The sequence below is a fragment of the Citrobacter sp. CK181 genome (assembly GCF_030333595.1).
Taxonomy (GTDB): domain Bacteria; phylum Pseudomonadota; class Gammaproteobacteria; order Enterobacterales; family Enterobacteriaceae; genus Citrobacter_B; species Citrobacter_B koseri.
Map to the genome: position 1 here is coordinate 1 of NZ_JAOWFN010000005.1, position 114,961 is coordinate 114,961.

The 114,961-nt window shown below is 54.1% G+C and carries 103 protein-coding genes and 3 pseudogenes (1 of these 106 cut by a window edge); 52 read left to right on the forward strand and 54 right to left on the reverse strand.

Annotated features, from left to right (window positions below; all coding sequences use genetic code 11):
* Positions 1-137 precede the first annotated feature (137 nt).
* The gene (mobB, locus tag OGW17_RS00025) at positions 138-641 is read right to left on the reverse strand and encodes a molybdopterin-guanine dinucleotide biosynthesis protein MobB (RefSeq protein WP_081353214.1); all 504 of its coding nucleotides are present in this window, start codon (positions 639-641) and stop codon (positions 138-140) included.
* Entirely contained in the window at positions 638-1,222 is a 585-nt protein-coding gene (gene mobA / locus OGW17_RS00030; RefSeq protein ID WP_071259425.1) for a molybdenum cofactor guanylyltransferase MobA, read from the reverse strand. The genes mobB and mobA overlap by 4 nt, the downstream gene beginning before the upstream one ends.
* Before the next feature lie 68 nt (positions 1,223-1,290).
* On the opposite strand from mobA, the gene OGW17_RS00035 reads away from it, so the two are divergent.
* The 3 genes from OGW17_RS00035 (at position 1,291) to dsbA (ending at position 3,273) form a co-directional block, all read left to right on the forward strand.
* Positions 1,291-1,560 carry a YihD family protein gene (locus OGW17_RS00035; protein WP_012133952.1) on the forward strand — a complete coding sequence of 90 codons (270 nt, stop codon included), beginning with the start codon at positions 1,291-1,293 and terminating at the stop codon, positions 1,558-1,560.
* Positions 1,561-1,636: 76 nt separating this feature from the next.
* Positions 1,637-2,623, forward strand: a complete 987-nt coding sequence (locus tag OGW17_RS00040) for a serine/threonine protein kinase (protein ID WP_071259428.1) — start codon at positions 1,637-1,639, stop codon at positions 2,621-2,623.
* 26 nt (positions 2,624-2,649) lie between these two features.
* Positions 2,650-3,273: a thiol:disulfide interchange protein DsbA gene (dsbA, locus tag OGW17_RS00045; RefSeq protein WP_012133950.1), complete on the forward strand. Its 624-nt coding sequence runs from the start codon at positions 2,650-2,652 to the stop codon at positions 3,271-3,273.
* Between the two features lie 12 nt (positions 3,274-3,285).
* Here dsbA and yihG read toward each other — a convergent pair whose 3' ends face one another.
* Entirely contained in the window at positions 3,286-4,221 is a 936-nt protein-coding gene (yihG, locus tag OGW17_RS00050) for a 1-acylglycerol-3-phosphate O-acyltransferase, YihG family (RefSeq protein WP_047459928.1), read from the reverse strand.
* A 363-nt stretch (positions 4,222-4,584) separates the two neighbouring features.
* On the opposite strand from yihG, the gene polA reads away from it, so the two are divergent.
* Both polA and spfP read left to right on the forward strand, forming a co-directional pair.
* Entirely contained in the window at positions 4,585-7,371 is a 2,787-nt protein-coding gene (gene polA, locus OGW17_RS00055; protein ID WP_071259431.1) for a DNA polymerase I, read from the forward strand.
* A 166-nt stretch (positions 7,372-7,537) separates the two neighbouring features.
* A complete protein-coding gene (spfP, locus tag OGW17_RS21605) occupies positions 7,538-7,585 on the forward strand; it encodes a small protein SpfP (protein ID WP_071892919.1) in 48 nt (15 codons plus the stop codon).
* Between the two features lie 287 nt (positions 7,586-7,872).
* On the opposite strand, the gene yihA is transcribed toward spfP, so the two are convergent.
* Positions 7,873-8,505, reverse strand: a complete 633-nt coding sequence (gene yihA, locus OGW17_RS00060) for a ribosome biogenesis GTP-binding protein YihA/YsxC (protein ID WP_024130677.1) — start codon at positions 8,503-8,505, stop codon at positions 7,873-7,875.
* Positions 8,506-8,746: 241 nt separating this feature from the next.
* Here yihA and OGW17_RS00065 point away from each other — a divergent pair.
* The 3 genes and pseudogenes from OGW17_RS00065 to hemN all read left to right on the forward strand — a co-directional run bounded on the left by OGW17_RS00065 (position 8,747) and on the right by hemN (position 11,221).
* Positions 8,747-8,971, forward strand: a pseudogene (locus OGW17_RS00065) (hypothetical protein).
* Positions 8,972-9,149: 178 nt separating this feature from the next.
* Positions 9,150-9,659, forward strand: a complete 510-nt coding sequence (gene yihI / locus OGW17_RS00070) for a Der GTPase-activating protein YihI (RefSeq protein WP_012133944.1) — start codon at positions 9,150-9,152, stop codon at positions 9,657-9,659.
* Between the two features lie 188 nt (positions 9,660-9,847).
* Positions 9,848-11,221, forward strand: a complete 1,374-nt coding sequence (gene hemN, locus OGW17_RS00075; protein WP_071259434.1) for an oxygen-independent coproporphyrinogen III oxidase — start codon at positions 9,848-9,850, stop codon at positions 11,219-11,221.
* A gap of 90 nt (positions 11,222-11,311) precedes the next feature.
* On the opposite strand, the gene OGW17_RS00080 is transcribed toward hemN, so the two are convergent.
* The 4 genes from OGW17_RS00080 to glnA form a co-directional block, all read right to left on the reverse strand.
* Positions 11,312-11,422, reverse strand: a complete 111-nt coding sequence (locus OGW17_RS00080; RefSeq protein WP_096753919.1) for a YshB family small membrane protein — start codon at positions 11,420-11,422, stop codon at positions 11,312-11,314.
* 111 nt (positions 11,423-11,533) lie between these two features.
* Positions 11,534-12,943, reverse strand: coding sequence for a nitrogen regulation protein NR(I) (gene glnG / locus OGW17_RS00085; RefSeq protein WP_012133942.1), 1,410 nt, complete (start codon positions 12,941-12,943; stop codon positions 11,534-11,536).
* 11 nt (positions 12,944-12,954) lie between these two features.
* Positions 12,955-14,004, reverse strand: coding sequence for a nitrogen regulation protein NR(II) (gene glnL, locus OGW17_RS00090; protein WP_047459914.1), 1,050 nt, complete (start codon positions 14,002-14,004; stop codon positions 12,955-12,957).
* A 279-nt stretch (positions 14,005-14,283) separates the two neighbouring features.
* Entirely contained in the window at positions 14,284-15,693 is a 1,410-nt protein-coding gene (gene glnA / locus OGW17_RS00095; RefSeq protein ID WP_024130676.1) for a glutamate--ammonia ligase, read from the reverse strand.
* A 377-nt stretch (positions 15,694-16,070) separates the two neighbouring features.
* On the opposite strand from glnA, the gene typA reads away from it, so the two are divergent.
* A complete protein-coding gene (typA, locus tag OGW17_RS00100) occupies positions 16,071-17,894 on the forward strand; it encodes a ribosome-dependent GTPase TypA (RefSeq protein WP_012133937.1) in 1,824 nt (607 codons plus the stop codon).
* A 115-nt stretch (positions 17,895-18,009) separates the two neighbouring features.
* Here typA and OGW17_RS00105 read toward each other — a convergent pair whose 3' ends face one another.
* From OGW17_RS00105 to yihU, 9 genes are all read right to left on the reverse strand, one after another.
* On the reverse strand, positions 18,010-18,471 hold the full coding sequence (locus OGW17_RS00105) for a YqhG/Tai3 family protein (protein WP_071259437.1): 462 nt from the start codon (positions 18,469-18,471) through the stop codon (positions 18,010-18,012).
* Between the two features lies 1 nt (position 18,472).
* Positions 18,473-18,835 (reverse strand): CHAP domain-containing protein, encoded by a 363-nt coding sequence (locus tag OGW17_RS00110; RefSeq protein WP_071259439.1) that lies wholly within the window; start codon positions 18,833-18,835, stop codon positions 18,473-18,475.
* A 253-nt stretch (positions 18,836-19,088) separates the two neighbouring features.
* Entirely contained in the window at positions 19,089-19,781 is a 693-nt protein-coding gene (gene ompL, locus OGW17_RS00115; protein ID WP_024130675.1) for a porin OmpL, read from the reverse strand.
* A gap of 88 nt (positions 19,782-19,869) precedes the next feature.
* Entirely contained in the window at positions 19,870-21,264 is a 1,395-nt protein-coding gene (locus tag OGW17_RS00120) for an MFS transporter (RefSeq protein WP_071259441.1), read from the reverse strand.
* 45 nt (positions 21,265-21,309) lie between these two features.
* The gene (locus tag OGW17_RS00125) at positions 21,310-22,692 is read right to left on the reverse strand and encodes an MFS transporter (protein WP_071259443.1); all 1,383 of its coding nucleotides are present in this window, start codon (positions 22,690-22,692) and stop codon (positions 21,310-21,312) included.
* Between the two features lie 45 nt (positions 22,693-22,737).
* Positions 22,738-24,762 (reverse strand): alpha-glucosidase, encoded by a 2,025-nt coding sequence (locus tag OGW17_RS00130; RefSeq protein WP_071259445.1) that lies wholly within the window; start codon positions 24,760-24,762, stop codon positions 22,738-22,740.
* Between the two features lie 110 nt (positions 24,763-24,872).
* Positions 24,873-26,114: a sulfoquinovose isomerase gene (gene yihS, locus OGW17_RS00135; protein WP_047459905.1), complete on the reverse strand. Its 1,242-nt coding sequence runs from the start codon at positions 26,112-26,114 to the stop codon at positions 24,873-24,875.
* Positions 26,115-26,129: 15 nt separating this feature from the next.
* On the reverse strand, positions 26,130-27,008 hold the full coding sequence (gene yihT / locus OGW17_RS00140; RefSeq protein WP_047459903.1) for a sulfofructosephosphate aldolase: 879 nt from the start codon (positions 27,006-27,008) through the stop codon (positions 26,130-26,132).
* A gap of 22 nt (positions 27,009-27,030) precedes the next feature.
* Positions 27,031-27,927 carry a sulfolactaldehyde 3-reductase gene (gene yihU, locus OGW17_RS00145; RefSeq protein WP_024130674.1) on the reverse strand — a complete coding sequence of 299 codons (897 nt, stop codon included), beginning with the start codon at positions 27,925-27,927 and terminating at the stop codon, positions 27,031-27,033.
* Positions 27,928-28,093: 166 nt separating this feature from the next.
* Between yihU and OGW17_RS00150 the strand changes: the two genes are divergently transcribed.
* The 9 genes from OGW17_RS00150 to OGW17_RS00190 all read left to right on the forward strand — a co-directional run bounded on the left by OGW17_RS00150 (position 28,094) and on the right by OGW17_RS00190 (position 37,093).
* Positions 28,094-28,990 carry a sugar kinase gene (locus OGW17_RS00150; RefSeq protein ID WP_071259449.1) on the forward strand — a complete coding sequence of 299 codons (897 nt, stop codon included), beginning with the start codon at positions 28,094-28,096 and terminating at the stop codon, positions 28,988-28,990.
* Between the two features lie 32 nt (positions 28,991-29,022).
* Positions 29,023-29,826 (forward strand): DeoR/GlpR family DNA-binding transcription regulator, encoded by an 804-nt coding sequence (locus OGW17_RS00155; RefSeq protein ID WP_012133927.1) that lies wholly within the window; start codon positions 29,023-29,025, stop codon positions 29,824-29,826.
* A gap of 443 nt (positions 29,827-30,269) precedes the next feature.
* Positions 30,270-32,996, forward strand: a complete 2,727-nt coding sequence (locus OGW17_RS00160) for an autotransporter outer membrane beta-barrel domain-containing protein (protein WP_071259451.1) — start codon at positions 30,270-30,272, stop codon at positions 32,994-32,996.
* A 361-nt stretch (positions 32,997-33,357) separates the two neighbouring features.
* Positions 33,358-33,957 carry a glucose-1-phosphatase gene (gene yihX, locus OGW17_RS00165; RefSeq protein ID WP_071259453.1) on the forward strand — a complete coding sequence of 200 codons (600 nt, stop codon included), beginning with the start codon at positions 33,358-33,360 and terminating at the stop codon, positions 33,955-33,957.
* Positions 33,951-34,823, forward strand: a complete 873-nt coding sequence (locus OGW17_RS00170; protein ID WP_012133924.1) for a virulence factor BrkB family protein — start codon at positions 33,951-33,953, stop codon at positions 34,821-34,823. Before yihX ends, OGW17_RS00170 begins: the two co-directional genes overlap by 7 nt.
* The gene (gene dtd, locus OGW17_RS00175) at positions 34,820-35,257 is read left to right on the forward strand and encodes a D-aminoacyl-tRNA deacylase (protein WP_047459887.1); all 438 of its coding nucleotides are present in this window, start codon (positions 34,820-34,822) and stop codon (positions 35,255-35,257) included. The genes OGW17_RS00170 and dtd overlap by 4 nt, the downstream gene beginning before the upstream one ends.
* Before the next feature lie 44 nt (positions 35,258-35,301).
* Complete coding sequence (gene fabY / locus OGW17_RS00180; protein ID WP_024130670.1) at positions 35,302-36,243, forward strand: fatty acid biosynthesis protein FabY; 942 nt, start codon at positions 35,302-35,304, stop codon at positions 36,241-36,243.
* Between the two features lie 233 nt (positions 36,244-36,476).
* Positions 36,477-36,722 (forward strand): ribbon-helix-helix domain-containing protein, encoded by a 246-nt coding sequence (locus OGW17_RS00185; protein ID WP_162790489.1) that lies wholly within the window; start codon positions 36,477-36,479, stop codon positions 36,720-36,722.
* A complete protein-coding gene (locus OGW17_RS00190) occupies positions 36,719-37,093 on the forward strand; it encodes a type II toxin-antitoxin system VapC family toxin (protein WP_012133919.1) in 375 nt (124 codons plus the stop codon). The genes OGW17_RS00185 and OGW17_RS00190 overlap by 4 nt, the downstream gene beginning before the upstream one ends.
* A 36-nt stretch (positions 37,094-37,129) precedes the next feature.
* Here OGW17_RS00190 and fdhE read toward each other — a convergent pair whose 3' ends face one another.
* From fdhE to fdnG, 4 genes are read right to left on the reverse strand one after another with little or no spacing between them, the layout of a single operon-like run.
* The gene (gene fdhE, locus OGW17_RS00195) at positions 37,130-38,059 is read right to left on the reverse strand and encodes a formate dehydrogenase accessory protein FdhE (RefSeq protein ID WP_047459875.1); all 930 of its coding nucleotides are present in this window, start codon (positions 38,057-38,059) and stop codon (positions 37,130-37,132) included.
* Entirely contained in the window at positions 38,056-38,691 is a 636-nt protein-coding gene (gene fdoI / locus OGW17_RS00200) for a formate dehydrogenase cytochrome b556 subunit (protein ID WP_012133917.1), read from the reverse strand. Before fdoI ends, fdhE begins: the two co-directional genes overlap by 4 nt.
* A complete protein-coding gene (gene fdoH / locus OGW17_RS00205; RefSeq protein WP_071259455.1) occupies positions 38,688-39,590 on the reverse strand; it encodes a formate dehydrogenase O subunit beta in 903 nt (300 codons plus the stop codon). Before fdoH ends, fdoI begins: the two co-directional genes overlap by 4 nt.
* A gap of 12 nt (positions 39,591-39,602) precedes the next feature.
* A complete protein-coding gene (gene fdnG, locus OGW17_RS00210; RefSeq protein ID WP_081353215.1) occupies positions 39,603-42,653 on the reverse strand; it encodes a formate dehydrogenase-N subunit alpha in 3,051 nt (1,016 codons plus the stop codon).
* A gap of 643 nt (positions 42,654-43,296) precedes the next feature.
* Between fdnG and OGW17_RS00215 the strand changes: the two genes are divergently transcribed.
* The 6 genes from OGW17_RS00215 (at position 43,297) to OGW17_RS00240 (ending at position 49,142) form a co-directional block, all read left to right on the forward strand.
* Entirely contained in the window at positions 43,297-44,004 is a 708-nt protein-coding gene (locus OGW17_RS00215) for a DUF1120 domain-containing protein (protein ID WP_012133913.1), read from the forward strand.
* A gap of 73 nt (positions 44,005-44,077) precedes the next feature.
* On the forward strand, positions 44,078-44,761 hold the full coding sequence (locus OGW17_RS00220; RefSeq protein ID WP_071259457.1) for a fimbria/pilus chaperone family protein: 684 nt from the start codon (positions 44,078-44,080) through the stop codon (positions 44,759-44,761).
* Between the two features lie 36 nt (positions 44,762-44,797).
* The gene (locus tag OGW17_RS00225; RefSeq protein WP_071259459.1) at positions 44,798-47,221 is read left to right on the forward strand and encodes a fimbrial biogenesis outer membrane usher protein; all 2,424 of its coding nucleotides are present in this window, start codon (positions 44,798-44,800) and stop codon (positions 47,219-47,221) included.
* 20 nt (positions 47,222-47,241) lie between these two features.
* The gene (locus tag OGW17_RS00230; RefSeq protein WP_058669137.1) at positions 47,242-47,832 is read left to right on the forward strand and encodes a DUF1120 domain-containing protein; all 591 of its coding nucleotides are present in this window, start codon (positions 47,242-47,244) and stop codon (positions 47,830-47,832) included.
* Between the two features lie 216 nt (positions 47,833-48,048).
* Positions 48,049-48,831 carry a formate dehydrogenase accessory sulfurtransferase FdhD gene (gene fdhD / locus OGW17_RS00235; RefSeq protein ID WP_315970122.1) on the forward strand — a complete coding sequence of 261 codons (783 nt, stop codon included), beginning with the start codon at positions 48,049-48,051 and terminating at the stop codon, positions 48,829-48,831.
* 98 nt (positions 48,832-48,929) lie between these two features.
* Positions 48,930-49,142 (forward strand): YdgH/BhsA/McbA-like domain containing protein, encoded by a 213-nt coding sequence (locus OGW17_RS00240; RefSeq protein ID WP_012133908.1) that lies wholly within the window; start codon positions 48,930-48,932, stop codon positions 49,140-49,142.
* An 88-nt stretch (positions 49,143-49,230) separates the two neighbouring features.
* On the opposite strand, the gene OGW17_RS00245 is transcribed toward OGW17_RS00240, so the two are convergent.
* Together OGW17_RS00245 and OGW17_RS00250 are read right to left on the reverse strand one after the other, a co-directional pair.
* A complete protein-coding gene (locus OGW17_RS00245) occupies positions 49,231-49,554 on the reverse strand; it encodes an AzlD domain-containing protein (RefSeq protein ID WP_012133907.1) in 324 nt (107 codons plus the stop codon).
* On the reverse strand, positions 49,554-50,213 hold the full coding sequence (locus tag OGW17_RS00250; RefSeq protein WP_071259461.1) for an AzlC family ABC transporter permease: 660 nt from the start codon (positions 50,211-50,213) through the stop codon (positions 49,554-49,556). Before OGW17_RS00250 ends, OGW17_RS00245 begins: the two co-directional genes overlap by 1 nt.
* A gap of 101 nt (positions 50,214-50,314) precedes the next feature.
* Between OGW17_RS00250 and OGW17_RS00255 the strand changes: the two genes are divergently transcribed.
* Positions 50,315-50,863, forward strand: coding sequence for a helix-turn-helix domain-containing protein (locus OGW17_RS00255; RefSeq protein ID WP_012133905.1), 549 nt, complete (start codon positions 50,315-50,317; stop codon positions 50,861-50,863).
* A gap of 138 nt (positions 50,864-51,001) precedes the next feature.
* On the opposite strand, the gene rhaM is transcribed toward OGW17_RS00255, so the two are convergent.
* From rhaM to rhaB, 5 genes are all read right to left on the reverse strand, one after another.
* On the reverse strand, positions 51,002-51,316 hold the full coding sequence (gene rhaM, locus OGW17_RS00260) for an L-rhamnose mutarotase (RefSeq protein WP_071259463.1): 315 nt from the start codon (positions 51,314-51,316) through the stop codon (positions 51,002-51,004).
* A complete protein-coding gene (gene fucO, locus OGW17_RS00265) occupies positions 51,313-52,461 on the reverse strand; it encodes a lactaldehyde reductase (RefSeq protein ID WP_286452132.1) in 1,149 nt (382 codons plus the stop codon). The genes rhaM and fucO overlap by 4 nt, the downstream gene beginning before the upstream one ends.
* 118 nt (positions 52,462-52,579) lie before the next feature.
* Positions 52,580-53,407 carry a rhamnulose-1-phosphate aldolase gene (rhaD, locus tag OGW17_RS00270; protein WP_012133901.1) on the reverse strand — a complete coding sequence of 276 codons (828 nt, stop codon included), beginning with the start codon at positions 53,405-53,407 and terminating at the stop codon, positions 52,580-52,582.
* Between the two features lie 143 nt (positions 53,408-53,550).
* On the reverse strand, positions 53,551-54,810 hold the full coding sequence (gene rhaA, locus OGW17_RS00275; protein WP_012133900.1) for an L-rhamnose isomerase: 1,260 nt from the start codon (positions 54,808-54,810) through the stop codon (positions 53,551-53,553).
* The gene (rhaB, locus tag OGW17_RS00280; RefSeq protein WP_071259467.1) at positions 54,807-56,276 is read right to left on the reverse strand and encodes a rhamnulokinase; all 1,470 of its coding nucleotides are present in this window, start codon (positions 56,274-56,276) and stop codon (positions 54,807-54,809) included. Before rhaB ends, rhaA begins: the two co-directional genes overlap by 4 nt.
* Before the next feature lie 300 nt (positions 56,277-56,576).
* Here rhaB and rhaS point away from each other — a divergent pair, with 300 nt between their 5' ends.
* Both rhaS and rhaR read left to right on the forward strand, forming a co-directional pair.
* Complete coding sequence (rhaS, locus tag OGW17_RS00285; RefSeq protein ID WP_071259469.1) at positions 56,577-57,413, forward strand: HTH-type transcriptional activator RhaS; 837 nt, start codon at positions 56,577-56,579, stop codon at positions 57,411-57,413.
* A 153-nt stretch (positions 57,414-57,566) separates the two neighbouring features.
* Complete coding sequence (gene rhaR, locus OGW17_RS00290; RefSeq protein WP_047459845.1) at positions 57,567-58,415, forward strand: HTH-type transcriptional activator RhaR; 849 nt, start codon at positions 57,567-57,569, stop codon at positions 58,413-58,415.
* Here the strand turns inward: rhaR and rhaT are convergent.
* Positions 58,412-59,446 (reverse strand): L-rhamnose/proton symporter RhaT, encoded by a 1,035-nt coding sequence (gene rhaT, locus OGW17_RS00295; protein ID WP_012133892.1) that lies wholly within the window; start codon positions 59,444-59,446, stop codon positions 58,412-58,414. The two genes, rhaR and rhaT, sit on opposite strands and share 4 nt — an antisense overlap.
* Positions 59,447-59,734: 288 nt before the next feature.
* Here rhaT and sodA point away from each other — a divergent pair, with 288 nt between their 5' ends.
* On the forward strand, positions 59,735-60,355 hold the full coding sequence (gene sodA, locus OGW17_RS00300; RefSeq protein WP_024130664.1) for a superoxide dismutase [Mn]: 621 nt from the start codon (positions 59,735-59,737) through the stop codon (positions 60,353-60,355).
* 341 nt (positions 60,356-60,696) lie between these two features.
* A complete protein-coding gene (gene kdgT / locus OGW17_RS00305; protein WP_012133890.1) occupies positions 60,697-61,680 on the forward strand; it encodes a 2-keto-3-deoxygluconate transporter in 984 nt (327 codons plus the stop codon).
* A 52-nt stretch (positions 61,681-61,732) separates the two neighbouring features.
* On the opposite strand, the gene OGW17_RS00310 is transcribed toward kdgT, so the two are convergent.
* Positions 61,733-62,623, reverse strand: a complete 891-nt coding sequence (locus OGW17_RS00310) for a dihydrodipicolinate synthase family protein (protein ID WP_047459842.1) — start codon at positions 62,621-62,623, stop codon at positions 61,733-61,735.
* A gap of 153 nt (positions 62,624-62,776) precedes the next feature.
* Here OGW17_RS00310 and yiiM point away from each other — a divergent pair, with 153 nt between their 5' ends.
* The 3 genes and pseudogenes from yiiM to OGW17_RS21615 all read left to right on the forward strand — a co-directional run.
* Positions 62,777-63,448 (forward strand): 6-hydroxyaminopurine reductase, encoded by a 672-nt coding sequence (gene yiiM / locus OGW17_RS00315; RefSeq protein WP_058668378.1) that lies wholly within the window; start codon positions 62,777-62,779, stop codon positions 63,446-63,448.
* 150 nt (positions 63,449-63,598) lie between these two features.
* Positions 63,599-63,702: pseudogene (locus OGW17_RS21610) on the forward strand (hypothetical protein); the annotation flags it as partial.
* Positions 63,703-63,802, forward strand: a pseudogene (locus OGW17_RS21615) (hypothetical protein); the annotation flags it as partial.
* Here the strand turns inward: OGW17_RS21615 and cpxA are convergent.
* Together cpxA and cpxR are read right to left on the reverse strand one after the other, a co-directional pair.
* Positions 63,801-65,174: an envelope stress sensor histidine kinase CpxA gene (gene cpxA, locus OGW17_RS00320; protein ID WP_012133887.1), complete on the reverse strand. Its 1,374-nt coding sequence runs from the start codon at positions 65,172-65,174 to the stop codon at positions 63,801-63,803. The pseudogene OGW17_RS21615 and the gene cpxA sit on opposite strands and share 2 nt — an antisense overlap.
* Entirely contained in the window at positions 65,171-65,869 is a 699-nt protein-coding gene (cpxR, locus tag OGW17_RS00325; RefSeq protein WP_012133886.1) for an envelope stress response regulator transcription factor CpxR, read from the reverse strand. Before cpxR ends, cpxA begins: the two co-directional genes overlap by 4 nt.
* Before the next feature lie 150 nt (positions 65,870-66,019).
* Between cpxR and cpxP the strand changes: the two genes are divergently transcribed.
* From cpxP to OGW17_RS00355, 6 genes are all read left to right on the forward strand, one after another.
* Entirely contained in the window at positions 66,020-66,520 is a 501-nt protein-coding gene (cpxP, locus tag OGW17_RS00330) for a cell-envelope stress modulator CpxP (RefSeq protein ID WP_012133885.1), read from the forward strand.
* 148 nt (positions 66,521-66,668) lie between these two features.
* Complete coding sequence (gene fieF, locus OGW17_RS00335; RefSeq protein WP_049011792.1) at positions 66,669-67,571, forward strand: CDF family cation-efflux transporter FieF; 903 nt, start codon at positions 66,669-66,671, stop codon at positions 67,569-67,571.
* A gap of 190 nt (positions 67,572-67,761) precedes the next feature.
* Positions 67,762-68,724, forward strand: a complete 963-nt coding sequence (pfkA, locus tag OGW17_RS00340; RefSeq protein ID WP_012133883.1) for a 6-phosphofructokinase — start codon at positions 67,762-67,764, stop codon at positions 68,722-68,724.
* Positions 68,725-68,931: 207 nt separating this feature from the next.
* Positions 68,932-69,921 (forward strand): sulfate/thiosulfate ABC transporter substrate-binding protein Sbp, encoded by a 990-nt coding sequence (gene sbp, locus OGW17_RS00345; RefSeq protein WP_012133881.1) that lies wholly within the window; start codon positions 68,932-68,934, stop codon positions 69,919-69,921.
* Positions 69,922-70,024: 103 nt separating this feature from the next.
* On the forward strand, positions 70,025-70,774 hold the full coding sequence (locus OGW17_RS00350; protein WP_012133879.1) for a CDP-diacylglycerol diphosphatase: 750 nt from the start codon (positions 70,025-70,027) through the stop codon (positions 70,772-70,774).
* A gap of 73 nt (positions 70,775-70,847) precedes the next feature.
* Positions 70,848-72,152, forward strand: coding sequence for an SLC13 family permease (locus tag OGW17_RS00355; protein WP_047459835.1), 1,305 nt, complete (start codon positions 70,848-70,850; stop codon positions 72,150-72,152).
* 83 nt (positions 72,153-72,235) lie between these two features.
* Here OGW17_RS00355 and tpiA read toward each other — a convergent pair whose 3' ends face one another.
* Together tpiA and OGW17_RS00365 are read right to left on the reverse strand one after the other, a co-directional pair.
* Positions 72,236-73,003 (reverse strand): triose-phosphate isomerase, encoded by a 768-nt coding sequence (gene tpiA / locus OGW17_RS00360; RefSeq protein ID WP_024130662.1) that lies wholly within the window; start codon positions 73,001-73,003, stop codon positions 72,236-72,238.
* A gap of 114 nt (positions 73,004-73,117) precedes the next feature.
* Positions 73,118-73,714 carry a YiiQ family protein gene (locus tag OGW17_RS00365; RefSeq protein ID WP_049011789.1) on the reverse strand — a complete coding sequence of 199 codons (597 nt, stop codon included), beginning with the start codon at positions 73,712-73,714 and terminating at the stop codon, positions 73,118-73,120.
* 100 nt (positions 73,715-73,814) lie between these two features.
* Here OGW17_RS00365 and OGW17_RS00370 point away from each other — a divergent pair, with 100 nt between their 5' ends.
* The gene (locus tag OGW17_RS00370; protein WP_049011788.1) at positions 73,815-74,261 is read left to right on the forward strand and encodes a DUF805 domain-containing protein; all 447 of its coding nucleotides are present in this window, start codon (positions 73,815-73,817) and stop codon (positions 74,259-74,261) included.
* Positions 74,262-74,336: 75 nt separating this feature from the next.
* Here the strand turns inward: OGW17_RS00370 and fpr are convergent, their stop codons facing one another.
* From fpr to OGW17_RS00390, 4 genes are all read right to left on the reverse strand, one after another.
* Entirely contained in the window at positions 74,337-75,083 is a 747-nt protein-coding gene (fpr, locus tag OGW17_RS00375; protein ID WP_012133874.1) for a ferredoxin--NADP(+) reductase, read from the reverse strand.
* 95 nt (positions 75,084-75,178) lie between these two features.
* On the reverse strand, positions 75,179-76,189 hold the full coding sequence (glpX, locus tag OGW17_RS00380; protein ID WP_071259473.1) for a class II fructose-bisphosphatase: 1,011 nt from the start codon (positions 76,187-76,189) through the stop codon (positions 75,179-75,181).
* Positions 76,190-76,372: 183 nt separating this feature from the next.
* Complete coding sequence (gene glpK, locus OGW17_RS00385) at positions 76,373-77,881, reverse strand: glycerol kinase GlpK (protein WP_012133870.1); 1,509 nt, start codon at positions 77,879-77,881, stop codon at positions 76,373-76,375.
* A gap of 22 nt (positions 77,882-77,903) precedes the next feature.
* On the reverse strand, positions 77,904-78,749 hold the full coding sequence (locus OGW17_RS00390) for an MIP/aquaporin family protein (RefSeq protein ID WP_012133869.1): 846 nt from the start codon (positions 78,747-78,749) through the stop codon (positions 77,904-77,906).
* A 390-nt stretch (positions 78,750-79,139) separates the two neighbouring features.
* Between OGW17_RS00390 and zapB the strand changes: the two genes are divergently transcribed.
* Positions 79,140-79,385 carry a septal ring assembly protein ZapB gene (gene zapB / locus OGW17_RS00395; RefSeq protein WP_012133867.1) on the forward strand — a complete coding sequence of 82 codons (246 nt, stop codon included), beginning with the start codon at positions 79,140-79,142 and terminating at the stop codon, positions 79,383-79,385.
* Positions 79,386-79,550: 165 nt separating this feature from the next.
* On the opposite strand, the gene rraA is transcribed toward zapB, so the two are convergent.
* The 7 genes from rraA to priA all read right to left on the reverse strand — a co-directional run bounded on the left by rraA (position 79,551) and on the right by priA (position 87,558).
* Entirely contained in the window at positions 79,551-80,036 is a 486-nt protein-coding gene (gene rraA / locus OGW17_RS00400) for a ribonuclease E activity regulator RraA (RefSeq protein ID WP_012133864.1), read from the reverse strand.
* Positions 80,037-80,128: 92 nt separating this feature from the next.
* Positions 80,129-81,058: a 1,4-dihydroxy-2-naphthoate polyprenyltransferase gene (gene menA / locus OGW17_RS00405; RefSeq protein WP_047459819.1), complete on the reverse strand. Its 930-nt coding sequence runs from the start codon at positions 81,056-81,058 to the stop codon at positions 80,129-80,131.
* A gap of 66 nt (positions 81,059-81,124) precedes the next feature.
* Positions 81,125-82,456 carry an ATP-dependent protease ATPase subunit HslU gene (gene hslU / locus OGW17_RS00410; protein WP_012133861.1) on the reverse strand — a complete coding sequence of 444 codons (1,332 nt, stop codon included), beginning with the start codon at positions 82,454-82,456 and terminating at the stop codon, positions 81,125-81,127.
* A gap of 9 nt (positions 82,457-82,465) precedes the next feature.
* Positions 82,466-82,996 carry an ATP-dependent protease subunit HslV gene (gene hslV, locus OGW17_RS00415; protein ID WP_012133860.1) on the reverse strand — a complete coding sequence of 177 codons (531 nt, stop codon included), beginning with the start codon at positions 82,994-82,996 and terminating at the stop codon, positions 82,466-82,468.
* Between the two features lie 91 nt (positions 82,997-83,087).
* Positions 83,088-84,092 (reverse strand): cell division protein FtsN, encoded by a 1,005-nt coding sequence (ftsN, locus tag OGW17_RS00420; RefSeq protein WP_024130660.1) that lies wholly within the window; start codon positions 84,090-84,092, stop codon positions 83,088-83,090.
* Positions 84,093-84,178: 86 nt separating this feature from the next.
* Positions 84,179-85,204 carry a DNA-binding transcriptional regulator CytR gene (gene cytR, locus OGW17_RS00425; protein WP_012133858.1) on the reverse strand — a complete coding sequence of 342 codons (1,026 nt, stop codon included), beginning with the start codon at positions 85,202-85,204 and terminating at the stop codon, positions 84,179-84,181.
* 155 nt (positions 85,205-85,359) lie between these two features.
* Positions 85,360-87,558: a primosomal protein N' gene (priA, locus tag OGW17_RS00430; protein WP_071259475.1), complete on the reverse strand. Its 2,199-nt coding sequence runs from the start codon at positions 87,556-87,558 to the stop codon at positions 85,360-85,362.
* A 206-nt stretch (positions 87,559-87,764) separates the two neighbouring features.
* Between priA and rpmE the strand changes: the two genes are divergently transcribed.
* Positions 87,765-87,977 (forward strand): 50S ribosomal protein L31, encoded by a 213-nt coding sequence (rpmE, locus tag OGW17_RS00435; protein WP_024130659.1) that lies wholly within the window; start codon positions 87,765-87,767, stop codon positions 87,975-87,977.
* A 117-nt stretch (positions 87,978-88,094) separates the two neighbouring features.
* Here rpmE and metJ read toward each other — a convergent pair whose 3' ends face one another.
* Positions 88,095-88,412, reverse strand: coding sequence for a met regulon transcriptional regulator MetJ (gene metJ, locus OGW17_RS00440; RefSeq protein WP_012133855.1), 318 nt, complete (start codon positions 88,410-88,412; stop codon positions 88,095-88,097).
* A 267-nt stretch (positions 88,413-88,679) separates the two neighbouring features.
* Between metJ and metB the strand changes: the two genes are divergently transcribed.
* Complete coding sequence (metB, locus tag OGW17_RS00445) at positions 88,680-89,840, forward strand: cystathionine gamma-synthase (RefSeq protein ID WP_047459810.1); 1,161 nt, start codon at positions 88,680-88,682, stop codon at positions 89,838-89,840.
* A 2-nt stretch (positions 89,841-89,842) separates the two neighbouring features.
* Positions 89,843-92,275, forward strand: coding sequence for a bifunctional aspartate kinase/homoserine dehydrogenase II (metL, locus tag OGW17_RS00450; RefSeq protein WP_060815949.1), 2,433 nt, complete (start codon positions 89,843-89,845; stop codon positions 92,273-92,275).
* 80 nt (positions 92,276-92,355) lie between these two features.
* Here metL and OGW17_RS00455 read toward each other — a convergent pair whose 3' ends face one another.
* Positions 92,356-92,727 (reverse strand): carboxymuconolactone decarboxylase family protein, encoded by a 372-nt coding sequence (locus OGW17_RS00455; protein WP_012133851.1) that lies wholly within the window; start codon positions 92,725-92,727, stop codon positions 92,356-92,358.
* Between the two features lie 91 nt (positions 92,728-92,818).
* Between OGW17_RS00455 and OGW17_RS00460 the strand changes: the two genes are divergently transcribed.
* The 3 genes from OGW17_RS00460 (at position 92,819) to katG (ending at position 97,118) form a co-directional block, all read left to right on the forward strand.
* Positions 92,819-93,727 (forward strand): LysR family transcriptional regulator, encoded by a 909-nt coding sequence (locus OGW17_RS00460; protein ID WP_071259477.1) that lies wholly within the window; start codon positions 92,819-92,821, stop codon positions 93,725-93,727.
* A gap of 157 nt (positions 93,728-93,884) precedes the next feature.
* Positions 93,885-94,775, forward strand: coding sequence for a methylenetetrahydrofolate reductase (gene metF, locus OGW17_RS00465; RefSeq protein WP_012133849.1), 891 nt, complete (start codon positions 93,885-93,887; stop codon positions 94,773-94,775).
* A gap of 162 nt (positions 94,776-94,937) precedes the next feature.
* Positions 94,938-97,118 carry a catalase/peroxidase HPI gene (gene katG / locus OGW17_RS00470; protein ID WP_012133848.1) on the forward strand — a complete coding sequence of 727 codons (2,181 nt, stop codon included), beginning with the start codon at positions 94,938-94,940 and terminating at the stop codon, positions 97,116-97,118.
* Positions 97,119-97,215: 97 nt separating this feature from the next.
* Here the strand turns inward: katG and gldA are convergent, their stop codons facing one another.
* From gldA to ptsP, 3 genes are read right to left on the reverse strand one after another with little or no spacing between them, the layout of a single operon-like run.
* Positions 97,216-98,319 (reverse strand): bifunctional L-1,2-propanediol dehydrogenase/glycerol dehydrogenase, encoded by a 1,104-nt coding sequence (gene gldA / locus OGW17_RS00475; RefSeq protein WP_012133847.1) that lies wholly within the window; start codon positions 98,317-98,319, stop codon positions 97,216-97,218.
* Between the two features lie 12 nt (positions 98,320-98,331).
* Positions 98,332-98,994: a fructose-6-phosphate aldolase gene (gene fsa, locus OGW17_RS00480; RefSeq protein WP_058668384.1), complete on the reverse strand. Its 663-nt coding sequence runs from the start codon at positions 98,992-98,994 to the stop codon at positions 98,332-98,334.
* An 11-nt stretch (positions 98,995-99,005) separates the two neighbouring features.
* Entirely contained in the window at positions 99,006-101,507 is a 2,502-nt protein-coding gene (ptsP, locus tag OGW17_RS00485; RefSeq protein ID WP_012133845.1) for a phosphoenolpyruvate--protein phosphotransferase, read from the reverse strand.
* Positions 101,508-101,815: 308 nt separating this feature from the next.
* On the opposite strand from ptsP, the gene OGW17_RS00490 reads away from it, so the two are divergent.
* From OGW17_RS00490 to OGW17_RS00510, 5 genes are all read left to right on the forward strand, one after another.
* A complete protein-coding gene (locus tag OGW17_RS00490; RefSeq protein ID WP_012133843.1) occupies positions 101,816-102,895 on the forward strand; it encodes a PTS fructose transporter subunit EIIC in 1,080 nt (359 codons plus the stop codon).
* A gap of 14 nt (positions 102,896-102,909) precedes the next feature.
* Positions 102,910-103,230 (forward strand): PTS fructose-like transporter subunit IIB, encoded by a 321-nt coding sequence (locus tag OGW17_RS00495; RefSeq protein WP_024130658.1) that lies wholly within the window; start codon positions 102,910-102,912, stop codon positions 103,228-103,230.
* A gap of 112 nt (positions 103,231-103,342) precedes the next feature.
* Positions 103,343-105,637, forward strand: a complete 2,295-nt coding sequence (locus tag OGW17_RS00500; RefSeq protein ID WP_286452133.1) for a formate C-acetyltransferase — start codon at positions 103,343-103,345, stop codon at positions 105,635-105,637.
* The gene (locus tag OGW17_RS00505; protein WP_058668388.1) at positions 105,603-106,481 is read left to right on the forward strand and encodes a [formate-C-acetyltransferase]-activating enzyme; all 879 of its coding nucleotides are present in this window, start codon (positions 105,603-105,605) and stop codon (positions 106,479-106,481) included. The genes OGW17_RS00500 and OGW17_RS00505 overlap by 35 nt, the downstream gene beginning before the upstream one ends.
* A 1-nt stretch (position 106,482) precedes the next feature.
* Positions 106,483-106,839: a PTS fructose-like transporter subunit IIB gene (locus OGW17_RS00510; protein ID WP_071259481.1), complete on the forward strand. Its 357-nt coding sequence runs from the start codon at positions 106,483-106,485 to the stop codon at positions 106,837-106,839.
* On the opposite strand, the gene OGW17_RS00515 is transcribed toward OGW17_RS00510, so the two are convergent.
* The 4 genes from OGW17_RS00515 to argE all read right to left on the reverse strand — a co-directional run bounded on the left by OGW17_RS00515 (position 106,826) and on the right by argE (position 113,867).
* On the reverse strand, positions 106,826-107,686 hold the full coding sequence (locus tag OGW17_RS00515; RefSeq protein ID WP_058668390.1) for an AraC family transcriptional regulator: 861 nt from the start codon (positions 107,684-107,686) through the stop codon (positions 106,826-106,828). The two genes, OGW17_RS00510 and OGW17_RS00515, sit on opposite strands and share 14 nt — an antisense overlap.
* Positions 107,687-107,824: 138 nt before the next feature.
* Positions 107,825-109,558 (reverse strand): phosphoethanolamine transferase CptA, encoded by a 1,734-nt coding sequence (locus tag OGW17_RS00520; RefSeq protein ID WP_071259483.1) that lies wholly within the window; start codon positions 109,556-109,558, stop codon positions 107,825-107,827.
* 218 nt (positions 109,559-109,776) lie between these two features.
* Complete coding sequence (gene ppc, locus OGW17_RS00525) at positions 109,777-112,428, reverse strand: phosphoenolpyruvate carboxylase (protein WP_071259486.1); 2,652 nt, start codon at positions 112,426-112,428, stop codon at positions 109,777-109,779.
* Positions 112,429-112,715: 287 nt separating this feature from the next.
* A complete protein-coding gene (gene argE, locus OGW17_RS00530) occupies positions 112,716-113,867 on the reverse strand; it encodes an acetylornithine deacetylase (RefSeq protein WP_024130656.1) in 1,152 nt (383 codons plus the stop codon).
* A gap of 154 nt (positions 113,868-114,021) precedes the next feature.
* On the opposite strand from argE, the gene argC reads away from it, so the two are divergent.
* Positions 114,022-114,961, forward strand: the 5' portion of a protein-coding gene (gene argC / locus OGW17_RS00535; protein ID WP_012133834.1) for an N-acetyl-gamma-glutamyl-phosphate reductase. Its footprint extends 65 nt past the window's final position; 940 of the gene's 1,005 nt are visible here — the first part of the coding sequence; the start codon lies at positions 114,022-114,024; the stop codon falls past the right edge of the window.

The following is a 114,961-nucleotide window of genomic DNA, read 5'->3' on the forward strand; positions in this document are numbered from 1 at the left end:
CCCATGCGAGAGTAGGGAACTGCCAGGCATTAATTAAGTGAAGAGGCCATCCTGAGGGATGGCCTTTTTGCGTTCATGCGTCCGGGCGCAGCCGGATAACGCTGCGCCTTATCCGGCAAACCTGTGCCGCCCGCGTACTATCGTCCCAGCCAACGCAAAACAAATGTAGCGATCTGTGGTATATCATTGATATCTAATAGCGGGACATCCAGGGAAAGCGGAATGTCGCTGGCGACGGCGATCACATGCTCATCAATGGTCAGCTCCTCCACTTCATGCCCACACCCCTGTCGGAATAACAAGATCTTCGCCACCGCTTCGTGCTTAAAACCTTCAACAAGCACTATATCCAGCTTGGAAGCATCCATTCGACTCACCAGATACGTTAAATCCAGCTCAGGTTCTTCCGGTGTTTCTGTCATCAGCGCCCAACGTTGCCGACTGGCGACAAGCGTTTGTGCTGCGCCTGCCTTGCGTAACTCGTAACTGTCTTTGCCGGGCTTATCTACGTCCATATTGTGATGGGTATGTTTAATTAATCCTGGGCAAACCCCTCTGGCGCATAACGCTGGAATCAATTTCTTGAGCAGCGTAGTCTTACCGGTGCCGCTCCATGCGGCTATGCCGAGTAGTGGGATCATGATTTCTCCTGCCATCTGGCGAGTTCTTCCGGCGTATTCACATTCACAAATGCCTGTTTAAAATCACTGAAATCAACAGCATGACCACCGGCCTGGCGCATAAAGACCATGACTCGCCGTTCACCTGACCGGAGATATTCCTGTAAGAAAGGTTCTACTGAGCGATTAACCAGTGCAATTGTCGGGTGGTCCCGCTCGCCGTCGTGAACCCATACGACAGGCGCGTTATTACGCTGAGCTTTTAAACGCGCAACCAGATCGCGGGGAATGTAAGGCGTGTCGCAAGGGCAAAACAGAAACCAGTCTCCCTTCTCTTGCTGTAAAACAGACAACATACCCGCCAGAGGCCCCGGAAAATCGGCCAGTGAATCGGGGATCACTCTCAGACCGCTTTGTTGATAAATATCCTGATGGCGATTCGCGTTAATCACGACGGTTTCAAGCTGAGACGCCAGCGTATCAGCAACATGCTTCCAGAGTGGTTTGCCATCCAGCTCAAGCAGACCCTTATCTGCCCCCCCCATTCGCCTGGCCTTACCGCCTGCCAGCACAACCCCCGTTATTGCACTCTCCAGATTCACTGATATCGCCTCTTTTATTGTGGGATTGACCCTGCTAACGTATCTACATCAAATTAAGGAGCACAGCCATGAAATGTAAACGCCTGAATGAAGTCATTGAACTCCTGCAACCAGCCTGGCAGAAAGAGCCCGATCTTAATCTGCTGCAATTTTTACAGAAACTGGCGAAAGAGTCAGGTTTTGACGGCGAACTGGCGGATTTAACCGACGACATTCTGATCTATCACCTGAAAATGCGTGACTCCGCAAAAGATGCGGTGATTCCTGGCATTCAGAAAGATTATGAAGAAGATTTCAAAACGGCGCTATTACGCGCACGCGGCGTGATTAAAGAGTAAAACCTTGTAAGCGGCGCCACCGAAATCGCCACAAAATGATATCCTGAATCATTCGTAGTATTTTCCGGATGATGGGATGAACGATAACGCTTTTACTTTCCAGACATTACACCCGGATACCATCATGGATGCGCTGTTTGAACAGGGAATCCGGGTGGATTCCGGTCTTACCCCGCTCAACAGCTATGAGAACCGCGTCTATCAGTTTCAGGACGAAGACCGTCGGCGCTTTGTCGTTAAGTTTTATCGCCCTGAGCGTTGGTCTGCCGATCAAATACGGGAAGAGCATCAGTTTGCACTGGAACTGGTAAAAGATGAGGTGCCGGTCGCGGCGCCGCTTGTCCTCAATGGCCAGACGCTACTAAACCACCAGGGATTCCACTACGCGATTTTCCCAAGCGTCGGCGGGCGACAGTTCGAAGCGGATAATATCGATCAGATGGAAGCGGTAGGGCGCTATCTGGGTCGCCTGCATCAGACCGGGCGTAAATATTCTTTTGCCTTCCGGCCGACAATGGGCCTGGAAGAGTATCTCATTGAACCTCGTAAACTTTTCGAAGACGCATCACTGATTCCCGCGGGGCAAAAAGCGGCTTTCCTGAACGCGACGGACACTCTTATTGCCGCCGTTACCGAACGTTGGCATACCCGTTTTGAGACGCTGCGTTTACACGGGGATTGTCATGCCGGAAATATCCTCTGGCGTGATGGCCCGCTGTTTGTTGATTTAGATGATGCCCGCAATGGCCCTGCCGTTCAGGATCTGTGGATGCTGCTGAATGGCGATAAAGCCGAGCAGCGGATGCAGCTTGAAACGATTATCGAGGCTTATGAAGAAGTTAGTGAGTTCGATACCGCTGAAATAGAACTTATTGAGCCTTTACGCGCGATGCGTTTGGTTTATTATCTTGCCTGGCTGATGCGTCGCTGGGCTGATCCTGCGTTTCCTAAAAATTTCCCGTGGTTAACCGGGGAAGATTACTGGCAACGGCAGACTGCGACATTTCTTGAGCAGGCAAAAGTGCTGCAAGAACCCCCTTTACAATTAACGCCAATGTATTAAACGGACACATCAGGAGAGAGTTGATCATGAAAAAGATTTGGCTGGCGCTGGCTGGTATGATTTTAGCTTTTAGCGCATCGGCAGCGCAGTTCAGTGATGGTAAGCAATACATCACACTGGATAAGCCCGTTGCTGGCGAGCCTCAGGTTCTGGAGTTTTTCTCCTTCTACTGCCCGCACTGCTATCAGTTTGAAGAAGTGCTGCACGTTTCTGATAACGTGAAGAAAAAGCTGCCTGAAGGCACCAAAATGACCAAATACCACGTTGAGTTCCTGGGCCCATTGGGTAAGGACCTGACGCAGGCATGGGCTGTGGCGATGGCACTGGGCGTAGAAGATAAAATCACTGCGCCGATGTTTGAAGCAGTACAGAAAAACCAGACCGTTCAGTCTGCTGCCGATATTCGCAAAGTATTCGTTGATGCGGGTGTGAAAGGTGAAGACTACGATGCGGCATGGAACAGCTTCGTGGTGAAATCACTGGTTGCGCAGCAAGAAAAAGCGGCCGCTGATCTCCAGCTTCAGGGTGTACCGGCGATGTTTGTAAACGGCAAATATCAGGTTAACCCGCAAGGGATGGATACCAGCAGCATGGATATCTTCGTACAACAGTACGCCGATACCGTGAAACATCTGGTTGAAAAGAAATAAAAAAATCGCCGGTCATTGACCGGCGTTTTTGTTTTCCGCTTTAATCTTTTCTATCTGTTCGTCTTTTTCATTCCAGAGTGCATTCAACCAAAGCTGGAAACGGCGTTTGAATCCTTTGTCGTTCACATAGTCACCGTGCAGCTCTTCTTTAATCGGCTCCAGATCGATACGTACCACGATGCGCGTCAGTTTACCGCTCAACATATCGTAGAATGGTTTCCGATCGTTTTCCGGGTAGCAGAGGGTAACGTTGAGCAGCTTATCAAACTGAGACCCTAAGACGTTTAGCGCCATCGCGATCCCCGCCGCTTTTGGTGGGAGAAGGTTTTTATATGGCGAGCGAGTTTGCCGACGTTTCTCTTCGGTAAAACGCGAACCTTCGACAAAATTTACGATCGTTGTGGGATGCGCGCGAAATTTCTCGCAAGAACGGCGGGTTGTTTCTACATCTTTACCGCGTTGTTCGGGATGACGGAGCAAATAAGCGCGCGAGTAGCGTTTCATAAACGGCATATCCAGCGCCCAGCAGGCCAGGCCGATAAACGGCACCCAGGCTAACTGCTGCTTAAGAAAGTATTTATTCATTGGAATGTGCTTACGGAACAGAACGCAAAGCACCACGATATCGGCCCAACTGTGATGGTTACAAATAAGCAGATACCAGTTTTTCTTGTTCAGGCCTTCCAGCCCTTCCACGTCCCATTTAAGCCACGGATTGAGATGTAGCAGCAGCGCCAACCCTTCACACCAGCAGTACATCATGAAATTACAAAAAACGGATACCTTGCGCCAGACGACAGGAATGGGCAAAAGGAGCTTCACGATCCCGGCAAGGATGATCGGCACAGAACAAAAAATAGTGACCAAAATGGTCAATACGATACTCAGCAACAGCGTTATCGCAGCGAGTATTCTTGTCATAATTAAATTATTCAACGGGTTAGCCATAAATAGTGCGCGAAAGAGACGCAAGGGGCTGATTTTATCAGAAAACGCATCAAATGACGGGTCTTAGCGAAACAGAAAAAATATTGATATCTATCCACACACTGAGATGACGCTGAATAATGGGATAAAGTTCTGGTGATTTAATTAACGTATTGAAAAATAAGAGTAAGTTTAATGAAAATTAAATCATCAGGATGAAATTAAATGAAATGTAATAATTTATGCACAAAGTTATCCACAGTTCGCTTTGCGAGCGATCCAGAAGATCTACAAAACTTTTTCGACAAATGCGGCGAAAAACTCATGTTTTCATCCTGTCTGTGGCATCCTTTACCCATAATCTGATAAACAGGCACGGACATTATGGTTCAGATCCCAGAAAACCCACTTATCCTTGTAGATGGCTCATCTTATCTCTATCGCGCGTATCACGCCTTTCCTCCTCTGACGAACAGCGCAGGGGAGCCTACAGGGGCGATGTACGGTGTTCTCAACATGCTGCGCAGCCTGATTATGCAGTATCAACCGACGCATGCCGCAGTGGTATTTGATGCCAAGGGTAAAACCTTCCGTGATGAGTTATTCGAACATTACAAATCGCATCGCCCGCCGATGCCTGATGACCTGCGTGCGCAGATTGAACCGCTGCATGCGATGGTAAAAGCGATGGGCCTGCCGCTGCTGGCTGTTTCGGGCGTGGAAGCGGACGACGTTATCGGTACGCTGGCGCGTGAAGCCGAGAAGGTGGGCCGTCCGGTGCTGATCAGCACCGGTGACAAAGATATGGCCCAGCTGGTGACGCCAAATATCACGCTGATTAATACCATGACCAATACGATTCTGGGCCCGGATGAGGTCGTGAACAAGTACGGTGTTCCACCCGAATTGATCATCGATTTCCTGGCGCTGATGGGCGACTCTTCCGATAACATTCCTGGCGTGCCGGGCGTGGGTGAAAAAACCGCCCAGGCGCTCCTTCAGGGGTTAGGCGGGCTGGATACCCTGTATGCCGAATCAGATAAAATTGCGGGCTTAACCTTCCGTGGCGCGAAAACCATGGCCGGGAAGCTTGAGCAGAATAAAGAGGTGGCTTACCTCTCTTATCAACTGGCTACCATCAAAACGGATGTCGAACTGGAGCTAAGCTGCGATCAGCTTGAAGTACAACAGCCAGCGGCTGAAGAGTTGCTTGGCCTGTTTAAGAAATATGAATTTAAGCGCTGGACCACCGATGTGGAAGCGGGTAAATGGCTACAGGCGAAAGGTGCGAAGCCCGCAGCAAAACCGCAGGAATCCATTGTTATTGATGAAACGCCAGACGTGCCTGCGACCGCGCTTTCTTACGATAACTACGTCACCATCCTGGATGAAGCGACGCTGGAAAGCTGGATTGAGACGCTGAAAAAGGCGCCCGTTTTTGCATTTGATACCGAAACGGACAGCCTGGATAACCATGCGGCGAATCTGGTTGGTCTCTCTTTTGCTATTGAACCGGGCGTGGCGGCCTATGTTCCTGTGGCGCATGACTACCTGGATGCGCCCGATCAGATTTCCCGCGAGCGAGCGCTGGAGCTGTTGAAGCCGCTGCTGGAAGATGAGAAGGCGCGTAAGGTTGGGCAAAACCTGAAGTACGATCGCGGCGTATTGCAGAACTATGGCATTGAGCTGCGTGGTATTGCTTTTGACACTATGCTCGAATCCTACATTCTGAACAGCGTTGCTGGCCGCCACGACATGGACAGCCTGTCCGAACGCTGGTTGAAGCATAAGACCATCACTTTTGAAGAGATTGCCGGTAAAGGTAAAAATCAGCTGACCTTTAACCAGATTGCCCTGGAAGAGGCCGGACGTTATGCCGCAGAAGATGCGGACGTTACGTTACAGCTGCATTTGAAAATGTGGCCAGAGCTACAGCAGTGCAAAGGGCCGCTGAATGTCTTCGAGAATATCGAAATGCCGCTGGTGCCGGTGCTTTCCCGCGTAGAGCGTAACGGTGTAAAAATCGACCCTGCCGTGCTGCACAAGCATTCAGAGGAGATCACGCTGCGTCTGGCGGAGCTGGAGAAGAAGGCGCATGAGATCGCCGGAGAAGAATTTAACCTCTCTTCTACCAAACAGTTGCAAACCATTCTGTTTGAAAAACAGGGTATTAAGCCGCTGAAGAAAACGCCGGGCGGTGCGCCGTCCACCTCGGAAGAGGTGCTGGAAGAGCTGGCGCTGGACTATCCGCTGCCGAAGGTGATTCTGGAATATCGCGGGCTGGCGAAGCTGAAATCGACCTACACCGATAAACTCCCGCTGATGATCAACCCGAAAACCGGGCGAGTGCATACCTCTTATCATCAGGCGGTGACCGCGACGGGGCGTTTATCGTCTACCGATCCTAACCTGCAAAATATTCCGGTACGTAACGAGGAAGGGCGCCGTATTCGTCAGGCGTTTATCGCTCCGCAAGATTACGTCATCGCATCAGCGGACTATTCGCAGATTGAACTGCGTATTATGGCGCACCTTTCCCGCGATAAAGGTCTGTTAACCGCCTTTGCCGAAGGAAAAGATATCCACCGGGCGACGGCTGCTGAAGTGTTTGGACTGCCGCTGGAGAGCGTTACGGCTGAACAGCGCCGCAGCGCCAAAGCGATTAACTTTGGTCTGATCTACGGCATGAGCGCATTCGGTCTGGCGCGTCAGCTCAATATTCCGCGCAAAGAGGCGCAGAAGTACATGGATCTCTACTTCGAACGCTACCCTGGCGTACTGGAATATATGGAACGCACGCGCGCTCAGGCAAAAGAGCGAGGTTATGTTGAAACGCTGGAAGGGCGTCGTCTCTACTTGCCGGATATTAAATCCAGCAATGCTGCGCGTCGTGCCGGTGCGGAACGTGCCGCCATCAACGCTCCGATGCAGGGGACGGCAGCAGACATCATCAAGCGCGCTATGATTGCCGTCGATAAATGGCTGCAAGATGAACAGCCGCGCGTGCGTATGATCATGCAGGTACACGATGAACTGGTGTTCGAAGTGCATAAAGATGATCTCGACGTGGTATCGAAAAAGATCCATCAACTGATGGAAAACTGCACGCGTATTGATGTGCCGTTGCTGGTGGAAGTGGGTAGCGGCGAAAACTGGGATCAGGCGCACTAAGGCTTTACTGAATAACGCGCTTTTTTCGTAACTAAGCAACATAAGATAGAACGTTTTGTGATGATCATTAGAATTCCCTATGTAAAGAATGAAAAAAAATTACAAAAAGTGCTTTCTGAGCTGCTTAAAAAAGAGTAAAGTTATTCGCGTAGGGTACAGAGGTAAGATGTTCTATCTTTCAGACCTTTTACTTCACGTAATCGGATTTGGCTGAATATTTTAGCCGCCCCAGTCAGTAATGACTGGGGCGTTTTTTATTTTGCTCGTCATACTTCAAGCTGCATACGCGTTGGCTTCGAATTACTCGGCTCATCCATGAGCCTCACCCTTACGGGCCGCCGCTTCGCGGCGTTCAAATCTGTTCCAGACAGATTTGTCGCTCACCCCAGTCACTTACTTATGTAAGCTCCTGAGGATTTGCTGTGTTGCCGCCTTAGAGCAAGAATAAAGAACTGTAGGCCGGATAAGACGCGCAGCGGCGCCATCCGGCATATCGGTGGGTTATTCCCCGTCCTGCGTCTCTTCCACGGGAGCCAGATCGTTAAACCAGCTATCCAGTTTCTGACGTAATTTATCCACGCCTTGCTTCTTCAGGGAAGAAAACGTTTCTACCTGCACATCGCCGTTAAAGGCCAGTACCGCTTCACGCACCATATTCAGCTGCGCTTTACGTGCGCCGCTGGCCAGTTTGTCCGCTTTGGTGAGTAAAACCAGAACCTGAATGTTGCTCTCTACGGCCCACTGGATCATCTGCTGGTCGAGATCTTTTAACGGGTGACGGATATCCATCAGTACCACCAGGCCTTGCAGACTCTGACGTTTTTCCAGATATTCACCCAGCGCGCGTTGCCACTTACGCTTCATCTCTTCCGGGACTTCTGCATAGCCATAGCCGGGCAGGTCAACCAGACGTTTGCCTTCAACCACCTCAAACAGGTTGATGAGCTGAGTACGGCCCGGTGTTTTGGATGTACGCGCCAGACTCTTCTGATTCGTAAGCGTGTTTAGCGCGCTGGATTTGCCTGCATTGGAACGGCCAGCAAAAGCCACTTCGATTCCGGTATCGGAAGGTAAATGGCGAATATCAGGCGCACTCATCACAAAGTGCGTCTGTTGATAATTCAAATTAGTCAAAGCGGTCGTCTCCGTCAGTCAAAGCTTTGCAGCGATTATACCTGAACAGCGGCAAAAGACGGATTTTTCAGCATGCGGGATGTGTGTAAGCTAAAACCATGCTCTTTGTGAGACATTGCCGATTGTTCTTATGCGAAATTTCAGAGTAAGCGCAGGTCGAAAATTAAGATAAAATAATAAAATCATAACGTTATGTTTCAGGCAATATTCTGAAAAGTGGACATTCGCGTTTCGATTACTTGTGCGTTTATGCCAGAAGAGTAAAGTAGCATCCATAGCGAGGAAGCTGTCAGGATTACGACTCAGGATGAGGGTCAGGAGCGCCAGGAGGCGAAGACGCAGGATTTGTCAGGAAGACAAACGTTCGGAGACGTTAGTAAAAGGAAATGGAAACAACACGGAATGTTTCAGGCTAAGGGAAAAACAGGGCGTGTTGGTAGCCAACAGGGATCGTAGAGCCCGTTAGGGTTGTTAGACAGCAAAAAAGGCGACAGATTACTCTGTCGCCTTTTTTCTTTATAGGGTTTCTGCTAGATTCCGCGGCAAATGAAACTCGTCATACTTCAGGTTGCATGTGCGTTGACTTCCTGCAACTCGAATTATTTAGAGTATATACTGACTAAAACAGCCAAAGACGAATCACTATGAAATCAACTTCTACACCACGCGGTAAAGGTCCCGCAAAAGCGCGTCGTAAAACACGCGAAGAGCTGAATCAGGAAGCGCGTGACCGTAAGCGTCAGAAAAAACACCGTGGTCATGCGGCGGGGAGCCGTGCGACAGGTGACAACGCGGCTTCAGGCGGTAAAAACCAGAACAAGCAGAAAGATCCACGAATTGGCAGTAAAACCCCCATTCCCCTGGGTGTGACCGAAAAAGTCACCAAACAGCACAAACCGAAGAGTGAGAAACCTATGCTTTCACCGCAGGCTGAGTTGGATTTACTGGAAACGGATGAGCGCCTGGATGCGCTGCTGGAACGTCTGGAAGCAGGCGAAACCCTGAGTGCGGAAGACCAAACCTGGGTAGATGCCAAACTGGATCGTATTGATGAGCTGATGCAGAAGTTGGGCCTCTCTTATGATGACGACGAAGAAGAGGAAGAGGACGAAAAGCAGGAAGATATGATGCGCCTGCTCCGGGGCGGCAACTAACGGGTTTACACCGTGGGCCTTCCCGTCCTGCTTATAACCCTTCCGGTTGTATGTTATCTGGTGTGGTTATTCGTTAAACTACAGCGGTTGTCGCGGCGACAGAAGTGGCTGCGCAACCGGTTTATTACCCGTAGTGGGGTAAAGCCGGTACGCCGTACCCGCCAGCGACGCCATCGGAAGGAGTGAGCATGTCTGAACAGTTGATAGACTGGGATCTGGCCCTGATCCAGAAATATAACTATTCCGGGCCACGATATACCTCGTATCCCACAGCGCTGGAGTTTTCGGAAGACTACGGCGAAGAGGCATTTCAGCACGCTGTGGCGCGTTACCCTGAACGTCCGCTGTCTCTGTACGTTCATATCCCGTTTTGCCATAAATTGTGCTACTTCTGCGGTTGCAACAAGATTGTGACCCGCCAGCAGCATAAGGCCGACCAATATCTCGATGCGCTTGAACAAGAAATTATTCATCGCGCGCCGCTGTTTGCCGGACGTCGCGTTAGTCAACTGCACTGGGGCGGCGGAACGCCAACGTACCTGAATAAAGCGCAAATCAGTCGGTTAATGACGCTTCTGCGTGGAAACTTTCATTTTAACGACGACGTCGAAATCTCGATCGAAGTCGATCCCCGTGAAATTGAGCTGGATGTGCTCGATCATTTACGCGCGCAAGGGTTTAACCGCCTGAGTATGGGGGTGCAGGATTTCAATAAAGACGTTCAGCGTCTGGTTAACCGCGAGCAGGATGAAGAGTTTATCTTCTCGCTGCTCAATCATGCGCGCGAGATAGGCTTCACCTCGACGAATATCGATCTGATTTACGGGCTGCCAAAGCAAACGCCGGAAAGCTTCGCCTTTACGCTCAGACGCGTGGCAGAGCTGAGCCCCGATCGCCTGAGTGTCTTTAACTACGCTCATTTGCCCACGTTATTCGCCGCTCAGCGCAAAATCAAAGAGGCCGACCTGCCCAGCGCGCAGCAAAAACTCGATATCCTGCAAGAGACCATCTCGTCGCTGACGGAGACGGGCTATCAGTTCATCGGGATGGATCACTTTGCCCGCCCGGATGACGAACTGGCCGTTGCCCAGCGTGAAGGTGTTCTGCATCGTAACTTCCAGGGCTATACCACTCAGGGCGATACGGACCTGCTGGGGATGGGCGTTTCCGCCATCAGTATGATTGGCGACAGCTACGCGCAGAACCAGAAAGAGCTGAAGCGCTACTATCAGCAGGTGGATGAGCTGGGGAATGCGTTATGGCGCGGCATTGTGCTGACCCGCGATGACTGCATTCGTCGGGATATTATTAAGTCGCTGATCTGCAACTTCCGTCTCGATTACGCAGCGGTTGAACAGCAGTGGGATCTCAACTTCGCGGCGTACTTTGCGGAAGATTTAGCGCTGCTGGCGCCGCTGGCGAAAGATGGGCTGGTGGATGTGGATGATAAGGGGATTCAGGTTACGCCGAAAGGCCGTCTGCTGATCCGTAACATCTGTATGTGCTTTGATGCTTATCTGCGCCAGAAAGCGCGGATGCAGCAGTTCTCACGGGTGATTTAGTGGCGTTGCCCGGTGGCGCTACCGCTTACCGGGCCTACAAGTTAACATCAACCGTAGGTCGGATAAGCGGTAGCGCCATCCGGCACGCATTTAGCTAAACAGCCCAACCAGCGCTGCACACAGCACTGCGGCAACCGCAGTTTGTGGCGTGTGGCTGTCGACCGCTCCGCTCGATACCAGATTGATTAATGATTCCAGCATGATGATTCCCCCTGTTTGCCGGGCATGATCATACTCAACTCATCGGAACAGTAAAGCGCAAAATAACGGCAATTTGCGCTTAAATATTAATCTTTACACAACGACGAATCGTCACTCCATACCCAGCTCTTTTAGCTTGCGAGTCAGGGTGTTACGACCCCATCCCAGCAGCCGTGCCGCTTCCTGTTTATGCCCCTGGGTATGACGCAGCGCGGTGGTTAGCAGCGTACGCTCCAGCTCAGGCTGCGCTTCAGAAAGCAGGTTTTGATGACCGGAACGCAACGCGCGATCCGCCCACTGCGCCAGCAATGTGGCCCAACTGTCTGACTGTATGTGCGACTGGCTGTCTGGCACCGTGGCTTCAAACAGCTCGCCGGGTAAGTCCTGAATCAGAACCTCCTGTCCGGCGGCCATCACCGTTAACCAACGGCAGGTATTCTCCAGTTGACGCACGTTGCCAGGCCAGGCCAGACGCGTCAGCGCCGCTTCGGTTTCCGGGTGGAGCAATTTGGCTTCGACGCCCAGCTCGCGAGCAGCCACTTGCAGGAAATGCCGCGCCAGGCGTGGAATATCTTCCCGGCGCTCGCGCAGCGGCGGTAAATGTACGCGAATCACGTTCAGGCGGTGGAACAGATCTTCACGGAACTTACCTTCCTGTACGCGTAATTCCAGGTTCTGATGGGTGGCGGCGATAATCCGCACATCAACCTTCACCGGCGCATAGCCACCAACGCGGTAAAACTGCCCATCGGCTAAGACGCGTAGCAAACGCGTCTGCACATCCAGCGGCATATCGCCGATTTCATCGAGAAACAGCGTGCCGCCGTCGGCCTGCTCAAAGCGCCCCTGACGAATGGTATTCGCCCCGGTGAACGCTCCTTTTTCATGACCAAACAGTTCGGACTCGATCAAATCCTTCGGAATAGCTGCCATATTCAGGGCGATAAAGGGAGCTTTAACGCGTGGGCTATGGCGATGCAGCGCATGGGCGACCAGCTCTTTACCGGTCCCGGACTCGCCGTTGATCAGCACGCTGATAGACGAGCGTGAGAGGCGGCCAATAATGCGAAAGACATCCTGCATCGCGGGCGCTTCGCCGATGATATCGGTTGTCGGGCCGTTGATCTGGACATTGCGCGGCTGTTGCTGCTCCTGATAATGGCTGATCGCGCGTTCAACCAGCGCGACCGCTTCGTCAATATCAAAAGGCTTTGGCAGATAATCAAACGCGCCTTGTTGATAAGCGCTGACGGCGGCATCGAGATCGGAATGCGCCGTCATTATGATGACCGGAAGCATGGGGTGACGCTGTTTGATCTGTTTTAACAGCGCCAGTCCGTCCATTCCCGGCATACGGATATCCGACAGCAGGACATCCGGCGTTTTACTCGCCAGCGCGTCCAGCACTTCGTTGCCGCTTTCAAATGTGGTGCAATGTAATCCCGCCCCGGCGAGCGCACGTTCAAGCACCCAACGGATGGAACTATCGTCATCGACTACCCAGACTATCCCTCGTTGCATAAACGTCACCTTTATTTCCTGATAGGCAGGTAAACCGAGAACTCGGTATGACCCGGCCAACTGGTAAATTCAATTTTGCCGGAATGCTGATCAATCAAATTACGGGCAATGGATAAGCCCAGCCCGGTGCCGCCTTCGCGACCGCTGACCATCGGGTAAAACAGCGTGTCCTGTAAATGGGACGGAATACCCGGCCCGTTGTCCTCAACGTCGATGCGCGCCGCCAGGCGATAACGCACGCCATGCAGCGTCAACTGGAATGCGGTACGGGTACGCAGAATGATTTCACCGCCTTCCGGCCCTAACGCCTGTAAAGCGTTACGCACGATGTTCAGCAGGACCTGTTCAATCTGGTCCGGGTCGTGAGGCAGTTCCGGCAGACTGGGGTCATAATCACGAATCAGCGTGACGTTCTCCGGCAGCTCCATCGACACCAGTGCGACGACGCGTTCTGCGACTTTGTGGATACTCTCCGTGACGTGCATACCCGGCTGTTGCGGCCCCAGCAGTCGGTCAACCAGATTACGCAGCCTGTCGGCCTGCTCAATAATGACTTTGGTGTACTCCAGCAACGCCGGGTCAGGCAGGGCTTTACTGAGCAGTTGGGCCGCGCCGCGTAAACCACCAAGCGGGTTTTTGATCTCATGCGCCAGACCGCGCACCAGATCGCGGGCGGCGATTTGCTGGGCATGCTGAAGCTGTTCCTGGCTCAGGCGACGCTGGTTATCCATCGGCGCCATTTCCAGCAGGATGAAGTTATCCGGCAGGCGCTGGGCGGTTAGCGAGAGAATATGAGAGCGCCCGTCGATCACCAGCGTGACTTCGTTGTCCGTAAATCCCTGACCCGCTTCCAGGCTTTCGCGCATCAGCCCAATATTTAATGAAAAATAGCTCAACAGCTCAGGCAGCGGCGTACCAAACAGCTTGCGGGCGCTTTGGGCGAGCAGCTGTTGTGCGGCCGGGTTGGCGTAATGCACCGCCAGCTCGTCGTCAACCAGTAAAATGCTGTTGATTAAAGAATTGAGGATCTGCCCAGCATCGGGCTGCGTGCCTGTTGCCATTTAGCAGTCTCTTGGAATAGTTTGCACCAATTTAGTGCATTATAGCTTTTTACGTGTAAAAAGCGCGTGGGATCAGAACGTTGGTGGAGAAAAAAGCCCATCGTGTGATGGGCTACAGATGAGTGGCAAACGTTGTGCCGGATGGCGGCTTTGCCTTATCCGGCCTACAAGGTGATGTTACCGGTAGGCCTGATAAGCTTGCGCCATCAGGCGTCTTATCATTCGCCATCAATCTCAAACCTGCCTGAACAGGCTAAAAGTTCCACGGCAACTCAACGATTAAACGCTGTAGTACAGCTCAAACTCTACCGGGTGCGGCGTCATGCGTACGCGGTCATTTTCTTCAATGCGCAGGGCGATGTACGCGTCGATCGCTTCATCAGTGAACACGCCGCCTGCTTTCAGGAATTCGCGGTCAATATCCAGCTCGTTGAGCGCTTCTTCCAGAGAGCCTGCAACCTGTGGGATCTCTTTCGCTTCTTCCGGCGGCAGGTCATACAGGTTTTTGTCCATCGCTTCGCCTGGGTGGATCTTGTTCTTAATACCGTCAAGACCCGCCATCAGCAGAGCGGCAAAGCACAGGTACGGGTTCGCAGCCGGGTCCGGGAAGCGCACTTCGATACGACGCGCTTTCGGAGAGGCCACAACCGGAATACGGATAGAGGCAGAACGGTTACGGGCGGAGTAGGCCAGCATGACCGGTGCTTCATAACCCGGAACCAGACGTTTGTAGGAGTTGGTGGTCGGGTTCGCCAGGGCGTTGATCGCTTTCGCGTGTTTGATTACGCCGCCGATGTAGTACAGCGCCTGCTCAGACAGACCCGCATATTTGTCGCCGGAGAACAGGTTAGTCCCGTTTTTGGACAGGGACATGTGGCAGTGCATACCGGAACCGTTATCGCCGAACATCGGTTTTGGCATAAAGGTCGCGGTTTTACCGAAACGGTGAGCGACGTTGTGCACAACGTATTTGTAGATCTGAATTTCGTCCGCTTTTTTGGTCATGGTGTTGAAGCGGGTTGCCACTTCGTTCTGACCTGCGGTTGCCACTTCGTGGTGGTGTGCTTCTACAACCAGACCCATTTGCTCCATAACGGAACACATTTCAGAACGGATGTCCTGAGAAGAGTCTACCGGCGGAACCGGGAAGTAACCGCCTTTTACTGCCGGACGGTGACCTTTGTTGCCACCTTCGTACTGGGTGGAGGAGTTCCATGCGCCTTCGATATCGTCGATAGCGACGTGGGAACCGGAGATAGAAGAACCGAAGCGGATATCGTCAAACAGGAAGAACTCTGGCTCTGGCCCGAACAGAACGGTGTCTGCGATGCCGGTAGAGCGCAGGTACTCTTCCGCGCGCTTGGCGATGGAACGCGGGTCGCGATCGTAGCCTTGCAGGGTGCCTGGCTCCAGGATGTCGCAACGAATAATCAGCGTAGAATCAGCGTAGAACGGGTCAATGACCGCAGTGGATGCGTCCGGCATCAGAACCATGTCGGATTCGTTGATACCTTTCCAGCCACCGATCGAGGAGCCGTCAAACATTTTGCCTTCTTCAAAGAATTCGGCATTCACCTGATGAGCAGGAATCGTGACGTGCTGTTCTTTACCTTTGGTATCGGTGAAGCGCAAATCAACAAACTTCACTTCATGCTCATTCAGCATCGTCAAAACGTGTTCAGCGGACATACTTAACTCTCCCGGATTGGTCATTGTCGTCGTGGTAACGAAGTCTTCAATTCTGCAAAAATTGGCCGTGTCGCCGTAAAAAATACAAAGCGAAATCTGTGCCAACTTTTAAATTGCCCCTAAAAGGCGTTATCATGCGCACCATCGTGCAAAAGGGCCGCACCATAGTGGATATGTTGCACCAATATAGTGCTTTAATGTGAACATTAAGCACCATGTTGGTGCAATGGACAGTGAGTGACCCTTTTAACGCTCCGTGAAAGCGATCACAAAGAAACTCTGCAATACTTGTTTGCGGAGGATCTCTGTGATCCTGTTTTGTAGTGCGATTAATCCGTGTACAATAACGCGCTATTTCTAATGCCTGAGGCAAAGTTGTGATCGAAAATTTGCGTAACATCGCCATCATCGCGCACGTTGACCACGGTAAAACTACCCTGGTCGATAAGCTGCTACAGCAATCCGGTACGTTTGATGCGCGTGCCGAAACTCAAGAGCGTGTGATGGACTCCAACGATTTGGAGAAAGAGCGTGGGATTACCATCCTCGCTAAAAACACTGCTATCAAATGGAATGATTACCGTATCAACATCGTTGATACCCCAGGACACGCCGACTTCGGTGGTGAAGTTGAACGTGTAATGTCCATGGTAGACTCCGTGCTGCTGGTGGTTGACGCATTTGACGGCCCGATGCCGCAGACGCGCTTCGTGACCAAAAAAGCCTTTGCTCATGGCCTGAAGCCGATTGTTGTTATCAACAAAGTTGACCGTCCTGGCGCGCGCCCTGACTGGGTTGTAGACCAGGTATTCGACCTGTTCGTTAACCTCGACGCGACCGACGAACAGCTGGACTTCCCGATCATCTACGCTTCGGCGCTGAACGGTATCGCAGGTCTGGATCACGAAGATATGGCGGAAGACATGACCCCGCTGTATCAGGCGATCGTTGACCACGTACCGGCACCGGACGTTGACCTGGACGGCCCGCTCCAGATGCAGATCTCTCAGCTGGACTACAACAACTATGTTGGCGTTATCGGCATTGGTCGTATCAAGCGCGGTAAAGTGAAGCCGAACCAGCAGATCACTATCATCGATAGCGAAGGTAAAACCCGTAACGGTAAAGTGGGTAAAGTGCTGACTCACCTGGGTCTGGAACGTATTGATAGCGACCTGGCGGAAGCGGGCGATATCATTGCAATCACCGGTCTGGGCGAGCTGAACATCTCCGACACCATCTGCGATCCGCAGAATGTTGAAGCGCTGCCAGCGCTGTCTGTTGATGAGCCGACCGTTTCTATGTTCTTCTGCGTAAACACCTCTCCGTTCTGCGGTAAAGAAGGTAAATACGTGACCTCTCGTCAGATCCTTGAGCGTCTGAACAAAGAACTGGTACACAACGTTGCGCTGCGCGTTGAAGAAACCGAAGATGCGGACGCGTTCCGTGTATCCGGTCGTGGTGAACTGCACCTGTCCGTTCTGATTGAAAACATGCGTCGTGAAGGTTTCGAGATGGCGGTTTCCCGTCCGAAAGTTATCTTCCGCGAAATCGACGGCCGTAAACAAGAGCCGTACGAAAACGTCACGCTGGACGTCGAAGAGCAGCACCAGGGTTCTGTGATGCAGGCGCTGGGCGAGCGTAAAGGCGACCTGAAAAACATGAATCCAGATGGCAAAGGCCGCGTACGTCTCGACTACGTGATCCCAAGCCGAGGTCTGATCGGTTTCCGTTCAGAGTTCATGACCATGACCTCCGGTACGGGTCTGCTGTACTCCACCTTCAGCCACTACGACGATATCCGTCCGGGCGAAGTGGGCCAGCGTCAGAACGGCGTACTGATCTCCAACGGTCAGGGTAAAGCGGTTGCGTTCGCACTGTTCGGTTTGCAGGATCGCGGTAAGCTGTTCCTGGGTCACGGCGCGGAAGTTTACGAAGGCCAGATCATCGGTATTCACAGCCGTTCTAACGACCTGACCGTAAACTGCCTGACCGGTAAGAAACTGACCAACATGCGTGCGTCTGGTACTGACGAAGCAACGGTTCTGGTTCCGCCGATCAAGATGACCCTGGAGCAGGCTCTGGAGTTCATCGATGACGACGAACTGGTAGAAGTGACTCCAACCTCTATCCGTATTCGTAAACGTCACCTGACGGAAAACGATCGTCGTCGTGCAATGCGCGGCGCGAAAGAAGAGTAAGACGGGCTTACAAAATCGGCCTGATAACTCCGATTCGTAGGCCGGATAAGGCATTAGCCGCCATCCGGCAACAAAAAGCCGCTGATTTCAGCGGCTTTTTTTGACTCTCGATTTATTACTGTAAGTTGCTATTGTGGTAAATCTCATGTCCGACGACTGACTGAACTCTCCACCTCCCTCCCTCCCGGACCATACAATCAACGACAATGTGATCGCGTTTTTTGCCAAATGACACATATACATTCACACAAACCGGATCATAATCGGATGAAACTACGGTTACGTTGGTTGGCCAGTCATCGCCGATGTATTGCGCCTTAATAAAGAAGTCAGCGTCATAAAATTCATCGTCCGCGTATTTAGGATCTTGCGCATGACGCAGCTTTTTCATCGTGTCTGACGTAACAAAGTTATCAATTTCATGACCGGCGCTGATAGGATAAATATCTTTATTTATCTGATTAATATACCATTTATTGAATTCAAGCGCCCGAGATATGGGGGTTTTATCATCAATTGCGCCAAATGTTGCGAAACTGATGGAAAGTAATATCAATAATTTCAATAATTCTTTCATATTAATTGTGCCTGTAAAGTTTAAAAGCAGGATGTAGCTCCCTGTAATGTGGGCCAGGGTACATACTGCGTTGAATGAAATCGGAATACCATGTTCCCATCCCATCGTAAATACAGGTATGACCATATTGATGCGGGCCAGGTAATGCGCTTATCACTGCGACATCTCCTTCCATCGGTTCACCATAAACTTGCCTGAATCCGGCACGCTCAAGTGAACGATCAAAATTCATGGCATTGGCTCCCTCAATCTGAATACCGCCAGCTCGTATCGCGGCTGCAACGGCACGGGCACAAAAATGAGTACTTTGTTGGTGTGCATGCTGGCGTGCAAAGGTTACTGCGGAATGTTTATTCCATGACATTATAATAACTCCTTTATTGTTAATATATACCAATGTATTTCGCATTACATCAAGGTGGCGACGTAGCTGTGTCGCTACCGTCCTGCTACTTGAATTATGTAAGGTATAAAAAAGAAGTTATTACATTATTTATATAGGATGTGTATTATTAAATGTTTTCTATATATTAATGAAAATAAATTATTATTATAATTTAAATGTTTTCATAAAAATTAAAAATGCGATCTTTCAGTTGAAGATCGCATAATTAAAATCAGAAGAAATATTTTACCCCGACACGAATCTGGTTTTGCTCCCGATGGTAGGGCTCCACATTGCGATCCAACCAACGTAACTCTAAGTACGGCAGCCAGTTCTGGTTAATCCGGTATCTGAAAGTATTGGTAATTTCCCAGTGGTGTTTGGTTCCGTTGCTGCTGTTAAAATCATTCACATTATAAAAATAGTGTGGCTCAAAGGTATAAGAAAATTTATCAGTAATGATGAAATTCCAGTAGTTGCCGATTTCATAGCTATCGTTATTATCTAATTCACCATTTAAATCAGTAGAACTGTAGTTATTATGGTTGTAACGGTTACGAACCGTCAGGTTAAACCACGGCGTGAATTTATAATTGACGTCCAGATAAACAGCGCCGCCAGAACCGATGCTTTTATCGTTTATCAGACCACCGGGTTGAATGGTTAACCGGTCCGTCGGTTTAAATAACGGATACCAACCCTCAATTTCATTATAGCCATGCTTTAATTCATCATCACGCTGTAGCGTATAGGTGTTGGTTAACATAATTCCAGCCCCCATATCGGAGTTGTATCCAACGCGCAGCATGAATTCCATTTGATCGGATGCCAGATTATAGGCCTCGCGGTTTTCCACATACGCGCCCGCAAAAACAGAAGTGGAGATAACAGAGGATAACAGCATTATTGTGTTCAACGTTTTCATAGTAAATCCATTTTTTAAGCGTAGGGAGCCGCTATCCATCGAAATGGATAGAGCGGCAATTATTTTATTTAATTAGAACAGAGGTTTTTTAATGGCTTACAACGCCGGTTTGTATCGATTGTTTCTTTCGTTGGCTAATTTCCTCAATAATAAAAGCAAAACGTTTTTCATTGAGCTTATAAAAAAAGCCCATTGTGAGTGCGGCGATAATCGCCAGGCCGCATGGCCAGAGAAATATCAGCTGACGCAGGCCAAGTAACGTCTCCGCGCTTTGCGCTATGTTCGGCACGTAGCCAATTTGCGTCAGCATAATGCCGGGCAAGAAACCCGCCAGCGCCGCAGAAATTTTTCGTGAGAAGGTATAACCGGTATAGACCGACCCTTCCGCACGAATGCCTGTTTTCCATTCGCCGTAATCGACCGTATCAGGAACCAGCGCCCAGTTCAGGCTGTTAACGAACGCGGTGCCGAAAAACGCCATGCAGGAGAAGATCACGAACAGGAAAGAGGTTCCGCCCCAGAGAAAGTTCAGCACATCGCCGATAGCCCACAGCGTCAGGCCGCCGAGATAGACCTGCTTTTTCCCAAACCGTTTTACGGTTACGGGCACCAGCAGTACGCCGACCAGAATGCACCCCATACTGAAAAATCCCATCCATGACAGCAAATGGATGTCGTTCAGCACGTACTGGGTGTAATAGACCTGAATCGCCAGTTTGATGTTAAACGCGGCCAGCGTACATAAGTTGGCCACGCAGAGCACCAGCAGCGGCGGATTGCGGAAAATCGCACAGAAGGATTTAAGAATGCTGGGCTTATGGTGGGCCGGAACGATATCGATATACCGTTCTTTCACCCCGCTGAAACACCACCACATACTGAACAGGCCGCAAACGGAGAAAATCAGCGCGGCTACCAGATAACCCAGAGAAGATGACTGGGTAAAGAGCGCCTGAATCGGCATAAAGCCAACGGTACACAGCAACAGACCGAGCGTTGCGCCGCCCTGACGCCATGCTGCGAGTTGGGCGCGCTCATGCGGGTTTCTGGTGATAGCGGGCACCATCGCCCCGTATGAGCAATTCATCAGGCTGTAAAACAGGCCAAACAGCATGAACAGTACGGTTGCCAGCGCCGTTTTGATCGTCAGTGTAAAATCGGTGGCGAGAAACTGCGCGCTGGCAACCAGCGCGACAGGAAATGATGCATACAGAATGAAAGGGCGAAACTTACCTTTAGCGCCAATATGACGACGGGAATCCAGCAGCACCCCCGTCAACATATCGGTGAACGCGGTAAAGAACTTCGCCACCAGAAAGATAATCCCACCGTAATATGCGGGCATTCCCAGTTCATCGGTATAAAACTTAAGCAGATACAGCGTACCGATACACAGCATCAAATTTGAGCCGAAGTCACCCATGCCATAGGCATATTTTTCCCGTAGGCTCAGTTTTAGCGTCAGCGGATCATGGTCAGACATAATCGCTCCTCAATAACGCCCCGAAGGGCGCCTTTATTATCATTGTTAAGCCGTTTGTTTACGGGCTTCTATCTCTTCAACGATGCGGACATACATCTTCTCGTTGAGGTTGTAGAAACATCCCATTGCGATGATGGTTATCACCGCCAGCGCGCACGGATAAATAAAGATCAGCTGCCGCAAACCTTCGACAGTGCCTGCCGATTGCACCACATTGGGCACGTAGCCGATTTGGGTCAGCATCCAGCCGGGGAAGAAGCCCGCCAGCGCCTGAGACACCTTACGGAAGAAGGTAAAACCGGTGTATACCGTTCCTTCTGAACGCACGCCGGTGCGCCATTCACCGTATTCCACCGTGTCGGAGACCAGCGCCCAGTTCAGGCTGTTCACAAACGCTGAACCGAAAAACGCCAGACAGGAAAACGCGACAAAACTGACCGAGCCGCCGCCAAAGAAGTAGTTGAGAAGATCGCCGATAACCCAAACCAGCAGGCCGCCGATGTAGACCTTTTTCTTGCCGAAGCGTCTTACCGCGCCGGGCATTAAAAAGACGCCGATAAAAATGCAGCCCATGCTGAAAAAGCCCATCCAGGAGAGGAGGATCGGGTCATTCAGTACGTACTGGGTGTAATACACCTGGATCGCCAGCTTAACGTTGAAAGCGCCCAGGGTGCAGAGATTCGCGATACATAAAATGAACAGCGGACGGTTCCCGGCAATGGCGCGAAACGACTGAAGCAGCCCCGGTTTTTCGGTCGCTTCAACCGATTTTACCTCCACATAACGCTCTTTGACGCCTGCGTAGCAGAGCCACATAAACAGCAGACCAAACAGTGAGAACAGCGTGGCGGCGAAAATATAGCTTAGCTGTGCGTTCCCTTCGATCAGATTCATCACCGGAACAAAACCGACGGTGCACAGCAGCAGGCCGAGCGTGGCGCCGCCCTGACGCCAGGCGGCAAGCGAGGCGCGCTCATCCGGGTTTTTGGTAATGGCGGGCACCATCGCGCCATACGAACAGTTCATCATGCTGAAGAACAGGCCGTACAGCATAAACAGCACCGTCGCCATCACCGTCTTACCGGTGATTTCAAACGGCGTGCCAACAAAGTTGGCGATGGCCAGCAGGGTCACAGGAAACGCGGCATAGAGCACGAACGGACGGAACTTGCCTTTCGGGCCGATTTTACGCCGCGAGTCGAGCATAATCCCGGTGCCCATATCGGTGAAGGCGGTAAAGAATTTGGCGATCAGGAAAATAATACCGCCATACGTGCCTGGTAGACCCAGCACATCGGTATAAAACTTAAGTAAATAAAGCGTACCAATATCCAGCAGGATATTGGAGCCTAAATCACCCATCCCATAGGCAAGTTTTTCTTTAAACGGCAAGCGTAGGGTCGCCGGATTTGATGACGTTTGACTCATTATTTTTCTCCATATGCCCGTGAGTTTCCCCACGGGCGAGCCGTATTAGATAGTGCGTAAAGAGGCAAACAGAGATGCCCACTCGCTCTCTGCACGGTAAAAGACCGGAGGCTTGCCGAGCGGCGCGTCCACGGTAATCTCGCCGCCGCGAAGCGTTTCGCCCGTCCACGCGTTGAGCCAGTTATCCTCAGGCAGATATAGCGTCCAGTCGCGGCGTCCTTGTTCGTGGACCGGCGCAACCAGCAGGTCGCGACCCAGCAGATACTGGTACTTCAGGGTGTAGGTCTGCGCATCGTCCTCGTAGTGCAGGAACAGCGGGCGCATGACCGGCAGACCGGTTCTGGCGTTCTGCGCCACCGCCTGTTTGAGATACGGTTTCAGGGTGGTAAAGACGGTTGTCATACGGGCAAAGTGGGCGATAGTTTCCGCGTCGCCATCAAACTGCCAGTTATCGCCGGGGCGGTTCCCTTCGTGGGTACGCATCATCGGGGTGAAGGCGCTGAAGTCACACCAGCGCAGCAGCAGCTCTTTACTGCGCTTCATGTCGAACAGGGTGGTATAACCGCCAATATCGCTGTGATGCAGACCGTGACCCGTCATCGCCAGCGACAATGCGGCAGGCACCACGGAGGCGAGACCGTCGTCCAGACTCCAGTCGACGTTCTGATCGCCCGCCCACATCATGGTGGAGTATTTCTGGCTGCCGGTATAACCCGCACGCATAAAGAACAGGATCTCGCCCAGCTTGCCGGTCTCTTGTAGCGCTTCGTAGTTACATTTCGCCCACAGCGCCGGCCAGGCGTTATGCATAATTTCCGCGCTGACGCCGTTATGCAGGTAAGTGTCGGTTGGCAGGTATTCCCCGAAATCCGCCATCCAGCCGCCGCAACCCAGCTCAATCATGTTTTTCTTGATGACATTCTTGAACCAGTCATAGGCTTCAGGATTGGTCAAATCCACGACGCCGCCATAAAACTCGCCGAACTCAACCAGATAGTCATCGCCCGCAGCGTCTTTTGCCAGATAACCGTGTCTGGCCGCTTCGGCGCAAAGATCTTTATCGCTGGCGACGTAAGGATTGATGTAGGAGAGGAACTGCACGCCTTCTTCTTGCCATTGTTTGATACGGGTATCCAGCTGCGGATAGTTGTCGCTGTTCCACTTCCAGTTCCACATCACGCGTTTGCCGAAAGAGGTCATGCGGATGCCGGACCAGTCCTGCGCCCAGATGCCATTCACCTTCACGCCTGCGTTGCGCATGGTGTCCAGCTTCTGCTGGCAGACGTCGGTGCCGCCCTGAATGCCGAGCGTCACGCCGTCGTAAACCCAGTCCGGCAACACCGGCTGGCGGCCTAACAGCGCCGTCAATTTTTCCAGCAGGGCGATGTAGCTGTCGGCGCATTCAAAACGCAGGGTGGCGTTGTCTTCCCATAGCGCCAGCTCATGGTATTCCGGCGCGCTAAAGTCGAAATTCATGTAGCAGCTGTTATCGACGTGGCAGTAGTACTTTTGCGTGCTGACAAAAGTGGGCTGTGGGAAAAAGGTCCAGTAGTAATCCCCGCCCGCGTTTTCTTTGCAGTCCGCCTGCCAGGTGACATAGCTGTTTTTGTTGCGCCCGACGCCTTGTTCGCTGGTCCAGAGCGGGAAAGGCTTGCCGCGTAAATCGAAATAAGAGAATTGTTCGCCGCAGCCATAGATGTGATCTTCTGGTTGGGCGGCCAGGTGTAACCAGATGCGGTTATGGGTAAGATCGCTGTTTTGCAGTTTCAGCGTCAGGCGGCCCGCCTCATCGGTGGCGATGTGTAACGCTGCGCTGATGGCATCGCCGCGATTGAAATGGATCAACCAGCCATCCGGGGACTGGCTTATCGTTGCGTCAGTCAGCGCGATTTTCTCATTCAGCTTATCTTTTATGCTGAAATTACCGCGAAACATGTCGATATCGGCGACGCCGGCGCCAATCCACAGGCAGGGATTTTCTGCGCTGTGAGATAGCAGCAGACGATCTTGCCAGCTCAGGGTGAAGCCGTCATCGGTTGTTGTCAGGGTGATATTGTGTAGGGTATGCATAAGTTTTCTATCCTCAATGTTGCCGGACGGCAGCGCTCTTGCCTACGGTTAGCACGGCGCTCGTCGGCCGGATAAGACGCCTTAACGTCGCCATCCGGCATGTCATATTGTTATTTCGCGTTGCTATCCAGCAGGCCCGCAGCAACGGCGGGAGCCAGCCCCGGCGCCAGCGGCAGGCGCGGGATCACCAGGCAATGCAGCAGGTGGTAAATATCCTGCTTGCCGTCCCACACTTTGGTGGTCACCTGGTTATTGGTATCCAGCTCCTGCCACCACGAACCGTTCTCGTAGTCCATCAGATAAGTGATGCAGTAATCCCACCACTTCTGATACCAGGCTTCGTATTGGCTATCGCCGGTGAGGGTATACAGGGCGTAAGCGGTGCCCATTGCTTCCACAATCGGCCAGCGCACTCTTTCACGTACAATCGGTTTGCCGTCCCAGTCCACGGAGTAGACGAAGCCGTCTGCGCCATCGGGCGCCCAGGCGTCGCGAAGGGTAGCGTGGAATAACCCTTTGGCATCTTCCAGCAGCCAGGCGGGAGGAGTTTCAAAACGCGCTTCCAGGGCCGCATGCAGGTGCAGCATCAGGCGACCCCACTCGATCCAATGCCCCGGCGTGCCGCCGTAAGCGCGGAAACGGTGGGCAGGGTTATCTTTGTTGTAATCGCGAATGGGGTTCCACTGCGCATCGAAGTGCTCGTTGACGCGGTAGTCGCCGTTGCGGGCCACATCGTGAATAATGACGGAGGCGATGCGCAGCGCGCGGTCGAGCCATTTACGATCGTGGGTCACGTCGTACACGATCAAAAAAGCCTCTACGGCATGCATGTTGGCGTTGCCGCCACGGTAATCTTCGGTCTGGCTGAAGGCTTCGTCCCAGGACTCCAGGCACATCTGCTCCTCTTCGCTCCAGAAGTATTTTTCGATGACCTCGATCGCGTCATCCAGCAGTTTTCTGGCCTGTGGATGGCCCGTGGTGACGGCGCTTGCCGCCCCTAACAGGACGAAGAAATGCTGATATCCCTGTTTGGAGGCGTCCATCACGCCTTCATCGTTCACACAGGCATACCAGCCGCCGTAGCGCCGATCGCGTAACGCGCCGTTCAACGCGTTAATACCATGGTCGACTAACTGATATGCGCCCGGACGGCCCATCGATGCGGCAACGGAATAAACGTGCAGCATACGGGCGGTAATCCACAGGTGCGTACCCATCTCCGCTCTGATCTGTCCCTGATTTCCCAGCCAGCCGAAACCGGTAGGTACTGCGGATTTTTTCCCAAAGTCAAAAATGCGATCGGTTTCTTGCTCCAGCCAGCGGTTGTGGCTCAACGTGTTAAACCATTTCATGCTTTCATCCTCACATTAACGACGGCGGGCCATCATTTCGTCGACGATCTCACCCAAACGCTGCAACTTAGGCACAGAAATATCACGCAGCATCAGTTCGGTATCCGGCAGGCCAATCACCGATGACCAGACGGCGCGACCCGCCAGAAAACCGGATGCGCCTGCGGTCATTGCGACTCTAACCGCCCGAGGGAACAATTTTTCATCAATACCGGAGGAGAGGATGACCCACGGCATATTGATATGCTCGTTCAGGCGCTGTGACGCGGCGAGAAGGTCGTGCTGCGCGCCTTTGCCGTACAGCGGCATTTCAACTTTGTAGAGATCCGCGCCGCTGTCGCCCAACTCTTTTGCGGCATCAATGATGGCCTGTTCACGGTCGAACTTATCGCCACGGCGAGGTGGGCGCACAACCGGTTCGATAATGCTCACCAGACCATTGCTGTGGCACATCTCATTAAATTCTTTGACCATATCAAGACGCTGTTGGGCATCTTCATCGCTGCGCCAGAGCACCAGCAGTTTTAGCGCTTTACCGCCGTCTTGCTTTATCGCTTGTGGATTGATCTTTTTATCAATGACGACGCTATCGACAGGAATGCCATTGCCGGGAATGAACGCATCGGCGGCGACGATCATGGCGCAGTTTTTTGCAATCGCGTTTTGCTCCACCACCTGGCGGTAACAGAACTGTTGGTCAATCAGAATGGCGGAGGCATAAGGAGACAGCGCTTTTGCGGCATTCACTTTGAAATCCGTCAGTACGCTGTCGGCAACAGGAGACTTCGCACCAGCAGCTGCAAACATTAAGCGCATCGCTTCACGCTGATCGACCGCCAGCATGGCAAAGCCGCCGGATGCGCGCGTAATGTCTTTGATGGTGTAGTTGTTCATTCAGTTTTCCTTTATTCAGTCGTTACATTTTGAATTTGTTCGGTAACCCGGCGCTGTTACGCACCTGTTCGAGAATGGCTGTCCAGTCTTCCCGGCCACGACCGGCGGCGCGAGCCTGGTTATAAACTTCACGGGATGCGGCGCCGAGCGGCATCGGCACATGCAGTTGGTTGGCAACATCCAGCGCAATCCCCAAGTCTTTGTGCGCCAGATCGATCATGAAGGAGGGAGAAAGGTCGCCTTTCAGCACTTTGTTGGGCCAGGAGGTGGTGAAGTGGCCTTTGCCTGCCGGGGTTCCGCTCATCACTTTTAACGCGACGTCGAAGGAGAGGCCCAGCGCTTCGCATAACGCGGCGGCTTCGGCAGAAAGCGCATTCAGCGCGATGCTCATATAGTTATTGATAAGCTTTACGCGAATCCCCATGCCGGGGCCGCCAGCGTTAATCAACTCATTGCCCATCGCCATCAGTACCGGCGTTGCGCGCTCCACCTGTTCTGCGCTGCCGCCTGCCAGTAATAGCAACGTCCCCGCAATGGCGTGATCGGATGTTCGACCGACCGGGACATCCATCATGCTGAACCCTCTGGCGCGCATATCTGCGATAAGTTTGTCCGTCTGTAGCGGATGGATGGTGGACATATCGATCACCAGCGCGTCCTGCGACAAGCCTTCGCAAACGCCTTGATCGCCGAATAACACGCTGCGAACGAGATCGCCATTAGGCAGCATTGTGATGACAAACTCGGCCTCTTTCGCCGCCTGCGCCGGGCTGCTGGCAGGACGAGCACCTTTTTCCACCAGGGTCTGTATGGCGTCGGGGTTCACATCAAAGACGCTGAGCTGATGGCCCTGCTTGAGCAAATTACTCGCCATGGGCGAACCCATCTGGCCTAATCCGACAAATGCAATCACTGCCATATCGTTCTCCTGAAACGTGAATGTCATTTTTTGTCACTTGCGTGACGCTGGTTTTGTCTGTTTTTGATCGTATTTGTAATTTATGGTCAAAAAATTGACAGCCGTCACTTTTTAAACATTTTGCGAAATTAAAATAATCGCATCCCGAAATGCTTAAGGAATGACCATGATTCGTGTTGCTTGTGTGGGTATCACCGTGATGGATCGCATCTATTACGTTGAAGGTTTACCGACTGAAGGAGGTAAATATGTGGCGAAACGTTATACGGAAGTGGGCGGCGGGCCTGCTGCAACTGCCGCAGTGGCTGCGGCGAAACTGGGGGCGCAGGTGGACTTTATTGGGCGTGTGGGAGATGACGACACCGGAAGCAGCCTGCTGGCGGAGCTGGAATCCCTGGGGGTAAATACCCGCTATACCCGGCGTTACGAGGGGGCGAAGTCCTCACAGTCTGCGGTCATCGTCGATGTGAAAGGGGAGCGGATTATCGTCAATTATCCCAGCCCGGATTTATTGCATGACGCTGACTGGCTTAATGAGATCGACTTTTCTCAATGGGATGTGGTGCTGGCGGATGTTCGCTGGCATGACGGGGCGAAACGGGCATTCACGCTGGCGCGCCGGGCCGGAGTCATGACGGTTCTGGATGGCGATGTGACGCCACAGGACATCAGCGAGCTGGTGGCGTTAAGCGATCATGCCGCCTTCTCTGAACCGGGCCTGGCGCGCCTGACGGGAATACAGGATACCGTAAGCGCGTTAAAAAAATCACAAATGATCACAAATGGACATGTCTATGTCACGCGCGGCGGTGAAGGATGCGACTGGTTAGACGATAATGTCTTTCGGCATCAACCCGGATTCCCGGTAGAGGTGGTCGACACCACCGGCGCGGGGGATGTTTTTCACGGTGCGCTCGCCTTTAGCCTGGCAGGTGGAACGCCAGTCGAAGAGGCCGTCAGGTTTGCCAGCGGCGTGGCCGCACTGAAATGCACCCGACCAGGCGGGCGTGCCGGAATCCCTGACTGTGATCAAACCCGATCTTTTCTGTCACTTTTTGTATAAAATGTAAGGCAATGGTTTTTCGAGGAATTTGCATGAGTCTTACTGAACTGACCGGTAACCCACGGCATGATCAGTTGCTGGCGCTGATTGGCGAGCGCGGTTACATGAATATTGACGAACTGGCTGGCCTGCTGGATGTGTCCACGCAGACCGTGCGTCGCGATATCCGCAAACTGAGCGATCAGGGATTGATTACGCGTCATCACGGTGGCGCGGGACGGGCTTCCAGCGTTGTGAATACCGCCTTTGAGCAGCGAGAAGTCTCCTGGACGGAAGAGAAAAAAGCCATCGCGGAAGCGGTGGCGGACTATATTCCAGACGGCTCCACGGTCTTTATCACCATTGGTACGACCGTTGAGCAGGTAGCGCGGGCGCTGTTAAACCACAATCATCTGCGAATTATCACTAACAGCCTGCGTGTGGCGCATATTCTGTACAATAATCCGCGTTTTGAAGTGATGGTGCCTGGCGGAACGCTTCGCCCGCATAACAGCGGCATTATCGGCCCTTCTGCGACGGCGTTTGTGGCGGGGTTTCGTGCGGACTATCTTGTCACCAGCGTCGGCGCGATAGAAAGCGATGGCGCGTTGCTGGAGTTTGACGTCAATGAAGCCAGTGTGGTGAAAACCATGATGGCTCACTCCCGGCATATCCTCCTTGCTGCCGATCATACGAAATACCATGCTTCCGCAGCGGTAGAGATTGGCAACGTGTCGCAGGTAACGGCGCTGTTTACTGATGAGTACCCAGGCCCGGCATTGCATAACCTGCTTCAGTCACAGCAGGTTGAGATTGTCCAGGTTAGCCCAGGCCAGGATGACGCAACGTCAGTCTGAAGGGGTTATAAACAGAACCGTCTTTTTAGACGGTTCTTTTTCACCTTTTTGTCAAATATATAATCATCCTGGTGGTGATATAAAAATCTTAAAATAAAAACCGCCTGCTTATTGTTACCCTGATAGCTGTTGTTTTATAAGGCGTTTATTTTCCTGCCGGGAATGCTTTTATTCTATAAAAATAGTTATTAAGAATAATGCAAATAAATAAGGTGCATTTTATTTACTGTTATCTCATGAGCCCCTGCCGTACATTGACAGATTAAATGAATACTTGTATTTATTCTGCTAAGGTGACAATTCATTACGCCTTTGAACTCTGACTCTTTAATTATTTAAAGATAAAGATGAGCGGATGGATTTCGCCTTTTATAAATATCTTATGCACGCGTCTTTGATGCTTTTTATCCGAATAAAAAAGCCTTACGGAAAAGGTGGCTCTCATGAAATCTTCTCGTCTTATTCAAAAAACGCCGATCCCGGCAAAGCTTGCGCTCTGTATTGCCAGTGCGCTGGCGTTGAGCGGGTTGAGTGGACACGTTCTGGCAGCAGGATGTAGCCAATCCTCCAGTACGCAATTTTTCTGCGATGATACGACGATCTATTATTTTGGTAATCCTCTGAATGGTGGTTCTCGTGATTACACCACGTTTGATGAAGTATTAATTAATACCAGCCAGAATGGTATAACCACACCGCTTCAGGGGTGGGGAGTCTATCTTGATTCAACGGGGTACAAATTTAAAGACCTGGTAATTAACACCACGGGATCTGAAGCTGACGGTATTCACTCCAAAAACGCAGGGGGGAGGCTGGAAGCGGAAAATATCAAGATTACCACGACCGGAACCAGTTCTGATGGGATTAATCTGGGACGCGAACTTAACAGCGCTTACTCAATTGTTGAAGTCAGCGGTAATGTTTCTGTCGATGCTTCTGACGGCATGGGACTACGCGCAAATATCTCCAGAGTAAATACGAGTGCGAAATCTTCTATTATTATTCATGGGAATGCTGATGTTGTAACCCGAGGTAATGGTGGTGCAAATTCTGGCTATGGTATTTACGCTGGTAAAGATCCTGGAGATTTATTTGGTAGCGCGGCGGGCGTTGCGGATGTCACGATCAATGGGACTGCAAAAATCACCACTTCTGGTTCGAATGCTCATGGGGTTTATGCGGGACGAAAAGGTGAGATTAACCTTAATAACACTGATATCACGACAACCGGGAACGGGGCGAATGGTATCTATGCTTACGCCAACAGTGACTTTTCCAGAGTAAATCTGGGTGGGAATACAACCATTAAAGCGACAGGCAATAATGCCTATGCGATGTATGCCTACCAAAGTAAAGGTTTAATCCGCTCCTGGGATGCCGCAACGGATACCGCAAGCTCTGGTATCTATGATATTGAGGGCAATTTGTATGCGCGTTCGAGTGGCATTATTGACCTTACAATGGATGATGGCAGCCAGTTTGTCGGTATAGCCAACTCATCACAATTGGAAAATACAACATCGCTTCGTGCCACAATAAATCTCAACATAAACGGTGCAAACAGCGAATGGACGATGACCGGGAACTCTGTGGTCTCTACTCTGACGCTGAACCAGGCCACATTGCGTTATAGCGCAGACGGCGTGTCCCGCGATGACGAAAGTACCTTTAAAACCCTGACCGTGATGGGCAACTACACCGGCACAGATGCGTTACTGGTGTTGAACACCGTGCTTGAAGGCGATGACTCTTTTACCGATAAACTGATCGTCAAAGGGGATACCTCCGGCAATACCAACGTAGGCATCAATAACATCGGCGGTGTGGGCGATCTGACCCTTAACGGTATTGAGATTGTGGACGTTGAGGGTGTTTCCGACGGAACGTTCACCAAAGCAGGACGTATTGTGGCGGGCGGCTATGACTATGACGTGGTGAAAAATGCCAGTAACTGGTATCTCACCAGCCAGCTAAGCCCGGTGGAGCCAGAACCAGAACCTGAGCCGGAACCTGAACCAGAAAACCCGGACCCGGTCGATCCACCAACACCGCCGGGACCGGTTGACCCGGTGGACCCGCCGGCACCACCAGGGCCGGTTGATCCCGTGGAACCACCAACGCCGCCAGGGCCGGTCGATCCTGTTGATCCCCCTGCGCCACCAGAGCCGCCGCTACCGCCAGCGCCTGAACCTGGTGAACATCAATACCGCCCTGAGTTTGGTAGCTATCTGGCGAACAACTATGCCGCTAATACGCTGTTTATCACCCGTCTGCACGATCGCCTGGGTGAAACCCAGTACACCGACATATTAACGGGCGAGCAGAAAGTGACCAGCATGTGGATGCGTAACGTAGGTGGTCATATGCGCTTTACTGATGGCAGCAAGCAGCTGAAAACGCAGGCTAATCGCTATGTATTGCAGATTGGCGGCGACCTGGCGCAGTGGAGCAGCGATGGTCTCGACCGCTGGCATCTGGGGGTGATGGCGGGTTACGCCAATCAGAAAAGTAAAACGCATAACACCCATAATGGCTACGCTTCACGCGGTCATGTGAACGGCTACAGCGCGGGGGTGTATGCGACGTGGTATGCGAATGAAGCGGATAAAACCGGGACGTATCTGGATAGCTGGGTGCTCTATAACTGGTTTGATAACACCGTGCAGGGTGACCATCTTGCCAGTGAAAAATACAAATCTGACGGTATCACGGCGTCTATCGAAGGGGGATACACCTTCCTGATAGGCGAAAGCGAGCGTACGAGTTACTGGCTCCAGCCAAAAGCCCAGGTGACCTGGATGGACGTGCAGGCTGACTCGCACCGTGAAAGCAACGGCACTCAGGTGAAAGACAAAACTGACGGCAACCTGATGACCCGACTCGGTGTGCGCGCATACCTGAAAGGCCATAACGCCATTGATGACGGCAAAGACCGTGAGTTTCAGCCGTTTGTTGAAGCAAACTGGCTCCACAATACCCACAACCAGAGCGTCCAGATGGGGGCGATCCGGGATGAAATCAGCGGCACCAAAAATATTGGTGAGCTGAAAGTTGGTGTGGAAGGGCAAATTAACCCGCGTTTGCAGGTGTGGGGGAATGTAGCTCAGCAGGTAGGCGACAACAGTTATAGCGATACCGCAGCGATGTTGGGGGTGAAATACAGCTTCTGAACCATAATGGCAGATAGCTTACCGGGCCTATGGACTGTTTTGTAGGCCGGATAAGGCATAGCCGCCATCCGGCAGGTCGCCCGGTGGCGCTACCGCTTACCGGGCCTACGGACTATTTTGTAGGCCGGATAAGGCATAGCCGCCATCCGGCAGGCGCCCGGTGGCGCTACCGCTTACCGGGCCTACGGGCTATTTTGTAGGCCGGATAAGGCAAAGCCGCCATCCGGCGAAAAGTGTTAAGGCGATGCATTGCATCGCCTTTTTTCCGTTTGCGTTAGTCGATTTTTTCCCTGTCCGGCGCATAGTCAAACTCCTGCTTTCCCGCTACAGTTATTCATCCACGGCTTGCAAGGAGAGGATCATGCTCTATATCTTTGATTTAGGTAATGTGATTGTCGATATCGACTTCAACCGCGTGTTAGGTGCATGGAGTGACCTGAGCCGTGTCCCGCTGGCTTCGTTGAAGCAAAGTTTTACGATGGGAGAGGCGTTTCATCAGCATGAGCGGGGGGAGATCACTGATGAAGCCTTCGCAGAAGCATTGTGCCATGAGATGGCGTTGCCGCTGAGCTATGAGCAATTTTCCCACGGCTGGCAGGCGGTATTTGTCGCATTACGGCCCGAGGTTATCGACATCATGCATAAGCTTCGCGAGCAGGGGCATCGTGTCGTCGTATTGTCTAATACCAACCGTCTGCATACGACCTTCTGGCCAGATGAATACCCTGAAGTTCGCCAGGCTGCCAATCATATTTATCTGTCTCAGGAATTGGGCATGCGTAAACCTGAGGTGCGGATTTACCAGCATGTTTTGCAGACAGAAGGTTTTTCCTCCGCCGATACGGTCTTTTTTGACGACAACGCCGATAATATAGAAGGGGCTAACCAGTTGGGGATCACCAGTATTCTGGTGACGGATAAAACGACCATCCCGGACTATTTCGCGAAGTTGTTATGCTAAAAAACGTGCATCAAAAAGCCAGGCATCATACGCGTCCAGTCAGGGCCTGGCTTAAACTGTTGTGGCAGCGCATTGACGAGGACAATATGACCACCCTGGCGGGGAACCTGGCCTATGTCTCGTTGCTCTCGTTAGTGCCGTTGATCGCCGTCGTTTTTGCGCTTTTCGCCGCCTTTCCCATGTTTTCCGATGTCAGTCTCCAGTTACGCCATTTTATTTTTGCTAACTTCATCCCGGCGACGGGAGATGTTATTCAGCGTTATATTGAGCAGTTCGTCGCAAATTCCAACAAAATGACGGCGGTAGGCGCTTGTGGACTGATCGTCACGGCGCTGTTGCTGATGTATGCCATCGACAGCGCCCTGAACACCATCTGGCGTAGCAAACGCACGCGTCCAAAAGTGTATTCTTTCGCCGTTTACTGGATGATCCTGACCCTGGGGCCACTGCTGGCGGGCGCCAGCCTGGCGATTAGCTCCTATCTGCTTTCTCTGCGCTGGGCCAGTGAGCTCAACACGGTTATCGATAACGTCCTGAGGGTATTCCCTCTGATTCTCTCCTGGATTTCGTTCTGGCTGCTGTACAGCATTGTGCCGACCACGCGCGTACCAAACCGCGATGCCGTTGTCGGCGCTTTTGTCGCAGCGGTACTGTTCGAAGCAGGAAAGAAAGGATTCGCGCTTTATATCACCATGTTCCCGTCATATCAGTTGATTTACGGCGTGCTGGCGGTTATCCCCATTTTGTTTGTCTGGGTGTACTGGACATGGTGTATCGTCTTGCTTGGTGCCGAAATAACTGTCACTCTCGGGGAATACCGCAAACTCAAACAAGCCGCAGAACAAGAAGAAGCAGACCAATCATGATTGCATTAATTCAGCGCGTAACCCGTGCCAGCGTCACCGTGGAGGGCGAGGTGACGGGTGAAATCGGCCAGGGACTTTTAGTGTTATTAGGTGTCGAAAGGGATGATGACGAACAGAAAGCGAATCGTCTGTGCGAGCGCGTGCTCGGTTATCGAATTTTTAGCGATGCCGAAGGCAAGATGAATCTCAACGTGCAACAGGCGGGGGGAAGCGTGCTGGTGGTGTCGCAATTTACGTTGGCCGCCGATACCGAACGCGGTATGCGACCGGGCTTCTCAAGAGGCGCCGCGCCGGATCGCGCTGAAGCGCTGTATGAATACTTTGTTGAGCGCTGCCGCCAACAGGAAATGAACACGCAAACCGGACGTTTCGCTGCCGATATGCAGGTCTCGCTGGTCAATGATGGCCCCGTAACGTTCTGGCTACAGGTATGAGCCAGCTTCCGGCGTGGCCGCGGGTAACAAGAGAGAGTACAGCTATGTATCACCTTCGAGTACCGCAAACAGAAGAAGAATTAGCGCGTTACTACCAGTTTCGCTGGGAAATGCTGCGCAAACCGCTCCACCAGCCGAAAGGCTCCGAACGCGATGCCTGGGATGCGATGGCGCATCATCAAATGGTGGTGGATGAAGAGGGGAACCTGGTTGCGGTAGGGCGTTTGTATATCAATGCGGATAACGAAGCCTCTATTCGTTTCATGGCCGTTGAACCGTCTGTTCAGGATAAAGGGCTGGGAACGTTGATGGCGATGACCCTGGAGTCCGTGGCGCGCCAGGAAGGGGTAAAACGCGTCACCTGTAGCGCCCGTGAAGATGCGGTAGCGTTCTTCGCCAAACTTGGCTTTGTGAATCAAGGGGAAATCACGACCCCGCAAACCACGCCGGTTCGCCATTTTCTGATGATTAAACCGGTCGCGACGCTGGATGACATTCTGCACCGTGGCGACTGGTGTGGGCAGCTTCAGCAGGCCTGGTATGAGCACATCCCGTTAAGTGAAAAAATGGGGGTGCGCATTCAGCAGTACACTGGTCAGAAATTTATTACGACCATGCCTGAAACGGGCAATCAGAATCCGCACCACACGTTGTTTGCCGGGAGTTTGTTTTCACTGGCGACGCTTACCGGCTGGGGGCTGATCTGGCTCATGCTGCGCGAGCGTCATCTGGGCGGTACGATTATTCTCGCCGATGCGCATATTCGCTACAGCAGGCCCATCAGCGGCAAACCCAGCGCAATTGCCGATCTGGGGTCGTTGAGCGGCGATCTGGACAGGCTGGCGCGAGGCCGTAAAGCACGCGTGCAACTGCAAGTGGAGTTGTTTGGCGACGAGACGTCAGGCGCAGTTTTTGAAGGTATTTATATCGTATTGCCGGCAAAACCGTTTGGCCCCTATGAAGAGGGCGGCAACGAGGAAGAGTAGGATAAAGGGGGTACCTCCTTTATTCGATATTTTGCTCCCTTTATCTGTATGGATACACAGCGTTATAACCTGGTTTTTAGCGAAAAGAAACGGGGAGTTCTGACGAGGTTGCAATTCTGGAAAGCGGCTCGTAAAAGCAAAAATCGCGCTCATAAAGTCTTTTTTCTGGTCTTTCATCGGTGTATGTTGTTTGAAAATTAATCGCCAATGATATACTGGAGGTATATATGAGTATGATGGCTGGAATGGAAATGGGCAGAATATTACTTGATTTATCCGATGAAGTTATCAAGCGGCTTGATGACCTTAAACAACAGCGTAATCTTCCGCGAGCAGAGCTATTACGCGAAGCAGTTGAACAATACCTGGAAAGGCAGGGACAAGCCGAAACCACTATTTCCGATGCGCTGGGGCTCTGGCAAGGTTGCGAAGAAGATGGCGTTGAATACGAAAGGAAGCTCCGCGAGGAGTGGCAATGATTAAAGGTCCGGTGTTGTTTGACACCAATATTCTCATTGATTTATTTAGCGGGCGTGGTGAAGCGAAGAAGGCTCTCGAAGCTTACTCACCCCAGAATGCCATTAGTCTCATTACCTGGATGGAAGTGATGGTAGGGGCAAAAAAGTACCATCAGGAATCCCGCACACGTATAGCATTGAGCGCTTTTAACGTTATCGGCGTTTCACAGGATATTGCTGAAAGAAGTGTCAGTCTCAGGCAGGAATACGGGATGAAGTTGCCGGATGCGGTCATTCTGGCTACAGCGCACATTCATCGTTTTGCGCTCGTGACGCGCAATACAAAGGACTTTGCGGGGATTCCGGGAGTCATTACGCCTTACCATTTATAAGCCGGGCGGCAAGCGCCACCCGACCTGACGTCAGAATTACTCCCCTTCGCCCGGGAACAGGAACGGGTTGATGGAGCTGCGGGCAAAGCCCTCTTGCTCCATGCGCGCGTCGAGCACCAGTGAGGCGAGATCGTCGGCGACGGCTTCCACTTTCGGGTCTTTTTCCTGATACAGAATTTTCAGGTAAGTACCGCAGTCGCCACAGCTTTCTGCTTTAATCGACGCCTGTTCGTTATCCAGCGACCAGTAGTGCAGATCGCGACTCTGCTCGCAGTTGCTGCATTTGACGCGCACCACATGCCACTCGGTTTCGCACAGGTTGCAGTGCAGGTAACGCAGACCCTGCGTGGTGCCGATTTGCACCATGCTGGAAACCGGCATTGAGCCGCACACCGGGCAATACTGACGCTGTTCGCCGTACTCCGCACGGGCTTTACCGGGGATCAGGCTGGCCATTTGCGCCCAATAGAGCGACAGCGCCGCCCAGATAAACGGGGCCTTATCACTGCTGACGGAGGCAAAATCGGATTCAAATAGCGCGCTCGCCATTTGCTCCAGTTCCTGTTCCGAAGCCTTCTCCAGATTTTCGATTACCGCCAGCGCGGGGCCGCTCATCTCCGGTTTCAGCTCAGCAATCAGCGAATGCAGCAGTTTCTGCCAGTGCTTATCGCGCGGTAAAACGTGAATATCCAGCGGCGGTTTGCCCTGCGCGTTCGCTTCTTTGATGCGCGCGGTTAGATCCATCTCCAGCGGATGGTCGTACAGCACCACTTCCTGGGCATGTGCGATCAGCGCGGCAAAGCGCAGATAATCGCCAAGCGGGTTGTTTTCGGCCAGCTCGCGCAGACGCTCGGCGCGGCGGTTATACAAATTTTTGAGCCGGGGGAACAATAACGGCGGAATCATATCCGCCGTACGTTTCTCGCTCTTCTCCAGCTCATCTTGCGGGATTATGCGAATACTCATTCAGATGACTTTTCCTGTTTCTGGCGGACTTCACGGTACCAGCGCGGGTGATGTTTCTTCGCCCATGACCGGGTTACCCATCCCTCCACCATCGCGGTAATGGTGCCTTTCACCCAGAGGGCGGCGTAAATGTGCACCATGATAACCACAATTAACGCTACTGCGGCAAATGAATGCAGCATTAACGCGAATCGGATCACCGGGATTGAGAAAGCAGGCGCAAAATACGGACGCCAGATGATCACTCCGCTGACCAGCAACAGGACCAGGAAAATAATCGCCGCCCAGAATACGCATTTCTGGCCGAAGTTATAACGTCCGGTGTCGCCGACTTCCTCGTTGACGACGATCTTACGAATATTCTTCGCCCAAAAGATATCATCCCGATTGATTAGATTGTGGTGCCAGTAACGGAAAAACATGATGATGAATGAGGCGAACATGATCACGCCCACGAACGGGTGCACAATGCGCGCCAGCTGTGGGGTGCCCATGATATGCATCAGCCAGTTGAAGGACGGGAACAAAAAGCCCAGTCCGCTCACCGCCGCCAGTACGAAACAGAAGGCGGTGATCCAGTGGTTGATGCGTTCCGGCGCCGTATAGCGCACGATGGTGTCACGTCGTTTCATTTGCGCACCTCGTCTTTCTCTTCATGCAGATTGTCTTCTTCCTCATCTGCACGGTTCGGGCCGACACCGACATAGTGGAAGATGCTGGCCGCAAAGGTCGCAGCAAAGCCGACCGCTGCGAGAGGTTTCCAGATGCCTTTCCAGAATTTCACCGTCGCGCTGATTTCCGGGTTTTCCGGCAGACCGTGGTACAGATTCGGTTTGTCGGCATGGTGCAGCACGTACATGACGTGAGTACCGCCGACGCCTGCCGGATCGTACAGACCTGCATTGTCGTAACCACGGGTTTTCAGCTCAGCCACACGTTCGCCTGCCAGCGTTTTCATCGCCTCTTTGGAACCAAAGTGGATAGCGCCAGTCGGGCAAGTCTTCACGCAGGCCGGTTCTTGCCCCACCACCACGCGGTCAACGCACAGCGTACATTTATAAACGCGGTTGTCGTCCGGGTTGAGGCGCGGCACATCGAACGGACAACCGGCGATGCAGTAGCCGCAGCCGATGCACTGCTCAGACTGGAAGTCGACAATGCCGTTGGCATACTGAATAATAGCCCCTTCTGCCGGACATGCCTTCAGGCAGCCCGGATCGGCGCAGTGCATACAGCCATCCTTACGGATAAGCCATTCCAGTTTGTCGTCTTGCTCCACTTCCGAGAAGCGCATCACCGTCCAGGATTTTGCGGTCAGATCAGCCGGGTTGTCGTACACCCCGATGTTGCTGCCCACTTCATCACGAATATCGTTCCATTCCGAACAGGCCACCTGACAGGCTTTACAGCCAATACAGGTGGTGACGTCGATAAGCTTCGCCACCTCTTGCTGGTGATCCCGCGCCTGTGGCGCGGGAGTGAAACCGTTAGTCGCGGAACGACGAACGATGTCTTGCGATTGATAAGCCATAGGTCGTCTCCGTTACACCTTTTCCACATTCACCAGGAAGGACTTGAACTCCGGCGTCTGCGTGTTCGCATCACCGACGAATGGCGTAAGCGTATTGGCGATAAAGCCTTTTTTCGCCACCCCTTCGTAGCCCCAATGAATAGGAATACCGATGGTATCGATATCCTTGCCGTCTGCTTTCAGCGTGCGAATGCGCTTGGTCACTACCGCCTTGGCTTTGATATAGCCACGGTTGGAGGAGACTTTTACGGTATCGCCATGCGCGATGCCGAGCTTGTTCGCCAGCTTCTCGCCGATCTCCACAAACTGTTCCGGCTGCGCGATAGCGTTAAGCAGCGCGTGTTTGGTCCAGTAGTGGAAGTGCTCGGTCAGACGGTAAGTTGTTCCGACGTAAGGGAACTTATCGGCTTTACCCAACGCCTCTGCGTCGCCTTTAAAGATACGGGCGGCAGGGTTGGAGATAACGTTCGGGTGCAGCGGGTTCGTCCCCAGCGGCGTTTCAAACGGCTCGTAGTGTTCCGGGAACGGCCCTTCCGCCATCTTGTCGAGCGCGAACAGGCGACCCATCCCTTCCGGCTGCATGATGAACGGCCCGACGTTGCTACCTGGCGCAGCGGCGCTGTAGTCCGGGATATCCATCCCGCCCCATTTCGCGCCATCCCATTTCAGGATTTGGCGCTTCGGATCCCACGGGTTGCCCTGTGGATCGGCGGAGGCGCGGTTATACAGAATGCGGCGGTTCAGCGGCCATGCCCATGCCCACCCCAGCGTATTGCCGAGGCCTGACGGATCGGAGTTATCGCGGCGCGCCATCTGGTTGCCTTCCGGCGTCCAGCTACCGGCGAAAATCCAGCATCCGCTGGAGGTGGTGCCATCGTCACGCAACTGGGCGAACGAGCTGAGCTGTTGGCCTTTCTTCACGATCACCGCCCCCGTTGCCGGGTCGATAAGATCGGCCAGCGCCTTACCGTTACTTTCCATCGCCACTTCTTCCGAAGACGGCTCATGCGGCGTGGAGTAGTTCCAGGTCATATTCAGCACCTGTTCCGGGTTCGCGCCGCCTTGCTCGGCGTACATCTTACGCAGGCGTAAGAAGATACCGGCCAGGATCTCGCCGTCGGTTACGGCGTCGCCGGGGGCGTCCGCGCCTTTCCAGTGCCATTGCAGCCAGCGGCCGGAGTTGACGATAGAGCCGTTCTCTTCGGCGAAGCAGGTTGACGGCAGACGGAACACTTCGGTCTGGATTTTCGACGGATCAACATCGTTCGACTCACCGTGGTTTTGCCAGAAGGTGGACGTTTCGGTATTGAGCGGGTCGATAGTCACCAGGAACTTCAGTTTAGAGAGTGACGCAACCACTTTGTTTTTGTTCGGGAATGAGGCGACCGGGTTAAAGCCCTGGCAGAGATAGCCATTGACCTTGCCTTCGTTCATCATCTCGAAGTATTGCAGGACGTCGTACCCTTTGTCCCACTTCGGCAACCAGTCGAAGCCCCAGTCATTGTCCTTCGTCGCGTTATCGCCAAAGAAGGCTTTCATCATAGAAACGAAGAATTTCGGGTAGTTGCTCCAGTAGTTGACCTGACCTTCCAGCAGCGGTTTTGGCGTGTTGGCGGCAAGGTAGGTTTGCAGGTCAGTCTGTTTTTCGCTGGGCAGCGTCATGTAACCCGTCAGGCTTTGCGACAGCAACCCTAAGTCAGTCAGCCCCTGAATGTTGGAGTGACCGCGCAGTGCGTTGACGCCGCCGCCAGCCATCCCCATGTTGCCGAGCAACAGTTGGATCATCGCCATCGTGCGGATGTTTTGCGCGCCGATGGAGTGCTGCGTCCAGCCGAGGGCATACAGGAACGACGCGGTTTTATCTTTGACGCTGGTTTCCGCAATGTATTCGCATACTTTCAGGAAATCGGCTTTCGGCGTGCCGCAGATATTTTCCACCACCTCCGGCGTATAGCGGGAAACGTGCTGCTTGAGCAGGTTCCACACGCAGCGAGGATGTTGCAGCGTGGTATCGCGTTTAGCGAAGCCATTTTCATCCAGTTCGTAGGCCCAACTGGTTTTGTCGTACTTGCGTTTATCCGCGTCATAGCCCGTAAACAGGCCATCTTCGAAGCCAAAATCTTCACGCACGATCAGGCTGGCGTTGGTATAGGCTTCGGTGTATTCGCGGTTGTATTTTTCGTTGTTCAGCAGGTACAGCAGTACGCCTGACAGGAAGGCAATGTCAGTACCGGAACGGATAGGGGCATAGAAATCGGCCACCGACGCCGTACGCGTGAAGCGAGGATCAATCACAATCAGCTTCGCGCCGTTGTGAATTTTAGCTTCCATCGCCCAACGGAACCCTACCGGGTGGGCTTCAGCGGCGTTACCGCCCATCACCACGATGAGGTTGGCGTTCTTCATGTCGACCCAGTGGTTGGTCATCGCACCGCGACCAAATGTTGGAGCAAGACTTGCTACCGTTGGTCCGTGTCAGACACGCGCCTGGTTGTCGACCGCGAGCATACCGAGCGCGCGGGAGAATTTTTGCGTTAAATAGCCGGTTTCGTTACTGGATGCGGAAGCGCACAGCATCCCGGTGGAGAGCCAGCGGTTAACGGTCACGCCTTCGGCGTTCTGCGCAACGTAGTTGGCGTCGCGGTCCTCTTTCATCAGTTTGGCGATGCGGTCAAATGCCTCATCCCAACTGATTTGCTGCCATTTATCTGAACCTGGCGCGCGGTATTCCGGGTATTTCAGGCGGCTTTCGGAGTGAATGAAGTCCACCAGACCGGCCCCTTTCGGGCAAAGCGCGCCACGGCTGACCGGATGATCCGGATCGCCCTCGATGTGGAAGATAGATGCTTTGGCGTTTTTTGCACCGTCGCCGAGGCTGTACATTAACAGCCCACAACCAACGGAACAGTAAGTGCAGGTGTTACGGGTTTCGCGGGTGCGCAGCAATTTATATTGCCGTGTTTCCGCTAGCGCTACGCTGGGTGCGAAACCCAGTGCCGCCGCCGTGGTGCCTGCCATACCGCCAGCGCAGATCTTAAAGAACTGCCTTCTGCTGACCTGCATGGTTTGCTCCTTGTTTCGACATTGCTATGTAGTTTTACTTTGCGGACCACAATGAAACCGGCCGCAAAGGGAAGAATTTGCGCATTCCCTCAGTTCCGGGAGGGATATAACTCAGGATACCATAATGTTGGTAGGTGTGTTCTGTTGCGGTTAAATAAAAGTGAATGAGTTTTCATGATGGCAATATGAAAATGTGATGCTTATCACATTGAGGCGTAATGAATGACGAGCTTTGCAACCGAAAAAGAAGGAACTAATACTTTAGAGTTAATAAATTTCGCTGCGTAATCATCACTATGTTAAATAATTGTGTTGTTGTTCGAAATAGAGATGAGGTATCAGCATTCTTTATCGGTAGTTCTGGATAGATCGGCTTTTCTGGCGGTAGATAATATTTATTATTTATACAATAACGGGATTTAATCTTTTATATGAATCTTTATATATGTTTGGTGAATGTATATAAGGATTTCCTTTGAGGATTTTCCTGGAATAAATTCTTAAAAATAATCTTTCGATTGTATGGTTTTTTGACAAATGATAAATTTCGCCAACCAATATTGTATGTTGGTGTCATGTCAATTTTTTGAAATATGCAGAGGTCATCATTATATAAAGTGGCTTCTTTTATAAGGAAATAAAAATGAATGTTTTTTTTAAAAAAAGCCTGATGGTGTCTGTGCTGGCGCTGACGGCTTCTTCCGTTATGGCGGCACCGAGCGTTGATATTAAAGTATCAGGGAAAATTGTTCCTGCTTCCTGTATTCCGTCATTCCCAAGCGGCGGCGGTATCGCTGATTTTGGCACCATCAAAGTGGCGTCATTAAATTCAACTGCGCCAACCGCGCTGCCTGACATTAAAACCGTACCAGTCGCCATTACCTGTGAAGAAGATACGCGTGTCGGCGTTTCTTTTACTGATATGCATAGCGCTTCTGCACCGACCACCGGTTATGCCATTAATTTCGCATCGACTGATTTCATTTCTTCTGCTAATTATCTTTTTGGCCTGGGGCTGTATGGTAGCCAGAAAATTGGGGCATATGCGCTGGGTATTCAGATTGATTCAGGAACGCTGACTAACGGCAATGGCGATAACCTGGTTGCCTATTTCTCAGCAAATGACGGCACTAGCTGGGGAACAAAAGCAGGCAACAGCTATATGCAGATTATAAATAATAACAGCGAGGTTTACAGCTTTGGTAAAAGCTCGGCTGATGCGCCAGAACCGCAAACAAAAGTCAACTTTAACGTCGGTGTGTCCGCGATTATCAACCCGACAGACGATCTGCAAATTACCGATGAAGCGACGCTTGACGGCTTAACCACCGTAGAGCTGGTATACCTGTAATTACACTGCACGTATCGTAGATGCTCCCCATATTACTATGGGGAGCAGTTATGAATATTAATGGACTAATATTATGCTTTCCTTCAAGAAAACATTAATCTGCGCCTGTTTATTGGCGTCATTTAACTGTCTGGCTGCCGGGATGGTGCCCGACACGTCGCTGCTGCTGATTAATGAAGAAGAGCAAGGCGGCAGTATGGATGTTAAAAACACCGATGCTGATGCCCAGCTCTTGTATACCAAAATCGTCAATCTTCCAGACGATCCTCAGCCTGGCCTGATTGTCACGCAACCCGTTACGCGTGTTGATGCCGGTAAGACGCAACGTGTGCGATTCGTTCTTAAAAATAGCGCGGAGCCGTTAAAAGTAGAGCATTTGAAGCGCGTTATTTTTACGACCATCCCGCAACGGGATAAAAACAAAGTTAAAGTGGTCTTTAGCCAAAACCTTCCCGTCATTATTCATCCTTCGGGTTTAGACGTGAATATGGAGCCGTGGAAAGATCTCCAGTGGCATATGCGCGGCGGAAAACTCAGCGTGGAAAATAAAACGCCTTATGTTATCCGTCTGGAGCAGAAAGTAAAATTATTGCCATCAGGCGCGCACGCTGATTTACCAAAGGCTTATATTCTGCCGGGTGAAACAATAAATGCCCATGCCTCGACCACATTATCCGCACTGGATAAAAATATCGAAATGTATCCTGCTACGCGCTATGGCTATAAGGCGAAGAGTTTTGTTGCAGAAATAAAATAATTAATCTCAGTTTATTGTAAAACACATGGAGTGGTTATGATTCGCGGTTCCGCTAAAAAAGGAATTATTGTGTTTTGTCTGACGGCAATCGCTTTCAGTATACGGGCGGAAATAATGCCGACCTCTACTGGAACGATGGAGTTGGCGAGAGCGGTATTTGATACTGATGCATTAGAATCTAATGGTCTCGATCCTGTGATTGCTGATTATTATTCCTTAGCGTCCCGGTTCACTCCTGGTGTCCATAATGTGACCGTTATTATTAATGGCAAGAAACACAGTGTCATGTCGGTTAAGTTTAATGAGGAAGGGCAGCCCTGTATTGATAAAGCATTTCTGGAAAGCGCAGGACTCATCACGAAAATAAAAAGAGAAACCTGCCCGCTGATCCATCAATACTGGTCTACGGCAACCGTTAGCGCTACGCCTGAAACAGAAGAAATGTCGCTGGTTGTTCCGCAGGAAGCGATTGATCCAGATAATAACCGACAGGTCGCGGACGTTCGCGGTGGTCATGCCGCAATGCTGAATTACTCCATGTTTGGCACGCATTATAAATATGACGGCGATAATTCAGACCGCTTTCAGTCAACGTTTGAACTTGGTTTTAATGCGGGTGACTGGATTGTGCGCAGCACACAATTCGTCAGCGACGGCAGCGACCAGGAATTAGAAACCGACTCGTATTATACCTACGCGCAACGCACTTTCGCCGACTATGGCGTGATGGTGCAGGGCGGGCAAATCAACATTGCCAACAGCCGCTTTAGTATTCCATCGGTCTACGGTGTGCAAGTCATGCCGGATAATACCCTGCTGCCGAACGAGGGGAGCGGCGTCGAGGTGACGGGGATCGCCAGATATTCTCAGGCGCGCGTGGATATTCGCCAGGGCGGGCAGATCATCTATTCAACGCTTGTTCCCGCTGGCCCCTTTACCTTAACCGATGTGCCCATTGCTAACCTCAACACCGACCTGAATGTCACGGTGACGGAGACCGATGGAAGCGAAAGCCATTTTACCGTATCGGCGAGCACGTTTCGTAGCAACCATGTCGGCAGGGCGCCGGGCTTTTCTCTGGCCGTGGGGCGTGCGGAAGATATGGACACGAATTTTGAGCAGCCCTGGATTGTGTCGGCGTCTGATGGCTGGTCAGTGAATAATCGTATGAATCTCATGGCCGGAATGGTGATGGCGGATAACCACTATTACGGTTTCTCTGCCAATGTGGATACCGTTCCCGTACAGAATTTATATGCCTCGCTCGGGTTTCTTGGGTCGATCGATAACCGTAGCCAGACTGATGGACACAAAACCACGCTGGATCTTGGGTATTCCTTGCCCTGGGGGATGGGGATTTCGCTGGGCGGCAGCTACGGCACGGCGGACTATCGCGAAATGCAGGAACTGTATAGCGACGACGATGATTACTCCCCAACGAAATACGATACGAACGTCGCGGTCAGTTGGTCGGATACGCTTCTGGGGCGTTTTTCACTCGGCTACTACCGTAATGAGGCCTGGGACAGCGACTATAATAGCCGCCGCATTATCTCTTCCTGGTCGCAAACCTATAAATATTTCAGCGTCAGCGTGAACTGGGAATCGGATATCAGTCGTGGGGATGAGAGCGATCACGATATGTTCTACGTGAACGTTTCTGTTCCGTTAGGCCGTACCGGTGTTTCAACGAACTCGTGGTATCGCGAGAGTGAAGGAAGAAGCTCTTATGGCACGCGGGCGATGGGGTCGCTGAATGACGACAACCAATACACGGTCGGCGTGTCTCGCGATCAGGACGAAAGTGTTACCGACTGGGATAGCTCGCTTAACAGCAATCTTCACTATACCACGCTGTCCGTGGCGGCTGGCGGCGATAACGACAGCAATACGAACTACTCTGCCGCATTGAGTGGCGGCATTGTGGCGCATGACGATGGCGTGACCTTCTCACCGTATCCGGTCGCGGACACGTATGCCATTACCCAACTGGACAAGCCTGTTGCCGGTATCGAAATCGTGACGTCGCGCGGGCCCGTCTGGACCGATAAATGGGGTCAGGCCGTTGTCCCGTCATTGACGCCGTTCCATGAAAGTACGCTGGAACTCAATACCCAAAGTCTTCCGGGCAATCTTGACGTCAATAATGGCCGGACGGCGATTAAAGCGTCGCACGGGGCGGTCGCGAAATGGCAATTCACCACGCTGAGTCAGCGGCGCGTGCTGCTCTCTGTCATGCGTGCAGACGGTACTCCGTTGCCGAAAGGCGTCTCCATTGTCAACGACGCCGGGGAATACATCACTTCCGCGCCAGAGGACGGTTTGATCTTCCTGAATGATATCTCAGCAAGCCATCAGCTGTATGCGAAGGTGGACGGTGGACGATGCAAACTGAACTACACCCTGCCGGAAGCCGATCCGCAGAAATTCTACGAGGAGATAAAAGGGAAATGTCTCTAATGAAACAGGGAGCTGGCTCCATGAAACACCTTAGCGTTTTTATGCCTGTATTACTGGCGGGTTTCTTGTGTGGGAATGCGCCATCCGCACTGGCGGAAGAAGGCGACTGTCAGATTTTATCTTCGACAAAACAGGTCGACTATGGGCGGTTCCGCAGGGAGGATATGAGGGAGGGGAGCACCGAATACGCCGGGAATATGTATCACGGTTATGCCTCCGTCACCCGGGAGTTACAGGTCTCCGTCATCTGTACTGATGAACATAAAATTCGGCTCTTTGTGGATGGCCCCGCCCGGCAGGGGCAGGCCTGGCAGTTTTCTGACAACGGCGCGATGTCGATTAAAATGAAAAATGCCAGAGTCGATAACGCTCCCGTTCAGTTGGCTTCGGTTCCCCGGGGCGCGGCGCAGGTATCGGGCGGCGCTGCGGAAATGACGCTGTTGCCGGATATGTCCGCTGCTGCGGTAAACGGCCAGGAAGTGGCAGGAAAACAGTGGGTTGCAACACTGATGATCACCACTTATCTTGCCGATAAAGCTTTCCAGACCAGCAATACGCAGGATCTGGAAGAAACCTACACCGTGTCGTTTGACGCTCTCGCGGCTAACTAGCGTTCTCATCCTGCCGACCGGGGCGGTTTTGCCCCGGTTTTGACCTCACAAAAATAATGGAGGACAATAACCGCAGTTAAATGCGCAAAGGCGCTCTCATCCTGCCTGAACGCAATCTCTCTTATCGTGAGTCCATACCAGGAAGCTGCTTTGTCTGACCATCAAAATTCATCCCCGGAGGGCGCTGTTTCTCATGCCGTCTGGACGCGCGGGTGCCTGACGCAATCAAAACCGGATATGCTGGCGACGGAAGTTCCTGTCGCGCTGGTCTATAACGGCATTTCCCATGTAGTGATGATGACCACGCCGAAAGATCTGGAACAATTCGCGATCGGTTTTTCACTGTCGGAAGGCATTATTGAATGTCCGCAGGATATTTATGGCATGGACGTCGTTCCTTCCTGCAACGGCCTTGAAGTGCAGATTGAGCTTTCCAGCCGCCGTTTTATGGGGCTGAAAGAACGTCGTCGCGCCCTGGCCGGGCGTACCGGCTGCGGCGTTTGCGGCGTGGAGCAGCTGAATGACATCGGCAAACCCATTACGCCACTCCCGTTTACCCAAACCTTTGACCTGGCGAATCTTGATCGCGCGTTGAAGCATCTGTCTGATTTTCAACCGGTTGGTCAGCTTACCGGCTGTACTCACGCGGCGGCGTGGGCGATGCCGTCCGGTGAATTAGCGGGCGGGCATGAAGATGTCGGTCGCCATGTCGCGCTGGATAAACTGCTGGGGCGCCGGGCGACGGAAGGCGAAAGCTGGCAGCAGGGCGCGGTGCTGGTCTCCAGTCGCGCCAGCTATGAAATGGTGCAGAAATCGGCGATGTGCGGCGTTGAAATCCTGTTTGCCGTCTCCGCAGCCACCACGTTAGCGGTTGACGTGGCTGAGCGCTGTAACCTGACGCTGGTGGGTTTTTGCAAGCCGGGCAAGGCGACAATTTATACGCATCCACGGCGTTTGATGACAGGTGGAGTTTTATTCAGTAAATTTGAAAAAGAATAGCAAATCCTTCCGCTTTTAGTTGTTCGAATACCGGCCTATTATTTATCACATCAAGGCACGGTGCCTTACTCAAACAACTAAGTTAAAGGGTTTATATCATGAAAAGCATCAAAACTTTTGTCGCAGTTATCGCTCTCGCTACTTCTTTCGGTTCTTTCGCCGCTCAGTCTGTTACCGCGACGGGCTCTACTCTGGAAAGCGCAGAAGCAAAAATCGCCGCTCAGGCTCAGCAGGCTGGCGCCAGTGATTACAAAATCACTTCCGCATACTCCGGTAACCGCGTGCATATGACCGCTGAACTTCTGAAATAAGTGATTCAAAACTGTCGAAAGAGCGCCTTCAGGGCGCTTTTTTCGTTTCTGCGTTTACTGTTTTACTATTCCGATAAATGCCTCATATTTAGTGCATACCCGCCAGCCTTAGCAGCGCTGTCACCACCGCCGCAGCGATAATCACCACAATCAGCGGCATTTTGCGCCACGCCAGGAAAACAGCGAACGCGACGCCCAGTACCCGCGCCATTCCGGCAAAATGTTCGCCTTCATAAAACGTGGTTGCCAGCGCCACTGAAAACAGCAATACCGTTGCCGCATCCGACAATAGCGCCTGAGAACGTTCGGAGAGCGCCAGCCGGTTGCCGAGCTTTGCTCCGCCAAGACGCATCAGATAGGTGCCTGCCGATAACACAGCAATACCGACGATAAACAGCGTCATGTTGCCCATTATTTTTTCCTCGTCAGTAAGCCAAGCAGAGAGAGCAGTACCGGCAACCCGACCGGTGCGAAGGGGACGGCGGCAAGCGACAGCCCGGCGCCGCTACAGGCGCGGATTAGCGTGGTGCGATTCCTGAACGCCGGGATCACTAACGCCAATAAAATGGCGGGAAATACCGCGTCCAGACCGATGGTTTCCGGTGCCGGGAGCAGTTTGCCGACCATCGCGCCAAGCAGTGCGCCCAGTGGCCAAAAAATTGCGACGCCCGTGCCGCACAGCCAGTAGGCGGCTTTGCGCTGTTGCCGTGTTTTTTGCGACAGACCAAAGACGACGCTTTCATCATTCATGATATGGCAGCCCAGAAAGCTGGCGGCGCGGGTGCCTACCAGTTCACGTACCGTTACGCCGAATGGAATATGGCGGGCATTCACCAGCAAACCGGCAGCGGCGGCGGCCAGCGGGTTCCCGCCGCTGGCGACAATGCCGATAAACATAAATTCGGACGCCCCCGCCAGGACAAAAATGGAGAGTACAAACGGCACCCAAATCGGGAAGCCGTAGGCCATCGCCAGCGATCCGTAGGACATCCCGACGACGCCAACGGCCAGACACACTAAAAATATCGCTTTTATCGTGTCTCCGCTGAGACATGAGAGGTGATGTTTCATACTATTTTAGCCATATCGAACGAATTTCCATTATAATGAACGCAACAGAATTGATTTACAAGTCGAACGATTCGTTCGATATAAAGAACGCGGAGTCGTGAATGACACAGCCCATTAGCGTGATCGCGAAAAGCCTGGTGCGCGAACGTCAGCGTACCGGCCTGTCGCTGGCGGAAATCGCCCGGCGTGCGGGGATTGCGAAATCTACCCTGTCGCAACTGGAAGCGGGCAATGGAAATCCTAGCCTGGAAACGCTCTGGGCGCTTTGCGTGGCCCTGGATATTCCCTTTGCGCGTCTGCTGGAGCCGCAGGCGCAAAAAACGCAGGTGATTCGTCGCGGAGAAGGGACAAAAGTGGTGGCGGAACAGGCCCACTATCAGGCTATTTTACTGGCTGCCTGTCCGCCAGGGGCGCGGCGCGATATCTACCTGCTGCTGACGCAGCCGGGGGCGGATCGTATTTCACATCCACATCCGCCGGGATCGGTGGAGCATATTATTGTGACGCAGGGGAAAGCGCTTGTCGGGCTGACAGAGGCGCCGGAAGAGTTAGGCGAGGGCGATTATATTTGTTATCCCGCCGATCAGGAGCACATCTTTAAAGCGCTGGAAGCGGATACGCAGGCGATCCTGGTGGCCGAGCAAAATTAATTCCGCGCGATGAGGTTTATGACGCCGGATGGCGCTGGCGCTTATCCGGCCTACAATTTTGTGCCGTTTGCTACCTGTAGGCCGGATAAGACGCGTTAGCGTCGCCATCCGGCGTTGAGTCATCCGGCTTCAGACAGCCTACGCTAGGTAAAACACTGCTTTCAGCTCCGCGCTCACCGGGCTGTTATCCGGGTTGGCAGGCATCACGTCGCGCATATGCTTCCACCAACGCTGGCACACGTCGGTACTGGCGATGGCATTCCAGCGCTCTTCCGATTCGATCTCGACGGTCGCGAACAACAGGTTGCGTTCTTTATCGAGGTAAATCGCATAGTGATGCGCGCCATGCGCTTTCAATACGCTTTCCAGCTCCGGCCAGATGGGATTATGGCGACGCTGATACTCCTCGTGTGCGTCGGCATTCACCTGCATCACAAACGCTTTGCGGATCATAGCGCCTCCAGATACAACTCGCGGACGTCATCGCGGCTGGCGGTGCGTGGATTGCATGGCGCACACGGATCTGCCAGTGCTTTGTCCAGCCAGCCTTCAATATCGTCTTTCGTGACGCCCAGTGTGCTGAAACCTTCAGGAATGCCGACGCGTTTGCTCAATGCGCGAATTGCATTGATCGCTTCCATACTCGCCGCCTCAATGCTCATACCTTGAGTATCGACGCCCATCGCCTGGGCGACGCGGGCAAAACGCGCGACCGCGTTCGGGCGGTTAAAGTTCTCAATGATCGGCAGCAGGATGGCGTTACAGACGCCGTGCGGCAGGTTGTGCGTGGCGCCCGGCTGATGCGCCAGCGCGTGTACCAGACCAAGGCCAGCGCTGTTGAACGCCATACCTGCCAGATACTGGCCAAACGCCATCTGCTCACGCGCTTCGAGGTTGTGGCCGTCATCAACCGCTTTCGGCAGCCACAGGTTAATCAGCCGAATGGCTTCCAGCGCGTTGGCGTCGGTAAGCGGATGCGCGCCAACCGAGACATAGGCCTCAATGGCGTGGGTCAGCGCATCCATGCCGGTGGCGGCAGTGACGGATGGCGGGATGTCCAGCATAACGCTGGCGTCGTCCACCGCGATATCAGGGATGATATTCGGGTCGATGATGACCTCTTTGACCTGGCGCGCGGAGTCGATAATGACGGCATTGCTGGTCATTTTCGCTGCCGTACCGGCGGTGGTATTAATCGCCACCAGCGGAACGCCCGCGTTTTTGACTTTGCCGACGCCTGAATAGGCGGTAGAGGGGCCAGGGTTCGCCGTCAGAATTTTGACCGCTTTGGCGGTATCGATCGGGCTGCCGCCGCCGAAGGCGATGATGTAATCACACTGCGTGTCCTGATATGCCGCATACCCTTTTTGCACCAGTTCTTCAGTGGGGTTCGGGAAAACCTCGTCGAAAAGGTGGTACGACATCTGATGCGCGTCAAGCGCGGCAAACAGGCTGTCCAGCAGGCCCAGTTTTACCAGTTGCCCGTCAGTGACGACCAGCGCTTTACCCCATTGCTTGTTCGCGACGAGGTTAACCATATCGCCGATTGCGCCTGCGCCATGCAGGCTAATTTTGGGAAGTGCCAACATGAAGCTCATGAATATTCTCCTTAAGATTGACGCGTTACCCTATTGCCCGATGACGTTGCGCTTATCGGGCCTACGGCATAGGCCGGATAAGGCGAAGCCGCCATCCGGCATTGGATTGCGGGAAGAATCAGTACAACGCTAATGCACTGGCAAGCGGAGTCACGCCAAAGCGTTTGCCAAGCGCTACCAGTTCTTCACGCGTGATGGTTTGCTTCATACCGCCCATCGAATAGATTTTGACCAGCACCTCCGCAGACTTCTCGGCGGTATCGATCAGGCCGAATGTTTCATCCAGCGTCGGGCCGCTGCCGAACACGCCGTGGAAGGGCCACAGCACCAGCGAGTGCTTCTGCATTTCCTGCGCGGTGGCCTGACCGATCTCATCGGTGCCCGGCACCATCCACGGCAGAATGCCGACGCCGTCCGGGAACACCACCAGGCACTCGGTGCTGCCTTCCCACAGTTTGCGGGTGAAAAGCGGCGTGTTGTTTTCCAGCACGTAGGTCAGCGCGATCAGGTTGGTGGCGTGGCAATGCATAATCACGCGGTCTTTGCCGTCGGTGGCGTTAATGCGCTCGCAATGGGAGAGGAAGTGAGCCGGCAGTTCGGAGGTTGGAACCGCCTCATGATTCAGCCCCCACAGAATGTGGTAGCCCGCGCCGTCGCTGTCCACTTTCACCACGCCTAAATTCGCTGCCGGATCGAGCTGCACGTTGCGGAAGAATTTGCCGGAGCCGGTGACGATAAACGGCGTGTTCGCCAGCAGCGGCATTGGCTGACTCAGCGCGATATAGCGTGGTTCCTGGTGGAAATCGTCGGTAAACGGCGCGATATCCGCCTCATCCAGACGCAGCGTCAGGTTGCCGCCGTTGCGTTCGTCCCAGCCCTTCAGCCAGGCGTCGGAGGTGGCTTTGATCATTCCCTGGACAAACCAGGAGTGGGTAATGTTCTGCATGTTCGGTGTTCCCATTTATTGCCCGAACGTTATCGGGTCTTACGTAGGCCGGATAAGCGCAGCGCCATCCGGCAATCGTGTTTCATTTATTGCCGGATGGCGACGCGGAACGTCTTATCCGGCCTACAAGTCAGGCGTCGCGGTTAGCTACGTTTGCTCAGAATCTCTTTTTCATAGGCACGGACGCTTTCCAGCCACTGGCTGCCGGCTGGCGTGTCGTGACGCTGGCAATACATTTCCCAGACGGCTTGCCACGGCAGGGATTTCTGCTCTTCCAGCAGCGCCAGGCGGGCGGTGTAATCGCCGCTGGCTTCTAACTGACGCAGCTGCCCGGTTGGTTCCAGCAGCGCGCGCAGCAGCGCTTTCTTCATATTGCGCGTGCCGATAACCCACGCGGCGATACGGTTGATGGAGGCATCGAAGAAATCGAGGCCGATATGCACGCGGTCAAACAGGTTATGACGCACGATTTCGCTGGCAATTGCCTGGGTTTCATCATCCAGCAGCACGACGTGGTCGCTGTCCCAGCGTACCGGGCGGCTGACATGCAGCAGCAGGCGCGGCACATACAGCATGGCGGCGGAAATCTTGTCGGAAATCACTTCGGTCGGATGGAAGTGGCCCGCGTCGAGGCACAGCGCGGTCTGGCGGCTGGTGGCGTAGCCCATGTAGAACTCGTTGGAGCCGACGGTATAGCTTTCCGCGCCAATACCGAACAGTTTGCTTTCCACGGCGTCGATGTGATGCGCTGGGTTCAGTTTTTCGCTGATCACCTCGTCCAGCGCCTCCAGCAGGCGTTGGCGCGGCGCTAAGCGGTCAACGGTGATGTCTTTCATGCCATCCGGGACCCAGATGTTCATCACCGACGGCGTGCCCAGTTGCTCACCGAAGTACGCGGATACGCGGCGGCTGGCCTTGCAGTGGTCAATCCAGAACTGGCGAATGTTGTCGTCCGCGTGCGCCAGGGTGAAGCCGTCAGCGCTCAGCGGGTGAGAGAAGCAGGAGGGGTTGAAGTCCAGCCCTAACTGGTTCGCTTTTGCCCATTCCACCCAGTTTTTGAAGTGCTCCGGTTTGATCTGGTCGCGGGACACCGGCGTGTCAGACTCCAGATAGATTGCGTGTAAGTTCAGGCGTTTTGGCCCCGGGATCAGGCTTAGCGCCTGTTCCAGGTCGGCGCGCAGCTCGCTGGCGCTACGTGCTTTACCGGGATAGTTACCGGTGGCCTGAATACCGCCGGTGAGCGATCCTTCCGGGTTTTCGAATCCGGCGACGTCATCGCCCTGCCAGCAGTGCATCGATACCGGCAGACGATCGAGCTGGCGTAACGCCTCCTCGACATCAATACCTACCGCAGCAAAACGTTGTTTCGCCAGTTCCCAGGCTTGTTCAAGTTGAGTGGTCATGCGCAAAGCTCCTTTGTCTGTCGTTTTGATTGAAACTGCGCAACGTGGCGGGCAATTTCACTGTCAGGATTTGGGGTAAAGGTCGTCAGGTCGTAGTTGGTTCTCACCACCTGACGGAAGTCGTCAACGTTGTTCAGTTCGTCCAGCGTCATGAGCTGGATGCCGATATTGCCGAGGGTGGAAGCCTCAATCGGCCCGGCCATCACGCGAATGCCGCAGGCATCGGCGCACAGCTGGTTCAGCAGGGCGTTCTGGCAACCTCCTCCAACGATGTGCAGCTGGCTAAAGGCTTCACCGCGCAGGTTCGCCAGCTCCTGCAACACATCGGCATACAGCAGCGCCAGACTGTCGAAAATGCAGCGTGCCAGTTCGGCGTTACGGGTGGGTTCCGGCTGGCCGGATTCACGGCAGGCCGCCTGAATCTCCGCGCTCATATCGGCGGGGTTGATAAAGCGATCGTCATTCGGGTTTATCAGGAAACGGCAAGCCGGAAGCGACTGGGTCTCGGCGATCAGCGCGGGCAGGTCGGTAATCTGGCGCTCTTTCAGTACGCGCTGAAGCAGCCAGAGCCCCATGATGTTTTTCAGCACCCGGTAGCGGCCTTCTGCGCCGCCTTCATTGGTGATGTTCGCCGCCAGCGCCGCGTCATCGGTGTAAGGCGTTCTGCTCTCGAAGCCCATCAACGACCAGGTGCCGGAAGAGAGATAAGCGCTGTTTTTATCGGCCAGCGGAGAGGCGATCACCGCGCTGGCGGTGTCGTGACTGGCGACGGCGACCACCGGAATCTGATTTTTCTGTGGGCAGATCCAGTAGCCGATCACGTTGCCCGGATGGGTAGGTCTGCCAAACCAGGCTTTGTTGGCGCCGGTCCAGTCCAGCAGGGCATCGTCCCAGTCATCGCTGTTGATATTGACGAGCTGCGTGGTGGTGGCGTTGGTGTATTCCCAGTTCATTTCGCCCGTCAGGCGGAAACTGAAATAGTCGGGGATCAGCAGGGCATGCGCCACCTGCGGGATAAGTTCAGGCTGTTGTTCAACCAGCGCGCGGAGCTGATACAACGTATTGAACGGCAGAAACTGAATGCCGCTGCGGCGATAGATATCATGCTTACCGAGCTGCACCAGCGCCTGCTGCATCACCCCCGTGGTACGGTTGTCGCGATAAGATACGGGCAGACCGACGCGCTGGCCGTGCTTGTCGAGCAGCACATAGTCCACGCCCCAGGTATCAATGCCGATGCTGTCAATACGGATACCTTCATCGCAGACTTTCTCCAGTCCAAGGCGAATTTCATTTTCCAGGCTGTCGATATCCCAGGCGTCGAACCCGTCTGTTTTTTGCAAACAGTTCGCGAAACGGTGGATTTCACGCAGCGTCAGGGCGTGTTGTTCACTGTCGTAACGCGCCAGCATTACGCGCCCGCTGGATGCCCCGAGATCGACAGCGACACAATGGCGAAAAGTCATGGTGAAGTCCTTCTGAGTTTCATTGCACTCAGTCTAAGAACCCCCAGGAAGGCGTACCTTCCTGTTACTGACAGGTTAAATTGGCCGCTGGCAAGGAGGCAAAGGTGAACGTGATAGCGTTCACAATTTCCGTTTATCAGCGTGAATTGGCCGGATGTGACGGCGTCCGCATTTCCTGATCTTTCCCGTCCTTTCTTGAAAAAACGACCGGGTTTGCGCGCTTTGGCGTTAAAAATTTAAGGTGAGGGTAGTAACCCTTAATTACTATTTCTGACATGTTTCTCATATCAGGAAGCCATCATGACCGTACTGCATAGCGTGGATTTTTTTCCGTCAGGTAAAGCGCCCGTGGCCATTGAACCCCGGCTTCCTCAGTCCGCTTTTCCTGAACATCATCATGATTTTCATGAGATTGTGATTGTTGAACATGGCACTGGCATTCATGTGTTCAATGGGCAGCCCTACACCATTAGCGGCGGTACGGTCTGCTTTGTTCGCGATCATGACAGACATCTGTATGAACACACCGACAACCTGTGTCTGACGAATGTGCTCTATCGCTCGCCGGACGCGTTTCAGTTTCTGGCGGGGCTGAACCAGCTCTTGCCGCAGGAACAGGATGGGCAGTACCCGTCACACTGGCGCGTGAATCAGAGCGCGTTGCAGCAGGTGCGGCAACTGGTGGCGCAGATGGAAAACGCCGGAGACGAGATGGACACGCCTGCGGTCGCCAACCGTGAAATTCTGTTTATGCAGTTGCTGGTGCTGCTGCGTAAAAGCAGCCTGATGGAAGGGGCGGCCAATAACAATGCGCGGCTGAATCAGTTGCTGGCCTGGCTGGAGGATCATTTTGCTGAAGAGGTGTGCTGGGAATCGATAGCCGACAAGTTTTCGCTCTCGCTGCGCACGCTGCATCGTCAGCTCAAACAACAGACCGGCCTGACGCCGCAGCGCTATCTTAACCGTCTGCGGCTTATCAAGGCTCGCCATCTGCTGCGTCACAGTGATGAAAGCGTCACAGATATCGCGTATCGCTGCGGTTTTGGCGACAGTAACCATTTTTCGACGCTGTTTCGCCGGGAATTTGACTGGTCGCCCAGGGATATTCGCCAGGGGCGGGACGCATTGCTACAGTAACGCGAAAGCTATCACCGTTTTTTGTCGCCAATTTGCTGATAATCGTCCCCTTCAATGCCGGATGGCGGCTTCGTCTTATCCGGCCTACGGCGGCGATCTGTAGGCCAGACAAACGTAGCGCCATCCGGCAAGCATTCAACGTGAGGTGCTGCGGTGGCAAATCAGTTAGTCCTTCTGAAAAAAGACTTTTTTGCGAATGACGGCCAGGCTGTCGCGGTTGCCGATCGCTATCCGCAAAATGTGTTCGCGGAACATACACACGAGTTTTGTGAACTGGTGCTGGTCTGGCGCGGCAACGGTTTGCATGTGCTCAACGATCGCCCTTACCGCATCACGCGCGGCGATCTGTTTTATATTCGCGCCGAGGACAGACACTCCTACACCTCCGTTAACGATTTGGTTTTGCAGAATATTATTTACTGCCCGGAGCGGTTGACCCTGAATCTTGGCTGGGAAAGCGCCATTCCGGGTTTTAACGGCAGTGAACGGCGTCCGCACTGGCGGCTGGGCAGCGTGGGGATGAATCAGGCGCGGCAGGTTATCAGCCAGCTTGAACATGAGAGCAATCAGGGCGATCCGCTGGCGAATGAGATGGCGGAACTGCTATTTGGTCAGTTGGTGATGACGCTGAAAAGACATCGCTATGCTACCGATGATCTCCCGACCAGGGCGAGCGAAACGTTGCTGGATAAATTGATTACCGCGCTGGCCGGCAGCCTGGAGCGCCCCTTTGCGCTGGACGCGTTTTGCGACCAGGAGCAGTGCAGCGAGCGGGTGCTGCGACAGCAGTTTCGCTCACAGACCGGGATGACCATCAACCAGTATCTTCGCCAGATCCGCATCTGCCATGCGCAGTATTTGCTTCAGCACAGCCGCCTGATGATTAGTGAGATTTCAATGCAGTGCGGCTTTGAGGACAGTAACTACTTTTCGGTGGTGTTTACGCGGGAAACCGGGATGACGCCCAGCCAGTGGCGTCATCACAGTACGCAAAACGATTAGCTTGCCATTCCCATGCCGACGATGTTGGCGGCAATAATAATGACCACACAACCCAGACTGAGAACGCTGACAGGACGACGACCCGCGTTTTTCCACTCTTTTAGCACCAGACCCACAATCCCACCGCACAGCACGTAGAAGCTCATGTGCAGCATCCAGCTGATGTAGTCATACTGCGGTGGAATGCGAGCGTGGCCCCAGGCGTAGAAAAAGAACTGCAAATACCACATCAGGCCACCCAGCGCGGACAGCAGGATATTGGTGATGATCATCGATTTTGCCAGCGAGAAGTCGGCTTTTATCGACAAGTTTTTCACTTTTGCCAGACGAACGAAACAGAAACCCAGGTTGATCAGCGCGCCGCCGCCCATGATGACCACGTAGCTTGGCAGAGCGACATACAGCGGATCGACGCCGAGCGCGGCGGCGGCTTCATGCATCGGTTTGGCGGCGTTCATCGCAAAGGACATCCCGGCGGAGAAAATACCGCACATCACCGCCAGCAGCAGACCTTTTTTCAGGTTGAACTCCTCGGCGGTGATCCCCATTTTGCGCTCTTTTAACTGCCCGGCGCGGGTGACGATGCCAACGCCGATCAGCGCCACCAGGACGCCCAGCAGCGTCATTCGTCCGCCTTCGGTATTGATCAGCACATCAAAGTTTCCATTGATGATGGGGGTCATCAGGGTGCCGACGATCAGCGTAATACCAATCGCGATGCCGATCCCCATCGACATGCCGAGATAGCGCATGGTCAGGCCGTAGTTAATATTACCGATGCCCCACATTGCGCCGAACAGAAATACGGGCAACAGGGTGGATAGGTTGAAGGAACTGTAATAGGCCCAGAAATCCGGGAGCAGCAGGGCGCTGATGGTCCAGGGCAGGATAAGCCAGGAGACAATCCCACCGATTGACCACATGGTTTCCCAGGACCATTGTTTAACTTGTTTGAACGGGGCATAAAAACAGGCTGCACTGGCCGCACCTATCAAATGCCAAAAGATACCCATCGTAATCGCGTTACTCATGACTTAATCCTCATCGTTTTTATTGCCGGTGTGACCCTCCCGACCTGATGAGTGTAAAAATTGCGCAGTTGATTAACCTTTTGAGGATTGCCGACATTTCTTCCTTCCTGGCAACCAGCACGTTATACGGGTGATTTGGCTCACATATTCAAGAACATAATGAAAAGTTATATCCTTATTAAAACTACGGCATTGATAAGCATTTTCAATATCATTTAATTAACTATAATGAACCAACTGCTTACGCGGCATTAACACTTCAGCCGCTCGACAATAATGGAGATGATTATGAGTTATACACTGCCATCCCTGCCGTACGCTTATGATGCGCTGGAACCGCACTTCGATAAGCAGACGATGGAAATCCACCATACCAAACACCATCAAACTTATGTCAACAACGCTAACGCGGCGCTGGAAAACCTGCCTGAATTCGCGAACCTGCCGGTTGAAGAACTGATCACCAAACTGGATCAGCTTCCGGCGGACAAAAAAACCGTACTGCGCAATAACGCGGGCGGCCACGCTAACCACAGCCTGTTCTGGAAAGGCCTGAAAAAAGGCACCGCTTTGCAGGGCGACCTGAAAGCGGCTATCGAGCGTGATTTCGGTTCCGTTGATAACTTCAAAGCGGAGTTTGAAAAAGCGGCGGCAACGCGTTTCGGTTCCGGTTGGGCCTGGCTGGTGTTGCAGGGCGACAAACTGGCGGTTGTCTCTACCGCTAACCAGGACTCCCCGCTGATGGGCGAGGCCATTTCCGGCGTTTCCGGTTTCCCAATCCTGGGTCTGGACGTATGGGAACACGCTTACTACCTGAAATTCCAGAACCGTCGCCCGGACTACATCAAAGAGTTCTGGAACGTGGTGAACTGGGACGAAGCTGCTGCGCGTTTCGCGGCGAAAAAATAAGTCTTTTTGCCTGATGGCGCTGCGCTTATCAGGCCTACGAAGAGGATTTGTCAATTTGTAGGCCGGATAAGGCGTTAGCCGCCATCCGGCATTGAATTCAGCCCCCGCAGGCATAACCTGCGGGGGCTTTCTTTTAGGCGCTTTTGGGCTTGTCTGGTGTGACTTACGTCAAATTAAAAACATCAATCCATAAAAAATGAAACATAGTTTTGTTATGTGGTTGGGATCACTTTTATTGTTTGAATGAATGTCTATCGTTTCTTCATCAACGCGGGTGTGCCTCAAAGTAAGGCGCATTCGCCCATAAAAATTGCCCGTTTTTATGTCTACAGGTGAAGGAAATGCAGATTAAACGCACGATAGAAAAAGTCCCGGGTGGCATGATGCTCGTTCCGTTGTTCCTCGGCGCGCTATGCCACACCTTCGCGCCCGGCGCAGGGAAATACTTCGGCTCATTCACAAACGGTATGATCACCGGTACGGTGCCGATTCTGGCGGTCTGGTTCTTTTGTATGGGCGCGTCGATCAAACTGAGCGCCACAGGCACCGTGCTGCGTAAATCCGGGACGCTGGTGGTGACCAAAATTGCGGTTGCCTGGGTGGTGGCCGCTATTGCGTCACGCGTTATCCCGGAACATGGGGTGGAGGCGGGCTTCTTCGCCGGGCTGTCGACGCTGGCGCTGGTGGCCTCTATGGACATGACCAACGGCGGGCTGTATGCCTCCATCATGCAGCAGTACGGCACCAAAGAAGAGGCCGGGGCATTTGTCCTGATGTCGCTGGAGTCAGGGCCGCTGATGACGATGGTTATTCTGGGAACCGCCGGGATTGCCTCGTTTGAACCGCATGTATTTGTGGGGGCGGTATTACCGTTCCTGATTGGTTTCGCGCTGGGGAATCTCGACCCGGAACTGCGGGAATTCTTCAGCAAAGCGGTACAGACGCTGATCCCGTTCTTCGCCTTCGCGCTGGGCAACACCATTGATTTGAGCGTGATTGCACAGACGGGCGTGCTGGGGATTCTACTGGGTGTGGCGGTCATTATTATCACCGGTATCCCGTTAATTATCGCTGACAAGTTTATCGGCGGCGGTGACGGTACGGCAGGTATTGCCGCCTCAAGTTCTGCTGGCGCCGCAGTAGCCACGCCCGTGCTGATCGCAGAGATGGTTCCGGCGTTTAAACCGATGGCGCCCGCCGCGACCTCGCTGGTTGCCACATCGGTTATCGTAACTTCGATTCTGGTGCCGATCATTACCTCAGTCTGGTCGCGGAAGGTGAAGGCCAGAGCGGCGGAAATCGATATTCGCGGTACGGTGAAATAAACCCGTTTTGCCGGATGACGGCTTATGCCTCATCCGGCGCTTCCGGTCAGAATTAACGGCCAAACACCTCATCAATTGTGCGACGCTCGTGCTCGTTCAGTTCTCCTCCCGCATTACGCGACACGCCGGTACAATAGCCGAACTTACGCGATACCACGGTTTTAATCGTGGTTACAAAATCCTCGCCAATCGCGTAAATGGACATAAACGTGCCGATTTTCTCCTGGATATCGCGCAACGTTTGCAAATCACCCTGCTTAAACGCCTCCCGCGCGCTGACAAACAGCTCCGGCATCACGTTGTTTAAGCCGGAAATAATGCCTGCGCCGCCCGCCAGCAGGTTGGGAATGTAATACTCGTCATAGCCGGAGAGCACGGCAAAATCGTCGCGTACCGCGCGGGTGGTCTGAATCATGCTGCGGGTATGGGACTGGCAGTCGACGGTATCTTTAATCCCGGCAAAATTCGGGAATTCGGCGGCAAGGGTCGCCACCAGATCCGGCGTTAAATCGCAGCCGGTACGTGCCGGGAAATTGTAGGCAAACCATTTGCCGCTCAGGGCGTTACCAAGCTGGCGGAAGTAGCTCAGAAGCTGCTTCGACGTCTGCCCGTAGTAATACGGCGGCAGAATCATCACCGCATCGTACCCGACGCGGTACGCTTCCTGCGCCATAAGCAGGATGTCGCTGGTGCAGGTGGAGGAGACATTGGCAACCATCTTCAGCGAACTCATCGCGCGGGCCTCGCGGATCAGCATCAGCCGCTCTTCCAGCGTGAAAGACGCAAATTCACCAATGCTGCCCATCAGCAAAATAACATCAATGTTGGCCTCGGTAAGGCGTTTGAGATGCTGGCTCAGGCCGTTGAGATCGACTTTTCCGTCATTGTCCATCGGCGTAATGGAAGGACACCAGACGCCAGCAAACTGCGATTGTACTGTCACGTTGTTGACTCCTTATTATGAAATGGCGTTTCAAAATCACTTTAATTGATAGCACGTCTGCTGGCGCATCATGTGAACCCGGCTCTCATTTTGAGCGGCTGAGACAAAATAAATATGCTCTAATGAGGATTATTTGTCGGGAGAGGGAAGCTGATGCGATATCCGGTCGAGGTGTTTACGGGCAAAATTCGGGACTATGCGGGAAGTCGTCCCAGCGCCATTGCGAAAATCCAGGTTGATGGCGAGCTGATGCTTAGCGATCTGGGCCTTGCCGGTGATGAGCAGGCAGAGACGAAAATTCACGGCGGGCCCGATCGCGCGCTGTGCCATTATCCCCGTGAACACTATCTGCACTGGGCGCGTCAATTCCCGGCGCAGGCGGATCTGTTTGTCGCGCCCGCGTTTGGCGAAAACCTTTCGACCGACGGTCTGACCGAGCAAAATGTTTTTATCGGCGATATTTTTCAGTGGGGAGAGGCGCTGATTCAGGTGACTCAGCCACGTTCGCCGTGCTTTAAGCTCAACTTCCATTTCGGCATTAGCGATATGGCGACGCAAATGCAGAACGCCGGGAAAACCGGCTGGCTGTACAGCGTTATCGCGCCGGGGCAGGTATCGGCGGATGCGCCGTTAATTCTGGCGTCGCGCGTCAGCGACGTGAGCGTACAGGAGGCGATTGCGATAGCCTGGCATATGCCGTTCGACGACGGCCAGTATCATCGTTTGCTGTCGGCGGCGGGGTTATCAAAAAGCTGGACCAGAACGATGCAGAAGCGCCGTTTAAGCGGCAAAATTGAAGATCAGTCACGACGTTTACGTGGATGATGTAATGCCCGATGGCGCTGCGCTTATCGGGCCTACAACGTGCGGTTTTCGTAGGCCGGATAAGGCGTTCACGCCGCCATCCGGCGTAATGCCCGATGGCGCTGCGCTTATCGGGCCTACAACGTGCGGTTTCCTGTAGGCCGGATAAGGCGTTCACGCCGCCATCCGGCGTAATGCCCGATGGCGCTGCGCTTATCGGGCCTACAACGTGCGGTTTCCGTAGGCCGGATAAGGCGTTTACGCCGCCATCCGGCGTAATGCCCGATGGCGCTGCGCTTATCGGGCCTACAGCGTGCGGTTTCCCGTAGGCCGGATAAGGCGTTTACGCCGCCATCCGGCACCACAGCGAGACTTAAGAACGCTTATACAACGGCAGCCAGATCACCAGCCGTAAGCCGCCCAGCGGGCTGTCTTCGGCTTTCACCCAACCGCGATGCTGCTGGATCGCGGTCTCAACGATGGCCAGCCCCAACCCTGTTCCGCCGGACTCCCGATCGCGCGCTTCATCGGTACGATAAAACGGGCGGAAGATCTGTTCGCGGTCTTCAGGGCTAACGCCCGGGCCATCGTCATCAACCGTTATCGTAATGCCGTCTTTATCCACCGCGAAGCCGACTTCAATCTTCGTGTGCGAATAGCGCAGGGCGTTACGGACAATGTTCTCCAGCGCGCTTTCCAGGGTGCTAGGATTGCCGTATAACGGCCACGGCCCCGGCGGGAAGTTCACCGTTAACGATTTGCCCATCTGCTCGGCTTCGAAGGCGGCGTTATCCAGCACGTCTCCCCACAGATGATTGGCTTTCATCGTTTCGCTGACCAGCGCGTTTTTCTGTTGATTACGCGACATCACCAGCAGGTCGTTGATCATGCTGTCCAGCCGCTGCGCTTCGGTCTCGATGCGCTCCAGCTCTTTACTCTCGCCGCTACGGCGACGCAGCAGCGCGGTACCCAGTTGCAGACGCGTAAGCGGAGTGCGTAGCTCGTGCGAGATATCCGACAGCAGACGCTGCTGCGTGGTCATCATACGTTCCAGCGCGGTCACCATCTGGTTAAAGCTGGCGCCAGCCGCAAGAAATTCCTGCGGGCCTGCTTCCAGTTCTGGATGTTGTCGCAGATTACCCTGAGCCACTTCGTCCGCCGCGTTTTTCAACTTACGCGCCGGTTTCGCCAGGCTCCAGGCCAGCCAAAGCAACAGAGGCGAACTGACCAGCATGGTGACGATCAGCAACAAGAGCGGGCGGTCAAACAGCAGATTAATAAAATCGGATTGGGAACTGCTGGCCGGTCGAATCAAATAAAGCTGGTAGTTATCTTCCCCGTCTCTGACAGAGAACGGGCCTACCATCTCAACGCGGCCATATTTCTTCTTCTGCGGATGATCGGCGTTATCCGCCTGACCAATAAAGTTACGAATGATCTGCATTTCGCTGCGTTCTGCGCCGATCACGCGTCCTTCAGTGGTCACAAGCAATAACCGCTGTCCTGGCGGCGCCCACTTGTCGATCGCACGGAACAGGCGACGCCACCACATTAAATCGTTGGGTGGATCGTTCGCGAGTTCAGCTTCTACATGTTGCTCAATCATCAACCCCTGGCGCTGTTCGCTGTCCAGTAGCTCGGTCATCTGGCGTGAGTCGAGCTTGGGTAACATCAATACCAACATCAGCACCAGCGCCAGCGTCAACCAGAAGATGGCAAAGATGCGCGCGGTTAAACTGCCTATCATGAAGCGGAAACCATCAAATAACCGCGACCACGCAGGGTTTTAAACCACGGGTGCCCGTCTTTACGCTCCGGCAGCTTACGACGCAGGTTGGAGATATGCATGTCGATCGCGCGGTCAAACGGCGTCAGGCGTTTACCCAGCACTTCCTGGCTCAAATGTTCACGCGAAACCACCTGGCCGAGATGCTGTGCCAGCAGATAGAGCAGGGTAAATTCGGTGCCGGTTAACTCCAGGGTTTGACCATCGAAGCTGGCCTCCTGGCGACCCGGATTGAGGCTTAACGCATCCACTTCCAGCGTCGGCGAGCCGTTGTCGTTGTTCTGCTGCTGTTCGCTCCAGTGCGAGCGGCGCAGAATCGCACGGATACGCGCGACCAGTTCGCGGTCGTTAAACGGTTTAGGTAAATAATCATCCGCGCCCAGCTCAAGGCCGAGTACGCGATCCAGTTCGCTGCCGCGCGCGGTCAGCATAATGACAGGGGTCTGGTGTGTCTGGCGAAGCGCTTTCAACGTATCAATACCGTTTTTCTTCGGCATCATGACATCGAGCAAAAGTAAATCAATGCTGTCGTCCAGAAGCTCAAGCGCCTGCTCCCCGTCATGGGCAACCAGCACATTGAAGCCTTCCATTTCGAGCAGCTCCTTTAACAGGGAAGTTAGCTCTCGGTCATCATCAACTAACAGGATTTTATTCATTGTTTAAGTACCTCCGAGGCAGAAATTACGTCATCAGGCGTCGCTAATCCATGACTTTACGTTGTTTTACACCCCCTGACGCATGTTTGCAGCCCGAATCGTAAACTGTCTCTCGTTGAATCGCGACAGAAAAGATTTTGGGAGCAAGTGATGCGCAAAGTTACCGCTGCCGTCATGGCCTCAACGCTGGCACTCAGTCCTTTAAGCCACGCTGCTGAAGTCGTTACAGGCGATAACTGGCATCAAGGTGAAGGACTTACGCAGCGCAGTACGCAGAGCCATATGTTCGACGGCATAAGTTTAACCGAACATCAGCGTCAACAGATGCGAGATCTGATGCAGCAGGCAAGACACGAACAGCCTCCTGTTAATGTTAGCGAAATGGAGACAATGCATCGCCTTGTCATCGCAGAAAAATTTGATGAAAACGCTGTGCGTGCTCAGGCAGAAAAAATGGCGCAAGAACAGGTTGCCCGCCAGGTCGAAATGGCCAGGGTTCGCAACCAGATGTATCGCCTGTTAACGCCGGAGCAGCAAGCGGTTTTAAATGAGAAGCATCAACAACGAATGGAGCAACTGCGCGATGTGGCGCAATGGCAAAACGGCTCCTCGTTGAAGTTATTGAGTAGTAGCAACTCACGTTCCCAGTAACAAACCCTGTTTTCCTTGCCATAGACACCATCCCTGTCTTCCCCTCCATGATGGAGGGGTTTTTTTTGTCCAAAATTTGTCATCCGGTTATTGCCTTACTGTTTTACTCCATCCGTTATACTACCGGCATGGAAAGGCAGGAGTGTTTATGAATCAAACCTATGGGCGACTGGTCAGCCGGGCGGCAATTGCCGCGACAGTGATGGCGTCACTGTTACTTTTGATCAAAATTTTTGCGTGGTGGTACACCGGGTCGGTGAGTATTCTGGCTGCGTTGGTTGACTCGCTGGTGGATATTGCCGCGTCGCTGACTAACCTGTTAGTGGTGCGCTATTCGCTGCAACCGGCGGATGATGAACACACCTTTGGACACGGCAAAGCAGAGTCGCTGGCGGCGCTGGCGCAGAGCATGTTTATTTCCGGCTCGGCGCTGTTTCTGTTTTTGACCGGTATTCAGCATCTGATTACCCCTACGCCAATGAACGAACCGGGCGTCGGGGTCGTGGTGACGCTTATCGCCCTGGTTTGTACGATCATTCTGGTCACGTTTCAGCGTTGGGTTGTGCGCAAGACGCAAAGTCAGGCAGTACGGGCAGATATGCTTCATTATCAGTCTGATGTTATGATGAACGGAGCGATTCTCGTTGCGCTTGGGCTGGCCTGGTATGGCTGGCATCGCGCGGACGCCTTGTTTGCGTTGGGAATCGGCATCTATATTCTATACAGCGCACTACGTATGGGGTATGAGGCAGTGCAGTCGTTACTGGATCGCGCGCTGCCCGATGAGGAACGTCAGGAAATTATTGATATCGTGACATCGTGGCCTGGCGTCAACGGTGCTCACGATCTTCGCACGCGGCAGTCAGGGCCGACCCGCTTTATTCAGATTCATTTGGAAATGGAAGATAATCTGCCGCTCGTTCAGGCGCATCTGGTGGCTGAACAGGTAGAGCAGGCGATTTTGCGGCGTTTTCCGGGTTCGGATGTCATTATCCACCAGGACCCCTGTTCAGTCGTACCCAGGGAAGGCAAGAGGTTTGAGCTTTCGTAATTCGTTGTAAAAAAGTGAGCAAGGCCAGCATTTTGTGTATAAATTACCGCCGTTTGGCCTGACCTGAATCAATTCAGCAGGAAGCGGTTGTTATACTATCTGCATATTCGTTGGATCGTCCCGATGTGCAGTAACAGTATCGGCTTCCGGCAACAGATTTCATTTTGCATTCCAAAGTTCAGAGGTAGTCATGATTAAGAAAATCGGTGTGTTGACAAGCGGCGGTGATGCGCCTGGCATGAACGCAGCAATCCGTGGTGTTGTACGCGCAGCGTTGACGGAAGGACTGGAAGTAATGGGTATTTATGATGGCTACCTGGGTCTGTATGAAGACCGTATGGTTCAGCTCGACCGTTACAGCGTGTCCGACATGATCAACCGTGGCGGTACTTTCCTCGGCTCCGCGCGCTTCCCGGAATTCCGCGATGAAAATGTTCGCGCAGTGGCTATCGAAAACCTGAAAAAACGTGGCATCGACGCGCTGGTTGTTATCGGCGGTGACGGTTCCTATATGGGTGCAAAACGTCTGACTGAAATGGGCTTCCCGTGCATCGGTCTGCCGGGCACGATCGACAACGACATCAAAGGCACTGACTACACCATCGGTTATTTCACCGCGCTGGGTACGGTAGTGGAAGCGATTGACCGTCTGCGTGACACCTCTTCCTCTCACCAGCGTATTTCCATCGTTGAAGTGATGGGGCGTTACTGCGGCGACCTGACCCTGGCGGCGGCTATCGCTGGGGGCTGTGAGTTTGTTGTGGTGCCGGAAGTGGAATTCAGCCGTGACGATCTGGTTGCGGAAATCAAAGCGGGCATCGCGAAAGGTAAAAAACACGCGATTGTCGCGATCACCGAACATATGTGTGACGTTGATGAACTGGCGCACTACATCGAGAAAGAGACTGGCCGTGAAACGCGTGCGACCGTACTGGGTCACATCCAGCGTGGCGGCTCTCCGGTGCCTTACGACCGTATTCTGGCTTCCCGTATGGGCTCATATGCCATTGAACTGCTGCTGGAAGGTTTTGGCGGACGTTGTGTGGGCATCCAGAACGAACAACTGGTTCACCATGACATCATCGACGCTATCGAAAACATGAAGCGTCCGTTCAAGGGTGACTGGCTGGATTGCGCTAAAAAGCTGTACTGATCGTTGTGTGTATTGTGCCGGGTGGCGGCTTCGCCTTACCCGGCCTACAACAGTACGGCCTGTAGGCCGGATAAGGCGCTAGCCAGCATCCGGCAATATCTTTCATTTATTCCCTCAAGTTATAGCCAATCTTTTTTTATTCTTTAATGTTTGGATTCCTTTCTGGCACGCTTTACTCATCACAACACTACATAAGAGAGCTGGGCGATGAATAAATGGGGCGTGGGGTTAACATTATTGCTGGCATCGACCAGCGTTCTGGCGAAGGATATTCAGTTACTTAACGTGTCTTACGATCCAACGCGCGAGCTGTACGATCAGTACAACAAAGCGTTTAGCGCGCACTGGAAACAAGAAACGGGCGACAACGTGGTGATCCGTCAGTCACATGGCGGTTCCGGTAAGCAGGCGACGTCAGTCATTAATGGTATTGAGGCCGATGTGGTGACGCTGGCGCTGGCTTATGATGTTGATGCCATTGCAGAGCGCGGCCGTATCGACAAAAACTGGATCAAACGTCTGCCGGACAACTCCGCGCCGTACACGTCCACCATCGTCTTCCTGGTGCGTAAAGGCAATCCGAAGCAAATCCATGACTGGAACGACCTGGTAAAACCGGGCGTGTCGGTGATTACGCCGAACCCGAAAAGCTCTGGCGGCGCACGCTGGAACTATCTGGCTGCGTGGGGATACGCCCTGCACCACAACAACAACGATCAGGCCAAAGCGCAGGACTTCGTAAAAGCGTTATTTAAGAACGTGGAAGTGCTGGATTCTGGCGCGCGCGGTTCAACCAACACCTTTGTTGAGCGTGGGATTGGCGACGTGCTGATCGCCTGGGAGAACGAAGCGCTGTTGGCGACGAACGAACTGGGCAAAGATAAATTCGAAATCGTGACGCCGAGCGAATCGATTCTCGCAGAACCGACCGTCTCCGTGGTGGATAAAGTCGTGGAGAAAAAAGGGACGCAAGCCGTGGCGGAAGCCTATCTGAAGTATCTCTACTCGCCGGAAGGGCAGGAAATTGCGGCGAAAAACTTCTATCGCCCACGCGACCCTGAAGTGGCGAAGAAATATGAAAATGCATTTCCGAAGCTGAAACTCTTCACCATTGACGAGGAGTTTGGCGGGTGGACGAAAGCGCAGAAAGAGCATTTCTCTAATGGCGGTACGTTCGACCAAATCAGCAAACGCTAATGTAAATTGCTTTTCCAGCCCGGTGGCATCGTGCGACCGGGCTTTTTTATTTGTCATCATTTTGCGTTACTCTTGCACGTCAATAAGAGACAGGGAATGAGTAATGAAAAAAACAGGTTATTTTTTGCTGGCGGTTGTGATTGTTGCCGCCGTCGCGGGCATTGGCTACTGGAAGCTGGCCGCTAATCCGAACGCATTGCGGGATATTGTTCTGCAACAATGCGTACCGAACCAACTGCAACAGCAAAATCCTGCGCCATGCGCCGAAGTGAAACCGGATGCCGGGTATGTCGTGTTTAAAGATCGTAATGGCCCGTTGCAGTATCTGTTGATGCCGACGTACCGCATCAACGGTACGGAAAGCCCGCTGCTGGTGGAGCCCTACACGCCGAACTTCTTCTGGCTAGCCTGGCAGGCGCGCAGCTTTATGAGCCAAAAGTACGGCAAAGATATTCCAGATAGCGCCATTTCGCTGGCGATTAACTCACGCTCCGGGCGGACGCAAAACCACTTTCATATCCACATCTCCTGCCTGCGCCCTGATGTGCGAGCGCAACTGGATGATAATCTGGCGAAAGTGAGTACCCGCTGGCTGCCGCTGCCGGGCGGATTGCGCGGGAATGAATATCTGGCGCGTCGGGTGACGGAAAGCGAGCTGGCGCAACGCAGCCCGTTCATGATGCTGGCGGAAGAGGTGCCGGATGCGCGTGAGCACATGGGCAGCTATGCACTGGCGGTGGTGCGCCAGAGCGACGACTCTTTTGTTTTGCTGGCGACGCAGCGCAACCTGCTGGCGTTTAACCTCGCTTCCGCTGAGGAAATTCAGGATCATCAATGTGAGATTTTGCAGTAACCCCACCTAATCTGGCGTTTACTCCACCTGCCTGTCTCCGTATTCTTGTTGAAAAAAACAACAGGAGACAGGCATGTCGCTCTGGCTTACACACCCTCTGTTCATTCCTTCGCTGGTGGTCGGCGTGACCATTCTGCTCTGGGCAACCTCGCTGTTGCCGGAGTTTATTACCGCGCTGCTGTTCTTTACCGTGGCGATGGTGGCGAAGATCGCGCCACCGGACGTCATTTTTGGCGGTTTTGCCTCGTCGGCTTTCTGGCTGGTTTTTAGCGGTTTTGTGCTGGGGGTGGCGATTCGCAAAACAGGGCTGGCAGACAGGGCGGCGCGCGCCTTATCCGCCAGACTGACTGACTCATGGCCGCTGATGGTGGCAAGCGTGGTGCTGCTCAGTTATGCGCTGGCGTTTGTGATGCCGTCCAATATGGGGCGTATCGCGCTGCTGATGCCCATTGTCGCGGCGATGGCGAAACGTGCCGGGATTGCCGATGGCACGCGCGCCTGGTACGGACTGGCGCTTGCGGTGGGCTTTGGAACCTTCCAGCTCTCCGCGACCATCCTGCCTGCTAATGTACCTAACCTGGTGATGAGCGGGGCGGCGGAAGGTTCGTATGGCATCCACCTGAACTATCTGCCGTATCTTCTGCTGCATACGCCTGTTCTGGGCTGGTTGAAAGGTGCGCTGTTAATCGTCCTTATTTGTTGGCTGTTTCCCGGTAAACCGCATGCGCCTCGCGACCTGATGCCGCCTGCGCCGATGAGCCGTGCGGAGAAACGGCTGGCGTGGATGCTGGCGGTGGTGCTGGCGATGTGGGTCAGCGAAAGCTGGCACGGTATTGGCCCGGCGTGGACCGGGCTGGCGGCGGCGGTGATCACGCTGTTGCCGCGCGTGGGGTTTATCAACGGGGAAGAGTTCTCCAGCGGCGTGAATATCCGCACCTGTATTTATGTGGCAGGCATTCTGGGGCTGGCGATCACCGTGACGCAAACCGGCATTGGCAATGCGGTGGGCGAGGCGCTGTTGCATGTCATGCCGCTGGACCCGGAAAAGCCCTTCACCAGTTTCCTGGCGCTGACCGGCATTACCACCGCGCTGAATTTTATTATGACGGCGAACGGCGTTCCGGCGCTGTATACCACGCTGGCGCAGAGTTTTTCCGACGCAACCGGTTTTCCGCTGCTGTCGGTGATTATGATTCAGGTATTGGGGTACTCCACGCCGCTGTTGCCGTATCAGGCATCGCCGATTGTGGTGGCGATGGCATTAGGGAAAGTCCCGGCAAAACCAGGCATGACGCTGTGTCTGGCACTGGCGCTGGCAACGTATCTGGTGCTGTTGCCGCTGGATTACATGTGGTTTAGTTTACTGGGGCGTTTGTAAAAAAAGCCCGGTGGCGTTAACGCTTACCGGGCCTGTGATTTTATGTGGCGGGGTAAGCGCACACGCCACCCGCCACAACAGCATTAAGCTTGTTTAGCCGCTTCCGCTGCTTTAACGATCACCGCGAACGCGTCAGCTTTCAGGGAAGCACCGCCAACCAGCGCGCCGTCGATGTCCGGCTGAGCGAACAGTTCTGCCGCGTTAGCTGCGTTTACGGAACCGCCGTACTGGATGATCACTTGCTCAGCGATTTTCGCGTCAGCTTTGGCGATATGGTCACGGATGAATTTGTGAACAGCCTGCGCCTGCGCCGGAGTGGCGGATTTGCCAGTACCGATCGCCCATACAGGTTCGTAAGCGATAACCACGCCTTCAAACGCCGCAGCGCCCTGAGTTTTCAGTACCGCATCGATCTGACGAGCACAGACTTCTTCAGTTTTGCCGGCTTCGTTTTCTGCTTCGGTTTCACCGATGCACAGAACCGGAGTCAGACCCTGCTCTTTCAGCACGGCGAATTTCTTCGCGATCAGCTCGTCAGACTCTTTGTGGTAAGTACGACGCTCAGAGTGGCCGATGATGATGTACTGCGCGCCGATATCCTTCAGCATTTCAGCAGAAGTTTCACCGGTGAATGCGCCAGACAGGTTCAGGTCAACGTTCTGCGCGCCCAGAATGATGTGGCTACCGGCAGCGGCGTGTTTCGCCATGTCGATATACATTTCCGGCGGTGCAATCGCAACTGCACAGCCAGCAACGCCAGCCAGTTCTTTACGCAGGTTAGCCACCAGCTCGTTTACCATGTGGCGGCTGCCGTTCAGTTTCCAGTTACCCATCACTAAAGGATGTCGCATTTCATTTCTCCACGCTTTGTCAGCGAATTAAGGAAGATGGCCGCCCTTCAGGGACGGCATGGTCTGTGAAACAGTATAGAGATCCCTCCCTCGAAAGGCTTTGCTTTTTGTCACTTAATTCAGCCCTTCCAGATTCTCCGATAGCGCTAGCTTAATCGGTTCAACAGCGAAGGTCAGCCCTTTTTCCCCGTTGTCTGCGACAACATAGCGAATCGCGCCTTCCGTTTCGGCGTAGTAGTGCTTATTCTTGCCCGCTGTGAGTAATTTTTGCAGTTTTTGCTGGCTTTGCTCTTTTGTCAGAAGTGGGGCGACGGTGCGGATCACCGCCGCCATGTACTCTTGTGCTTTGGCTTTGGCGGCTTTTTGCTCGGGTCCCTGAATGGGAAGCCAGGTAATCTGCATGCTTTTGATTTTTAACGTACCGCGCTCCAGCGCCGTTGAGGCGTACAGATTTTCATTGATCTTGCTGGCGGCGCGGGTCAGGTTCGCCCTGTCGCGGCTGCTGTCGATAGCACGAAATTCGTTCAGTGGAAGCCGGGGATTTTGCTGATTAAAGTTTTCGCGAAACTGGCTGATGGAGAGATCAAACGTCGGCGCGCCAGCCAGCAGGTAGGGCGCGGTCGTCGCAGACGGCGATGCCTCCGCCAGCACCGCTGTGCTCGCAGTTATGGCGGAAAACAATAATAAAAACAGTGTACACCCTGGCTTCATCAATCTTACCTTTCGTTAGGACTGCTCACGATTAAAACGATAACTGTCGGGCTTGTCAAAAGGGTAAACTGACAGCGAAGGCAATAATAAAGGAACTTACATGACCATACAGCAGTGGTTATTCTCATTTAAAGGGCGTATTGGACGCCGTGATTTCTGGATCTGGCTCGGTCTCTGGTTTGTCGGCATGCTGGTGCTGTTTTCGCTGGCGAGCAAGAACTTACTCGATATCCAGACGGCGGCATTTTGTCTGGTGTGTCTGCTCTGGCCCACGGCGGCGGTCATGGTTAAGCGTTTGCATGACCGGGGGCGCTCCGGCCTGTGGGCGTTATTGATGATTCTGGCGTGGATGCTGCTGGCCGGAAATTGGGTGATGTTGCCGGGAATGTGGCAGTGGGTCGTGGGGCGCTTTGTCCCGACGCTCATTCTGGTCATGATGTTTATCGATCTGGGGGCGTTTGTCGGCACTCAGGGCGAGAATAAGTTCGGCAAAGAAACGCAGGATGTGAAATTTAAAGCAGAGCCTCAGGCAGGCGATAAACCGTAGGCCGGATAAGGCGTTTATGCCGCTATCCGGCAGAGCGCCCGGTGGCGCTGGCGCTTACCGGGCCTGCAACCGTGCTTACCAGTAGTGCTCAGCGGTCATGTGCCCAGGACGACGACGCAGGTGTTTGGTCATGTGCCGGGTCTCCTTCAGCAACTGTTGCGTATCACGCACCATCTGCGGATTTCCGCACAGCATCACATGGCTGGTCTCGGTGTCCATCGGTAAACCGACCGCCGCTTCCAGCGCGCCGCTTTCAATCAGCGCGGGGACGCGCCCGGTAAGCGAGCCTGCGATGGTTTCCCGACTGACGACAGTTTGAATGCGCAGCTTGCCTTCGTAGCGCTTTTGCAATTCCAGCATTAACGGCAGGTAACTTAAATCAGCGGCGTAACGCGCGGCATGCACCAGTACCAGGTTGTTAAAGCGCTCCAGGTCCTTACCGAGTTGCAGAATCGACAAATAAGGGCCAATGGCCGTTCCGGTCGCCAGCATCCACAGGGTGTCGCAGTCAGGCACTTCATCCAGAACAAAGAACCCCGCCGCTTCACTTACCACCTGTACTTCATCGCCAGGTTTAAGCGCCGCCAGACGTGGGCTGAGTTTGCCTTCGGGAACCGTCACCAGGTAAAACTCTAAATCGGGATTATCGGGCGCATTCACATAGGAATAGGCGCGTTGTACGCGTTCGCCATCGATCTCCAGTCCGAGTTTGGTAAACTGGCCTGCGGTGAAGGGATGAACGGGGGCGTGAACGGTCAGACTAAACAGGGCGTCGGTCCAGTACTGTACCTTCGTGACTTTTCCTGTTACCCAATCTGCCATGATCTTCTCCTGTCTGCTGCAATACCCTTATCTTCGTTCGTTGAACGAAAGATTTCCAGCCCCGAAGGGCCGGAAGGCTCAATCGAACAAATCAGTTACAGGATATGCGCCTGCACATCCGGGTCTTTGCGATCCAGATAGTGGATGGACTGAATACGGCGGATAGTGCGCGATTTGCCGCGAATCAGCAGCGTTTCGGTGGTAGCGATATTGCCTTTGCGGCTAATCCCCTCCAGCAGATCGCCTTTGGTGATCCCGGTGGCGGAGAAGATGACGTTATCGCTGCGCGCCATTTCGTCCAGACGCAGCGCTTTACCGGCGTCAATGCCCATGGCTTTACAGCGTGCCAGCTCCTGCTCGCCAATACGGCGGTTCTCTTCGCTGTCGCCTTTGACGTCGTGACGCGCCAGCAGACGGCCCTGCATGTCGCCATCCAGCGCACGAATTACCGCTGCGGAGACAACGCCTTCCGGCGCGCCGCCAATGCCGTACAGCACATCCACTTCACTGTCCGGCATACAGGTCAGAATAGAGGCCGCTACGTCGCCATCAGGAATGGCGAATACGCGCACGCCAAGCTGCTGCATCTCTGCAATCACCGCGTCATGACGCGGTTTGGCCAGAATCGTAACCGTCAGTTCGCTGAGTGGTTTGCTGAGGGTGGCTGCGATGTTGCGCAGGTTGTCCGCCAGCGGCAGATTCAGGTCGATAGATCCTTTAGCGCCCGGCCCGACGATCAGTTTTTCCATGTACATATCCGGCGCGTTGAGGAAACAGCCTTTGTCGCCGACCGCCAGAACCGCCAGCGCGTTCGCCTGGCCCATCGCCGTCATACGGGTGCCTTCGATAGGGTCGACGGCGATATCCACCGCATCGCCACGGCCGGTGCCGACTTTCTCACCGATAAACAGCATGGGCGCTTCATCAATCTCGCCTTCGCCGATGACAATGGTGCCGTCAATATTGACCTGGTTGAGCATAATACGCATGGCGTTTACCGCTGCGCCGTCAGCGGTATTTTTGTCGCCGCGTCCCAGCCATTTATAGCCAGCCAGCGCTGCCGCTTCCGTTACGCGGGAAAATTCGATGGCAAGTTCTCGTCTCATAGCAAACTCGTAGCAGAAAGGAATGGCGCGAAGTGTAGCACAGGGGAGGGTGGGAATAATTGATATGCTCGGGGGTTACTTCCGCACAGATAACTTGCCGGGTGGCGGCGTTGCCTTACCCGGCCTACACAAGCATGTAGCCTGTAGGCCGGATAAGCGAAGCCGCCATCCGGCATGTCAGTATTACTCTTCGTGGTCTTCCCACGCCAGGGCGCGTTTGACCGCTTTTTTCCAGCCGCTGTAACGGAAGTTACGCTCGGTGGTTTCGATGCCTGGACGGAATTCACGCTCGATGACCGCTTTTTCCTGCAACTCATCCAGGTTCTGCCAGTAACCCACCGCCAGACCTGCCAGATACGCCGCACCCAGTGCCGTTACTTCGCGCACTTCCGGGCGCTCAACGCGCGTACCAAGAATGTCTGACTGGAACTGCATCAGGAAGTTGTTGGCAACCGCGCCGCCGTCAACGCGCAGGGCGTGCAGGCGAATACCGGAGTCTGCCTGCATCGCTTCCAGCACGTCGCGCGTCTGGTAAGCGATCGATTCCAGCGTTGCACGGATGATGTGGTTGGAGTTTACGCCACGGGTCAGACCGAAGATGGCGCCGCGCGCATACGGGTCCCAGTACGGCGCGCCCAGACCGGTAAAGGCCGGTACAACGTATACGCCGTTGGTGTCTTTCACTTTGGTGGCGAAATATTCAGAGTCGAATGCGTCGCTGATGAGTTTCATCTCATCACGCAGCCACTGAATGGATGCGCCAGCCATAAACACCGCCCCTTCCAGCGCATAGTTCACTTCGCCGGTCGGGCCACAGGCGATGGTGGTCAAAAGTCCGTTTTCGGACTTAACCGCTTTCTCGCCGGTGTTCATCAGCATAAAGCAGCCGGTGCCGTAAGTGTTTTTCGCCATCCCCTCTTTGACGCACAGCTGGCCGAACAGCGCCGCCTGCTGGTCACCGGCGATCCCGGCGATTGGAATACGCGTGCCGCCTTTACCCCCGATGTTCGTCTGGCCGTACACTTCTGAAGAACGACGCACTTCCGGCAGCATGGCGCGCGGGATATCCAGCGCATCCAGCATTTTGTCATCCCAGTCCAGGGTATGGATGTTGAACAGCATGGTACGTGAAGCGTTGGTGTAATCCGTGACGTGTACGCGTCCCTGCGTCATTTTCCAGATAAGCCAGGTATCCACCGTACCGAACAGCAGTTCACCGCGACGTGCGCGCTCACGGGAGCCTTCTACGTGATCGAGAATCCACTTCACTTTGGTGCCGGAGAAGTACGGGTCAATCACCAGACCGGTGTTGTTGCGGATGTAATCTTCCATGCCGTCACGCTTCAGGCGTTCGCAGATTTCGGCGGTACGGCGGCACTGCCAGACAATCGCGTTATAAATCGGTTTGCCGGTTTCACGTTCCCAGACGATGGTGGTTTCACGCTGGTTAGTAATACCGATTGCTGCGATCTGATCGGAACTGATGTCTGCTTTCGCCAGCACTTCAACCAGCGTTGAGCTTTGGGTGGCCCAGATTTCCATTGGGTCGTGTTCTACCCAGCCTGCTTTCGGGTAGATTTGCTCAAATTCACGTTGCGACACGCTAACGATATTCGCATCGTGATCCATCACGACGGCGCGGGAGCTGGTGGTGCCCTGGTCGAGCGCAACGATATATTTTTTCTCAGTCATAATTTTTTGTCCCGTAGTCACATTACAGCGAAGCTTTTTGTTGTGCGGTAGTGGTGGTGTCCTTCTCTTCAACCACGCAAGTATCACACGGCAAATGGCGGCCAATCAGTTTACGATAGGCGAATGCGCCCAGAATGGCGCCCGCAATCGGGCCGAACATCGGCACCAGGAAGTAAGGAATATCCTTACCGCCAGTCAAGGCAACGTTCCCCCAGCCAGCGAGCCAGGCGAACAGTTTCGGGCCGAAATCACGCGCCGGGTTCATCGCAAACCCGGTCAGCGGCCCCATAGAGGCGCCAATTACTGCGATCAGTAAACCAATGAGCAGAGGAGCCAGTGGGCCGCGCGGCACGCCGTTACCATCATCGGTCAGCGCTAGAATAAGCCCCATCAGAATAGCGGTAATTACCATCTCAACCGCGAAGGCTTGCACAAAATTGATATGTGGATTTGGATATGTTGAGAAAGTGCCAGCCAGATCAACACTTTCGATACTGCCACGGACGATGTGGTGCGTTTGTTCAAAATCAGCGAAAAGATTGTAGTAAAGCCCGTAAACTAATGCCGCTGCGCAAAACGCGCCGGCAACTTGAGAAATGATAAAAGGAACAACTTTGCGTTTGTCGAAACAGGCAAACAGCCACAGTGCGATTGTTACGGCTGGATTTAAATGTGCGCCGGAGACACCTGCTGTCAGGTAGATAGCCATCGCCACCCCCAGACCCCAGATGATACTGATTTCCCACTGACCGAAAGTAGCACCTGCTACTTTAAGAGCAGCGACACAACCCACACCGAAGAAAATCAACAACCCAGTACCGAGAAATTCAGCAATGCACTGGCCTTTTAAGGTTGATGTTTGACTCATAATCGGATCCTGAAGAGAGTTTAATGTTTATTGTTTGCGAAGAGGTCACTGACGCCTTCGATGCCTGTAGGCATACTGTTAATTTATCGTTAACGAGCAAAAACGAGAAATATCGAAATCAAAATGTGTGTACTGCGTCAATAAAATGAGCGTTATCGCGCCATGAAGCGCGTTTTACGACAAACCAGGAGTGTGAGCTGAATCATTTCATTAACCAATATGTTAACACTTTAGAGTTATGTGAGTTATGTCACCAGGACAAGGATGAAAAGTGTTGCAAACCGCAATCTACGCGGTATGTCGCTGGACAGGGATGGCGCGGCTTCATACAATCGGCACTATATATTGTGCGCGTTTACGTGAAGCGTCGCCTTGCAATTCAGGAGAGGTATGGCCATGTCATTAGAAGTGTTTGAGAAACTGGAAGCAAAAGTACAGCAGGCGATTGATACCATTACGCTTTTGCAGATGGAAATCGAAGAGCTGAAAGAAAAGAACAACAGCCTGGCGCAGGATGTACAGTCTGCTCAGCATCAGCGTGAAGAGCTGGAGCGTGAGAACAACCATCTGAAAGAACAGCAGAGCGGGTGGCAGGATCGTTTGCAGGCGCTGCTGGGTCGTATGGAAGAAGTCTGAGCCGTAGCGGTGTTGGCTGCGCTCAGCGTTGTAGGCCGGATAAGGCGTAAGCCGCCATCCGGCACTGCAATATCGCCTGATGGCGCTACGCTTATCAGGCCTACAGTCGGCATCGTTTATGAGCGGCAACGCAATAAAAAAGGCACCTTACGGTGCCTTTTTTGATCACTCGATATCAAGTGGGTCTTCGGAGAGGATTATCCCTGTATTGTCGGCGTAGAGATGATCGCCGGAGAAGAAGGTCACGCCGCCAAAATTGACGCGGACGTCGCTTTCCCCGATTCCTTCACCTGCGGCGCCTACCGGAATCGCGGCAAGCGCCTGGATGCCGATATCCAGCTCTTCCAGGTCGTCTACCTGACGCACCGCGCCGTAGATGACCAGCCCTTCCCATTCATTTTGCGTAGCCAGACGCGCCAGTTCGGCGTCGACCAGCGCGCGACGGACAGAACCACCGCCATCGACCAGCAGAATGCGACCACGGCCATTCTGTTCGAGCAGATCGTAGAGCAACCCGTTGTCCTCGAAACATTTTACCGTGATGATTTGTCCGCCAAACGACGACCGTCCTCCAAAGTTAGAGAACAGTGGTTCCACGACGTTGACATCTTCCTGGTAGATGTCACAAAGCTCGGAAGTATCGTATTTCATAGGCTTAACGTTCAGTTGCTGCGAGAATTTTTAGTATATCGCGCTATGCGTACTGTTTGCAAAATCATCAATTGTTCATTGATATTTGTCAGTTAAACCGCCCACTGGCTTAAGAAAATCCCGACGACAAACAGCAGGTTAGTCAACAGCGCGGCTTTAACGGTACGTTCCAGCATCGGGCGCATCGCAGCGGGTTCCATTTCGCGCATCACATAACGCGCCTGTTTAATCAGTAACGGTGCGGCCAGGATGAACAGCCATCCCCACAGGCTTTGCAGCGAAATCAGGTTAAACAGCGCCAGGCAGACCAGTGAACCCATCAACAGGCAGGCGTGATAACGACGTGCGTTAACCGCGCCTAAACGTACCACCAGCGTGTTTTTACCGTTTTCTTTATCGCTGTTGATATCGCGCAGATTGTTGATGTTGAGCACGGCGGTCGCCAGCAGTCCGCAGGCGGTAGCAGGTAAGATAAGCGCAGGAATGAGCGTATGCGCCTGTAGATACCAGCTGCCCATTACGCTGAGCCAGCCAAAGAACACCAGCACGGAAATGTCGCCCAGACCAATATAGCCGTAAGGACGGTTCCCGACGGTGTAGGTAATCGCGGCGATAATCGACAGGCCGCCCAGCACCAGGAATCCGACAAAATCCGCCAGCGTATGACATGCGACAGCCACCAGCGCCAGACCGGAGAGGCAAATCAGCGCCACGGTAATGATCAGCGCCCGCTTCATCTCCTGCCGGGTGATCACCCCTTTTTGCATCCCGCGCAGCGGCCCGATGCGGTCAGGCTTATCACTGCCTTTGACGGCGTCGCCATAATCGTTGGCAAGGTTCGATAAAATTTGCAGCAGCCCGGCGGTGATTAACGCCAGCAGCGCAACCAGGGGATCGAAGTACCCTTGCCACCATGCCAGCGCTGTACCGACGATGATTGCCGCAAACGCGAGCGGCAGCGTTTTCGGTCGTAAACTTTCCAGCCAGGCCTGGGAGCGGCTAATTTGTTGTTGTTCAGTCATATTTAGCGCCAATAAAAATGGGGCTTTTCAGCCCCATCAACAGTGATGAAAATGCATTGAACGCGATTATAGGATAAAACGACTCAGATCTTCATCTGCGACCAGCGCATCCAGATGTTTGCTCACATATTCCGCATCAATTGTTATGCTCTGACCATTCAGATCGCTGGCATCATAGGAGATATCTTCCATCAGACGTTCCAGAACGGTATGCAGACGACGCGCACCGATGTTTTCGGTGGTTTCGTTTACCTGCCATGCCGCTTCGGCAATGCGTTTGATGCCGGACTCGGTAAACTCGATGTCCACGCCTTCGGTCGCCATCAGCGCTTTGTACTGAACGGTAACGGACGCGTTCGGCTCGGTGAGAATGCGTTCGAAATCTTCCGTCGTCAGCGCTTTCAGCTCAACGCGAATCGGCAGACGCCCCTGCAACTCGGGGATCAGATCAGACGGTTTCGCCACCTGGAACGCGCCGGAGGCGATAAACAGGATGTGGTCGGTTTTCACCATACCGTGCTTGGTAGAGACGGTGCAGCCTTCTACCAGCGGCAGCAGGTCGCGCTGTACGCCTTCGCGGGAAACGTCCGGGCCAGAGGATTCGCCGCGTTTACAGATTTTGTCGATTTCGTCGATAAACACGATCCCGTGCTGTTCAACGGCGTCGATGGCTTCCTGTTTCAGCTCTTCCGGGTTCACCAGTTTGGCCGCTTCTTCTTCAATCAGCAGCTTCATCGCGTCTTTGATTTTCAGCTTACGCGGTTTTTGTTTCTGGCCGCCCAGGTTCTGGAACATGGACTGCAACTGGCTGGTCATCTCTTCCATTCCCGGAGGCGCCATAATTTCAACGCCCATCGGTGCGGCTGCGAGATTGATCTCAATTTCTTTATCGTCGAGCTGGCCTTCACGCAGTTTTTTGCGGAATGCCTGGCGCGCGGCGGACGGCTCTTGCTGTTGCTCAGCCTGACCCCAGTTATTTTTCGCCGGAGGGATCAGCGCGTCGAGAATACGCTCTTCCGCCATTTCTTCTGCGCGGTAGCGGTTTTTCTCAATAGACTGAACGCGCACCATTTTGATCGCGGAGTCGGTCAGGTCGCGGATAATGGAATCCACTTCTTTACCCACATAACCGACTTCGGTGAATTTTGTCGCTTCAACTTTGATGAACGGCGCGTTGGCCAGTTTTGCCAGGCGACGCGCGATTTCGGTTTTACCTACGCCGGTCGGGCCGATCATCAGAATATTTTTTGGCGTCACTTCATGGCGCAGCTCTTCGTTGAGCTGCATGCGGCGCCAGCGGTTACGCAGTGCAATCGCCACGGAACGCTTGGCGTTGTCCTGGCCAATGATGTGCTTGTTCAGTTCGCTGACGATTTCGCGTGGGGTCATTTCAGACATGGGAGATCCTTACGCTTTAGACGGTAATTCTTCAATGGTGTGGAAGTGGTTGGTGTAAATGCAGATATCGCCTGCAATATCCAACGCCTTTTCAGCAATTTCGCGGGCGCCCAGTTCGGTATTTTCTAACAGTGCGCGTGCCGCAGCCTGGGCGTAGGGACCACCGGAGCCGATAGCAATCAGATCATTTTCCGGCTGTATGACATCGCCATTACCCGTGATGATCAGTGAAGCGGTTTCATCTGCGACGGCCAGCAGCGCTTCGAGCTTGCGTAGCATACGGTCAGTACGCCAGTCTTTCGCCAGTTCAACGGCGGCTTTGACCAGGTGGCCCTGATGCATTTCCAGTTTACGCTCAAACAGTTCGAACAGCGTGAATGCGTCTGCCGTTCCCCCTGCAAAGCCCGCAATGACTTTATCGTTGTACAGACGGCGAACTTTCTTCACGTTGCCTTTCATTACGGTATTGCCCAGTGTGGCCTGACCATCACCGGCGATTACCACATGGCCGTTACGGCGTACGCTTACTATTGTTGTCACGAGCAGACCCCTTGGTTACAAATGCAGAATACAGGCCCCGCACGCGGTACGGGGCATAATGCAAATATAAATGGGGGGGATTTTGGGGGTTTCAACCCCCGGAGGCGAGTCGAATGCAGTTTGTGTGACCCGCCATCTTCAGGCGGTTAAGGGTGCTGTCTGCATTCTCTTTGCCTTTGACTGGGCCGATGACCACACGATTCCACCCGTTGTTGGTGGTGATTTTGGAGTCAAAGCCTTCAAAAGCCAACTGGGCGCGCACGGTTTCCGCTTGCTCGGCGCCTTTGAAGGAGCCGCATTGCACCATCCAGCGACGTTCATCTTTCTTCTCTGCCGTCTGTTTTGGCGCTTCAGGTTCACGCGCGATCGGCGCGGCCTGCTGCGTTTTAGGCTGAGAAGTCGTGGTGTGCGCAGGCGTCTGCAACAGGTCCTGATAAGGCTGCTGGGATGTCGTCTGTTTCGGCTGCTGCGTCTGGCGTGGCTGCTGTGCAGGTGCAGTCTGCGCCGTACGCGGTTGCTGCTGTGGCTGTTGGTACGGTTGCTCCGTCACGCGTGGCTGCGTACGCGGCTGTTGAACCGGCTGGGTGTTAGCCCACTGCTGCTGTTGTACCTGCTGCTGTGCCTGACGCTGGCGCTGCAATGTCTGCTGACGCTGTTCAGGCGTCTGTTCGTTCCACGGCACTTCGTTAAGTTGGGTCGGCTGCTGGCGCATATCCGCCTGCATTTGCGCCAGTAGCTGACGCTGCTCGCTGGTGAGCTGCTCCGGGTTCATCACTTCGCCGCCCGCAGAAGGCTCGGTTGGCGCACGCACGCCCGGCTGGCGGCTTTCCAGTTCTTTAATGTAGCGCCAGCGCTCTTCCGGCTTCGGCGGCAGCCCGTTGCCGGTCACTTTCTGGCTTTGCAGCGTTTCGGACTCTTCTTTTTTGTGATGAGTAATGAAGTACAGACCCCCGATAAAGGCCACAAGGACAGCCGCCGCAATAGCGACCATTGCGGGTGAAACCGCAGGCGTGTTGCGTTGCTTTTTCCGTGAGGTGCTCTTTTTGCGCCGCGAAGGTGCCGGTTGACCGCGACGTACATAATCTCGTTGTGCCACTATCGTTTCGCTGTATTTATTCGTTCGTCAGCCCGCCATGTTACTTAAGCGGCGGGCTTTTGACCAGATACGTGAGTCTTAAAGGTTTAAGTTAAGGCTCGCGTCGAACCACGAATAATTAACTCGCAGTCCAGCAAGCGCGAGCCGCTGCTGACATTTTGCCCCTGTAACTGGTCGAGCAAGAGCAGCATTGCTTCGCGCCCGATATCGAAGCGCGGCTGTGAAACCGTCGTCAGAGGCGGGTCGCAAAATTCCGCCAGCGCAATGTTATCAAAGCCAATGATGGACAGATCGTCAGGGACTTTCAGACCATGACGCTTGGCCCAGGAGAGCGCGCCGAGCGCCATAACGTCGCTGTGACAGAACACGGCGGTCGGAGGCTGCGGAAGCGCAAGCAGCTGTTGCAGCGCGTGGCCGCCCGCCTCGTAGGTGAAATCGCCCCGGGCGATATAATGCGGGTCGACGGTAATGCCGCAGCGACGCAGCGCCTGCACATAGCCTTGCAGACGGTAGTGGCACAGCGGCATCTCCTCCGGCCCGGCAATGCATCCGATACGCTGGTGCCCCTGTTCATGCAGATAATTCACGGCGTTAAAGGCCGCAGTCAGGTTATCAATATGAACGGTAGGCAGCTCCAGCTCCGGCGCGAATTCGTTGGCCATCACCATCGGCGGCAGATTCCGTTGCTCTTCAATGCTGGCGTCGAACGGCAGACGTGAACCGAGCAATAACATGCCATCAATTTGTTTGGTGATGATCAAATTGATAAAGGTCTTTTCTTGCTGATTCTGGTGCGCGCAGTCACCAATCAACACCAGATATCCGTGGCTTGCGGCGGTAACCTCAATGCCCCGGATGATTTCACTGAAAAAGGGATCACAAATATCCGGGACGATCACCAGGATGGTGCGTGATTCATTCCGTTTGCTATTTCGCCCCATTGATTGCGGTAAATATCCCACCTCCATCGCCGCCTGTTCAACCCGGTTACGGGTCGACTGGGAGACTTTATCCGGGTTCATTAACGCACGGGACACGGTTGCTGTTGAGACTTTCGCCTTCATAGCAACATCTTTCATTGTAGCGGCAGCAACCTGTTTCTTCGGTTTCACACTCTCTCCTCGCCTGGGAAATCAGGCGCAGAACTATCCTTGTTTAACTCACATCGAAAACATTTTTATCAGATAGTTAATGGAAGCGGTTACAGAATTTTCATAAAAAGTGTGATGGATATTTAATTTTACGATCCGCCTCGCATCGTGACCCGTTATCCCTCAATGGGATCGACATCCAGCACCCATTTAACCTTGCGGGATTCGGGTAGCGTATTGATGAGCGCCAGCGTGCCGCTGACGATATGTTGCAGACGAATTCGCGACGGATGCTGCAACAAAATTTGCCAACGGTAGCGGCCGCCGCGTTTTGGCGCGAGCGCAGGCACCGGGCCTAATACCCAGAGCTTGTCATCCGCAAGCGGGCTGGCCTGAATCAGATTACGCAGCTGTTGCAGGAACACCGGCGCCTGCTGGTTGTTATGATCTTCCGCCCGCACAATCACATGGCTGGTCCACGGCGGAAGTTGCAGCGTTTGCCGCTCGGCCAGCGCCTGTTCAGCAAAAGCGTCATAGCCTTTGTGCAGCAAGGTTTGCAGCAAAGGGTGCTCTGGATGGTGGGTCTGCAATACCACCTCGCCCTGTTTTCCGGCGCGTCCGGCGCGGCCGGAAACCTGAGTGTAAAGCTGGGCAAAACGTTCCGCCGAACGGAAATCCGCCGAGAACAGCGCGCCGTCAACGTCCAGCAGCGCTACCAGGGTGACGTCCGGGAAATGGTGCCCTTTCGCCAGCATTTGCGTGCCGATCAAAATGCGCGCGCCGCCGCGATGGACTTCCGCCAGATGCTGCTCCAGCGCGCCTTTACGGCTGGTGGTGTCGCGGTCGATGCGCGAGACCGGCACGCCGGGAAAGAAGGGCGCCAACGCCTGCTCAAGCTGTTCTGTCCCTAACCCGACCGGCACCATATGCGTGGAGCCGCAGGAAGGGCACTGACGCGGTATCGGGCGCTGGCTGTCGCAATGGTGACAGCGCAGGTGGTGTTGCGCCTGGTGCAACGTGTAATAGTGATCGCAGCGCGGACATTCGGCAATCCAGCCGCAGTCGTGGCATAACAGCGCAGGAGCAAATCCCCGGCGGTTAAGGAAGAGAATGACCTGGTTATCTGCCAGCAGGTGCTGATGCATACGGGCGATAAGCGCGGGAGCCAGCCCGGCCTGGATCTTCTGGCCTTTTAAATCCAGCACATGCTGGAGGGCAGGGCGTGCATTGCCTGCCCGGCGCGTCAGGCGCAGCATGCGGTACTTTTTTTGTCGCACGTTGCATAACGTCTCCAGCGCCGGTGTTGCCGAGCCGAGAATAATCGGGATTTGTTCGCTGTGAGCGCGGTATACCGCCAGGTCGCGAGCGTGGTAACGCCAGCCTTCCTGCTGCTTATAGGAGCTGTCATGCTCTTCGTCGATCACAATGACGCCGAGGTTTTTAAACGGCGTAAACAACGATGAGCGGGTGCCGATGACAATCGCCGCCTCGCCGTTTTTGGCTTTCAGCCAGGCTGAGAGACGTTCGCTGTCATTTAACCCGGAGTGTAGAACTTCGACGGGGGCGTTGAAGCGCTCGCGAAAGCGGGCGATGGTTTGCGGCGTCAGGCCAATTTCCGGCACCATCACCAGCGCCTGTTTGCCCTGAGCGAGGACGTTTTCCAGTACGCTGAGATAGACCTCTGTTTTACCGGAACCCGTAACGCCCGCCAGCAGCCAGGCAGAAAAGCTGTCCGACGCGCTGTGGATGGCGCCAACGGCGGTGGCCTGTTCGGTATTGAGACGCAGCCGATCGCCACAAACGGCGTAATGGGTGCGCCAGTCGCTAAAGCCGGGCGTTTCGCTCGCCAGCTCGCACAGTCCTTTTTTACGCAGCGCCTGGAGCGCCGCGTCATTAAATTCAAGATCCGCCACCTGGTCGCGCCAGATTCTCCCCTGCCGCAGCGCGGCCAGCGCCTGTTGCTGTTTAGGCGAGCGCTTCAGGCTATTGAGATCGATAGCGTGGCCGTCTTCGGTGGCGAACCAGTACCACATCGGCGCGTTGCTGGCGGGTTTCCCCTGGCGCAGCAAAATCGGCAGAGCGTGAAACAGAACGTCACCCATTGGATGGTGGTAGTAATCCGCCGCCCAAAGCAGCAAACGCCAGACGGAGGGGGAAAAGACCGGCTCGCTGTCCAGTACCTCAACGACCGCTTTCAGTTCGTTAAGCGGCAGTTCGCTTTGTTCGCTGACCGACACCACAATCCCGACGCGTTCCTGCTGTTTGCCAAACGGCACGCGCACCCGACACCCGGCTTTGACGGTCATGCCTTCTGGCAAGAGATAGTCAAAGGTGCGGGGTAGCGGAACGGGCAAGGCAACGTGCGCGACGGGCATGTAATCATCCTGGCTGACTTGAATTCTGGCGGGTTAGTATACACATTGTGATGAGGGAGCGCGGATCAGTTTGCATACGCTGGTCAAATTCTGTATGATTCGCCGCCTTTGATACACATTTGTATCATCGACCTATACTATCAACATCGCGTGGTGTCTGGCGTTAGGGCTGGAAGAGCGACGCGGCCTTAAACCGAGGTTTCCCCATGAAAAAAGATATTCACCCGAAATACGAAGAAATTACTGCAAACTGCTCTTGCGGTAATGTCATCAAAATCCGCTCTACTGCAGGTCACGACCTGAACCTGGACGTGTGCGGTAAATGCCACCCGTTCTACACTGGCAAACAGCGTGATGTTGCTACCGGTGGCCGTGTTGACCGCTTCAACAAGCGTTTCAGCATCCCGGGCAGCAAATAAGTTATTGCTGTCAAAGAAAAAAGCGCCGAAAGGCGCTTTTTTTGTCTTTGCCTGATGGCGTTGACGCTTATCAGTACCTGCGGTACTGAATCCTTCCGCCGCTATCCGGCAAAAAAATCAATACTCCCACGTATCCGGGTCGATCCCCAGTTCACGCATGATGATTTTGGCCTCTTCCGGTATTTCATCACTGCGCTCTTTACGCAAGTCTTCATCGTTCGGCAATGGTTGCCCGGTAAAGGCATGCAGAAACGCTTCACACAGCAGTTCGCTGTTGGTGGCGTGACGCAGGTTGTTCACCTGACGACGCGTGCGTTCATCGGTGAGGATTTTTAACACCTTCAGAGGAATGGAAACCGTAATCTTTTTGACTTGCTCACTCTTCTTACCGTGCTCAGCGTATGGGCTGATATATTCGCCGCTCCATTCAGCCATGAGATACCTTTAATCTTCTCGTCATTAGTTAAGGGCCAGAATCGTCGTGCCTGGCCGTAATCCCGCATAGTTTACCGTACAGGCGATATCGTGACACGGGTTAAGCGTCTGTAGATGTGCGCTAATGCATATAATTTTAACGGCTATTTCCAGTTTGCTCAATCTATACGCAAAGAAGTTTAGATGTCCAGATGTATTGACGTCTATTGTAACAATGTTTACTCTGGTGCCTGACTTTTCACCGATTCAGCCCAGGAACTTCTCAACATGACGCGTAAACAGGCCACCATCGCAGTGCGTAGCGGGTTAAATGACGACGAGCAGTACGGTTGCGTTGTCCCGCCGATTCACCTTTCCAGCACCTATAACTTCACTGGTTTTAATGAACCTCGCGCCCATGACTATTCGCGACGTGGAAATCCGACGCGTGATGTGGTTCAGCGCGCGCTGGCGGAGCTGGAGGGCGGTACGGGCGCGGTGCTGACCAATACCGGGATGTCGGCCATTCTGCTGGTGACGACCGTGTTCCTGAAGCCGGGCGATCTGCTGGTGGCGCCGCACGACTGCTACGGCGGCAGCTATCGCCTGTTTGACAGCCTGGCGAAGCGGGGCTGTTATCGCGTGCTGTTTGTCGATCAAGGCGATGAGCAGGCGCTGAAAGCGGCGCTGGCGGAAAAACCGAAGCTGGTGCTGGTGGAAAGCCCCAGTAATCCGTTGTTACGCGTGGTAGATATTGCGAAAATCTGCCAGCTGTCGCGAGAAGCGGGCGCGGTGAGCGTTGTGGACAACACGTTTTTAAGCCCTGCGCTGCAAAATCCGCTGGCGTTGGGCGCCGATCTGGTGTTGCATTCATGCACGAAATATTTAAACGGCCATTCGGATGTGGTGGCTGGCGTGGTGATTGCGAAAGATCCAGAGATTGTCACCGAACTGGCATGGTGGGCCAATAATATTGGCGTCACCGGCGGCGCGTTTGATAGCTATCTGCTGCTACGTGGGCTGCGTACTCTGGCGCCGCGAATGGACGTGGCTCAGCGCAATGCCCAGGCCATTGTGGACTATCTGCAAACCCAGCCGCTGGTGAAAAAACTGTATCATCCGTCGCTGCCGGATAATCAAGGGCACGAGATTGCCGCGCGCCAGCAAAAAGGCTTTGGCGCAATGTTGAGTTTTGAACTGGATGGCGATGAGCAGACGCTGCGTCGTTTCCTGGGCGGGCTGTCGTTGTTTACGCTGGCGGAATCCTTAGGGGGTGTTGAAAGCCTGATCTCCCACGCCGCAACGATGACACATGCAGGCATGGCGCCAGAAGCGCGTGCTGCCGCCGGAATTTCAGAGACGCTGCTGCGTATCTCCACCGGTATTGAAGATGGCGAAGATTTAATTGCCGACCTGGAAAATGGCTTCCGGGCTGCAAACAAGGGGTAAACATGAGTGTGATTGCGCAGGCAGGGGCGAAGGGTCGTCAACTGCATAAATTTGGTGGCAGTAGTCTGGCAGACGTGAAATGTTATCTTCGTGTCGCAGGCATTATGGCGGAGTACTCGCAGCCTGACGATATGATGGTTGTTTCCGCCGCCGGTAGTACCACCAACCAGTTGATTAGCTGGCTGAAGTTAAGCCAGACCGACCGCCTTTCCGCGCATCAGGTGCAACAGACGTTACGCCGCTATCAGAGCGATCTGATCAGCGGGCTGCTTCCCGCCGACGTTGCGGATGGCCTGATCAGCGCTTTCATTAGCGATCTGGAGCGTCTTGCCGCGCTGCTCGACAGCGGCGTGACCGATGCCGTTTATGCCGAAGTCGTCGGGCACGGCGAGATCTGGTCTGCGCGTCTGATGTCCGCAGTGCTGAATGAGCAAGGACTGGCGTCGGCATGGCTGGACGCGCGTGAGTTTTTACGCGCTGAACGCGCCGCGCAGCCGCAGGTAGATGAAGGTCTCTCTTACCCGTTACTGCAACAGCTGCTGGTGCAGCATCCGGGCAAACGTCTGGTCGTTACCGGTTTTATCAGTCGCAGCAATGCGGGCGAAACGGTGCTACTGGGCCGTAACGGTTCTGACTATTCCGCCACGCAAATTGGCGCGCTGGCGGGGGTTTCCCGTGTCACCATCTGGAGCGATGTGGCCGGGGTTTACAGCGCCGACCCGCGTAAAGTGAAAGATGCCTGTCTGCTGCCGCTGCTGCGTCTGGATGAAGCCAGCGAGCTGGCGCGTCTGGCCGCGCCGGTTCTGCACGCCCGTACCCTACAGCCGGTTTCCGGCAGCGATATCGATTTGCAGTTGCGCTGTAGCTACACGCCGGATCAGGGGTCCACGCGCATTGAACGCGTGCTGGCGTCCGGCACCGGGGCGCGTATCGTCACCAGCCATGATGACGTCTGCCTGATTGAATTTCAGGTGCCCGCCAGCCAGGACTTTAAACTGGCCTGGAGAGACGTCGACCAGATTCTGAAACGGGCGCAGGTGCGTCCGCTGGCGGTTGGCGTGCATAACGATCGCCATCTGCTGCAATTCTGCTACACCTCTGAAGTCGCTGATAGCGCATTAAAAATTCTTGATGAAGCGGGCCTGCCGGGCGAATTGCGCCTGCGTCAGGGGCTGGCGCTGGTCGCGATGGTTGGCGCTGGCGTCACCCGTAACCCGCTGCACTGCCACCGCTTCTGGCAACAGCTGAAAGGCCAGCCGGTTGAATTTACCTGGCAGTCGGAAGAGGGGATCAGCCTGGTGGCCGTACTGCGCACCGGCCCGACTGAAAGCCTGATTCAGGGGCTGCACCAGTCTATTTTCCGCGCGGAAAAACGCATCGGCCTGGTGCTGTTCGGCAAAGGCAACATCGGTTCCCGCTGGCTGGAACTGTTTGCCCGCGAGCAGAGCACGCTCTCCGCGCGTACCGGGTTTGAATTCGTCCTGGCGGGCGTGGTGGATAGCCGTCGCAGCCTGCTGAACTACGAAGGGCTGGATGCCAGCCGTGCGCTGGCGTTCTTCAACGACGAAGCGATTGAGCAGGATGAAGAGTCGCTGTTCCTGTGGATGCGCGCTCACCCGTATGACGATCTGGTGGTGCTGGATGTCACCGCCAGCGAGCAACTGGCCGATCAGTATCTTGATTTCGCCAGCCACGGCTTCCACGTCATCAGCGCCAATAAACTGGCGGGGGCGAGCACCAGCGATAAATATCGCCAGATCCACGACGCGTTCGAAAAAACCGGGCGTCACTGGCTGTATAACGCGACCGTCGGCGCGGGCCTGCCGATCAACTATACGGTGCGCGATCTGATTGACAGCGGCGATGCCATTCTGTCGATCAGCGGGATCTTCTCCGGCACGCTGTCGTGGCTGTTCCTGCAATTTGACGGTTCCATACCGTTTACCGATCTGGTGGATCAGGCCTGGCAGCAGGGGCTGACCGAGCCGGACCCGCGCGTTGATCTTTCTGGTAAAGATGTGATGCGCAAGCTGGTGATTCTGGCGCGTGAAGCGGGTTACGACATCGAGCCGGACCAGGTGCGCGTTGAATCGCTGGTGCCCGCACACTGCGAAGAGGGGTCTGTCGATCACTTCTTTGAAAATGGCGATGAGCTGAATGAGCAGATGGTACAGCGTCTGGAAGCCGCTCGTGAAATGGGGCTGGTGCTGCGCTACGTGGCGCGTTTCGACGCCAACGGTAAAGCGCGCGTTGGCGTCGAAGCGGTGCGCCCGGAACATCCGCTGGCGGCGCTGCTGCCGTGCGATAACGTCTTTGCCATCGAAAGCCGCTGGTATCGCGACAATCCGCTGGTGATCCGTGGGCCGGGGGCCGGTCGTGACGTCACTGCCGGGGCGATTCAGTCGGATATCAACCGCCTGGCGCAGCTGCTGTAGTATTTGTTGCCGGATGGCGCTGCGCTTATCTGGTCTACGGAATATGTAGGCCGGATAAGGCAACGCCGCCACCCGGCGATTCACCGAGTTGCAAACACCTCTTTTGCGGCGAACAGACCGTTCAGCGCAGCCGGAAAACCGGCATAAACCGCCATCTGCATTATCACTTCGATAATTTCCTCCTGCGTTAACCCCACATGTCGCGCGGCGGCAATATGTACCTTCAACTGCGGCGTAGCGTTGCCCAGCGCGGTTAACGCGGCGACGGTTGCGATTTCCCGACTGCGTAAATCCAGCCCTGGCCGGGAATAGATATCGCCAAACGGAAATTCGATCAGATAGCGGGCAAAATCTGGCGCAATGTCTTGCAAACTTTCGATCACCGCATCGCCACCCTTGCCATCCACCTGTTGCAGCATTTTCTGACCGGTAATAAAGCGTTCTGAATGCATAGTGTATTCCTCGTTTGTCTGGAGTCTGTGGCGTGAGGATAGGGGGCGCGGAATGATTTGGATAATACCGTTTCCGTGATACCTTTTCGGTATGACAACATCCCCTCTGCACTCTCTGGATATCCGCCTGCTACGCTACTTTGCCGTGGTGGCGGAAGAGAACAATATGAGCCGCGCGGCACAGCGACTGTTTATGTCGCAACCGCCGCTGAGCCGCCATATTCGCCAGCTTGAAGAACGTCTGGGGGTGACGCTTTTTGTCCGTCATACTCGTGGACTTACGCTGACGGATGAGGGTCTGCGCGCGCTGGAAATCGTCCGCCCGCTGCTGGCGCAGCAGGACAAAACGTATGCTGCGCTGAATCAACTGGCGCAAACCGGTGCGCAATCGCTGCGTTTAGGGCTGAGCACCGCGTTTGAGCAGGGGATTTTTGCCCCCCTGGGGGCGCAGCTGAACACGCGTGTGGAGAGGCTGCATATTGTGCGTCATGGTTCGCCTGAACTGGTACGCCAGGTGCGTCGGGGGAAACTGGATGCGGCGCTGGTGGCGCTGCCGCTTGAGGCCACAGGGTTAACCGTCACGCCGCTCGACTGGCAAGAACCGTTGATTGCCGCATTACCCTCCGTCTGGCCGGAAGCGAGCCTGACGTCGCTCTCCTTAACTGCGCTTAACCGCCGCCCGCTGTTCTGGTTCAAACGGGAACGTAATCCGGCCTTTTTTGACTACACCCGGCACATTTTCCGTCGCGCTGGTTACGCCCCCTCCTGCCTTGAAGAACCGCTGGAACATGATGTGCTGCTCGCGCGAATCGCCCACGGCGATGGCCTGAGTTTGCTCCCGGGCTCGTTTGCCGCTATTCAGCGCCAGGGCGTGATATTCCGCGTACTTAGCGACACTGAATTACGTATTCGTGCCGGGCTGGTGATGCTGCCTGAGAACGCTGTACGGTTGCGGTGGTTAAATACGCTTGCGATGCAATCCTTCATTATTTCGGACTGATTTGAATTTTTTTCACGTTGTCTGAGTATTCCTCACCTTTAACAGTGATTTTTCTGTTGACGGCATCCCACTTTTCGGTCATTTTTACATCCAGACGTCTAAACGGATAGATGTTCACAACACAACATATAATGACATGCGATTGATGAGGTAAGGTATGAGCTTTTTTCACGCCAACCAGCGGGAAGCCCTGAATCAGAGCCTGGCGGAAGTTCAGGGTCAGATTAATGTTTCGTTCGAGTTTTTCCCGCCGCGCACCAGTGAAATGGAGCAAACCCTGTGGAACTCTATCGATCGACTGAGCAGCCTGAAACCGAAGTTTGTCTCCGTGACCTACGGCGCCAACTCCGGTGAGCGCGACCGTACGCATAGCATCATCAAAGGCATTAAAGAGCGTACGGGCCTGGAAGCCGCGCCGCACCTGACCTGCATCGACGCCACCCGCGATGAACTGCGTACCATTGCCCAGGATTACTGGAATAACGGTATCCGTCATATTGTTGCCCTGCGCGGCGACCTGCCGCCGGGGAGCGGCAAGCCGGATATGTATGCCGCTGACCTGGTCAGCTTACTGAAAGAGGTTGCCGATTTTGATATCTCCGTCGCCGCTTACCCGGAAGTCCACCCGGAAGCGAAAAGCGCGCAGGCGGATCTGCTCAACCTGAAACGCAAAGTCGATGCTGGCGCTAACCGCGCAATTACCCAGTTTTTCTTCGATGTGGAAAGCTACCTGCGTTTTCGCGATCGCTGCGTCTCTGCGGGCATTGATGTCGAAATTATTCCGGGCATTCTGCCGGTCTCCAACTTTAAGCAGGCGAAGAAATTCGCTGATATGACTAACGTGCGCATTCCGGCGTGGATGTCACAGATGTTTGACGGCCTGGATGACGATGCGGAAACCCGCAAGCTGGTCGGGGCGAATATCGCGATGGACATGGTGAAGATCTTAAGCCGTGAAGGCGTGAAAGATTTCCACTTCTACACCCTGAACCGCGCTGAAATGAGTTACGCCATTTGCCACACGTTGGGTGTGCGGCCCGGCCTGTAACATGATTAGCCCTCTTCGGAGGGCTTTTTTATGCACATTTTGATCTGACGCCTGATACATAAATTTAAAAGATATTAGCTATCGAATCTGTGGGTTATTTCAACTATATCTTATCGTTGGTGATGTATATCGTAACGATAACACTGTAGAGGGAGCATATAGATGAGCATGTCTGACGATACCCATAATTCATTGTCTACCGGGAAGTGCCCTTTCCATCAGGGCAGCCACGACCGTAGCGCGGGTGCTGGCACCAGCAGCCACGACTGGTGGCCTAACCAACTCCGTGTAGATCTTTTGAATCAGCACTCCAACCGTTCGAACCCGCTGGGTGAGGACTTCGACTACCGCAAAGAATTTAGCAAACTCGACTATTCCGCCCTGAAAGGGGACCTTAAAGCTCTCCTGTCCGATTCTCAGCCGTGGTGGCCTGCGGACTGGGGCAGCTATGCCGGTCTGTTTATTCGTATGGCATGGCATGGCGCGGGCACTTATCGTTCCGTCGACGGGCGCGGCGGCGCCGGACGCGGGCAGCAGCGTTTTGCACCGCTGAACTCCTGGCCGGACAACGTCAGCCTGGATAAGGCGCGTCGTCTGCTGTGGCCTATCAAGCAGAAATATGGCCAGAAAATCTCCTGGGCCGACCTGTTTATTCTGGCGGGTAACGTGGCGCTGGAGAACTCCGGTTTCCGTACGTTCGGTTTTGGCGCCGGGCGTGAAGATGTGTGGGAACCGGATCTTGATGTGAACTGGGGGGATGAGAAAGCCTGGCTGACGCACCGTCATCCCGAAGCGCTGGCGAAAGCGCCGTTAGGCGCCACCGAAATGGGGCTTATCTACGTTAACCCGGAAGGGCCGGATCACAGCGGTGAACCGCTTTCCGCCGCTGCGGCTATCCGCGCGACGTTCGGCAATATGGGCATGAACGATGAAGAAACCGTGGCGCTGATTGGCGGCGGTCACACGCTGGGTAAAACCCACGGTGCGGCGGCGGCGTCCCATGTTGGCGTTGATCCAGAAGCCGCGCCGATTGAATTGCAGGGGCTGGGCTGGAGCAGTGACTACGGCAGCGGCGCAGGCGGCGATGCGATTACCTCGGGTCTGGAAGTGGTCTGGTCGCAGACGCCGACCCAGTGGAGTAATTACTTCTTCGAAAACCTGTTCAAATACGAGTGGGTGCAGACGCGCAGCCCGGCGGGCGCGATCCAGTTCGAAGCGGTTGATGCGCCAGAAATCATTCCCGATCCGTTCGATCCGTCGAAGAAACGTAAACCCACCATGCTGGTGACTGACCTGACGCTGCGTTTCGATCCAGAATTCGAGAAAATTTCCCGCCGTTTCCTCAACGATCCGCAGGCGTTTAACGAAGCATTCGCCCGCGCATGGTTCAAACTGACGCACAGGGATATGGGGCCAAAAGCGCGCTATATCGGGCCGGAAGTACCGAAAGAAGATCTGATTTGGCAGGACCCGCTGCCGCAGCCGGTATTTAATCCGAGCCAGGAAGACATCGTCAACCTGAAGGCCGCGATTGCCGCGTCCGGGCTTTCCGTCAGCGAACTGGTGTCGGTTGCATGGGCATCTGCGTCAACCTTCCGTGGCGGCGATAAACGTGGCGGCGCCAACGGCGCTCGCCTGGCTTTAGCGCCGCAGCGAGACTGGGATGTGAACGCCGCTGCGGCGCGCGTTCTGCCGGTTCTGGAAGAGATTCAGAAATCGTCCGGGAAGGCGTCTCTGGCCGATATCATCGTCCTTGCGGGCGTTGTCGGTGTGGAGCAGGCAGCAAGTGCGGCGGGCGTCAGCATCAGCGTGCCGTTCGCGCCAGGCCGTGTGGATGCACGTCAGGATCAGACGGATATCGAGATGTTTGAGCTTCTCGAACCGATCGCAGACGGCTTCCGTAACTATCGCGCACGGCTTGATGTGTCGACCACCGAGTCACTGCTGATTGATAAAGCGCAGCAACTGACGCTGACCGCGCCGGAGATGACGGCGCTGGTGGGTGGGATGCGCGTTCTGGGCGCTAACTTTGATGGCAGCCAGAATGGCGTGTTTACCGACCGCCCGGGCGTACTCAGCAATGATTTCTTTGTGAATCTGCTGGATATGCGTAACGAGTGGAAAGCGGCGGACGAATCGAAAGAGCTGTTCGAAGGCCGCGATCGCCTGAGCGGTGAGGTGAAATTTACGGCTACCCGCGCAGACCTGGTATTCGGTTCTAACTCGGTACTGCGTGCCCTGGCGGAAGTCTACGCCAGCAGCGATGCGCGCGAGAAATTCGTGAAGGATTTCGTCGCGGCATGGGTGAAAGTGATGAACCTGGATCGTTTCGATCTGCTGTAAGCCATCTCAGTAAAATGTGTAGGCCGGATGAGCGCCAGCGCCATCCGGCAAATAAAAAAGCCCGCACGATCTGCGGGCTTTTTGTCTCTCCTGACCGTTATTCCCACTCTTGCAGGAAACGCTGACCGTACTGGTCGGCAACCAGCAGGGCGGCGTAAACCTGATCCGGCGTGGCGCCGCCAGGCATGTTGTGAATAGTTTCGCCTTCCGCGCAGGAGGCTTCCGCCACCGTGCGCATCTTCGCTGGAATATCCTGCTTAATATCCAGTTGCGCCAGCGTGATCGGCAGGCCAACGGAATGGCACAACGCCGCAGCGGTTTCGATCTCTTCAACCGGCGCGTTTTCCAGTACCAGTTGCGTCAGCGTGCCGAACGCCACTTTCTCACCGTGATAGTAGTGATGCGCGTCTGGAATCGCCGTCAGGCCGTTATGTATGGCATGCGCCGCCGCCAGACCGCCGCTTTCAAAACCGACGCCGCTCAGGTAGGTGTTGGCTTCAATCACGCGTTCCAGCGCCGGCGTGACGACATGCTGCTCAGCCGCCAGCATGGCCTTTTCACCCTCTTCGATCAGCGTGTTATAGCACAACTCCGCCAGCGCGAGCGCCGCCTGTGTACACTTGCCGCCCGCCATCGTGGTCGCGCCGCTACGTGAACAGGCGCGCGCTTCAAACCAGGTCGCCAGCGCATCGCCGATACCGGCAGCCAGCAGACGCGCGGGCGCGCCCGCGACAATTTTGGTATCAACAATCACCATATTCGGGTTACGCGGCAGCATCAGATAGCGTTCAAACTCGCCTGCATCGGTGTAGATCACGGAAAGCGCGCTACAGGGGGCATCGGTAGAGGCGATGGTCGGCGCGATAGCGACCGGGACATCCATAAAGTGGGCCAGCGCTTTCGCGGTATCCAGCGTTTTGCCGCCGCCGATGCCGAGAACGGCGCCGCACTGCGCTTTATCTGCGACGATACGCAGACGATCGATTTCATTTTGCGAACATTCGCCGCCAAATGGCGCGATTTCCAGAGCCAGCCCGGCATCCTGGAAGCTTTTCTCCAGCGCGGATTGGGCAAAATTTAAGACAAACTTGTCTCCGACCACCAGCCAGCGTTCGGCCAGGGGTTTGAGATATTCTCCAAGACGTGTGATGACATCTGCACCCTGGATGTATTTACCAGGAGATTGAATAATGTGGTCCATACTTTATTTCCCTCACAGGTTGATGTGGCCAAATGCGTTATTCCAGTCTTGCTCAAACTTCCCTATAGCTGACTCTACCGCAGGGGTATTGAGCATTTGTTGAGCTACATCTAAAGGAAGGGTGATTGCTTCGCATCCTGCGAGTAAGCAATCCAGCGCCTGACGCGGCGTTTTAAAGCTGGCGGCCAGTACCATGCTGCCCGGCGCATGCATCTCCAGCAAGGTTTGCAGTTCCTGCACCATACGGATGCCGTCGCCGCCCTGGGCATCAACCCGATTGACATACGGGGCGACGTATTTTGCGCCTGCCAGCGCCGCCAGCAAGCCCTGCGCTGCGCTGTAGACAGCCGTTCCCAGCGTCGTAATACCTTCTTTTTTGAGCTGTTTGATCGCCGCCAGACCTTCGGCAGTGACCGGAATCTTCACCACAATACCGGGAATGGCATTGCTCAGGCGTTTGGCTTCTTCCACCATTCCTTGCGCATCGCGGCTCATCGTCTGGGCAAATAGCGTTCCCTCTTCGCCGATGGCTTTTTGCAGGCGAGGCAGTACATCCCAGATGGATTCTTTACTCGCCGCCACAATGCTTGGGTTGGTGGTGACGCCAGCAACAGGGAAGATGCGCGCCAGACGTTCGACTTCCGCGACGTTCGCGGTATCCAGATAGAGTTCCATTTTGCTCCCTCTTAGAGTTCAAGTTCATGTTGCAACAGGCTGGCAATTGCCTCGGCAGATGCGGCGTTGACCAGCGCGTTGCGGAATTCTTCGTGCATAATGCGGCGGGCCAGGCGTGAGAAAATGCGCATATGCTGGTCGCCTGCGGCGTGTTTGTTGAGTGTCAGCATGATGATGAACTGCGCATCGTCATCGCCCCAGCGTACCGGCGCTTTCAGACGCGCTACGCTGATGGTGGACTGCTCAATGTGTTCAGATTTGCTGTGCGGAATGGCGAAGCTAAACCCTAACCCGGTGGAGAACACGGCTTCACGCGCCCACAGGTCGGCCTCCAGCTTGCGCGGGTAGCGACAGCGGCTTGCCAGCAGCAGGTTGTCGGTCATCCCCTTGATCACCTCTTCTTTGCTGCGCCAGTCGCTATCAAGCGTGATGCACTGGGCGGTGACCAGCGGCGCGTCCTGTTGGGCCATGCGGAATTGCGCCAGCAGATGCTCCACTTCCAGCGAGGTGCGACAGGCCATCGCCTGATTCAGCAACTGGCGGCAGGCACGACTGTCGAGCTGGGCCATCCGCGCTTTAGCGGCAGGAATTGACGGCGCGCTCATGCTGATCTCGTCCAGCCCCAGTCCGACCAGCAGCGGCAGTACTGACCCTTTCGCGCCGAGTTCACCGCACAGGCCAATCCATTTCCCCTGACGATGTACCGCCTGTACGGCGAAATCCAGCGCGCGCAGGAAGGCTGGATTCAGGCTGTTGTAGTGACGGGTGACTTTGGCGTTGTCGCGATCGACCGCCAGCAGGTATTGCGTCAGGTCATTGCTGCCAATACTGAAGAAATCAATCTCTTCACAGCACTGGTCGATGATGAACATCACCGATGGCACTTCCAGCATGATGCCGAGGGGGATCTTCTCATCAAACGGGACGTGCTCGTTGCGTAACTGCTGTTTAGCCTCCGCCAGCTTCTCTTTGACCCACAGGATCTCTTCCATTGAGGAGATCATCGGGATCATGATTTTCAGGCTGCCATGTGCGGAAGCGCGGAGGATCGATCGCAGCTGCGTGGTAAACAGCGTGGCGTACTCTTCATATATACGTACGGCGCGATAGCCGAGGAACGGGTTAGCTTCCGCAGGAATGTTCAGATAATCAACGGGCTTGTCACCGCCGATATCCATCGTGCGCACAATAATGCTACGGCCCTGTGCGGACTCCAGCGCCTGGCAAAAAATGTTGTACAGCTCGTTCTCGCAAGGTGCGCTGGTTCTGTCCATATACAGCATTTCTGTACGGAACAGGCCAACCGCTTCCGCGCCGTTGCCGAATGCCGCTTGCGCTTCGACGGAATGCGCAATGTTGGCGGCCACTTCCATACGGATACCGTCGGCAGTGCGCGCTTGTTGGGTCAGCCAGATACGCTGTTGCTCGCGTAAAGCGTCCTGCACGCGGGCTTCCTGTTGGTAGTAACGGGTGACGGGTTCATCTGGCGCAACGACAATCGCACCGGCGTTGCCGTCGATATAGACCGTCTGGTGCAGCCACGGCGTTAGCGCCTCAATATCCACGCCAACCAGCGTGGGAATGTTGAATGAGCGGGCAAGAATAACCGTGTGCGAAGTTGTACCGCCGCTTTTTAACAACAAGCCTTTGAGGAACGTTTTGTCCAGTTCGAGGAACTGGCTTGGGGTGAGTTCATCGGCCATACAGACGGTGGGTTGGGTCAGTTTGCCTGGCGCCGGGAAGCGTTGTTCGCCATAAATTTGTTGCAGGAGCTGGAAGCAGACGTCGCGTACGTCCAGCGCGCGTTCCTGTAAATAGCGGCTGCTGGAACGGGCAAACTCATCACAAAAGTGCCCGGCGCTTTCGACTATCGCCTGCGCGCAGCTTAAACCGCGTGCAACGCCTGCCAGCAAATGTTGGCGCAGGGAGGTGTCGCCTGCCAGCGAACGGTGGGCTTCCAGAATAGCGCTGGTGGCGCCGTCGCTGTCGAGCTGGCGGAACGCAATATTCTTTATCAGCAGCGTTAAGCCGTTATCCAGCGCAGATTGCTCGGTCTCTATATCACTGGCAGCAGGGAGTTCGCCGAGCGTATTGAGATCCAGCGAGGAGAGCTGCGTCAGAACGCCGCCCGCGCTGCCGGTGCAGACGGCGCGGGCGCGAAAAAACAGCGGGTTCAGGTTTGTCAGCGATGCCGGAAGCGGCTCCAGCTCACTGTTTTTGATCTCCGCCAGAGGCGCATCGCAAAGGGGGAATTCATCGCGCAGCCATTGGCTCAGGCGCTGGTGGGCATCCTGTTCGTCCGTACCTGAAATCAATAACTGACAGGCGTCGCCTGCCAGCGTGTCGGTGCCAATCAGCGCCAGCGCGCTTTTGGCGTTGCCTTTACGGTCGGTGCGCAGGTTATGCCACTCAATGTGTGAGGTAAAGGTATTGCACAGCGTCTCAACGTGGCTTGCCGGGCGGGCGTGTACGCCATTGGGCAGCTCACAGGTAAATTCCACAATCAGGGCCATTGCCTTTCTCCCATAACGATTTTCTGGCTACAGGATAAAAGGGCGTTGCCGCATAGTGCCATGTGACAAAACTGCCAAACGCTGGACAAATGTAACATACACGTCAAATTGCGAGACACTTCACAAGTCGGAGTACGGCATCTTATTTCTGAGGTTTGATAAGTTATGAGGCGGATCGCATTTTTGTACTGATATTACAAAAATCCAGTAAATGGCCTTTTTATCCACTGTCTGCGCCGCGTTGGATTGCCTATTGTTTGCCACAACAACGTTATGGATAGGGGCCTGAAGCGGCCCGGGAGCGACTTATGAAAGAGTTGGTGCAGATCCTGAAAAACACCCGTCAACATCTGATGACCGGTGTTTCGCATATGATCCCCTTCGTCGTAGCCGGTGGGATCTTGCTGGCGGTTTCCGTCATGCTGTATGGCAAAGGCGCTGTTCCCGATGCCGCGACCGATCCTAATCTCAAGAAGCTTTTTGATATTGGCGTCGCAGGGCTGACGCTGATGGTGCCTTTTCTCGCCGCCTATATCGGTTACTCCATTGCTGAACGTTCCGCGCTGGCGCCTTGCGCGATCGGCGCCTGGGTGGGCAACAGCTTTGGCGCCGGGTTCTTTGGCGCGCTCATCGCCGGGATTATCGGCGGTATCGTCGTGCATTATCTGAAGAAAATCCCGGTGCATAAGGTATTGCGCTCGGTGATGCCTATCTTCGTTATCCCTATCGTCGGCACCTTCATTACCGCAGGCATCATGATGTGGGGGCTGGGCGAACCGGTTGGCGCGTTAACCACCAGCCTGACCCAATGGCTGCAAGGAATGCAGCAGGGCAGCATCGTGCTGCTGGCGGTCATCATGGGGCTGATGCTGGCCTTCGATATGGGCGGCCCGATTAACAAAGTGGCCTACGCCTTCATGCTGATTTGCGTGGCGCAGGGCGTATACAGCGTGGTGGCGATTGCTGCGGTGGGTATCTGCGTTCCGCCGCTGGGTCTGGGCCTGGCAACGCTGGTTGGTCGTAAGAACTTCTCTTCTGAAGAACGTGAAGCCGGTAAAGCCGCGCTGGTAATGGGCTGCGTTGGGGTCACGGAAGGTGCGATTCCCTTCGCCGCCGCCGATCCGCTACGCGTGATCCCATCCATTATGGTTGGCTCTGCCTGTGGTGCGGTAACGGCTGCGCTGTTTGGCGCGCAGTGTTATGCCGGCTGGGGCGGGCTGATTGTTCTGCCGGTTGTGGAAGGCAAGCTGGGTTATATCGCGGCAGTCGCTGTCGGGGCGGTAGTGACGGCAATCTGCGTTAACGTGCTGAAAAGTCTGGCGCGTAAGAAAGTGTCTCAGGTTGATGAGAAAGAAGACGACCTGGATTTAGAGTTTGAGATGAATTAAGTGAGGAATGAGCCATGACGAAGATTATCGCAGTAACAGCATGTCCTTCTGGTGTCGCACACACCTATATGGCGGCCGAAGCGCTGGAAAGCGCGGCCAAAGCGAAAGGCTGGGAAGTCAAAGTCGAGACCCAGGGCTCGATTGGTCTGGAAAACGAACTGACTGCGGCGGATGTAGCGGATGCGGATATGGTGATTCTGACCAAAGATATAGGCATCAAGTTTGAGGAACGCTTTGCGGGTAAAACCATTGTCCGCGTCAACATCAGCGATGCGGTAAAACGCGCCGATGCCATTATGAACAAAATTGACGCGCATCTTTCGCAAATTGCTTAACGTTAGAATGCCCGATGGCGCAAGCTTATCGGGCCTACGATGTTAATCCCCGTAGGCCGGATAAGGCGCTCACGCCGCCATCCGGCAACAAGCTTGCCTACAGGAGTTCCTCATGACGAATCGTACCCAGCGCCTTAAAGCCGCACTTTTCCAGAATAACCGTGAAATTTCGCTTGAGCGCGCGCAGCTGTATACCGCCAGCTATCAGCAGACAGAGGGAGAGCCGGTCATATTGCGCCGCGCTAAAGCGACGGCGTATATCCTTGAGCATGTTGAAATTTCGATTCGTGATGAGGAGTTGATTGCCGGGAACCGCACGGTGAAACCGCGGGCGGGGATTATGTCGCCGGAAATGGATCCGTACTGGTTACTTAACGAGTTAGAACAGTTCCCGACGCGTCCGCAGGACCGTTTTGACATCAGCGAGGACGATAAGCGCCTCTACCGCGAGGTGCTGTTCCCGTACTGGGAAAAACGGTCGATGAAGGATTTCATCAACGGTCAGATGACCGATGACGTGAAAGCCGCCGTCAGCACGCAGATTTTTAGCGTTAACCAGACGGATAAAGGGCAGGGGCACATTATTATTGATTACCCGCGGCTGTTGAATCACGGTCTGGGTGAACTGGTGGCGCAAGTGCGGCAACACTGCCAGCAGCAGCCGGACAATCACTTTTACCAGGCGGCGTTGCTGCTGGAGGCTTCGCAAGGCCACATTCTGCGTTACGCGATGCTGGCGGAGAAAATGGCGGAAAGCTGCCTGGATGCGCGTCGGCGTCAGGAGTTGCTCACCATTGCCGCGAACTCCCGACATAACATGCAGTACAAGCCGCAAACCTTCTGGCAAGCGTGCCAGCTGTTCTGGTACATGAACATCATTCTGCAATATGAGTCTAACGCCAGCTCGCTCTCGCTGGGGCGTTTTGACCAGTATATGCTGCCGTTTTATCAGGCATCGCTGAGCCAGGGCGAAGACCCGGCATTTTTAAAAGAACTCCTCGAATCGCTGTGGGTAAAATGTAACGACATCGTGCTGTTACGTTCGACCAGCAGCGCACGCTATTTCGCCGGATTCCCGACCGGTTACACCGCATTGCTTGGGGGATTGACGGAGAACGGACGCAGTGCGGTGAACGTGCTCTCTTTTCTCTGTCTTGACGCGTACCAGAATGTGCAGTTGCCGCAGCCGAACCTTGGCGTGCGTACCAATGCGCTGATTGACACGCCCTTCCTGATGAAAACAGCGGAGACGATTCGCCTCGGCACCGGTATTCCGCAGATCTTTAATGATGAAGTGGTTGTGCCTGCGTTCCTGAACCGGGGTGTTTCGCTGGAGGACGCCCGTGATTACGCGGTAGTGGGGTGTGTGGAGCTGTCGATTCCGGGCAGAACCTACGGCCTGCATGACATCGCCATGTTCAACCTGCTGAAAGTGATGGAAATCAGCCTGTATGAGAATGAAGGAAACCGCACGCTGACGTACGAAGATCTGTTGGCGCATATTCGCGCCAAAATCAGCCATTACATTACGCTGATGGTGGAAGGCAGTAATATTTGCGATATCGGCCACCGTGACTGGGCGCCGGTGCCGCTGCTTTCCTCGTTTATCAGCGACTGCCTGGATAAAGGCCGTGATATTACCGATGGCGGCGCGCGTTATAACTTCTCTGGCGTACAGGGGATTGGCATTGCTAATCTGAGCGACTCCCTGCACGCGTTAAAAGGGCTGGTATTTGATCAGCAACGTTTACGTTTCGATGAACTGCTGGCGGTGTTAAAGGCGAACTTTGCGACGCCGGAAGGTGAGCGAATTCGTGCCCGGCTGATTAACCGCTTCGAGAAATACGGTAATGATATTGATGATGTGGATAACATCAGCGCTGAACTGCTGCGCCATTACTGTAAAGAGGTGGAGAAATACCAGAACCCGCGCGGTGGGCAATTTACACCGGGTTCATACACCGTCTCCGCGCATGTGCCGCTGGGTTCGGTGGTGGGGGCGACGCCGGATGGCCGTTTTGCCGGGGAACAGCTGGCAGACGGCGGGTTGTCGCCAATGCTCGGCCAGGATATGCAGGGGCCGACGGCGGTGCTGAAATCAGTAAGTAAACTGGATAACACGCTGCTTTCTAACGGTACGTTGCTTAACGTGAAGTTTACGCCTGCGACGCTGGAAGGTGAGGCCGGCTTGCGCAAACTGGCGGATTTTCTGCGCGCCTTTACCCAGCTTAAGCTACAGCATATTCAGTTTAACGTGTTGAATGCGGATACGTTGCGTGAAGCGCAATTGCGCCCGCAGGATTTCGCCGGGCTGGTGGTGCGCGTGGCGGGTTACAGTGCCTTCTTTGTCGAGCTGTCGAAGGAGATCCAGGATGACATCATTCGCCGCACCGCGCATCAGCTGTAAGAATCTGGAAACGAGCGCTGATGATGTCGCACGTATTTTCAACATTCAGCGTTATTCGTTGAATGACGGGCAGGGAATTCGTACGGTGGTCTTTTTTAAAGGCTGCCCGCATACCTGTCCGTGGTGCGCCAATCCAGAGTCTATTTCGCCACGCATCGAAACGGTGCGGCGGGAGAGTAAATGTCTGCACTGCTCGCCCTGCTTGCGTGATGTGGATGAGTGCCCTTCCGGGGCGTTTGAACGTATCGGGCGCGATATTACGCTGGATGAACTGGAACGCGAGGTGATGAAAGACGAACTCTTTTTTCGCACCTCCGGCGGCGGCGTCACGCTTTCTGGCGGTGAAGTATTAATGCAGGCGGCGTTTGCCACGCGGTTTTTGCAACGTCTGCGACGTTTCGGCATTTCCTGCGCGATTGAAACCGCAGGCGATGCGCCTGCCAGTCGGTTGCTACCGCTGGCTAAAGCGTGTGATGAAGTGCTGTTTGATTTAAAGATTATGGAGCCGCGCCGGGCGCATGAGGTGGTCAAAATGAATTTACCACGCGTGCTGGATAACCTGCGTTTACTGGTAAACGAGGGGATTACGGTCATCCCCCGTTTGCCGTTGATTCCGGGCTACACGCTCAACGTTGAGAATATGCAGCGAGCGTTGGCAGTGTTGCTATCGTCAGGGATTAATCAGGTGCACCTGCTACCGTTTCATCAGTATGGTGAAGCGAAATACCGTCTGCTTGGGCAGCCGTGGGCAATGAAAGATGTGCCTGTACCCTCGCCGCAAGAGGTGGCGGAAATGCAGGCGTTGGCAGAGCGAGCCGGGTTTCTGGTCACTGTGGGAGGTTAATATGACAGTCTCAACTGCACGCTATCTGGTTGCCGTTACCGCCTGCGTCAGCGGCGTGGCGCATACCTATATGGCCGCCGAACGCCTGGAAAAACTCTGCCAGCAGGAAAAATGGAACATTAAAATTGAAACCCAGGGGGCGCTGGGCACGGAAAACTGCTTAACGGAGGAGGATATCAACCGGGCGGATGTTGTGTTGCTGATTACGGATATTGAACTGGCGGGCGCGGAGCGTTTTGTTCAGAGTCGGTATGTTCAGTCAGGAATTAACGCCTTTCTTCGCGAACCTCAGCGGGTGATGAGCGCCGTGCGTAAACTGCTCACCGCGCCGCAGCATACGCATCTTATTCTGGAGTAGCCTTCTTTTCCGTCAACTGGCTGTGGTACTGCCGACGATATTCTGACGGCGAACGCTCCGTATTTTTACGAAACAGGCGGCAGAAATAGTTGCTGTCGACAAATCCACAGGTGTGAGCCACTTCTTTGACTTTCAGATCGTAACCCTTCAGCAGCGTTTTCGCGTGTTCCAGCCGAGTGTGATTCAGATATTCGTTAAAGCCGATAGCGCCTGTTTTTTGAAACAGATGAGAAAGGTAGTTTGGCGAAATATAAAACGCCTGCGCCACCGATTCGCGGGTGAGCGGGGAAGCGTAACGCTCATCGATATAGCTGCGAATCGCTTCAAAAAGCGCCTGACTCCGTGACGCCGTCTGGATTTGGCTACCCAGCAGGTCGCGGCAGTGGCTCAACAGGCTGGCGACAATTAATCGGGCCGTCTGCTGTTCCTGCGGCTGCATCTGCATTTCATTGAGCGTTTGCAGCAGGAAGGAGCCAATACGTGGGCCTCGACGTGCGACATGCTGCTTCGCAAGATTCTGATATTGTTTGCCGTCCCAGTGAACAACGCTGAAACCTAATTGCTGCTTGCCAAACAGGATGCTGAGCGTGGTGACGGGCGTTTGCCACTGCGGGAAGTTCCAGCTGCCTGCCGGAACATACAGAACGTCGCCAGCGATGAGCGTCACGGGCGCGGCCGGGATGCCTGTATCGGTGAACTCCCCCTCCAGCACAATCTCCAGGCGTGGAAAATCAACCTGATACGCCAGTTCGGGCGCCGTACCGCTGGTATTGGCGAAAAAAACCTGCCGTAGCGCCATAGGGCCGTTAATCAGACGGGAGAGAAGGTGGCTGACGTCGTGATACATGTTGATACCTTGCAGAGCGCAGACAGAGGAAACAGTAACGTTGAACGTAAACCGCCTCAAGCGATAATTGCCGGATGGCGGTACGCGGGTTATGCATTTTGCAGGCCGGATAAGCGTCAGCGCCATCCGGCGATGCCGTTACTGATTCCCGACATGATCCCCGTAAGGCAGGGTATCGTAATCAATCAACGCGTTTTTCTTATACGGGTTGCCAATCCAGCGCGTGATCGCCTTGAACTGCGGGCTGGTGATGGAGCGCGTCGGGTCGAACCCGTCGTAGGTCAGCCCCGCTAAGTCGGACCAGGTATGGATAAGTTCAGAGCTGCTGTACTTGCGGTCAACATACGTAGAGAGATCGCGCGGGTGTGCGGCCTGCCACTTTTCTGACGTCCATAACAGGAACGGCACCGTATACATATGACGCGTAGGGTTGTCTTCGTTACGCCCCTGCGTTTTGTGCGGCGGCGTGTCATACACTTCTTCACCGTGATCGGAGAAGTAGAGCAGAAAACCGTTCGGGTCAGTCGCTTTATAGTCCTTAATCAGGCTGGCGACGACATGGTCGTTATACAGATTCGCGTTATCGTAATCGTTATAAATATCCTGTTCGTCTTCGCTCACGCCCGCAGGGATATGATCGGTTTGACCGTCAAATTTTCCCTGATTCTCCGGGTAGCGGAATTTGTATTTGATATGTGTTCCCAACAGGTGAACGATAATAAATTTCTTCGGCGCCGGGTCGGCCATTACGTCTTTAAAGGGCGCCAGAACGTTGGTGTCATATTCCCGCGCGCTTTGAGTACGCTGCTGATTCATATAAAACTGCTTGTCGGTCTGTTTCGAGAATACGGTCAGCATCGTATTACGCGCGGTCATCGTCTGCTGATTGGTGATCCAGAACGTCTTATAACCTGCCTGTTTCATCATGTTCATCAGCGACGGTTTCGTCAGATACAGATCCGGGTTCTTTTCATTGGCGAAGGTCAGCGCCTGTTGCAGAATTTCAATCGTGTATGGCCGGGAGGTGACGACGTTATTGAATACGGTCAGACCCGGATCGCTTTTATGCAACGCGTCCAGCTCTGGCGTGGTTTCACGCGGATAACCGTACAGACTCATGCGACCACGCTGGGTTGACTCGCCGATAACCAGCACTAACGTACGCGGCGCATCACCGGAGTTATCTTTAAAATTCGTTAACGGAGGCAGCGCGTTGTTCTCGTTAAGCAGGCTATTCAGCGACGTGAGTTGCTGATTATATTGATAATAGCCATTGATAAACTGCCACGGCGCAGCGGGTTCCATACGCGAGGCGAGGCCGCCTAATGTCTGCTCAAACGGCTTATGTTTGATAAACGTCCCGACGGCGATCGGATGCAGAATAAGGCCGTATAACAATGCAAAGGAGACTAACCAGCGCCACGGCGCGGGAATATATATGGGCTTTAAACGCGTCCACAGCAGGATTGCCACGGCGGTATAGGCCAGAGCGATAAGGATAATCTTCAGACTGAAATACTGGCTCAAGTACTCGCTGGCTTCGTTCGCGTTTGTTTCAAACATGACATACAGAACGCTTTGCGAGAATTCCTGCCCGTAAATGACATAATAACTGAGCGCCGCCAGCGAAGAGGCCCAGAGTACAACGCCAATAACGGCGGCAATCGCGCGGGTATGATGGGGAAATAAAAATACCGGGATCAGCCAGAGCGAACTGAAAAGCAGTGAGTCACGCAGCCCGTTGGTGCCGCTATAGCCGCTGATGCAAATAACGGCCTGAAGTAATGTAGAGAAGAACCAAAAATAGAGTAGCGCCCAGCCAAGGGCTTTCCAGCTAAACGAAGGTTTAGCAGATGTGTGTGTGAAGAACATATATGAAGCCTGTTTTTATTCGAGTCGCCAACGTAGCGACAAATCATTAAGAGAACCTTAAGTATGGCGATGCCAGTGACCTATTCTTGTTGATGGCGTATTCAGCAGAGTGAACAAAACGCAGGCAGGAATATATTGAAAAACAGGCGATTATTACAGAAATATTTCAAAGCCCTCTCGCCCGGGCAGGCGAGAGGGGATATGACGATGCGTGTGGGTTAGCCGGTATTACGCATCCCCGCAGCCACGCCCGCAATCGTGACCATCAGCGCCTGTTCGACGCGCGGGTCTGGATCTTTGCCTTGCTCTTCTGCAAGACGGGAACGGTGTAAAAGTTCCGCCTGCAACACGTTCAGCGGGTCGGTATACACATTCCTTAACTGGATAGACTCAGCAATCCACGGCAGGTCGGCCATCAGATGGGAATCGTTGGCAATCGCCAGCACCACTTTGATGTCCTCTGCCAGCAGGTTGCGTAACTCTTCACCCAGTGGCCACAGCGCTTTTTTGACCAGGCGTTGATCGTAGTATTCCGCCAGCCACAGGTCGGCTTTAGAGAACACCATCTCCAGCATGCCGAGGCGCGTGGAGAAGAACGGCCAGTCGCGGCACATGGCTTCCAGTTCGCTTTGCTTGCCATCTTCAACGACTTTTTGCAGCGCGGTGCCCGCACCCAGCCAGGCCGGGAGCATCAGGCGGTTTTGCGTCCAGGCGAAGATCCAGGGAATGGCGCGCAGGGATTCAACCCCGCCTGTCGGGCGACGTTTTGCCGGGCGCGAACCGAGCGGCAGCTTGCCGAGTTCCTGTTCTGGCGTTGCGGAACGGAAGTACGGGACGAAGTCTTTATTCTCACGGACATAGCCGCGATACAGGTCGCAGGAGATCACGGACAGCTCGTCCATGATATGACGCCACGAATTTTTCGGCTCCGGCGGCGGCAGCAGGTTGGCTTCCAGAATCGCGCCGGTGTACAGGGACAGGCTGCTGATGGTGACTTCAGGCAGGCCGTACTTAAAGCGGATCATCTCACCTTGTTCGGTCACGCGCAGACCGCCTTTCAGGCTGCCCGGCGGTTGGGAAAGCAGCGCCGCATGAGCAGGCGCGCCGCCACGGCCAATGGAACCGCCGCGACCGTGGAACAGCGTCAGTTCAATTCCGGCTTTTTCACAGGTTTTGATCAGCGCGTCCTGAGCCTGATACTGCGCCCAGGAGGCGGCCATTACGCCTGCGTCTTTCGCTGAGTCAGAGTAGCCAATCATGACCATCTGTTTGCCCTGAATAAAGCCGCGATACCAGTCGATATTCAGCAACTGAGTCATTACCGCGTCGGCGTTGTTCAGGTCGTCCAGCGTTTCGAACAGCGGCGCAACAGGCATGGCAAAGCTAATTCCGGCTTCTTTCAACAACAGATGCACGGCCAGCACGTCGGACGGCGTTTTCGCCATAGAGATAACGTAAGCGGCGATGGAACCCAGCGGCGCTTCGGCAATCACTTTACAGGTCTCAAGCACTTCGCGGGTGTCGTCGCTCGGTTCCCACTGACGAGGCAGCAGCGGACGCTTGGAGTTGAGTTCGCGGATCAGGAAAGCCTGTTTATCGGCTTCGGACCAGCTTTCATAATCGCCGATGCCCAGATAACGCGTCAGCTCGCCCAGCGCTTCGGTATGGCGGGTGCTCTCCTGGCGAATATCAATGCGCACCAGCGGCACGCCAAAGCATTTCACCCGGCGCAGGGTATCAAGCAGTTCGCCATTGGCGATGATGCCCATGCCGCACGCTTGCAGAGACTGATAACAGGCGTACAGCGGCTCCCACAGCTGCTCGTTTTGCGTCAGCAGACCAGCGGGTTTCGGCAGTTTCTCGCCTTTCAGACGCGCTTCCAGCCAGGCTTGCGTCGCCATCAGGCGGGAACGCAGGCTTTTCATCAGGTAGCGGTAAGGTTCTGATGCGCCTTCTTCGCCGACCAGCGCCAGCAGTTCCGGCGTGGCGTCGACCATCGACAGCTCAGAAATCAGAACCTGAATATCTTTCAGGAACAGATCGGTGGCTTTCCAGCGGCTCAACAGGAGAACGTGGCGGGTGACATCAGCCGTTACGTTCGGGTTGCCGTCACGGTCGCCGCCCATCCAGGAGGTGAAACGCACCGGAACAAAATCAACCGGCAGTTTGTAGCCCAGATGTTCTTCCAGTTGTTCGTTCAACTCACGTAGATAGTTTGGCACCCCTTCCCACAGGCTGTTTTCAACCACCGCAAAGCCCCATTTGGCTTCGTCGACCGGACTTGGGCGGTTTTTACGGATTTCATCCGTATGCCAGGACTGGGCGATCAGCTGGCGCAGACGGCGCATGAGCTGATTACGTTCGTAATCCGCGATCTCTTTGTTATCGAGCTGCTTCAGACAGGCGTTGACTTCGCCCATTTTGTGAATCAGCGTGCGGCGAGTGATCTCGGTAGGGTGTGCGGTCAGTACCAGTTCCAGAGATAACGACTCCACCGCGTTTTTGATGGTGGCTTCGTCGAGATTGGGTTGATCTTTCAGTTTACGCAGGGTGCGGGCAATCACTTCCGGGTTGCTGGCAGCTTCGCCCTGCGGCGAAATGCTGTGGTACTGCTCGGCGGTATTGGCCAGGTTCAGGAACTGACTAAACGCGCGGGCAACAGGCAGCAGCTCGTCGTTGGACAGATTCTGTAGCGTGGTGAGCAACTCCTGGCGATTCGCTTCATTGCCAGCGCGAGATGATTTAGACAGCTTACGGATTGTTTCTACGCGATCAAGAATGTTCTCTCCCAGCGCATCCTTGATGGTTTCTCCCAGCACTTTGCCGAGCATACTGACATTACTACGCAACGCGGAATATTGTTCGTTCATATGATCCCAGACACCCCATCTGTTTTGAATATGTCCTGTATCTTTCGCGTCACAGCGGCGTTGGCTGCAACGTGAAATCTTTCGGACTTTAATTTTTTACATCACTTCTTATCTTTATAAAGCCACGTAAAACACCTGACGTCAATTGCTGCGAAATCGGTTCAGCAAACGAATAAATGACGGGAATTTACGTAATTTAATTCACATCGAATCAAATAAGCGTTGCTTATGGAAATGTTAATAAATCACCTCGCTTACCACTAAAGGGTTAGCGAGGTGATAAGCAGTTAATGCCAGCAGAAATGATGGACAACCTGCGTAATCAGCTCGCGGGTTGGCTTGATAAAACGCGTTTCCAGATATTCATCCGGCTGGTGCGCCTGATTAATCGAACCCGGGCCAAGCACCAGCGTTGGGCACAAGGTCTGGATAAACGGCGCTTCGGTGCAGTAGTTCACCACTTCGGTTTGCGCGCCCAGCAGTTTCTCGACCACTTCCACCAGTTGGTGGTCAGGCGGACATTCGTAGCCGGGAATCGGCGGATGCAGTTCGGACACCGTCAGACGGCCCGGCCAGCGTTCGCTCACGGGCGCCAGCGCATCGTTGAGCAATCCGTTGAGATCGTTCAGCGTCATGCCCGGCAGCGGGCGAATATCCATATGCAACTCGCAACAGGCGCAGATACGGTTCGCGGCGTCGCCACCGTGAATGTGGCCCAGGTTTAATGTCGGATAAGGAACGGTAAACGCCGCGTAGTGATAACGTTCTTTCAGGTCATCGCGCAGCTGCATGATGCGGCCAATGGCGTCGTGCATCAGCTCAATGGCGTTAACCCCGCGCGCCGGATCGCTGGAGTGGCCCGATTGCCCCAGAATGCGGATGGCGTTTGAAATGTGGCCTTTGTGTGCGCGCACCGGTTGCAGGGACGTTGGTTCACCGATGATCGCGCAGTCCGGGCGCAGGGCGGTGGTTTCAGCAAAATAGCGCGCGCCCGCCATGCTGGTCTCTTCATCGGCGGTAGCCAGAATATACAGCGGTTTTTTCAGCGTCGTCACATCCACGTCACGCAGGGCATCGAGGATAAAAGCAAAGAAGCCTTTCATGTCCGCCGTACCCAGCCCGTAGAGCTTGTTATCGTGCTCGGTCAGCGTGAACGGATCGCGCGTCCAGCGTCCGTCGTCAAAGGGAACGGTATCGGTATGGCCCGCCAGCAACAAACCGCCAGCACCCTGTCCGGTGCTTGCCAGCATATTGAATTTATTGCGCGTACCGGGGACTGCCTGAACCTCAACCTTGAAGCCCAGATCTTTAAACCAGTCTGCCAGCAGAGTGATTAAAGACGCATTACTTTGATCGAGCGCTTCTTCGGTAGCGCTAATCGACGGTGTGGCAATCAGAGCGCGGTAAATCTCGATAAATGGCGGTAAAGTGTTTTTCATTGTTGACACACCTCGGGTCATGATAGTATCAATATTCATGCATTATTTGTGAATAAAAATACATTAACGTTGAGCGTAAGAAAACCCACCAACTGTAAGGTGAAGTTGTTACGGCTTAACCAGGCAACCAGACATAAGAAGGTGAACAGCCCCGATGTTGAATACGCTGATTGTGGGTGCCAGCGGTTACGCTGGCGCAGAGCTTGTGACCTATGTAAATCGTCATCCTGATATGACCATAACCGCTTTAACCGTCTCAGCGCAAAGCAATGATGCAGGAAAGCTAATCTCTGATTTACATCCGCAGTTAAAAGGCATTGTCGATCTGCCATTGCAGCCAATGTCTGATATTAGCGAGTTCAGCGGCGGGGTGGATGTGGTGTTTCTCGCCACCGCGCATGAAGTGAGCCATGACCTGGCCCCGCAGTTCCTGAATGCGGGCTGCGTTGTGTTTGATCTCTCCGGTGCGTTCCGGGTTAATGATAGCGCCTTCTACGAAAAATATTATGGCTTTACCCATCAGCACCCTGAGCTGCTGGAACAGGCGGTGTATGGCCTGGCGGAGTGGAGCGCGGACAAGCTAAAAGAAGCGAATCTGATTGCGGTGCCGGGATGCTATCCGACGGCGGCGCAATTGTCGTTAAAACCGCTGATTGACGCAGGCCTGCTGGATCTCAACCAGTGGCCGGTCATTAACGCAACCAGCGGCGTGAGCGGCGCCGGGCGTAAGGCGGCGCTTTCGAACAGTTTCTGTGAAGTCAGCCTGCAACCGTATGGCGTCTTTACCCATCGTCATCAGCCGGAAATCGCCACCCATCTGGGGGCAGAGGTTATTTTCACGCCGCATCTGGGGAACTTCCCGCGCGGGATTCTGGAAACGATCACCTGCCGCCTGAAAGCTGGCGTTACCCATACTCAGGTGGCGCAGGCGTTGCAGCAGGCGTATGGCGATAAGCCGCTGGTGCGGCTATATGACAAGGGCGTTCCGGCGCTGAAGAATGTGGTCGGGCTGCCGTTCTGCGATATTGGCTTTGCCGTTCAGGGCGAGCACCTGATCGTGGTGGCGACCGAAGATAACCTGTTGAAAGGCGCAG

What these genes read in the sequence shown, in the direction of transcription:
- OGW17_RS00255 (WP_012133905.1), top strand. Translation starts at nt 50,315, where the DNA reads ATGACACAGCCCATTAGCGTGATCGCGAAAAGCCTGGTGCGCGAACGT.
- glpK (WP_012133870.1), bottom strand. Translation starts at nt 77,881, where the DNA reads ATGACTGAGAAAAAATATATCGTTGCGCTCGACCAGGGCACCACCAGC.
- glpX (WP_071259473.1), bottom strand. Translation starts at nt 76,189, where the DNA reads ATGAGACGAGAACTTGCCATCGAATTTTCCCGCGTAACGGAAGCGGCA.
- rhaM (WP_071259463.1), bottom strand. Translation starts at nt 51,316, where the DNA reads ATGATCCGCAAAGCGTTTGTGATGCAGGTGAATGCCGACGCACACGAG.
- rhaB (WP_071259467.1), bottom strand. Translation starts at nt 56,276, where the DNA reads ATGACTTTTCGCCATTGTGTCGCTGTCGATCTCGGGGCATCCAGCGGG.
- OGW17_RS00240 (WP_012133908.1), top strand. Translation starts at nt 48,930, where the DNA reads ATGAAAAGCATCAAAACTTTTGTCGCAGTTATCGCTCTCGCTACTTCT.
- yihS (WP_047459905.1), bottom strand. Translation starts at nt 26,114, where the DNA reads ATGAAATGGTTTAACACGTTGAGCCACAACCGCTGGCTGGAGCAAGAA.
- rraA (WP_012133864.1), bottom strand. Translation starts at nt 80,036, where the DNA reads ATGAAATACGATACTTCCGAGCTTTGTGACATCTACCAGGAAGATGTC.
- OGW17_RS00160 (WP_071259451.1), top strand. Translation starts at nt 30,270, where the DNA reads ATGAAATCTTCTCGTCTTATTCAAAAAACGCCGATCCCGGCAAAGCTT.
- yihU (WP_024130674.1), bottom strand. Translation starts at nt 27,927, where the DNA reads ATGGCAGTGATTGCATTTGTCGGATTAGGCCAGATGGGTTCGCCCATG.
- yihG (WP_047459928.1), bottom strand. Translation starts at nt 4,221, where the DNA reads ATGGCTAACCCGTTGAATAATTTAATTATGACAAGAATACTCGCTGCG.
- cpxA (WP_012133887.1), bottom strand. Translation starts at nt 65,174, where the DNA reads ATGATAGGCAGTTTAACCGCGCGCATCTTTGCCATCTTCTGGTTGACG.
- OGW17_RS00220 (WP_071259457.1), top strand. Translation starts at nt 44,078, where the DNA reads ATGCTTTCCTTCAAGAAAACATTAATCTGCGCCTGTTTATTGGCGTCA.
- OGW17_RS00230 (WP_058669137.1), top strand. Translation starts at nt 47,242, where the DNA reads ATGAAACACCTTAGCGTTTTTATGCCTGTATTACTGGCGGGTTTCTTG.
- metB (WP_047459810.1), top strand. Translation starts at nt 88,680, where the DNA reads ATGACGCGTAAACAGGCCACCATCGCAGTGCGTAGCGGGTTAAATGAC.
- OGW17_RS00390 (WP_012133869.1), bottom strand. Translation starts at nt 78,749, where the DNA reads ATGAGTCAAACATCAACCTTAAAAGGCCAGTGCATTGCTGAATTTCTC.
- mobB (WP_081353214.1), bottom strand. Translation starts at nt 641, where the DNA reads ATGATCCCACTACTCGGCATAGCCGCATGGAGCGGCACCGGTAAGACT.
- fucO (WP_286452132.1), bottom strand. Translation starts at nt 52,461, where the DNA reads ATGAGCTTCATGTTGGCACTTCCCAAAATTAGCCTGCATGGCGCAGGC.
- OGW17_RS00125 (WP_071259443.1), bottom strand. Translation starts at nt 22,692, where the DNA reads ATGAGTCAAACGTCATCAAATCCGGCGACCCTACGCTTGCCGTTTAAA.
- OGW17_RS00495 (WP_024130658.1), top strand. Translation starts at nt 102,910, where the DNA reads ATGACGAAGATTATCGCAGTAACAGCATGTCCTTCTGGTGTCGCACAC.
- metL (WP_060815949.1), top strand. Translation starts at nt 89,843, where the DNA reads ATGAGTGTGATTGCGCAGGCAGGGGCGAAGGGTCGTCAACTGCATAAA.
- ompL (WP_024130675.1), bottom strand. Translation starts at nt 19,781, where the DNA reads ATGAAAACGTTGAACACAATAATGCTGTTATCCTCTGTTATCTCCACT.
- yiiM (WP_058668378.1), top strand. Translation starts at nt 62,777, where the DNA reads ATGCGATATCCGGTCGAGGTGTTTACGGGCAAAATTCGGGACTATGCG.
- OGW17_RS00130 (WP_071259445.1), bottom strand. Translation starts at nt 24,762, where the DNA reads ATGCATACCCTACACAATATCACCCTGACAACAACCGATGACGGCTTC.
- metF (WP_012133849.1), top strand. Translation starts at nt 93,885, where the DNA reads ATGAGCTTTTTTCACGCCAACCAGCGGGAAGCCCTGAATCAGAGCCTG.
- dtd (WP_047459887.1), top strand. Translation starts at nt 34,820, where the DNA reads ATGATTGCATTAATTCAGCGCGTAACCCGTGCCAGCGTCACCGTGGAG.
- yihI (WP_012133944.1), top strand. Translation starts at nt 9,150, where the DNA reads ATGAAATCAACTTCTACACCACGCGGTAAAGGTCCCGCAAAAGCGCGT.
- glnG (WP_012133942.1), bottom strand. Translation starts at nt 12,943, where the DNA reads ATGCAACGAGGGATAGTCTGGGTAGTCGATGACGATAGTTCCATCCGT.
- OGW17_RS00215 (WP_012133913.1), top strand. Translation starts at nt 43,297, where the DNA reads ATGAATGTTTTTTTTAAAAAAAGCCTGATGGTGTCTGTGCTGGCGCTG.
- glnL (WP_047459914.1), bottom strand. Translation starts at nt 14,004, where the DNA reads ATGGCAACAGGCACGCAGCCCGATGCTGGGCAGATCCTCAATTCTTTA.
- argE (WP_024130656.1), bottom strand. Translation starts at nt 113,867, where the DNA reads ATGAAAAACACTTTACCGCCATTTATCGAGATTTACCGCGCTCTGATT.
- tpiA (WP_024130662.1), bottom strand. Translation starts at nt 73,003, where the DNA reads ATGCGACATCCTTTAGTGATGGGTAACTGGAAACTGAACGGCAGCCGC.
- glnA (WP_024130676.1), bottom strand. Translation starts at nt 15,693, where the DNA reads ATGTCCGCTGAACACGTTTTGACGATGCTGAATGAGCATGAAGTGAAG.
- fabY (WP_024130670.1), top strand. Translation starts at nt 35,302, where the DNA reads ATGTATCACCTTCGAGTACCGCAAACAGAAGAAGAATTAGCGCGTTAC.
- OGW17_RS00035 (WP_012133952.1), top strand. Translation starts at nt 1,291, where the DNA reads ATGAAATGTAAACGCCTGAATGAAGTCATTGAACTCCTGCAACCAGCC.
- OGW17_RS00245 (WP_012133907.1), bottom strand. Translation starts at nt 49,554, where the DNA reads ATGGGCAACATGACGCTGTTTATCGTCGGTATTGCTGTGTTATCGGCA.
- OGW17_RS00105 (WP_071259437.1), bottom strand. Translation starts at nt 18,471, where the DNA reads ATGAAAGAATTATTGAAATTATTGATATTACTTTCCATCAGTTTCGCA.
- pfkA (WP_012133883.1), top strand. Translation starts at nt 67,762, where the DNA reads ATGATTAAGAAAATCGGTGTGTTGACAAGCGGCGGTGATGCGCCTGGC.
- rhaT (WP_012133892.1), bottom strand. Translation starts at nt 59,446, where the DNA reads ATGAGTAACGCGATTACGATGGGTATCTTTTGGCATTTGATAGGTGCG.
- OGW17_RS00490 (WP_012133843.1), top strand. Translation starts at nt 101,816, where the DNA reads ATGAAAGAGTTGGTGCAGATCCTGAAAAACACCCGTCAACATCTGATG.
- OGW17_RS00365 (WP_049011789.1), bottom strand. Translation starts at nt 73,714, where the DNA reads ATGAAGCCAGGGTGTACACTGTTTTTATTATTGTTTTCCGCCATAACT.
- metJ (WP_012133855.1), bottom strand. Translation starts at nt 88,412, where the DNA reads ATGGCTGAATGGAGCGGCGAATATATCAGCCCATACGCTGAGCACGGT.
- katG (WP_012133848.1), top strand. Translation starts at nt 94,938, where the DNA reads ATGAGCATGTCTGACGATACCCATAATTCATTGTCTACCGGGAAGTGC.
- OGW17_RS00120 (WP_071259441.1), bottom strand. Translation starts at nt 21,264, where the DNA reads ATGTCTGACCATGATCCGCTGACGCTAAAACTGAGCCTACGGGAAAAA.
- OGW17_RS00225 (WP_071259459.1), top strand. Translation starts at nt 44,798, where the DNA reads ATGATTCGCGGTTCCGCTAAAAAAGGAATTATTGTGTTTTGTCTGACG.
- cpxP (WP_012133885.1), top strand. Translation starts at nt 66,020, where the DNA reads ATGCGCAAAGTTACCGCTGCCGTCATGGCCTCAACGCTGGCACTCAGT.
- OGW17_RS00460 (WP_071259477.1), top strand. Translation starts at nt 92,819, where the DNA reads ATGACAACATCCCCTCTGCACTCTCTGGATATCCGCCTGCTACGCTAC.
- fsa (WP_058668384.1), bottom strand. Translation starts at nt 98,994, where the DNA reads ATGGAACTCTATCTGGATACCGCGAACGTCGCGGAAGTCGAACGTCTG.
- fdhE (WP_047459875.1), bottom strand. Translation starts at nt 38,059, where the DNA reads ATGAGTATTCGCATAATCCCGCAAGATGAGCTGGAGAAGAGCGAGAAA.
- hslU (WP_012133861.1), bottom strand. Translation starts at nt 82,456, where the DNA reads ATGTCTGAAATGACCCCACGCGAAATCGTCAGCGAACTGAACAAGCAC.
- polA (WP_071259431.1), top strand. Translation starts at nt 4,585, where the DNA reads ATGGTTCAGATCCCAGAAAACCCACTTATCCTTGTAGATGGCTCATCT.
- OGW17_RS00515 (WP_058668390.1), bottom strand. Translation starts at nt 107,686, where the DNA reads ATGTATCACGACGTCAGCCACCTTCTCTCCCGTCTGATTAACGGCCCT.
- fdoI (WP_012133917.1), bottom strand. Translation starts at nt 38,691, where the DNA reads ATGAAACGACGTGACACCATCGTGCGCTATACGGCGCCGGAACGCATC.
- ptsP (WP_012133845.1), bottom strand. Translation starts at nt 101,507, where the DNA reads ATGGCCCTGATTGTGGAATTTACCTGTGAGCTGCCCAATGGCGTACAC.
- OGW17_RS00370 (WP_049011788.1), top strand. Translation starts at nt 73,815, where the DNA reads ATGACCATACAGCAGTGGTTATTCTCATTTAAAGGGCGTATTGGACGC.
- yihX (WP_071259453.1), top strand. Translation starts at nt 33,358, where the DNA reads ATGCTCTATATCTTTGATTTAGGTAATGTGATTGTCGATATCGACTTC.
- OGW17_RS00185 (WP_162790489.1), top strand. Translation starts at nt 36,477, where the DNA reads ATGATGGCTGGAATGGAAATGGGCAGAATATTACTTGATTTATCCGAT.
- menA (WP_047459819.1), bottom strand. Translation starts at nt 81,058, where the DNA reads ATGACTGAACAACAACAAATTAGCCGCTCCCAGGCCTGGCTGGAAAGT.
- yihT (WP_047459903.1), bottom strand. Translation starts at nt 27,008, where the DNA reads ATGAACAACTACACCATCAAAGACATTACGCGCGCATCCGGCGGCTTT.
- OGW17_RS00505 (WP_058668388.1), top strand. Translation starts at nt 105,603, where the DNA reads ATGACATCATTCGCCGCACCGCGCATCAGCTGTAAGAATCTGGAAACG.
- gldA (WP_012133847.1), bottom strand. Translation starts at nt 98,319, where the DNA reads ATGGACCACATTATTCAATCTCCTGGTAAATACATCCAGGGTGCAGAT.
- dsbA (WP_012133950.1), top strand. Translation starts at nt 2,650, where the DNA reads ATGAAAAAGATTTGGCTGGCGCTGGCTGGTATGATTTTAGCTTTTAGC.
- OGW17_RS00510 (WP_071259481.1), top strand. Translation starts at nt 106,483, where the DNA reads ATGACAGTCTCAACTGCACGCTATCTGGTTGCCGTTACCGCCTGCGTC.
- rhaA (WP_012133900.1), bottom strand. Translation starts at nt 54,810, where the DNA reads ATGACCACTCAACTTGAACAAGCCTGGGAACTGGCGAAACAACGTTTT.
- zapB (WP_012133867.1), top strand. Translation starts at nt 79,140, where the DNA reads ATGGCCATGTCATTAGAAGTGTTTGAGAAACTGGAAGCAAAAGTACAG.
- OGW17_RS00150 (WP_071259449.1), top strand. Translation starts at nt 28,094, where the DNA reads ATGATTCGTGTTGCTTGTGTGGGTATCACCGTGATGGATCGCATCTAT.
- OGW17_RS00455 (WP_012133851.1), bottom strand. Translation starts at nt 92,727, where the DNA reads ATGCATTCAGAACGCTTTATTACCGGTCAGAAAATGCTGCAACAGGTG.
- OGW17_RS00520 (WP_071259483.1), bottom strand. Translation starts at nt 109,558, where the DNA reads ATGTTCTTCACACACACATCTGCTAAACCTTCGTTTAGCTGGAAAGCC.
- OGW17_RS00350 (WP_012133879.1), top strand. Translation starts at nt 70,025, where the DNA reads ATGAAAAAAACAGGTTATTTTTTGCTGGCGGTTGTGATTGTTGCCGCC.
- kdgT (WP_012133890.1), top strand. Translation starts at nt 60,697, where the DNA reads ATGCAGATTAAACGCACGATAGAAAAAGTCCCGGGTGGCATGATGCTC.
- OGW17_RS00080 (WP_096753919.1), bottom strand. Translation starts at nt 11,422, where the DNA reads ATGCTGGAATCATTAATCAATCTGGTATCGAGCGGAGCGGTCGACAGC.
- OGW17_RS00500 (WP_286452133.1), top strand. Translation starts at nt 103,343, where the DNA reads ATGACGAATCGTACCCAGCGCCTTAAAGCCGCACTTTTCCAGAATAAC.
- rhaD (WP_012133901.1), bottom strand. Translation starts at nt 53,407, where the DNA reads ATGCAGAACATTACCCACTCCTGGTTTGTCCAGGGAATGATCAAAGCC.
- rpmE (WP_024130659.1), top strand. Translation starts at nt 87,765, where the DNA reads ATGAAAAAAGATATTCACCCGAAATACGAAGAAATTACTGCAAACTGC.
- sbp (WP_012133881.1), top strand. Translation starts at nt 68,932, where the DNA reads ATGAATAAATGGGGCGTGGGGTTAACATTATTGCTGGCATCGACCAGC.
- OGW17_RS00190 (WP_012133919.1), top strand. Translation starts at nt 36,719, where the DNA reads ATGATTAAAGGTCCGGTGTTGTTTGACACCAATATTCTCATTGATTTA.
- OGW17_RS00040 (WP_071259428.1), top strand. Translation starts at nt 1,637, where the DNA reads ATGAACGATAACGCTTTTACTTTCCAGACATTACACCCGGATACCATC.
- sodA (WP_024130664.1), top strand. Translation starts at nt 59,735, where the DNA reads ATGAGTTATACACTGCCATCCCTGCCGTACGCTTATGATGCGCTGGAA.
- OGW17_RS00170 (WP_012133924.1), top strand. Translation starts at nt 33,951, where the DNA reads ATGCTAAAAAACGTGCATCAAAAAGCCAGGCATCATACGCGTCCAGTC.
- cpxR (WP_012133886.1), bottom strand. Translation starts at nt 65,869, where the DNA reads ATGAATAAAATCCTGTTAGTTGATGATGACCGAGAGCTAACTTCCCTG.
- rhaS (WP_071259469.1), top strand. Translation starts at nt 56,577, where the DNA reads ATGACCGTACTGCATAGCGTGGATTTTTTTCCGTCAGGTAAAGCGCCC.
- OGW17_RS00355 (WP_047459835.1), top strand. Translation starts at nt 70,848, where the DNA reads ATGTCGCTCTGGCTTACACACCCTCTGTTCATTCCTTCGCTGGTGGTC.
- fdoH (WP_071259455.1), bottom strand. Translation starts at nt 39,590, where the DNA reads ATGGCTTATCAATCGCAAGACATCGTTCGTCGTTCCGCGACTAACGGT.
- OGW17_RS00110 (WP_071259439.1), bottom strand. Translation starts at nt 18,835, where the DNA reads ATGTCATGGAATAAACATTCCGCAGTAACCTTTGCACGCCAGCATGCA.
- hemN (WP_071259434.1), top strand. Translation starts at nt 9,848, where the DNA reads ATGTCTGAACAGTTGATAGACTGGGATCTGGCCCTGATCCAGAAATAT.
- OGW17_RS00250 (WP_071259461.1), bottom strand. Translation starts at nt 50,213, where the DNA reads ATGAAACATCACCTCTCATGTCTCAGCGGAGACACGATAAAAGCGATA.
- fpr (WP_012133874.1), bottom strand. Translation starts at nt 75,083, where the DNA reads ATGGCAGATTGGGTAACAGGAAAAGTCACGAAGGTACAGTACTGGACC.
- OGW17_RS00155 (WP_012133927.1), top strand. Translation starts at nt 29,023, where the DNA reads ATGAGTCTTACTGAACTGACCGGTAACCCACGGCATGATCAGTTGCTG.
- priA (WP_071259475.1), bottom strand. Translation starts at nt 87,558, where the DNA reads ATGCCCGTCGCGCACGTTGCCTTGCCCGTTCCGCTACCCCGCACCTTT.
- ppc (WP_071259486.1), bottom strand. Translation starts at nt 112,428, where the DNA reads ATGAACGAACAATATTCCGCGTTGCGTAGTAATGTCAGTATGCTCGGC.
- fieF (WP_049011792.1), top strand. Translation starts at nt 66,669, where the DNA reads ATGAATCAAACCTATGGGCGACTGGTCAGCCGGGCGGCAATTGCCGCG.